At 48.7% G+C, this 113,153-nt stretch carries 117 protein-coding genes and 4 tRNA genes (2 of these 121 running past the window's edge); 58 read left to right on the forward strand and 63 right to left on the reverse strand.

Annotation, left to right across the window (positions count from 1 at the left end; genetic code table 11):
- The 13 genes from infB to HYX48_01215 all read left to right on the forward strand — a co-directional run.
- Window positions 1–27, forward strand: the final stretch of a protein-coding gene (gene infB, locus HYX48_01155; protein ID MBI2742508.1) for a translation initiation factor IF-2. 2,673 nt of this gene lie to the left of the window's left edge; 27 of the gene's 2,700 nt are visible here — the last part of the coding sequence; the start codon falls outside the window, past its left edge; it ends in the stop codon at window positions 25–27.
- Between the two features lie 8 nt (window positions 28–35).
- The gene (gene rbfA / locus HYX48_01160) at window positions 36–422 is read left to right on the forward strand and encodes a 30S ribosome-binding factor RbfA (protein ID MBI2742509.1); all 387 of its coding nucleotides are present in this window, start codon (window positions 36–38) and stop codon (window positions 420–422) included.
- Window positions 423–444: 22 nt separating this feature from the next.
- Window positions 445–1,122 carry a tRNA pseudouridine(55) synthase TruB gene (gene truB, locus HYX48_01165; GenBank protein ID MBI2742510.1) on the forward strand — a complete coding sequence of 226 codons (678 nt, stop codon included), beginning with the start codon at window positions 445–447 and terminating at the stop codon, window positions 1,120–1,122.
- 203 nt (window positions 1,123–1,325) lie between these two features.
- Window positions 1,326–2,099: an FAD synthetase family protein gene (locus HYX48_01170; protein ID MBI2742511.1), complete on the forward strand. Its 774-nt coding sequence runs from the start codon at window positions 1,326–1,328 to the stop codon at window positions 2,097–2,099.
- 2 nt (window positions 2,100–2,101) lie between these two features.
- Window positions 2,102–3,199 (forward strand): redox-regulated ATPase YchF, encoded by a 1,098-nt coding sequence (ychF, locus tag HYX48_01175; GenBank protein ID MBI2742512.1) that lies wholly within the window; start codon window positions 2,102–2,104, stop codon window positions 3,197–3,199.
- An 11-nt stretch (window positions 3,200–3,210) separates the two neighbouring features.
- Complete coding sequence (locus HYX48_01180; protein MBI2742513.1) at window positions 3,211–4,329, forward strand: N-6 DNA methylase; 1,119 nt, start codon at window positions 3,211–3,213, stop codon at window positions 4,327–4,329.
- A 205-nt stretch (window positions 4,330–4,534) separates the two neighbouring features.
- The gene (gene sctU / locus HYX48_01185; GenBank protein ID MBI2742514.1) at window positions 4,535–5,611 is read left to right on the forward strand and encodes a type III secretion system export apparatus subunit SctU; all 1,077 of its coding nucleotides are present in this window, start codon (window positions 4,535–4,537) and stop codon (window positions 5,609–5,611) included.
- Window positions 5,608–7,740: a type III secretion system export apparatus subunit SctV gene (gene sctV / locus HYX48_01190; GenBank protein MBI2742515.1), complete on the forward strand. Its 2,133-nt coding sequence runs from the start codon at window positions 5,608–5,610 to the stop codon at window positions 7,738–7,740. The genes sctU and sctV overlap by 4 nt, the downstream gene beginning before the upstream one ends.
- A gap of 609 nt (window positions 7,741–8,349) precedes the next feature.
- Window positions 8,350–9,546, forward strand: a complete 1,197-nt coding sequence (sctW, locus tag HYX48_01195) for a type III secretion system gatekeeper subunit SctW (protein MBI2742516.1) — start codon at window positions 8,350–8,352, stop codon at window positions 9,544–9,546.
- Between the two features lie 2 nt (window positions 9,547–9,548).
- The gene (locus tag HYX48_01200) at window positions 9,549–9,998 is read left to right on the forward strand and encodes a CesT family type III secretion system chaperone (protein MBI2742517.1); all 450 of its coding nucleotides are present in this window, start codon (window positions 9,549–9,551) and stop codon (window positions 9,996–9,998) included.
- The gene (locus tag HYX48_01205; protein ID MBI2742518.1) at window positions 9,995–11,617 is read left to right on the forward strand and encodes a 4-alpha-glucanotransferase; all 1,623 of its coding nucleotides are present in this window, start codon (window positions 9,995–9,997) and stop codon (window positions 11,615–11,617) included. The genes HYX48_01200 and HYX48_01205 overlap by 4 nt, the downstream gene beginning before the upstream one ends.
- A 57-nt stretch (window positions 11,618–11,674) precedes the next feature.
- The gene (locus HYX48_01210) at window positions 11,675–13,270 is read left to right on the forward strand and encodes a hypothetical protein (protein MBI2742519.1); all 1,596 of its coding nucleotides are present in this window, start codon (window positions 11,675–11,677) and stop codon (window positions 13,268–13,270) included.
- A gap of 36 nt (window positions 13,271–13,306) precedes the next feature.
- Window positions 13,307–13,756, forward strand: a complete 450-nt coding sequence (locus tag HYX48_01215) for a hypothetical protein (GenBank protein MBI2742520.1) — start codon at window positions 13,307–13,309, stop codon at window positions 13,754–13,756.
- Between the two features lie 3 nt (window positions 13,757–13,759).
- Here HYX48_01215 and HYX48_01220 read toward each other — a convergent pair whose 3' ends face one another.
- The 4 genes from HYX48_01220 to sthA all read right to left on the reverse strand — a co-directional run bounded on the left by HYX48_01220 (window position 13,760) and on the right by sthA (window position 20,266).
- On the reverse strand, window positions 13,760–16,447 hold the full coding sequence (locus HYX48_01220; GenBank protein MBI2742521.1) for a hypothetical protein: 2,688 nt from the start codon (window positions 16,445–16,447) through the stop codon (window positions 13,760–13,762).
- Window positions 16,448–16,470: 23 nt separating this feature from the next.
- Complete coding sequence (locus tag HYX48_01225) at window positions 16,471–17,577, reverse strand: F-box protein (protein MBI2742522.1); 1,107 nt, start codon at window positions 17,575–17,577, stop codon at window positions 16,471–16,473.
- A gap of 8 nt (window positions 17,578–17,585) precedes the next feature.
- Window positions 17,586–18,761 (reverse strand): F-box protein, encoded by a 1,176-nt coding sequence (locus HYX48_01230; GenBank protein ID MBI2742523.1) that lies wholly within the window; start codon window positions 18,759–18,761, stop codon window positions 17,586–17,588.
- 107 nt (window positions 18,762–18,868) lie between these two features.
- Window positions 18,869–20,266 (reverse strand): Si-specific NAD(P)(+) transhydrogenase, encoded by a 1,398-nt coding sequence (gene sthA, locus HYX48_01235; protein MBI2742524.1) that lies wholly within the window; start codon window positions 20,264–20,266, stop codon window positions 18,869–18,871.
- A gap of 109 nt (window positions 20,267–20,375) precedes the next feature.
- On the opposite strand from sthA, the gene HYX48_01240 reads away from it, so the two are divergent.
- The 4 genes from HYX48_01240 to truA (HYX48_01255) are packed head-to-tail and all read left to right on the forward strand — an operon-like array spanning window position 20,376 to window position 23,015.
- Complete coding sequence (locus HYX48_01240) at window positions 20,376–20,651, forward strand: 50S ribosomal protein L28 (GenBank protein ID MBI2742525.1); 276 nt, start codon at window positions 20,376–20,378, stop codon at window positions 20,649–20,651.
- Window positions 20,638–21,615 carry a hypothetical protein gene (locus HYX48_01245; GenBank protein ID MBI2742526.1) on the forward strand — a complete coding sequence of 326 codons (978 nt, stop codon included), beginning with the start codon at window positions 20,638–20,640 and terminating at the stop codon, window positions 21,613–21,615. The genes HYX48_01240 and HYX48_01245 overlap by 14 nt, the downstream gene beginning before the upstream one ends.
- A gap of 47 nt (window positions 21,616–21,662) precedes the next feature.
- Window positions 21,663–22,265, forward strand: coding sequence for an NAAT family transporter (locus HYX48_01250; protein MBI2742527.1), 603 nt, complete (start codon window positions 21,663–21,665; stop codon window positions 22,263–22,265).
- 6 nt (window positions 22,266–22,271) lie between these two features.
- Window positions 22,272–23,015: a tRNA pseudouridine(38-40) synthase TruA gene (truA, locus tag HYX48_01255; GenBank protein ID MBI2742528.1), complete on the forward strand. Its 744-nt coding sequence runs from the start codon at window positions 22,272–22,274 to the stop codon at window positions 23,013–23,015.
- Here truA (HYX48_01255) and HYX48_01260 read toward each other — a convergent pair.
- Both HYX48_01260 and HYX48_01265 read right to left on the reverse strand, forming a co-directional pair.
- Window positions 23,012–24,388, reverse strand: coding sequence for a dipeptidase (locus HYX48_01260; protein ID MBI2742529.1), 1,377 nt, complete (start codon window positions 24,386–24,388; stop codon window positions 23,012–23,014). The genes truA (HYX48_01255) and HYX48_01260 overlap by 4 nt on opposite strands.
- 11 nt (window positions 24,389–24,399) lie before the next feature.
- The gene (locus tag HYX48_01265) at window positions 24,400–24,558 is read right to left on the reverse strand and encodes a hypothetical protein (GenBank protein ID MBI2742530.1); all 159 of its coding nucleotides are present in this window, start codon (window positions 24,556–24,558) and stop codon (window positions 24,400–24,402) included.
- A 228-nt stretch (window positions 24,559–24,786) separates the two neighbouring features.
- Here HYX48_01265 and htpX point away from each other — a divergent pair, with 228 nt between their 5' ends.
- Complete coding sequence (gene htpX / locus HYX48_01270) at window positions 24,787–25,698, forward strand: protease HtpX (GenBank protein MBI2742531.1); 912 nt, start codon at window positions 24,787–24,789, stop codon at window positions 25,696–25,698.
- 243 nt (window positions 25,699–25,941) lie between these two features.
- Here the strand turns inward: htpX and rfaE1 are convergent, their stop codons facing one another.
- The 12 genes from rfaE1 to HYX48_01330 all read right to left on the reverse strand — a co-directional run bounded on the left by rfaE1 (window position 25,942) and on the right by HYX48_01330 (window position 33,747).
- A complete protein-coding gene (gene rfaE1, locus HYX48_01275) occupies window positions 25,942–27,267 on the reverse strand; it encodes a D-glycero-beta-D-manno-heptose-7-phosphate kinase (GenBank protein MBI2742532.1) in 1,326 nt (441 codons plus the stop codon).
- Window positions 27,261–28,253, reverse strand: coding sequence for an ADP-glyceromanno-heptose 6-epimerase (gene rfaD, locus HYX48_01280; protein MBI2742533.1), 993 nt, complete (start codon window positions 28,251–28,253; stop codon window positions 27,261–27,263). Before rfaD ends, rfaE1 begins: the two co-directional genes overlap by 7 nt.
- A gap of 9 nt (window positions 28,254–28,262) precedes the next feature.
- Window positions 28,263–29,114 carry a 4-(cytidine 5'-diphospho)-2-C-methyl-D-erythritol kinase gene (ispE, locus tag HYX48_01285; protein MBI2742534.1) on the reverse strand — a complete coding sequence of 284 codons (852 nt, stop codon included), beginning with the start codon at window positions 29,112–29,114 and terminating at the stop codon, window positions 28,263–28,265.
- A gap of 15 nt (window positions 29,115–29,129) precedes the next feature.
- A complete protein-coding gene (locus tag HYX48_01290) occupies window positions 29,130–29,609 on the reverse strand; it encodes a 50S ribosomal protein L9 (protein MBI2742535.1) in 480 nt (159 codons plus the stop codon).
- An 18-nt stretch (window positions 29,610–29,627) separates the two neighbouring features.
- Complete coding sequence (locus HYX48_01295) at window positions 29,628–29,903, reverse strand: 30S ribosomal protein S18 (GenBank protein ID MBI2742536.1); 276 nt, start codon at window positions 29,901–29,903, stop codon at window positions 29,628–29,630.
- Between the two features lie 11 nt (window positions 29,904–29,914).
- Window positions 29,915–30,256: a 30S ribosomal protein S6 gene (locus HYX48_01300; protein MBI2742537.1), complete on the reverse strand. Its 342-nt coding sequence runs from the start codon at window positions 30,254–30,256 to the stop codon at window positions 29,915–29,917.
- A gap of 5 nt (window positions 30,257–30,261) precedes the next feature.
- Window positions 30,262–30,855, reverse strand: a complete 594-nt coding sequence (locus HYX48_01305) for an aminoacyl-tRNA hydrolase (GenBank protein ID MBI2742538.1) — start codon at window positions 30,853–30,855, stop codon at window positions 30,262–30,264.
- A gap of 9 nt (window positions 30,856–30,864) precedes the next feature.
- Window positions 30,865–31,422 (reverse strand): 50S ribosomal protein L25/general stress protein Ctc, encoded by a 558-nt coding sequence (locus tag HYX48_01310; protein ID MBI2742539.1) that lies wholly within the window; start codon window positions 31,420–31,422, stop codon window positions 30,865–30,867.
- Window positions 31,423–31,511: 89 nt separating this feature from the next.
- Window positions 31,512–32,459 carry a ribose-phosphate pyrophosphokinase gene (locus HYX48_01315; protein MBI2742540.1) on the reverse strand — a complete coding sequence of 316 codons (948 nt, stop codon included), beginning with the start codon at window positions 32,457–32,459 and terminating at the stop codon, window positions 31,512–31,514.
- Between the two features lie 20 nt (window positions 32,460–32,479).
- A tRNA-Gln gene (locus HYX48_01320) sits at window positions 32,480–32,551 on the reverse strand.
- Window positions 32,552–32,791: 240 nt separating this feature from the next.
- Complete coding sequence (locus HYX48_01325) at window positions 32,792–33,076, reverse strand: hypothetical protein (GenBank protein MBI2742541.1); 285 nt, start codon at window positions 33,074–33,076, stop codon at window positions 32,792–32,794.
- A 50-nt stretch (window positions 33,077–33,126) separates the two neighbouring features.
- Window positions 33,127–33,747 carry a hypothetical protein gene (locus tag HYX48_01330; GenBank protein MBI2742542.1) on the reverse strand — a complete coding sequence of 207 codons (621 nt, stop codon included), beginning with the start codon at window positions 33,745–33,747 and terminating at the stop codon, window positions 33,127–33,129.
- Between the two features lie 49 nt (window positions 33,748–33,796).
- Here HYX48_01330 and HYX48_01335 point away from each other — a divergent pair, with 49 nt between their 5' ends.
- The gene (locus HYX48_01335) at window positions 33,797–35,305 is read left to right on the forward strand and encodes a glycogen synthase (protein MBI2742543.1); all 1,509 of its coding nucleotides are present in this window, start codon (window positions 33,797–33,799) and stop codon (window positions 35,303–35,305) included.
- A gap of 8 nt (window positions 35,306–35,313) precedes the next feature.
- Here HYX48_01335 and HYX48_01340 read toward each other — a convergent pair whose 3' ends face one another.
- The 4 genes from HYX48_01340 to HYX48_01355 form a co-directional block, all read right to left on the reverse strand.
- Entirely contained in the window at window positions 35,314–35,757 is a 444-nt protein-coding gene (locus HYX48_01340; GenBank protein ID MBI2742544.1) for a hypothetical protein, read from the reverse strand.
- Window positions 35,758–35,886: 129 nt separating this feature from the next.
- On the reverse strand, window positions 35,887–36,477 hold the full coding sequence (locus tag HYX48_01345) for a CDP-alcohol phosphatidyltransferase family protein (protein MBI2742545.1): 591 nt from the start codon (window positions 36,475–36,477) through the stop codon (window positions 35,887–35,889).
- Between the two features lie 67 nt (window positions 36,478–36,544).
- A complete protein-coding gene (rlmN, locus tag HYX48_01350) occupies window positions 36,545–37,576 on the reverse strand; it encodes a 23S rRNA (adenine(2503)-C(2))-methyltransferase RlmN (protein ID MBI2742546.1) in 1,032 nt (343 codons plus the stop codon).
- Complete coding sequence (locus HYX48_01355; GenBank protein ID MBI2742547.1) at window positions 37,573–37,821, reverse strand: hypothetical protein; 249 nt, start codon at window positions 37,819–37,821, stop codon at window positions 37,573–37,575. Before HYX48_01355 ends, rlmN begins: the two co-directional genes overlap by 4 nt.
- A gap of 371 nt (window positions 37,822–38,192) precedes the next feature.
- On the opposite strand from HYX48_01355, the gene HYX48_01360 reads away from it, so the two are divergent.
- Both HYX48_01360 and HYX48_01365 read left to right on the forward strand, forming a co-directional pair.
- Window positions 38,193–41,231 carry a glycine--tRNA ligase subunit beta gene (locus HYX48_01360; protein MBI2742548.1) on the forward strand — a complete coding sequence of 1,013 codons (3,039 nt, stop codon included), beginning with the start codon at window positions 38,193–38,195 and terminating at the stop codon, window positions 41,229–41,231.
- Window positions 41,231–42,220, forward strand: coding sequence for a membrane dipeptidase (locus HYX48_01365; GenBank protein MBI2742549.1), 990 nt, complete (start codon window positions 41,231–41,233; stop codon window positions 42,218–42,220). The genes HYX48_01360 and HYX48_01365 overlap by 1 nt, the downstream gene beginning before the upstream one ends.
- A gap of 18 nt (window positions 42,221–42,238) precedes the next feature.
- Here the strand turns inward: HYX48_01365 and dnaG are convergent, their stop codons facing one another.
- Window positions 42,239–44,032, reverse strand: a complete 1,794-nt coding sequence (dnaG, locus tag HYX48_01370) for a DNA primase (protein MBI2742550.1) — start codon at window positions 44,030–44,032, stop codon at window positions 42,239–42,241.
- 109 nt (window positions 44,033–44,141) lie between these two features.
- Here dnaG and HYX48_01375 point away from each other — a divergent pair, with 109 nt between their 5' ends.
- The 3 genes from HYX48_01375 to uvrC all read left to right on the forward strand — a co-directional run bounded on the left by HYX48_01375 (window position 44,142) and on the right by uvrC (window position 49,253).
- Window positions 44,142–44,549, forward strand: a complete 408-nt coding sequence (locus tag HYX48_01375) for a hypothetical protein (protein ID MBI2742551.1) — start codon at window positions 44,142–44,144, stop codon at window positions 44,547–44,549.
- The gene (gene mutS / locus HYX48_01380) at window positions 44,546–47,152 is read left to right on the forward strand and encodes a DNA mismatch repair protein MutS (GenBank protein ID MBI2742552.1); all 2,607 of its coding nucleotides are present in this window, start codon (window positions 44,546–44,548) and stop codon (window positions 47,150–47,152) included. Before HYX48_01375 ends, mutS begins: the two co-directional genes overlap by 4 nt.
- 280 nt (window positions 47,153–47,432) lie before the next feature.
- Complete coding sequence (gene uvrC / locus HYX48_01385; protein ID MBI2742553.1) at window positions 47,433–49,253, forward strand: excinuclease ABC subunit UvrC; 1,821 nt, start codon at window positions 47,433–47,435, stop codon at window positions 49,251–49,253.
- On the opposite strand, the gene HYX48_01390 is transcribed toward uvrC, so the two are convergent.
- The 4 genes from HYX48_01390 to HYX48_01405 form a co-directional block, all read right to left on the reverse strand.
- Window positions 49,250–50,407, reverse strand: coding sequence for a hypothetical protein (locus HYX48_01390; protein MBI2742554.1), 1,158 nt, complete (start codon window positions 50,405–50,407; stop codon window positions 49,250–49,252). The two genes, uvrC and HYX48_01390, sit on opposite strands and share 4 nt — an antisense overlap.
- A 24-nt stretch (window positions 50,408–50,431) precedes the next feature.
- Window positions 50,432–51,583 carry a hypothetical protein gene (locus HYX48_01395; protein MBI2742555.1) on the reverse strand — a complete coding sequence of 384 codons (1,152 nt, stop codon included), beginning with the start codon at window positions 51,581–51,583 and terminating at the stop codon, window positions 50,432–50,434.
- A gap of 68 nt (window positions 51,584–51,651) precedes the next feature.
- Window positions 51,652–52,914: an NCS2 family permease gene (locus HYX48_01400; GenBank protein ID MBI2742556.1), complete on the reverse strand. Its 1,263-nt coding sequence runs from the start codon at window positions 52,912–52,914 to the stop codon at window positions 51,652–51,654.
- Window positions 52,907–53,308 carry an Asp23/Gls24 family envelope stress response protein gene (locus HYX48_01405; protein MBI2742557.1) on the reverse strand — a complete coding sequence of 134 codons (402 nt, stop codon included), beginning with the start codon at window positions 53,306–53,308 and terminating at the stop codon, window positions 52,907–52,909. The genes HYX48_01400 and HYX48_01405 overlap by 8 nt, the downstream gene beginning before the upstream one ends.
- Before the next feature lie 232 nt (window positions 53,309–53,540).
- Here HYX48_01405 and HYX48_01410 point away from each other — a divergent pair, with 232 nt between their 5' ends.
- A complete protein-coding gene (locus HYX48_01410; GenBank protein ID MBI2742558.1) occupies window positions 53,541–53,954 on the forward strand; it encodes a DUF4339 domain-containing protein in 414 nt (137 codons plus the stop codon).
- A gap of 10 nt (window positions 53,955–53,964) precedes the next feature.
- Here HYX48_01410 and rpsN read toward each other — a convergent pair whose 3' ends face one another.
- Window positions 53,965–54,270, reverse strand: a complete 306-nt coding sequence (gene rpsN, locus HYX48_01415; GenBank protein MBI2742559.1) for a 30S ribosomal protein S14 — start codon at window positions 54,268–54,270, stop codon at window positions 53,965–53,967.
- Window positions 54,271–54,303: 33 nt separating this feature from the next.
- The gene (rpmJ, locus tag HYX48_01420) at window positions 54,304–54,441 is read right to left on the reverse strand and encodes a 50S ribosomal protein L36 (protein ID MBI2742560.1); all 138 of its coding nucleotides are present in this window, start codon (window positions 54,439–54,441) and stop codon (window positions 54,304–54,306) included.
- Window positions 54,442–54,585: 144 nt separating this feature from the next.
- Between rpmJ and rpmH the strand changes: the two genes are divergently transcribed.
- From rpmH to HYX48_01435, 3 genes are read left to right on the forward strand one after another with little or no spacing between them, the layout of a single operon-like run.
- A complete protein-coding gene (rpmH, locus tag HYX48_01425; protein ID MBI2742561.1) occupies window positions 54,586–54,720 on the forward strand; it encodes a 50S ribosomal protein L34 in 135 nt (44 codons plus the stop codon).
- Window positions 54,721–54,746: 26 nt separating this feature from the next.
- Complete coding sequence (gene rnpA / locus HYX48_01430) at window positions 54,747–55,058, forward strand: ribonuclease P protein component (protein ID MBI2742562.1); 312 nt, start codon at window positions 54,747–54,749, stop codon at window positions 55,056–55,058.
- Window positions 55,059–55,074: 16 nt separating this feature from the next.
- Window positions 55,075–57,078, forward strand: a complete 2,004-nt coding sequence (locus HYX48_01435) for a UvrD-helicase domain-containing protein (GenBank protein ID MBI2742563.1) — start codon at window positions 55,075–55,077, stop codon at window positions 57,076–57,078.
- 105 nt (window positions 57,079–57,183) lie between these two features.
- Here the strand turns inward: HYX48_01435 and HYX48_01440 are convergent, their stop codons facing one another.
- The gene (locus HYX48_01440) at window positions 57,184–57,927 is read right to left on the reverse strand and encodes a hypothetical protein (GenBank protein MBI2742564.1); all 744 of its coding nucleotides are present in this window, start codon (window positions 57,925–57,927) and stop codon (window positions 57,184–57,186) included.
- 2 nt (window positions 57,928–57,929) lie between these two features.
- On the reverse strand, window positions 57,930–58,991 hold the full coding sequence (locus tag HYX48_01445) for a thioredoxin family protein (GenBank protein MBI2742565.1): 1,062 nt from the start codon (window positions 58,989–58,991) through the stop codon (window positions 57,930–57,932).
- Window positions 58,992–59,043: 52 nt separating this feature from the next.
- Between HYX48_01445 and HYX48_01450 the strand changes: the two genes are divergently transcribed.
- From HYX48_01450 to HYX48_01495, 10 genes are all read left to right on the forward strand, one after another.
- A complete protein-coding gene (locus HYX48_01450; protein ID MBI2742566.1) occupies window positions 59,044–59,538 on the forward strand; it encodes a hypothetical protein in 495 nt (164 codons plus the stop codon).
- 41 nt (window positions 59,539–59,579) lie between these two features.
- Window positions 59,580–60,851: a polynucleotide adenylyltransferase PcnB gene (gene pcnB / locus HYX48_01455; protein ID MBI2742567.1), complete on the forward strand. Its 1,272-nt coding sequence runs from the start codon at window positions 59,580–59,582 to the stop codon at window positions 60,849–60,851.
- A complete protein-coding gene (locus HYX48_01460) occupies window positions 60,829–61,593 on the forward strand; it encodes a prolyl oligopeptidase family serine peptidase (GenBank protein MBI2742568.1) in 765 nt (254 codons plus the stop codon). Before pcnB ends, HYX48_01460 begins: the two co-directional genes overlap by 23 nt.
- Window positions 61,557–62,735, forward strand: coding sequence for a lipid-A-disaccharide synthase (lpxB, locus tag HYX48_01465; protein MBI2742569.1), 1,179 nt, complete (start codon window positions 61,557–61,559; stop codon window positions 62,733–62,735). Before HYX48_01460 ends, lpxB begins: the two co-directional genes overlap by 37 nt.
- On the forward strand, window positions 62,736–63,173 hold the full coding sequence (locus HYX48_01470) for a hypothetical protein (GenBank protein ID MBI2742570.1): 438 nt from the start codon (window positions 62,736–62,738) through the stop codon (window positions 63,171–63,173). It begins immediately after the preceding gene.
- A gap of 65 nt (window positions 63,174–63,238) precedes the next feature.
- Window positions 63,239–63,421 carry a 50S ribosomal protein L32 gene (gene rpmF / locus HYX48_01475; protein ID MBI2742571.1) on the forward strand — a complete coding sequence of 61 codons (183 nt, stop codon included), beginning with the start codon at window positions 63,239–63,241 and terminating at the stop codon, window positions 63,419–63,421.
- Window positions 63,405–64,367: a phosphate acyltransferase PlsX gene (gene plsX, locus HYX48_01480; protein ID MBI2742572.1), complete on the forward strand. Its 963-nt coding sequence runs from the start codon at window positions 63,405–63,407 to the stop codon at window positions 64,365–64,367. Before rpmF ends, plsX begins: the two co-directional genes overlap by 17 nt.
- A gap of 457 nt (window positions 64,368–64,824) precedes the next feature.
- Window positions 64,825–66,366, forward strand: coding sequence for a ribonuclease E/G (locus HYX48_01485; protein ID MBI2742573.1), 1,542 nt, complete (start codon window positions 64,825–64,827; stop codon window positions 66,364–66,366).
- The gene (locus tag HYX48_01490) at window positions 66,344–67,369 is read left to right on the forward strand and encodes a 1-acyl-sn-glycerol-3-phosphate acyltransferase (GenBank protein MBI2742574.1); all 1,026 of its coding nucleotides are present in this window, start codon (window positions 66,344–66,346) and stop codon (window positions 67,367–67,369) included. The genes HYX48_01485 and HYX48_01490 overlap by 23 nt, the downstream gene beginning before the upstream one ends.
- Entirely contained in the window at window positions 67,344–70,268 is a 2,925-nt protein-coding gene (locus HYX48_01495; protein ID MBI2742575.1) for an insulinase family protein, read from the forward strand. The genes HYX48_01490 and HYX48_01495 overlap by 26 nt, the downstream gene beginning before the upstream one ends.
- Before the next feature lie 168 nt (window positions 70,269–70,436).
- Here the strand turns inward: HYX48_01495 and HYX48_01500 are convergent, their stop codons facing one another.
- The 8 genes from HYX48_01500 to prfB all read right to left on the reverse strand — a co-directional run bounded on the left by HYX48_01500 (window position 70,437) and on the right by prfB (window position 80,577).
- Entirely contained in the window at window positions 70,437–71,705 is a 1,269-nt protein-coding gene (locus HYX48_01500; protein ID MBI2742576.1) for an MFS transporter, read from the reverse strand.
- Between the two features lies 1 nt (window position 71,706).
- Complete coding sequence (locus HYX48_01505) at window positions 71,707–73,011, reverse strand: hypothetical protein (GenBank protein ID MBI2742577.1); 1,305 nt, start codon at window positions 73,009–73,011, stop codon at window positions 71,707–71,709.
- On the reverse strand, window positions 73,002–75,662 hold the full coding sequence (locus HYX48_01510; protein ID MBI2742578.1) for a glucosidase: 2,661 nt from the start codon (window positions 75,660–75,662) through the stop codon (window positions 73,002–73,004). Before HYX48_01510 ends, HYX48_01505 begins: the two co-directional genes overlap by 10 nt.
- 411 nt (window positions 75,663–76,073) lie before the next feature.
- The gene (locus HYX48_01515; protein ID MBI2742579.1) at window positions 76,074–77,696 is read right to left on the reverse strand and encodes a hypothetical protein; all 1,623 of its coding nucleotides are present in this window, start codon (window positions 77,694–77,696) and stop codon (window positions 76,074–76,076) included.
- A 94-nt stretch (window positions 77,697–77,790) separates the two neighbouring features.
- Window positions 77,791–78,513, reverse strand: coding sequence for a YebC/PmpR family DNA-binding transcriptional regulator (locus HYX48_01520; protein MBI2742580.1), 723 nt, complete (start codon window positions 78,511–78,513; stop codon window positions 77,791–77,793).
- A 15-nt stretch (window positions 78,514–78,528) separates the two neighbouring features.
- Complete coding sequence (locus tag HYX48_01525; GenBank protein MBI2742581.1) at window positions 78,529–79,032, reverse strand: GNAT family N-acetyltransferase; 504 nt, start codon at window positions 79,030–79,032, stop codon at window positions 78,529–78,531.
- A 10-nt stretch (window positions 79,033–79,042) separates the two neighbouring features.
- Window positions 79,043–79,543: a GNAT family N-acetyltransferase gene (locus HYX48_01530; GenBank protein MBI2742582.1), complete on the reverse strand. Its 501-nt coding sequence runs from the start codon at window positions 79,541–79,543 to the stop codon at window positions 79,043–79,045.
- Between the two features lie 2 nt (window positions 79,544–79,545).
- The gene (gene prfB / locus HYX48_01535; GenBank protein ID MBI2742583.1) at window positions 79,546–80,577 is read right to left on the reverse strand and encodes a peptide chain release factor 2; all 1,032 of its coding nucleotides are present in this window, start codon (window positions 80,575–80,577) and stop codon (window positions 79,546–79,548) included.
- Window positions 80,578–80,769: 192 nt separating this feature from the next.
- Here prfB and HYX48_01540 point away from each other — a divergent pair, with 192 nt between their 5' ends.
- Complete coding sequence (locus tag HYX48_01540; protein MBI2742584.1) at window positions 80,770–82,251, forward strand: hypothetical protein; 1,482 nt, start codon at window positions 80,770–80,772, stop codon at window positions 82,249–82,251.
- Between the two features lie 199 nt (window positions 82,252–82,450).
- Here the strand turns inward: HYX48_01540 and HYX48_01545 are convergent, their stop codons facing one another.
- Window positions 82,451–84,622 (reverse strand): UTP--glucose-1-phosphate uridylyltransferase, encoded by a 2,172-nt coding sequence (locus tag HYX48_01545; protein MBI2742585.1) that lies wholly within the window; start codon window positions 84,620–84,622, stop codon window positions 82,451–82,453.
- Between the two features lie 248 nt (window positions 84,623–84,870).
- Between HYX48_01545 and HYX48_01550 the strand changes: the two genes are divergently transcribed.
- The 3 genes from HYX48_01550 (at window position 84,871) to truA (HYX48_01560) (ending at window position 86,602) form a co-directional block, all read left to right on the forward strand.
- On the forward strand, window positions 84,871–85,137 hold the full coding sequence (locus HYX48_01550; protein ID MBI2742586.1) for a hypothetical protein: 267 nt from the start codon (window positions 84,871–84,873) through the stop codon (window positions 85,135–85,137).
- Between the two features lie 65 nt (window positions 85,138–85,202).
- Window positions 85,203–85,883, forward strand: coding sequence for a 2-C-methyl-D-erythritol 4-phosphate cytidylyltransferase (gene ispD / locus HYX48_01555; protein ID MBI2742587.1), 681 nt, complete (start codon window positions 85,203–85,205; stop codon window positions 85,881–85,883).
- Window positions 85,859–86,602 (forward strand): tRNA pseudouridine(38-40) synthase TruA, encoded by a 744-nt coding sequence (truA, locus tag HYX48_01560; GenBank protein ID MBI2742588.1) that lies wholly within the window; start codon window positions 85,859–85,861, stop codon window positions 86,600–86,602. The genes ispD and truA (HYX48_01560) overlap by 25 nt, the downstream gene beginning before the upstream one ends.
- Here truA (HYX48_01560) and HYX48_01565 read toward each other — a convergent pair.
- Window positions 86,583–87,266: an HAD family phosphatase gene (locus HYX48_01565; GenBank protein ID MBI2742589.1), complete on the reverse strand. Its 684-nt coding sequence runs from the start codon at window positions 87,264–87,266 to the stop codon at window positions 86,583–86,585. The two genes, truA (HYX48_01560) and HYX48_01565, sit on opposite strands and share 20 nt — an antisense overlap.
- 119 nt (window positions 87,267–87,385) lie before the next feature.
- Here HYX48_01565 and HYX48_01570 point away from each other — a divergent pair, with 119 nt between their 5' ends.
- The 5 genes from HYX48_01570 (at window position 87,386) to HYX48_01590 (ending at window position 90,913) form a co-directional block, all read left to right on the forward strand.
- Window positions 87,386–88,258: a hypothetical protein gene (locus HYX48_01570; GenBank protein ID MBI2742590.1), complete on the forward strand. Its 873-nt coding sequence runs from the start codon at window positions 87,386–87,388 to the stop codon at window positions 88,256–88,258.
- 7 nt (window positions 88,259–88,265) lie between these two features.
- Window positions 88,266–89,138, forward strand: a complete 873-nt coding sequence (locus tag HYX48_01575) for a hypothetical protein (protein ID MBI2742591.1) — start codon at window positions 88,266–88,268, stop codon at window positions 89,136–89,138.
- Window positions 89,139–89,144: 6 nt separating this feature from the next.
- A complete protein-coding gene (locus HYX48_01580) occupies window positions 89,145–90,062 on the forward strand; it encodes a hypothetical protein (GenBank protein ID MBI2742592.1) in 918 nt (305 codons plus the stop codon).
- Window positions 90,063–90,159: 97 nt separating this feature from the next.
- Window positions 90,160–90,324 (forward strand): hypothetical protein, encoded by a 165-nt coding sequence (locus HYX48_01585; protein ID MBI2742593.1) that lies wholly within the window; start codon window positions 90,160–90,162, stop codon window positions 90,322–90,324.
- Between the two features lie 274 nt (window positions 90,325–90,598).
- The gene (locus tag HYX48_01590) at window positions 90,599–90,913 is read left to right on the forward strand and encodes a hypothetical protein (GenBank protein ID MBI2742594.1); all 315 of its coding nucleotides are present in this window, start codon (window positions 90,599–90,601) and stop codon (window positions 90,911–90,913) included.
- Between the two features lie 11 nt (window positions 90,914–90,924).
- On the opposite strand, the gene HYX48_01595 is transcribed toward HYX48_01590, so the two are convergent.
- Window positions 90,925–91,281 carry a hypothetical protein gene (locus tag HYX48_01595; GenBank protein ID MBI2742595.1) on the reverse strand — a complete coding sequence of 119 codons (357 nt, stop codon included), beginning with the start codon at window positions 91,279–91,281 and terminating at the stop codon, window positions 90,925–90,927.
- A 122-nt stretch (window positions 91,282–91,403) separates the two neighbouring features.
- Here HYX48_01595 and HYX48_01600 point away from each other — a divergent pair, with 122 nt between their 5' ends.
- From HYX48_01600 to HYX48_01620, 5 genes are all read left to right on the forward strand, one after another.
- Window positions 91,404–91,715, forward strand: a complete 312-nt coding sequence (locus HYX48_01600) for a hypothetical protein (GenBank protein ID MBI2742596.1) — start codon at window positions 91,404–91,406, stop codon at window positions 91,713–91,715.
- 24 nt (window positions 91,716–91,739) lie between these two features.
- Window positions 91,740–92,042 (forward strand): hypothetical protein, encoded by a 303-nt coding sequence (locus HYX48_01605; protein MBI2742597.1) that lies wholly within the window; start codon window positions 91,740–91,742, stop codon window positions 92,040–92,042.
- Between the two features lie 33 nt (window positions 92,043–92,075).
- Window positions 92,076–92,798, forward strand: coding sequence for an aspartate/glutamate racemase family protein (locus HYX48_01610; protein MBI2742598.1), 723 nt, complete (start codon window positions 92,076–92,078; stop codon window positions 92,796–92,798).
- A 117-nt stretch (window positions 92,799–92,915) separates the two neighbouring features.
- Complete coding sequence (locus HYX48_01615; protein ID MBI2742599.1) at window positions 92,916–93,299, forward strand: hypothetical protein; 384 nt, start codon at window positions 92,916–92,918, stop codon at window positions 93,297–93,299.
- Window positions 93,300–94,163: a DUF4065 domain-containing protein gene (locus tag HYX48_01620; GenBank protein ID MBI2742600.1), complete on the forward strand. Its 864-nt coding sequence runs from the start codon at window positions 93,300–93,302 to the stop codon at window positions 94,161–94,163.
- A 198-nt stretch (window positions 94,164–94,361) separates the two neighbouring features.
- Here the strand turns inward: HYX48_01620 and HYX48_01625 are convergent, their stop codons facing one another.
- Entirely contained in the window at window positions 94,362–95,147 is a 786-nt protein-coding gene (locus tag HYX48_01625) for an alpha/beta hydrolase (GenBank protein ID MBI2742601.1), read from the reverse strand.
- Window positions 95,148–95,304: 157 nt separating this feature from the next.
- Entirely contained in the window at window positions 95,305–95,700 is a 396-nt protein-coding gene (locus HYX48_01630; GenBank protein MBI2742602.1) for a PaaI family thioesterase, read from the reverse strand.
- A 139-nt stretch (window positions 95,701–95,839) separates the two neighbouring features.
- On the opposite strand from HYX48_01630, the gene HYX48_01635 reads away from it, so the two are divergent.
- Window positions 95,840–96,535 (forward strand): GNAT family N-acetyltransferase, encoded by a 696-nt coding sequence (locus HYX48_01635; GenBank protein ID MBI2742603.1) that lies wholly within the window; start codon window positions 95,840–95,842, stop codon window positions 96,533–96,535.
- 42 nt (window positions 96,536–96,577) lie between these two features.
- On the opposite strand, the gene HYX48_01640 is transcribed toward HYX48_01635, so the two are convergent.
- Both HYX48_01640 and HYX48_01645 read right to left on the reverse strand, forming a co-directional pair.
- Window positions 96,578–96,660, reverse strand: a tRNA-Leu gene (locus HYX48_01640).
- A gap of 50 nt (window positions 96,661–96,710) precedes the next feature.
- Window positions 96,711–96,923, reverse strand: coding sequence for a hypothetical protein (locus tag HYX48_01645; GenBank protein ID MBI2742604.1), 213 nt, complete (start codon window positions 96,921–96,923; stop codon window positions 96,711–96,713).
- Window positions 96,924–97,066: 143 nt separating this feature from the next.
- On the opposite strand from HYX48_01645, the gene HYX48_01650 reads away from it, so the two are divergent.
- On the forward strand, window positions 97,067–97,981 hold the full coding sequence (locus HYX48_01650; protein MBI2742605.1) for a sigma-54-dependent Fis family transcriptional regulator: 915 nt from the start codon (window positions 97,067–97,069) through the stop codon (window positions 97,979–97,981).
- Here HYX48_01650 and HYX48_01655 read toward each other — a convergent pair.
- From HYX48_01655 to HYX48_01685, 7 genes are all read right to left on the reverse strand, one after another.
- Window positions 97,932–99,728, reverse strand: coding sequence for a motility associated factor glycosyltransferase family protein (locus HYX48_01655; GenBank protein MBI2742606.1), 1,797 nt, complete (start codon window positions 99,726–99,728; stop codon window positions 97,932–97,934). The two genes, HYX48_01650 and HYX48_01655, sit on opposite strands and share 50 nt — an antisense overlap.
- The gene (locus tag HYX48_01660; protein ID MBI2742607.1) at window positions 99,722–100,237 is read right to left on the reverse strand and encodes a toxin-antitoxin system YwqK family antitoxin; all 516 of its coding nucleotides are present in this window, start codon (window positions 100,235–100,237) and stop codon (window positions 99,722–99,724) included. Before HYX48_01660 ends, HYX48_01655 begins: the two co-directional genes overlap by 7 nt.
- Window positions 100,218–101,681, reverse strand: a complete 1,464-nt coding sequence (locus HYX48_01665; protein ID MBI2742608.1) for a motility associated factor glycosyltransferase family protein — start codon at window positions 101,679–101,681, stop codon at window positions 100,218–100,220. The genes HYX48_01660 and HYX48_01665 overlap by 20 nt, the downstream gene beginning before the upstream one ends.
- Window positions 101,668–102,153, reverse strand: coding sequence for a type I restriction enzyme HsdR N-terminal domain-containing protein (locus tag HYX48_01670; protein ID MBI2742609.1), 486 nt, complete (start codon window positions 102,151–102,153; stop codon window positions 101,668–101,670). The genes HYX48_01665 and HYX48_01670 overlap by 14 nt, the downstream gene beginning before the upstream one ends.
- Window positions 102,131–102,757 carry a ribosome-associated translation inhibitor RaiA gene (raiA, locus tag HYX48_01675; protein MBI2742610.1) on the reverse strand — a complete coding sequence of 209 codons (627 nt, stop codon included), beginning with the start codon at window positions 102,755–102,757 and terminating at the stop codon, window positions 102,131–102,133. Before raiA ends, HYX48_01670 begins: the two co-directional genes overlap by 23 nt.
- A gap of 45 nt (window positions 102,758–102,802) precedes the next feature.
- Window positions 102,803–103,807, reverse strand: coding sequence for a 23S rRNA (adenine(2503)-C(2))-methyltransferase RlmN (locus tag HYX48_01680; protein ID MBI2742611.1), 1,005 nt, complete (start codon window positions 103,805–103,807; stop codon window positions 102,803–102,805).
- A 78-nt stretch (window positions 103,808–103,885) separates the two neighbouring features.
- Window positions 103,886–103,959: transfer RNA gene (locus HYX48_01685), tRNA-Arg, on the reverse strand.
- Between the two features lie 53 nt (window positions 103,960–104,012).
- Between HYX48_01685 and recO the strand changes: the two genes are divergently transcribed.
- Window positions 104,013–104,615, forward strand: a complete 603-nt coding sequence (recO, locus tag HYX48_01690; GenBank protein MBI2742612.1) for a DNA repair protein RecO — start codon at window positions 104,013–104,015, stop codon at window positions 104,613–104,615.
- 127 nt (window positions 104,616–104,742) lie between these two features.
- Here recO and HYX48_01695 read toward each other — a convergent pair.
- Window positions 104,743–104,826, reverse strand: a tRNA-Leu gene (locus HYX48_01695).
- 146 nt (window positions 104,827–104,972) lie between these two features.
- Here HYX48_01695 and HYX48_01700 point away from each other — a divergent pair.
- Both HYX48_01700 and HYX48_01705 read left to right on the forward strand, forming a co-directional pair.
- Window positions 104,973–105,767 carry an RMD1 family protein gene (locus HYX48_01700; GenBank protein ID MBI2742613.1) on the forward strand — a complete coding sequence of 265 codons (795 nt, stop codon included), beginning with the start codon at window positions 104,973–104,975 and terminating at the stop codon, window positions 105,765–105,767.
- A gap of 125 nt (window positions 105,768–105,892) precedes the next feature.
- The gene (locus HYX48_01705; protein MBI2742614.1) at window positions 105,893–106,204 is read left to right on the forward strand and encodes a hypothetical protein; all 312 of its coding nucleotides are present in this window, start codon (window positions 105,893–105,895) and stop codon (window positions 106,202–106,204) included.
- A 125-nt stretch (window positions 106,205–106,329) separates the two neighbouring features.
- On the opposite strand, the gene HYX48_01710 is transcribed toward HYX48_01705, so the two are convergent.
- The 9 genes from HYX48_01710 to HYX48_01750 form a co-directional block, all read right to left on the reverse strand.
- Window positions 106,330–106,635 (reverse strand): hypothetical protein, encoded by a 306-nt coding sequence (locus tag HYX48_01710; protein ID MBI2742615.1) that lies wholly within the window; start codon window positions 106,633–106,635, stop codon window positions 106,330–106,332.
- Between the two features lie 116 nt (window positions 106,636–106,751).
- Window positions 106,752–106,979, reverse strand: a complete 228-nt coding sequence (locus HYX48_01715; protein ID MBI2742616.1) for a hypothetical protein — start codon at window positions 106,977–106,979, stop codon at window positions 106,752–106,754.
- A gap of 83 nt (window positions 106,980–107,062) precedes the next feature.
- On the reverse strand, window positions 107,063–107,542 hold the full coding sequence (locus tag HYX48_01720; protein MBI2742617.1) for a hypothetical protein: 480 nt from the start codon (window positions 107,540–107,542) through the stop codon (window positions 107,063–107,065).
- Between the two features lie 13 nt (window positions 107,543–107,555).
- On the reverse strand, window positions 107,556–108,005 hold the full coding sequence (locus HYX48_01725) for a hypothetical protein (protein ID MBI2742618.1): 450 nt from the start codon (window positions 108,003–108,005) through the stop codon (window positions 107,556–107,558).
- Between the two features lie 10 nt (window positions 108,006–108,015).
- Complete coding sequence (locus HYX48_01730; GenBank protein MBI2742619.1) at window positions 108,016–108,498, reverse strand: hypothetical protein; 483 nt, start codon at window positions 108,496–108,498, stop codon at window positions 108,016–108,018.
- Complete coding sequence (locus HYX48_01735; GenBank protein MBI2742620.1) at window positions 108,495–108,896, reverse strand: hypothetical protein; 402 nt, start codon at window positions 108,894–108,896, stop codon at window positions 108,495–108,497. The genes HYX48_01730 and HYX48_01735 overlap by 4 nt, the downstream gene beginning before the upstream one ends.
- Window positions 108,897–108,926: 30 nt before the next feature.
- Complete coding sequence (locus HYX48_01740) at window positions 108,927–109,187, reverse strand: hypothetical protein (GenBank protein ID MBI2742621.1); 261 nt, start codon at window positions 109,185–109,187, stop codon at window positions 108,927–108,929.
- Between the two features lie 93 nt (window positions 109,188–109,280).
- Window positions 109,281–109,646, reverse strand: coding sequence for a hypothetical protein (locus tag HYX48_01745; GenBank protein ID MBI2742622.1), 366 nt, complete (start codon window positions 109,644–109,646; stop codon window positions 109,281–109,283).
- Window positions 109,643–111,781, reverse strand: coding sequence for a tetratricopeptide repeat protein (locus HYX48_01750; GenBank protein MBI2742623.1), 2,139 nt, complete (start codon window positions 111,779–111,781; stop codon window positions 109,643–109,645). Before HYX48_01750 ends, HYX48_01745 begins: the two co-directional genes overlap by 4 nt.
- 290 nt (window positions 111,782–112,071) lie before the next feature.
- Between HYX48_01750 and HYX48_01755 the strand changes: the two genes are divergently transcribed.
- On the forward strand, window positions 112,072–113,153 hold the start of the coding sequence (locus tag HYX48_01755; protein MBI2742624.1) for an SEL1-like repeat protein. 1,702 nt of this gene lie beyond the right edge of the window; 1,082 of the gene's 2,784 nt are visible here — the first part of the coding sequence; the start codon lies at window positions 112,072–112,074; the stop codon falls past the right edge of the window.

Below are 113,153 nucleotides of genomic sequence, written 5' to 3' on the forward strand. Positions count from 1 at the left end.
ATCACCTACCTGCAGCAGGAGCTCTAGACCATTCGATGGCAAAAAAACGTATTGAACGTCTTAACTCGCTTTTGAAAGAGGTCCTCTCCGAAGTGATCCGCGAAGATGTGAGAGACCCTAGGCTCTCCCCTCTTGTTAGCGTCACGCGCGTTGATATTACGAATGATCTTCAGCATGCAAAGGTCTACATCAGCGTCATCGGCACGAAGCTTCAAAAAGAGTCGACGATTCAAGCGCTTCAATCGGCAGCGGGCTTTGTCGCGCTCACAGCATCGAAAAAAGTTGTGATGCGCTACTTTCCTGCACTAAACTTCAAGCTAGATCAGGCTCTGGAAGAGCAGCTTAGAATTGAAGAGGTTCTAGGAGAGATCCACAAAGAGCAGAAGTCAAGAAAAGAGCCTCCCGCTGAACAAGAGCCTTAATTCAGAGAGGGTCTTTTAAACGATGCACGATCTATCCGGCATTCTGCTGATCGACAAACCCGCAGGCAGAAGCTCCTTTAGCCTTATTCCCGTATTAAGAAGACTCACAGGGGTCCAGACGATCGGCCACGCAGGCACACTCGACCCTTTTGCAACCGGCGTCTTGGTCATGCTGGTCGGAAGATCCTTCACAAAGCAGTCGGATCAGTTTCTTGCTTCTGAAAAAGAGTATCGTGCACAGGTAAAGCTCGGCATCGCAACAGACACCTTCGACTGCGATGGAAAGCCGATCGCGACCTCAGAAAAAGTTCCCTCTCTTCAAGAGATCGAAGAGTGCCTGAAAAAATTCCAAGGAAAGATCCTCCAAACGCCTCCAATGTTCTCTGCCAAGAAAGTGAAGGGAAAAAAGCTCTATGAGCTGGCAAGAAAAGGGATTGAGATCGAAAGAGCTCCCGTTGAGATTACCCTCTCTACAACGCTGATTAGCTATGCGTATCCATTTTTAGATCTTACCGTTGCCTGCTCAAAAGGCACCTACATCCGTTCGATTGCCGATGAGCTAGGAAGAGAGCTCGGCTGCTTCGGCCACCTCTCCTCCCTCGTGCGCACCCGCAGCGGCTCATTCAACTTAAGCGAGTGCCACTCCTGGGAGCAGATCTCATCCCCCTCTTTCGACTTCAAAGCCTCCCTAAAAAAATAGAAGACGCCCGCCCTAAGAAAACGGACAAAAAACGGACTAGAATGGACAGGAAATGGACGAAAACGGACAGGCGGGCAAGAAAAAAAGAATTCATATCTCTTTCTTTTGGCGCGTGTCCGTTCTCGTCCGTTTCCTGTCCATGTTCGTCCTTTTTTGTCCATTTCTTCCTCCGAGCGCCTCTTCCTCTTTAAAGGAGTAATATCATGCTAATCATCGATGATCTGAGCGAGATTCCAGCGCTGCCGGGGCCGATTAGCCTCTCGATTGGAAATTTTGATGGTGTGCATCTGGGCCATAAGAGCTTACTCTCGCGTTTAAGAGAGCGGGCTGGACCAAATGGAACATCTGCGATACTCAGCTTTATCAATCATCCCGCCACTGTGCTCGCTGGCAAACCCGCTGCACCTGCGATTTGCACGCTGGAACATAAGATCGAGCTTTTAAAAAGAGCGGGCGTGGATCTTGCGATCTTCCTCACATTTTCCAAAGAGCTAGCGAAGGAGCCTTTTGACCTCTTCCTTAAGCAGATTAAAAAGAAACTTCCTTTTTCATTTCTCATCTTGGGAAAAGGCGCCGCCTTTGGCCATGCAAGACAGGGAGATGAGACGCGCGTAAAAGCAGTGGAAAAGGAGCTGGACTTTCAAGCGGAGTATCTCTCAAAAGAGGAGCTCAATGGGGAAGTGGTCTCTTCTGGCAGGATCCGCAAAGAGATAGAAAAAGGAGATTTAGCACTGCTTGAAAAGCTCCTAAACCGCCCCTATTCGATCTACGCACGGGTAGGGGAAAACGGAGCTGTCCATTGCAAGGATCTCGCTCTCTTGCCCAGCGGCAGTTATGAGGTGTGCTGCAAGAGCGATCAAAAAAAAATCTTTACTACAGCAAAAATCGATCGTGAGCACTCCGCAATTGCTATAGATCTCTCTTCAGCTTATCATCTCTCTTCTTCAGACCCAGTGGAAATAATTTTTAAGGTGTAACGATGGCAGAACTCTCGTGTGGAATTGTAGGCCTTCCCAACGTAGGCAAATCGACCCTCTTCAATGCGATTACAAGAACGGCTGCTGCAGCTGCGGCTAACTACCCTTTTTGTACAATCGATCCAAATGTGGGCATCGTTGAAGTGCCAGATCCGCGTCTTGCAGTCTTGTCCTCAATCTCTGGGAGTAAAAAGCTCATTCCTGCTGCTGTGACGTTTGTCGATATCGCAGGTCTTGTTGCGGGCGCCTCTCAAGGTGAGGGCCTCGGAAACCAGTTCCTCGCCAACATCCGCGAAACACAGGCGATACTGCACGTTGTTCGCTGCTTCGAAAATGATGATGTCATCCACGTAGCAGGGCGCGTCGATCCAATTGCCGATATCGAAGTGATCAACTTGGAGCTCATCCTCTCCGATATGCAGATGGTTGAGAACGCTCTTCAGAAGCTGGAGAAGCAGTTAAAATCCAAAAAAGAGTTGCAACCTCTTCACGATGCATTGAAAAAGGCTCAAGCTCACCTCAATGCGAGCAAGCCAGTGAGAAGTCTCTCGCTAACGCCAGAAGAGAAGCAGCTCCTATCCACATATCCTTTTCTTACGAATAAAAAGATCGTTTACGCTGCGAACGTCGCAGAGGACTCTCTTCCTTCAATGGAGAACGAGCATGTGCAAAAAGTGCGCGCCTACGCGGAAAAAGAGGGAAGCATGGTGATTCCCATCTGCGCTCGCCTTGAAGAAGAGGTCTCTCAGCTTTCTGAAGCGGACGCTGCAGAATTTCTACAGTCGCTCGGTCTAAAAGAGACTGGGCTCAATCGCCTTGTCAAAGCGGCGTTTGAAACGCTTGATCTAATCACCTTTCTAACGACTGGAGAGATGGAGACGCGCGCTTGGACGATTGAGAAAGGGATGACGGCTCAAGAGTCTGCCGGCAAGATCCACACCGACATTCAGAAAGGCTTCATCCGCGCTGAAGTTATCTCCTATCAGGACTTTGTGCACTACAAAGGAAGGGTGGGAGCTCGCGAAGCGGGAAAGGCCCGCTCCGAAGGGAAAGAGTATATCGTTAAGGATGGGGACGTGATCCTCTTCTTCCATAACTAAGGGATAGGTTCATGCAAGATCTCTTCATCACGACAACCCCCTTTTTGCAACCTCTTCTCTTGAAAGAGTTACAAGAGATGGGAGTCCCCAGCATTCGTCAAGGTTTGGCTGGCCTTTTTATCCCAAGAGAGATGGAGTGGGTCTATAAGATCAACTACTGCTCGCGCTTTGCAACGCGTGTGCTCTGGCCCTTTCTGCAGTTCCGCTGCGAAGATCGTGAGGATCTCTATCGGGGGGCGTATGATATCGACTGGCCAGGAATTTTCTCCGCCGACCAGACATTTGCCATCGATGCAAATGTCACCAGCCCAACTATCCGCCACAGCCTTTTTGCAGCTCAAGTGGTTAAAGATGCGATCTGCGACCGCTTCCGCAAGGCGCGCCTCGATCGCCCCTCTGTTAAGACCGATGACCCCGACGTGCAGTTCAACCTCTTCATCTACAATGGAATCGCCACCCTCAGCCTCGACACCTCTGGCGCTCCCCTGTTTAAACGAGGATGGCGGACGCAAACGGGCGATGCGCCTCTTCCAGAGTCGGTCGCTGCTGCAGTACTCAGCTTATCGAACTTCTCCTCAGATGAGATCCTCTGCGATCCTTTCTGCGGAAGCGGCACCATCCTCATCGAAGCGGCGTTTCACTTAACGCAAACTCCTTCGGGATTTTTCCGTAAGTCGTGGGGGTTTTTCAACCATCCCAACTTCTCAGAGAGCGAGTGGCAGAAGGTAAAAGCCGAAGCGGATCATCACAGAACGCCCCTCCCCTCTGGCAAGCTCTTTGGAGCAGATAAAGATCCGATGGCGATCAATATGTGCGCACACAATTTAAAGAACGCGAATTTTGAGTATGAGATCGAGGTGACCCCAAAAGATATTCGCTCCTACTTCCCAGAGACGCCTCCAACACTTATTCTCTCAAACCCTCCTTACGGGAAGCGCCTGCAGACTTCGATGGAGCTCTATCAAGCCCTTGGCCACTTCATGAAAACGCGCTGCGCAAAGGGATGCAGAGCGAGCATCCTCTGTCCCGATGAGAACCTGATGAAAAACTCCGGTCTTACAATCGTTCGAAAGCAGCCCGTCTCCTACGGCGGCATAAGCCTTTTCCTATTTCATCTCACCGCAGAGTGAGCACAGGAAGAGCGCTCGGAAAAGAGAAAAAATTCTTTCCCTCTCTCTTGCCCGCCTGTCCATTTCCTGTCCATTTTCGTCCGTTTCCTGTCCATGAACGTCCGTGCTCCCGGGCGGGCTTTCTTCTGCAGGCCTTTTTCCCATGATTGACAAGCCACCTTCTGCTCTATAATATCCACACCTGGTGCAAATGGTATAAGGTGAAATGGCTGAAAAAACCGAAAAGGCGACCCCAAAGAAGCTGCGCGATGCGCGGAAGAAGGGGCAAGTCGCCAAAGCTCAAGATTTTCCCTCCGCTCTCACCTTTATCGTCTCTATCGCAGCTACGATTGTTTCCGGGGGCTACCTTTATGAGGAGCTCTCATCCTACTTCATCACTACTTTCAAGCGCTCAGCTACAGATATCGACCTCGCCAACCGCGCGGGAGGATATTTAGAGGAGGCGATCACCGTCATCATGAACTGCACTTGGCCTGTGCTGGTGATCACGGTCTGCGTCGGGGTAATGACCAACTTCCTTCTCGTGGGGCCAATGTTTTCGGCTGAAGCGTTAAAGCCCGACCTCCAGAGATTGAATCCGGTTACGAACATCAAAAACCTCTTCAAATTTAAAACCCTCTTCGAGCTTATAAAGTCGATCCTAAAAATTGCTGGCGCTGTGATCCTCATCTACTCGGTCGTCTGGGATAGTTTGGGAGATATCATCTCCACAGCGGGGATGCCCATCTCTGGAATCTTGGCTCTCTTTAACTCCTTCCTCTTTAAAGTGATTCTCCGCGTCGGAATCTTCTTCATCGCGATCGCAGTTGCCGATCTCGTCTATCAGAGACGAAACTTTGCCAAAGAGATGAAGATGGAAAAATTCGAGGTGAAGCAGGAGTATAAAGACACTGAGGGAGATCCTCACATTAAAAGCAAACGTCGTCAGCAAGCTCAAGAGATTGCCTATCAAGAAGGCCCAAGCGCTGCACGCAGAGCGCGGGCGATTGTCACGAATCCGATTCACATCGCTGTTGCAATCGAGTATGATGAGGAGAAGGAGCCGGCCCCAAAAATTGTTACGATGGGTCAGGGTCCGATAGCGGACCGGATTATTCAGATCGCTGTTCAGCACAATATTCCCGTGATGCGCAACGTTCCGCTTGCACATACCCTTTTCGAAAAAGGCAAGATCGGCGAGTATGTACCTGAGGAGACCTATCAGGCAATTGCGGAAATCCTGAGATGGCTGAAAGGGATCGAGGGCCCAGAGGCAATACACGAAGAACTATTTAAAAAATGAAAGACTTCATAACCAAACTCTCTAAAGCCCTAAGCGGAAGCAAGATCCTCGAGACCCTCGCGCGATCGAGCGACGTCATTTTAGCCTTCTTCATCATCATCATTATCATGGTGATTATCATCCCGATCTCCCCCGGGATCCTGGATAGTCTAATCGCCCTTAACATGACCATCTCCGTTGCCCTTCTGATGGTTGCCCTCTATATTCCGAAGGCAGTTCAGCTCTCGATGTTCCCCTCTCTACTTCTGATCACAACGCTCTTCCGATTGGGAATCGAGATCGCAGCTACAAAACTGATCCTCCTCCACGCAGATGCGGGACATATCATTCTTGCATTCGGTAACTTCGTCGTTGGCGGTAGCTTCATTGTCGGCGGTATCGTCTTCTTAATCATCACGATCGTCCAGTTTATCGTTGTGACAAAGGGTGCCGAGCGCGTAGCCGAAGTTGCTGCCCGCTTTACCCTCGATGCGATGCCCGGAAAGCAGATGAGTATCGACGCCGATATGCGCAGTGGTGTTATCGACGCTAACCAAGCCCGAGAGCTTCGCCTGGCTTTAGCAAAAGAGAGCCAACTCTACGGAGCTATGGACGGCGCGATGAAGTTCGTTAAAGGGGACGTCATCGCGGGTATCGTGATTGCGCTCATTAACATCGTCGGCGGTCTGATTATCGGGGTTGCGATGCACGGCATGACCGCGATGAGAGCGGCACAGATCTACACCCTGCTCTCCATCGGTGGTGGCCTCGTTACACAGATCCCTTCACTACTCATCTCCCTCACTGCTGGTATTGTCACCACACGCGTCTCTTCAGATAAAAAAGATACCAACTTAGGAAGAGAGATCTCCACTCAGCTACTTGGACAACCGAAAGCGATCATGATCGCCTCGGGTGTCCTTTTCGCAATGGGATGGATTAAAGGCTTTCCTACCATCGTTTTTACAGTTCTTTCACTCGGGCTTGGAACTGCAGGCTTTGTCACCTGGTATAAAGCTAAGAAGCGTGTTGCGAAAGCTGCAGCTGGAATCTCTGGCGCGCGCGTTGAAACCGACGTTGAGGGCCACGCCGTTGTTAGAGGCCCTGCAGATGAGTATGCGCTCACCCTACCTGTCATTTTGGAGGTGGGAAAAAACCTCTCTGCCATCATTAAAAAAGAGCGTCAGGGACTTACATTTATCGAGGATATGATCCCCAAGATGCGCCTTGCGCTCTACCAGGATCTCGGCGTGCGTTTTCCCGGCGTGCACGTACGCACCGACTCTCCCACTCTCGAAGCCGACGAGTATTCTATTTTCCTCAATGAGGTGCCAATCGTCCGCGGAAAGATCTTGGAGGGATACCTCTTAACGAATGAGTCGCCTGACAACCTGCGAAGATACAACCTCCCCTTTACGACAACAAAGAGCAGTGCTGGACAGCCCTCTCTTTGGGTCGACAGTAAATATCAGGAGATCCTTCAGAAAGCGGGCATTAAATTCTGGAAAGCTCTCGATGTAATGATCCTTCACCTCTCCTTCTTTTACAGACAGTACGCCGCTGAATTTATCGGCATTCAAGAGGTGCGCGGCATCTTAGAGTTCGTCGAGAAGTCCTATCCAGACCTCGTTAAAGAGGTCACACGTCTTGTTCCTCTCCAGAAGCTCACCGAGATCTATAAACGTCTTGTGCAGGAGCAGGTCTCCATTAAAGATCTAAGAACCATTATGGAAGCCCTCAGCGAGTGGGCGCAGACAGAAAAAGACACTGTACTCCTTACAGAGTATGTGCGCTCTTCACTGAAACGCTACATCAGCTACAAGTATTCACAAGGGCAGTCCATCCTCTCTGTCTATCTTCTCGATCCGGAGATTGAGGATATGGTCCGCGGAGCTATTAAACAGACCTCGGCCGGCTCCTACCTCGCTCTCGATCCCGACTCGGTGCAGCTTATCCTTCAGAGCATGCGCAATACAATTGTGCCGACTCCCTCAGGAGGCCAGCCTCCCGTTCTTCTCACAGCGATCGACGTTAGACGCTTCGTGCGTAAACTCATCGAAGGCGAATATCCAGAACTCGCCGTCGTCTCCTACCAGGAAGTCGTCCCCGAGATCCGCATCCAACCCCTCGGCCGCATCCAACTCTCCTAAATTTAAAATTTCTCTCTGATCTTTTTCTAGAGTCCCCAATAGACATGTCGGATGGTGCGCGCTCTGCCGCACCTCCCGCGACCACCTTGCGCTGCATAGGGAAAAACGGGATCGGGCACCGGCACGGGCACGCACACGTTCACGAAAGAAAGACGGGAGAGGAGAATCGGGCATGCTCTTCTCTTTCCCCTCTTCCGTGTCCCGTCTCTTTCTCTTTTTCGTAAACGTGCCCGTGTGCGTGCCCGCGCCCGATCTTCTCTTCCCTCTCTTTATCTACAACTGCGACTGGACGCGAAAGGGACCCACGACGGAGGAAGTGGGATGAGCGCCTCGAGCAGCCCTTCGATTCAGATCGCACAGCAAAACCGTAGCACAGAAAAGCCGGCCAGGCGTACAGGGTAGGGCAGTGGCCCACTCTGTTTTCGAGCACACGGTTTGGCAAAGCGAGGTGAAGCGCAAGAGGGTCGCAGGGAGGCCCCGAGCGAAAGCGAAGCTTTCTCCTGGCCTACCCGACATGTCTATTCTGTCTTGACAAAACCCACCAGAACTTCTAATCCTTTTTCTTTACTATTTAATGGCTTGGGGGATAAACCAAGGGTATGAGAACTTGTGGATGCTATGCAAGATGACCATATCAGCACTTCGCGCGTTGTTCCTCTGCGTTCGGATCGAAGCCAGAAGGCGACCACCGGCACAGAAAAGAGCGGCCTCTACGCGATTCAAGCAGAGAGCGTAGAGACTCAGTTCACCCAGTGGACAGAGCTTTCCGCCTTCAACCCCCTTGCCATGGCCAGGCGCTTCGAAACCCTTGAAACTCGCACAAAGAGAAAAGGCAAAGAAGAAGAGCCGGATAAAGCAGAAAAAAAAGAGCAGGTTCAAGAGGTTCAGCGCCTCGAAGAAGTAGCCGACCAGTTTGAGCAGAAAAATCCTGAACTCGCTGCACGGACACTCCTTCTTTTGCGCGCGCGCGCATCTGGAAAAGAGACTAAAGAGAGCCTCCTCCAAAAAGTTTTAGACATCTACCCCGACCATGCACTCGCAGATGAAGCCCTCGACTTTCTAATCCAGTCTGGCGATGCGGAGCTGATTAAAACAGCAAGAGAAGTAAAAGCTGAGATCAATACGATCTATGCGAGAGAGATAAAAGCTGGAAGAAACATCGCCCTTCAAGCGCGAGAGTTCTCGGCTCAGGGACTCGGCAGCCCCACAGCCCTCCGCGACATCTACCGCGATATCACTGGAAATCCGCGCGACGCACTTACCCTTTTTGATCAGCTCTCCACTACCTTCTCTTACGATAAGATGAAGACTGTAATCGATTTCGTCCTCCACTCTCTAGGAGCCGATTTAAAATCTAAGGGACCGTCGATCTCTCCGGGAGAGCTCCACCGCTTATTTTCCGAAACGCGCGACATGCAGGCGATCTTAGGAGTCTTTCGTTTTTTTAAAAGTCGCATGAATCTAATCCTCTCCGCCTTTCAGAGAGGCAGCCTACCATTCCCTAACCGCGTGAATTTTGAGAGCCTCGCACGCCTCTTTATGAAATATCTACAAGAGCGCTACCCTTCAACGGATAAAGCGTTGCAGATGGCAATACAGCTCGGTCTTTCAGATGAGGATGAGGGTCCGGTCATCGTTCTCACTCAGATGAGAGATGCTGTAAGGCAGGTCGCCCCAAAACTCTACAGATCTCCTCAGCATAGGCAAGATGTGCTCATGTCTCTAATTGAAGCTCTAGAGGATCTTGAAGAGGAAGATGAGAAAGAAGAGGATAAGGATGAGAAAAAACGGAAGGGCCAAGGATAAGTATGGATCGCTTTCAAGCTCTTCTTAATCAGATTAGTCCGCTCATCGATGAGCCACTCTATGCCGATCGCAAGCGCGCGGTGCGTATTACCATTAATGAGACGCTGCACGTTCACCTTGAAGATGACGAGCCAAAAGACCGCATTCTAATCGCCACTTTTATCAGCGAAATCCCCCCGGGTAGATACCGCGAAAATCTACTCAAAGAGGGATTAAAATCTAATGCTCAATTTCCAAGAGTGGGGACCTTCGCCTATTCAGAACGCAACAACCAGCTCTGCCTATTTGAATACCACTCCTATGTCAACCTCACTGGGGAAAAGGTCGCCGATAGGCTAGCCGTTTTCATAGAGAAGGCCCTACTCTGGAGACAGGCGATCGAAGGGGGAACACTGCCCGCAGGCAAAGAGGTAGAGTCGAAAGCTAACCGTTCAGTATTTGGACCACAATGAACGGAAAACTTGAAAAGACACTTCACAACTCCGCAGCACACAAGCATTGGGAGAAGATAGGCATCTTCCCGCACCATGGCTTCGATATTCCCCTCTCTGCAATCCACAGCAAAAACAGCTGCGGTATTGGAGAGTTTCTCGATCTCATTCCGCTGATCGACTGGTGCCACGAGATCAAGATGGATGTAATTCAGCTTCTGCCTCTCAACGACTCTGGAAACGATCCCAGCCCCTACAATGCACTCTCCTCCTGCGCGCTCAATCCCATCTACCTTTCGCTTCACGCGCTGCCCTTTATAGACGAGCTCCCAGAGCTACACAAATCATTCACCCAGATGCGTGCGCTCACACAATCACCAAAAGTTCATTACCATGAGGTGAAGGTACAGAAGCTCTACTGGCTTAGGCTCTACTTCGCAAAAGCTGGAAAAAAGCTGATCAAAAAACCCGAATTCGAGCAGTTCATCGCAGAGAATGGCTGGACGATCTCCTATGGCCTATTTAAAACTCTTAAAGACATTTTAGAGCAGAGCCTCTGGCAGTACTGGCCCGACGAGCTCAAACACCCGACAAAAAAGCAGTATGATGATCTTGTTGAGTGCTACTGGGACGAGATCTGCTTCCACATCTGTTTACAATACCTCGCATTTGACCAGTTTAAAGCAGTAAAAAAATATGCTGAGAACGCCCGCGTTCTTCTGAAAGGAGATGTGCCCATCTTGATCAGCCGCGATAGCGCAGATGTCTGGTACCATCCAAATTTTTTCAACCTAGACTACTCTGCAGGCGCACCGCCTGATCCCTATTCCGAAGAGCAGCAGTACTGGGGCTTCCCGCTATACCGCTGGGAAGAGAAAAAAAAGACTCAATATAGCTGGTGGAAGCAGCGCCTAAAAGTTGCGAGCAACTTCTTCGATCTCTATCGAGTCGACCATGTCATCGGCCTCTTCCGCATCTGGGCGATTCCAGTCGGACACCCCATTACACAGGGACACTACATTCCAACCGATGAGTCGCTCTGGCTGCCCCAAGGCAGAGAGCTCCTTACAATGATGCTCTCCTCTTTCGAAATGCTCCCCATCGCCGAAGATCTCGGCAATGTCTCTCCAGATATCCGCCTCTGTCTTAAAGAGCTTGGGATTCCCGGCACAAAAGTGATCCGCTGGGAGCGCCGATGGGAGACAGATAAGAGCTTCATTCCACTGGATGAGTACACGCCCATCAGCATGACAACACTCTCCACTCACGACTCTGAAACGCTCGCTCTCTGGTGGAGAGATATTCCACTGGAGTCAAAAGCATTTGCAAAATTTAAGGGATGGACATACGCGCCCGAGCTTACGCGAGCCCAGCGCAAAGAGATTCTCTGGGAGAGCCATCACACTGCCAGCCTCTTTCATATCAATCTGCTCCAAGAGTATCTCGCCCTCTATCCAGAGCTCGTCTGGCCAGATCCTCAGGATGAGAGGATCAACATCCCAGGAAAAATTCTCCCCAGCAACTGGACCTACCGCTTCCGCCCAAGCGTCGAAGATCTACTCGCTCATGAAAATCTCCAGCGCGAAATCCAAGAGATCGTCATGAGTCCTGCAACTCCAGCCATTCGACTACTTGCATAAATCGCCCCTTGAGCAAAAGCTCTGATTTATATAAGTTCATTAAAAAATGAGAGATCGATGGGTATATGGCTTAGTTTAGCTTTCTTGCTCCTCTTTGCACCTTGCCTACAAGCTAAGGAGCGCAGAGAAACAGGCTCAGAAAAAAAGAAGGCCGCCCCTCTCTCCTTTGAAGATACCAAGTTGCGCTCGCTCTACAGCAGCTTAGACCCGCTCTCGATCACTCAACACCTCGCCTTCTACGAACTCTATCCCAACACCAGCTATGGCCATGAAGCTCTTGCGAAAGCTTGGCAACTTCTAAGCGGAAAAAAAGAGTACACCTCGCTTGAAAACCTCCCCTTTCCCAAGCTGGATATTCAAGCGATCATCTCGCTTGTCACGAGACAATCTTTCGATCCTCCCGCTGAACTCACACCGGATCAGCTCTCTGTCATTGAAAAAATTAGCGAGCAGCTCGCCAACCGAAAACTCAAAGGGTACACCGTCTGGACCGAAGAAGAGGTCATAAAACTCTCGCCCGATGAGATCGACCTTGGAAGAGCGCTTCTCATCAGCCAGTTTGGCGATGGAAGCGGCTCCCATTTTTCGATCAGACAGTATGAGGCTAGTCTCGACCTGATGGCTCTTCAGATACGTGCGCGCCTCTCTCCAGACGCCTCGCACGAGGATAAGATCCGCGAGATCAACCGCTTCATCTTCCAAGAGATGCTCTTCCGCTTCCCACCACACTCCCTCCATGCAAAGGATATCGACCTCTACACCTTCCTCCCCTCCGTCATCGACAGCAGACAGGGCGTCTGCCTCGGAGTTTCGATCCTCTACCTCTCTCTAGCCCAGCGCCTCGAACTTCCCCTTGAGATCATCACACCTCCTGGGCACATCTTCCTCCGCTACGAGAGCAGAGATCGAGTCATCAACATCGAGACCACCGCGCGCGGCATCCACATGCCCGATGAGGTCTACCTGGGGATCAACACACGCAAGTTGGAAAGACGGAACATCAAGGAAGTAGCCGGCCTCGCCTTCATGAACCAAGCTGCCGTCTTCTGGGGAAAAGAGCAGTATGAGACCGCTGTGCACCTCTATGAAAAAGCGCAAAAGTTTCTGGAGGGCGACAAGCTCCTAAAGATGTTCCTCGGGATGAACTATCTCTTCGTTGGAAAAAAGAAGGAGGGAAGAAAACTTTTAGAAGAGCTGCAAGGACTCACCTTCGACTCTGCCGTCTCCGCTGAGACCATTCCAGACGACTACCTCAAAGGAAGAGTGGATACTGAAGGGCTCAAGATCATCTTCTTACCCGTCGATGAGACGCGCGCCTCCGTTGTGAAAAAACAGGCAGAGATAAAAGCCATTCTTAAACGCTACCCCCTCTTCCGCGCCGGCATCTTCCAGCTCGCAACGACCTGGCTCCAGCTGGGAAGAGGCAGCGAAGCCCTCGAAGTTCTAAAACGTTACCACGAGGTCGACCCCACCTCTTCAACCGTCGAGTACTACCTCTCTATCGTCTCGCTGCAGCGCATGGACTACCTGCGCGCCTGGGAGTTCTTAAAGCAGACAGAGAATCTAACCCACATGCGCGATCACAACCCCAAATCGCTAAAAGCTCTCCGTAGCCAGCTCAGACACCAGTGTCCCGAGCCCAGAAGTATTTAATTGCTAGATTTATTTGAATTTCGATAAAAGGAGGCTATGAACAAGATCCTCTTCTGCCTGCTCCTTCTATCTTCTCCACTTCTTGCGGATGTTAGCTTATCGGAGCTCATGTCTCCTCAAGATATGAAGCAGACCGGAGTTGCAAAGCTGACTCCTCAAGAGAGAGGGGCGCTAGAGAGATGGATCGATCAGCGCTTTGAGATAAAAACCACTGCAGTTCCCAAGCCAAGCACCGAGGCCTACCAGAGGCTCTCTCTATCTCTTAATGTAAATGGTGGAAGAAAGCTCCTGCTAAGCGACCAGTCTCTCTGGGAGGTCTCTCCTGATGATGTCGACACCGCCTCTGCATGGCTGTCGCCTGTTACAATTGAGATCAGACCAAGCGACAACCCGATCTACACCTCAAGACTCGTGAATATGGACGCCGAGCAGACCGTCAAGGCCCGACGCGTCAACCCAGTCCCCACCCAAGAATCCCACCAGTAGCAACTACTGAGATCTCTTCTCGTCGCCTTTGTCGTACTGCCTAATAGGCGCTGGGGCGTATTCAAACTCAAATCTATCTGTATGTGTTTTCGAAAAAACAACGCGAGATGGCATCCGATCGAAGTTGATTTCGCGTGAGATGCGGGCAAGAAGAGCAAAGGCCCTTGGCTTAACTTTTGTAACCGCATGCTGGAGAGTCCCATGAGTTGGCACAGCACCGAGTTCGACGAAAGTACGGATCTCTGATTCGATGACATTTTTAGGAAAAGCGCTGGCATATATTTCTATTGTACGAGCACTAGGCCGAGCTCCTGCTCTATAAAGCCTTGGAATCAGGTCGCTTTCGAGAGTGTAGTTCGGCTCTTTTAAAATGATCACACCAGCATCGTCCATGAGCGTTGGAGTAAAGAGGGCATCAAAGGTCTCTGGATGAGCAGTAGCTCCATACTCTAACAAGAGTTCAATCACCTCTTTTGAGGCCTTTTCTCGAATAGCCTGAATCAGTAGGTCGTCTGGTAATTTTCTATGGAGTTGCATGTAGCGGCCAAAATACATGCGCACGGCTTCTATTGGAACATTCTTAGATCTAACAGCCCTATAAAGAACAGTAGCATCTTGAGGAGGTTCGATCTGGAACTCATTGAAAAGTGTCTCGAGTAGTCTTACAGACTGAGCTCCTGGAGTAAAAGCTGCGTAAAAACAGACTGGTGGAAAGGCGTCGCATTTTAATTTGCGAAGCAGGTCGAAGACTCCTTGAGGTGCAGATTTAACCACAGCATACGGGATACTATCTTTGTCTGGCTCTCCCCCTAAACTCACCACCCACTTAAGCCTTTCAACGAGCGCCTCGTCTTCAAGATCTGATCTCCGTTTTAAAACATCATTAAAGCTGCTTTTGGGCACCTGGAGCTTTAGCTGAGCAATTGCCTTTTCAATAAAGCTGAGAGGTAGAGCGGAGACAAGAAGATCAGTAAGCGCGACCTCGAGTCTTTCGGCGTCTTTTAGGAGAGGCAGAAGTATTTCAAAATTTTCAAGAGCCACCTTTTGATGGGCTGCAGAAAGTGCCTTAGGTTTGTAGTGATCTGCTGCTGCTCTAAGATCATACCGGTCGATCTTAACAACTGGCTTTCCAGCTGCATCGCGTGCAAGAAGAATTTTCTGGGTGACAACGGGAGAAAGTCTTTTATAAACTTGAAACAAGTCCATTGCAAGCCTACCTCTTGCTTTGAGAAGGAATTCGATTAAAGCAGTCGCCTCTTCATCATCGAGCCCTTCAGGTAGTTGATTTTCATACTGAAGAAGGTCGATATCTCGCCTCAATCTTTCGATGATTTCTGGAGAATATCCATTGTTTTTTGCGCATTGAACATGATAAAGATCTGGACGCGCACCCTTTGCTAATAAAGCCACAACGTATGAAGGTTCAGCTCTAACATTTAATACAGTTGTTAGCAGGCCTGTTATACTGTACTCGGTATCCTTCATCATTGCTACAAGGCGCTCTATGAGAGACAGTGGGGCGCCAAAATGAATCGCATCACGTATATCTTGCACTTCCGTATGCGGCAGCTGCTTGAGACAGTAGTCGATCAGCTCGTCGATCTTCTCTACAGAAGGCTCCTTTATCGAGCCTTCCAGAGCACGTCTGCGGAAATCAAAACAGTGCCTCAACGTCGAATGAACTCGGTATGTACATGGCTCAGCACGCATCTTACAAAGCTCTGAGATAAGACCTGGGGCGTGCTTGAGTGCAGTTGCAAGACAAGTAGTAGAGGGCCGAGCACCTAACTCATAAGCCCTTCTTAAGAGCTCAGGTGAATTTTTCTCAACGCCACACTCTATTGTGCGTTCTGATGGCCTTGCACCTCTCTCCATGAGTTCGAGCATTAAAGGGATGTCACCATCCACTCCCAACAAAATAGCGGTAAGAATTTCAATCTCGGCTTCTGTGGGATTGTCAGACCTCTGCGGCAAGAAATAGAGCGTTACTTCTCGTGGTAGATTTCTCAATTGAGAGGGGAGGTTTTCCATTGCGATTCGACTTGCTCTGATGAGCGGTAAAACAGCCTCAAACTGCTTAAATGGATCCCTAATTCTGGCAATCTTATCTACTTCGGCTCTATCTGGCAGAAGCGAGATTTTTGGAGCCACTACTCTTCCATAACGCCGCACTAACTCCGCCATTTGCTGCTCGTTCTCTCTACCTAAGCACTTTGCGTAGAGGTAATTTAAAGCATAACTTGCAATATGTGTAACGAGCTCCCGCACTCTAGTTCCATACGGCGTTACCTCATCAGTGGATAGCGCGCGCGCCACATCGTAGCCTTGGGCGTAGATACCCCAGAGCAGATCCGATCCTGCAGCCTCTGCAAATGCACGGCAGGTGCGTATAATCCCTACGGCTTCCGATGGTTTCAAAAACTTAAAGCAGGTGTGAAGAAGCACTCTATATGCACAAAGGTCTCCGATCGATCCTCTTCTCTCCCATCCCGCAAAAGTTGTCCGCGGTTTTGACACCGCAACAACGCCCGTTTCCGGCTGGTACCAGGAGGCGTGCACAGAACTGCTTTGTAGAGTCCTCTTCTTGGCTCTTTTAGGAGTTGCTGCGCCTTCACCTTCCTCCCTCTGAAACCACGCATCGTGGACAGAGAAGGAGGCTTGTAGAGATAAAGAAGAGGTTGGTTTAGACATAAACTTCCTATTTTTTTATTAAATTAACGCTTGCTCTCTTCACGGGTTGAGGGAGAGCTCTTGCGGAGCGCTGCGATGCTTCCATCGCCCATCTCCTCAGTTAATTTTCCATGCATGGGGATGACCGATGTCATCGACAGAAGGGCGGGCATCTTGCCAATGAACCAGTGAACGGCTTCGAGATCCACATGCCCCTCAAATCGCAGGGTGGTTAGCTTTTCATGGGGCTTGATCGAACGGACGTAGCGCAAGCTTAAATCGCGATACTCTTGTTCATTAGAACAGTCGCTGCTTCTCCATGGAAAAGAGAGGTTTGTAATCCTGAAACTAACACTCCCAGGAGCTGAATATTCTGGAAGTAGAAATCTAATCTGAACTCCAAACCTAAGAAATCTCAACTGTGGAAGAGACTCAAGTAGAGCCTTCATGTCGATACTATTTGAAAAGTGCCCTTCGATAGTCAATCCCGTCAGTGAGGGGAAATTACGTCCAAGCTCGTGAAACTGCCTTCTTCCCAGTGCGTATGTGTTCCTTCCACCGCTCAATAACTTAAACATTAAATCGGTAACACTCTCTGAAGCAAAAGTGACCTCGGGAGAGAATTGATCTCTTGTCCAGCTGCGAATCGGAGGCCAATCAAATACCATACTAGTAGGCTGAAGTCCTTTTCTAGAAAGTCCGATCTTCAACAGATGCCTTGCCTGCTGTATCTGTGGAGCTAAAAACACACACAACTGCTTTGCATTTAATTGAGGTAGAGAGAGGACGATATTCGAGAGAATTCGATCTGTGAGTTTAGGACTAGGCGTCCATATGAGCATAAACACTTTGAGATTTGCATATTTTACTTTGAGCTGTCGTACGCGCTCTTTTGTGAACTCAAAAGAGTTAAACGCCTCATATCCAGATTGGGCAAAAAGCTCTCTTGTCGTCATGGAATATCTGTTTCTAGCCCACTCTGTACACACTTGAGAAGCCACGCAGGACTCCCTCTCTGGATGTAGGTAGGAGAAGATCAGCTGCGCAAGAACCTTAGGCAGGTCTACCCATTTTGCTCTTGGAGCCGGTGGCTCCAGGCTGAAAGTGGCCCCGGCGCCCGCTCTCTGAACTGTTAATTGCGTACTTGTCATAATGGCGGTTAGCGCTTGCCCTCTTCACGGGTTGAAGGAGAGCTCTTGCGCAGCGCTGCGATGCTCCCGTCGCCCATCTCTTCCGTCAGCGTGCCCTTGAGTGCGCCTTTTGCACAGTGAAGGACTCGAAGGGCGGGCAGCTTTCCTGCAAACCAGTGAAGAGCTTCGCAATCCACAGACCCGTCAAACTGGAGACAGGTTAGCTTTTCATGAGGTTTGATCGAGCGGACGTGGCGCAAGCTTAAATCGCGATGCTCCTGCTCATCAGCACAATCGTCACTACTCCACGGAAAAAACAGGTCTGGTCGAGGAAATACAAAATCATAAGTTCCAGGGGGCTGATATCTCGGTAAGGAGAAGTTAAATTTTCTTATAAATCTTAAAGTTCTCAGCTCAGGGAGGCATTCTAGAAGAGCTTTCATGTCAATCAGCTCACTCACATTCCCAAACATGTTTTCGATGGAGAGCGCTGTCATGGAAGGAAAGTTGCATGCGAGCTCCTTAAATTGCTCTCTTCCCATCCCAGGGGCTCTTACAGCTCCTGCTACTGGAATAAAATAAGGTCGTCTAATGGTGATATCTGTCACGCTTCTTGAAGTCAGGGCAAGAGTAGAGAAGTCGGGCGTGGGCCGTCGATTTCCACCCCAACTGCGAAGCGGCGGACAAAAGAATGAGACGCGTACGGGTCTTAGCCTATCTGTTTTAAGAGCGACCTTTAAATGGTATATCGTCTGCCTTTCATCATTAGTAAGTTGAACGGTTAGCTCTTGCGGATTCAATTGAGGTAGAGATAAGACGATATTCGTCAACATCCGATCTGTAGTATCAAGCTCAGAAACTGGATAGAGATAAAATGCCTTAAGATTATTAAACCTATCTCTAAGCCTCCCCATGCGCTGCATAGCAAAAGCAGTCGAGTTGAACGCTTCGCATCCAGACTGAAAAAAAAGCTCATGACAGGTTATGTTATATCTTTTGTTACTCCACTCTTTACAAACTCTGGAAGCATTGCAAGTCTCTTCTTTTGGCCATAAATACGAGAAAAAGAGATATGTTACATCGGGGGGCAGATCCACCCATTTCACTTTTGGCTTAGCAGCTGATGCACTCGCCTCTAAACCTAATGAGTGCGCTACCCCCGCTCCCGCTCCGCCCCCCGAAACTGTTAATTGCGTGCTTGTCATAACAAAACCCCGTTTTTAGTAATTAATTTAAAAAAGTTGCAATTATTCTACATTAAGACAAGCTATTTTGTCAAGGAGCTTTTTAGACGCAAGATGTTTATTTTAAACTACTTGCGATGTTTAAGCTTATTGAGGCCGTTGAGGGCGGCGATACGGTAACCCTCGGCATAGGTAGGGTAGTTGAAGACCTGGTCGATGAAGTAGTCGACACGCGCATTGAAGCTCATCGCCACCTGACCGATGTGGATGACCTCTGTGGCTGCGCGCCCGATGATATGGATGCCGAGGATTTCAAGAGTCTCGGCATGGAAGAGGATCTTAAATAGTCCGGGATCGTTGCCCGAGATCTGGTTGCGGGCGATCTCATAGTAGTAGGCTCTTCCCACCTCGTAGCGGTAGCCGAGCTCTTTAAGCTGATTCTCCGTGTAGCCGCAGGAGGAGATCTCGGGAATAGTGTAGATCCCAATGGGGTAGAAGGTGGGGAAGTGGTGAGTCGAAGCGCCGAAGGCGTGGCGGCAAGCGAGCCTCCCCTGCTCCATGCTCGTAGAAGCAAGAGCGGGCGCGCCGATCACATCGCCAGCTGCATAGATGTGTGAGGCTGCCGTCTGAAAGAGGGCGTTCACGGGGATATAGCCCCGCTTATCCACGGTGATCCCCGTCTTCTCAATCTGCATCTGCTCGACATTTGCCTCTCTGCCGAGGGCGTAGAGGAGCATCTCTGCATGCAGAGTCGTGCCATCATTGAAGAGAGCTTCAACATGGTCATCTTTGCGCTCCACCTTTTCGAGCTCCACATTTCCGATCATTTTGAGGCCAAGCCCGCCGAGCGCCTTCTGCAAATGGGTGCCGATCTCCTGATCGAGAAGCGGAAGCAGATGCTCTCGCTTATCCGCAACGGTAACCTCTGTTCCTAGCGCTGCAAAAAAGCTGGCATACTCTGAACCGACGATGCCCCCGCCTAACACAAGCAGCGTTTTGGGCACATGGTCGATACTCAGAAGCCGCGTAGAGTCTAAGATCTTCTCATTGTCAAAAGGGATGTTCATGGGATTGCGCGGCTGCGAGCCGCTAGAGATGAGAAAGTACTCTCCTTTGATGCGCTGCACCACCTTTCCATCTACATCTTCCACGAGGAGCTCGTGAGGCCCTTCGAAGCGCGCCACTCCAAATAGCAGGCGGATCTTATTCTTCTCAAACTGGCGAAGAAGGATCTTGCGCTGCTCCTCTAGAATGCGATGGAGTCGGTAGTTCAAATCATTAATTGACACCCCTCTCGCACAGCTCTCCTGCCCGTAAAAACTTCTTTTATAGAAGTCGGTAAGGTCGAGGATCGCCTCTCTTAACGATTTAGAAGGGATCGTGCCCGAATTGAGAGAGGATCCCCCGATCTTGTCCTTCTCTATGACAATGACCGATTTTCCCAGCTTTGCAGCTTGGATAGCCCCTTTCTGCCCTGCGGGACCGGAGCCGATCACGACAAAATCTGCATACAGCTCTTCGACCACGTGTGAGAACCTCTTATTTAAAATAATCTTTACCAGCCCAAAAATTCTTGTTCAATAACAAACGAGGATGCTATTATCTGCGCTTTTAACATCGGTTCAGAGAACGAACATGCCAAGAACGTGCCAAGTTACAGGAAAAACTCCTGCTAAAGGAAACAGCTACTCGATCCGCGGGATCGCGAAAAAGAAGAAAGGGATCGGCCTTAAAGTTACAGGTGTAACGAAGCGCCGCTTTCTTCCCAACATGATTAAAAAGCGCTTCTGGTTTAGCGATGAGAACCGCTTCATCACATTGAAGCTCTCCGCTCACGGAATGCGCGTGATCGACAAGCGCGGTTTAAGCGCTGTCGTCCGCGATATGCGCGCTGCTGGTGAAAAGATTTAAGTTTTTTGCCACTGCAGGTAGTGCCGCTTTAATTCTTTTTGGATTTGTGTGGGTTGCGCTTCTCTCCAGAAGCCAACCCCTTCCTACAGCTGAAACTCCCCTTCTCCTCTATTCAAATCAATCTCGAGACAACCTCCACGCCCTCTTTGCGCAGGCAATTAGAGAAGCTAAGAGCTCTCTCCACATCTCGATGTACGCACTCACCGACCCCGAACTCTTAGCTCTTCTTAGACAGCAGGCAAAAAAAGGAGTCTCCACCACCCTCTTCTACGACCCCTCTGCCACCAGCAAGCCTCCAGATTCTGAAAACTTCTACGCCTTCCCGATCAAACTTCCTGGCGCCCTCATGCACCGAAAAATCCTCATCGTCGATGAGGAGCGCGTCTTTATCGGCTCGGCCAACTTTACAACCACATCTCTCAAGATTCACGATAACCTAGTTGCGGGAATTTTAAACCCGCAGCTCGCCCACTTTCTAACTCGGTGCGACAGAGAGATATTTCCATTCTTTACAGGCGAGGCGGCAGGAGAGCTCTGGCTTCTCCCCTCGCAAGAGGCGCTTGAGCGCACTTTAGAGCTCTTGAACCAGGCCAAGAAGAGCATCTATGTTGCGATGTTCACCTTGACCCATCCAGAGCTAACTCGAGCCCTCATCGAGGCTCATGCGCGCGGCGTCGACGTCCGCGTCGCAGTCGACCACTATACCGCTGAAGGGGCGAGCCTACCGATGCTAAAAGCGCTACAGAACGCGGGAGTCCCGCTCTACCTCTCAGCCGGGCAGCAGCTCTTCCATCACAAGTGGGCCCTCATCGACAGCTCCACACTTCTGCTCGGCTCAGCCAACTGGACCCAGGCTGCCTTCGCTCGCAACCAGGACTGCTTCCTCGTCCTGCCCGCCCTCTCTCAGAAGCAGCTCTCCCAAATCCAGAAGATCTGGAAGATCATCGAGCTAGAAAGCCAGTAATTATGTTAAGATTGCTAAAGAAACCTAATTTTATTATGTAAGTACTTATGGAAACATTGTGGACAATTTTAGCGATTAGCTTCGCCCTCTTTCTGCTGCTAGACCCCATTGGCAACGTCCCTCTCTTTCTCACAATCCTCAAGGATTTTTCCGCTGCAAGACGCAGGGCTATTATCATTCGGGAGATGTGCATCGCTCTCGTTGTGATCATCGCCTTTAATTTTGTCGGCGATGGAATCCTCACTCTACTCAGCGTTAAAGAGTACACGACCATGATGGCAGGAGGCATTATCCTCTTCTTGATCTCACTGAAGATGATCTTCCCAGAAAAGACCTCTGAAGCAGACCTCATGCCGAGAAAGGAGCCCTATATCGTACCGCTAGCTATTCCTCTTGTTGCAGGTCCGGCGGTCCTGGCCGCAGTGATGATCTTCTCAAAAAACCACTCCTACGCGATTACCATCCCCGCAATCTTCATCGCTTGGGCCGTCTCCGCTCTGATTCTACTCGCCAGCACGCACCTCAAAAAATTCATGGGCGACCGAGGCATCATCGCCTTAGAAAGACTCATGGGTCTTATTCTAACCCTGATTGCCGTCCAGATGTTCTTAGGCGGCGTAAGCCTCTACGTCGATACGCACGCTCATTAATTAACTATGAAGAACATAAAAATAGTCGTCGCCTACGACGGCACCCGCTATTTTGGCTGGCAGAAGACAAAAACCGGCAGAAGCATTGAAGAAGAGCTTGAGAGAGCTCTAACTCAGATCTTGCAAGAAGAGGTCTCTCTTCAAGCAGCGAGCCGCACAGATAGAGGCGTTCACGCAGAGGGACAAGTCGTTAACTTTCAAACTCACAAGAGCGATCTCGACCTCAATCTCCTGCGCAAAGGATTAAATGGCATTCTGTTGAAGGACATCGCAGTCAAGACAGTAGAGGTCGAAGAGAGCTCCTTCCATCCCACACTCGATGCAAAAGGCAAGGAGTACCACTATTCGATCTGCAACACACCCGTGCAACTCCCCTTCTTTCGCGCAACCTCTTGGCATGTGAAACCCGAGCTCTCGCTCGATCTCATGAAGAAAGCCGCAGAGTCGCTTATCGGCTCGCACGACTTCTCCGCCTTCTGCAATGAGCGCTCCCTCTGGACGAGAAGCGGCGTCTGCCAGCTCTCAGAGATCGCCTTCATCCCGCAAGAGCACGGCCGTTTGAAAATCTCGCTCACAGGCGACCACTTCCTCTACAAGATGGTACGCAACCTCGTCGGAACTCTCGTCTACGTGGGAGTTGGTAAACTCACCTGGCAAGAGATCAGTGAGATCCTCGCAAAACGCGAGCGCACCTCCGCCGGCATGACCGCCCCCGCGCACGGCCTCTCCCTCCACAAAGTCTTCTACTAGCTATTTGAGAAGAGGGAGAGGATGCGGGAGACGGTGAGGAAGCCCTGCTCGAAGCGGTCTAGGCCGAAGTGTTCGTTGGGGGCGTGGATGTTGTCGTCGGCAAGGCCCATGCCGAAGAGCGCCGCATCGGCAGATGAGGCTGCAACGAGCGCTGGAACGATGGGAACTGAAGCTCCGCAGAATTGAAACTTGCAGGATTCGGAAAAGACCTCTCCAAGCGCCTGTGAGACCACTTTAATCACGGGGGCGTTAAGAGAGGCTTGAAACGCTCTTGCTCCATCATAGATCTCCGCATGCACCTGCATCCCTTTTGGAGCGTGCAGCTTTAAGAACTCCACAACGCTCTTTGTGATCTTCTCTGGATCCTGCTCTCCCACGAGCCTGCAAGAGATCTTAACCTCTGCTTTTGCAGGAATCACTGTCTTGACACCAGCACCCGCATATCCGCCTGAAAGGCCATTGATCTCAAGAACTGGACGCAGCCAGTTGCTCTCAACTGGTGAATAGCCATCTTCCGCTCCAAAAGCCCTTACTCCAAACTTGTGTGTATACTCATCGGCGTTAAAGCTCATATCGAGTTTTGCGAGATCGGCCTTTGAAAAGGGCTTTACGCCATCGTAGAAACCGGGCACTTGCACTCTCCCCTTCTCATCCCAGAGGCGCGCAAGCGCGCATACGAGCGCTCGATTGGGATTTAGTGCTATTCCGCCGTGGATTCCCGAATGGAGATCTGTTACAGCGTTCGAGAATATAACAGAGCAGCTAGCGAGACCGCGCATGCCGAGTGTGATGCCGGGAACGCCAGCTCTTGCCATGTCGAAGTCGATGACGAGTAGGTGATCGGCTTTTAAGTCGATCTTCTTCTCTGCCAGAAAAGCTGTAGTGCCTTTACTTCCGCACTCCTCTTCTCCTTCGATAAAGAGTTTAAGATTGATATTAGCCTGCTTGGCGAGCTCAAGAAACGCTCTGACTGCAGAAATGGAGTAGAAGCACTGCCCCTTGTTATCAACAGCTCCACGCGCGTAAACAGTGTTATTCTTGACGATCGGTTTGAAAGGATCGTTATGCCAGAGGTTGAGAGGATCGACCGGCTGCACATCGTAGTGCTGATAGATCAGAATTGTTGGACGGCTTGGGCCGGCATTTAAGTGTGTTGCAAACACAACGGGCTTTCCGCTCGTCTCATGAAGAGAGCTCTTCATCCCGATGTGTGTGAGATAATCCGAGACCCAGACAGCAGTCTCATGCGTCTCTTTGGAAAATTGTGGATCGGTGCTGATGCTGCGAAAGGAGAGAAATTTAAAGAAGTCGCGAAGAACTTCTTCGCGGTGAGAGTCGAACCAGCTTTTAAAATCCGAGAGTTGTAGGGGCACTATTACTCCGCTTAAATACGGATATCGTCATCCAGCGCGCCTTGCGCTGTTTCAATCAGATAAGCTGCGAGGCACGCATCTCCTTCGTAGCTCATCTCCACTTGCATATTGCCATCGGCTGATGGCTTTCCGCATGTGATTAGGATGTAACACTCGTGATTTTTTGCCAAAACTTTCTTCAGATCATTTGGGACTTTCCCCTTCGAAAGCGGAGATCTTCGCAGGATATTATTTATTATTTTGCGCATGAATCTAATCCCAGTAGTGGAAAATTGCTGATCTAATTTACGTAGGCATCTGATCGCATAAAGAAGAATTTATCCGCAAACAAAAACAATTTTTGCAGAGATTTGAAATCGGATTTCGGCGATAATCCACCTTTTTACGAGGAGGCAAAAATGTCTGTTGTAAAACGCATATTTCTATTCTTTGTGATCAACGCACTTGTCGTTATCACACTCTCACTAGTTTTGAACATCTTAAATGTGCGTCCCTATCTCACGCAGCATGGAATCGATTATCGAGCTCTGATGATCTTCTGTCTAATCTGGGGCATGGGTGGTGCACTTATCTCTCTTGCGATGTCGCGCATCATGGCAAAGTGGCTCATGGGTGTGAAGATCATCGATGAGAATACAAACGATCCACAGCTTAAGTCTCTTGTTGCTCTTGTGCATCGCCTTGCACGTCAAGCAAACCTTCCTGCGATGCCGCAAGTAGGCATCTATGAAGCAAGAGAGGTGAATGCATTTGCAACAGGCCCCACACAGCGCAGATCGCTCGTTGCGGTTTCACGCGGTCTTCTCGACAAGATGTCGATCGATGAAGTCGAAGGGGTCTTAGCGCATGAGATTAGCCACGTCGCAAATGGCGACATGGTGACGATGACACTGCTACAGGGAATTGTGAACGCATTTGTCATGTTCCTAGCGCGCGTGCTCGCTGCGATCTTCTCTGGAATGGGAAGGAATAAAGAGGATTCAAGAGGAGGCTCTTTCGGCTCCTACATGCTGATGGTCTTTCTCTTTGAGGTAGTCTTCATGGTACTGGGATCGATGGTGATTGCTGCCTACTCGCGCTTTCGCGAGTTTAGAGCAGATGCCGGAGGCGCAGGCCTTGCGGGCAAGCAGAAGATGATCGCGGCTTTAGAATCCCTGCAAAACACGCAGAAGCTACTGCCTGATGCCGCTTCAGAGAAGGCTGCATTCCAAGCCTTCAAGATCTCGACCCGTGGCAAGACAGGCTTCCTAGCGCTCTTTGCAACCCACCCACCACTCGAGCAGCGCATCGAACGCCTCCACAAGCTCTAAGAAAGCAAGGGCGCTCGGGAAAGGCCCGCCTAGGAAAATGGACGTTAACGGACATTAATGGACGAGGAACGGACAGGAAATGGACAGGCGGGCAAGAGAAAGGGAAAGAATTTCTTTCTTTGGCGCGTGTCCGTTTTCGTCCATTTCCCGTCCGTTTTCTGTCCGTTTAAGTCCATTCCTTCTCCGAGCGCCCCCCGCCGGGCGGGCCTTGTCCGAGCCCCCGGGCGGGCCTTCTTTATGGGCTTAGGAGAGGAGGGCGACGTGGTGGTCGAGGGTGAGGAGCTTCTCTTTCTCGATGCTAAAGACCGAGTCGGGCTGGATGATCTCGCAGAGGTTGCGCAGGCTTTCGCACTTGAGGACGATGAAATCGACCTCGGCGAGGGAGGAGAGCATGGAAACAAACTCCTCATCTGGGGAGCTATCTCGCACGTAGACGATGAGACGCTTCTCTTCGCCCTTTTCGGAGAGCTTGCGAATGGCTCTAAAAACAAGGGTTGACATGCCGCAGCTGCTTTCAAGGCCGAGAACTGTGAAGCGCTTGCCTTTTAGCGCTTGCTGAAGCGCAAACAGGTGCTCTTCGTCGAAGATCTTATTCTCGACGTCATACTCTAAAAGGCGCTTTGCCAGATCTGGCAGATGGATGCGCACGCAGCCGATTCTCTCAATCGCCATTCCCGCTGCGATGTTAGAGAGCTGAGCTGCTAGCTTAATATCTAAACCGTTTGCAAGGGCGATGCTAATCATAGCGAGCACGGTGTCGCCCGCTCCGGTCACATCTTTCACCTCTTTAGAGCGCACGGGAAAGTCGTACCGCTCTCCGGTCTGATCGAAGAGCGCCATCCCCTGCTCAGAGCGGGTGATGAGAAGCATATCGACTTGGCAGGAGTGGAGAATCTTTGCGGCGACCTGATCGAGCGGAGCTTCGCTTGGCATCTTCGCTGCTGCGTAGGCCTCTGAGAGGTTGGGCTTAAGGACTGTAGCTCCCTGATACTTCGAGAAGTCCTCTCCTTTAGGATCGACGATCACGGGGATGTTCCGCGCGCGGGCCATCTCAAAAAGAGTCATGAGGAGTGAGCGTGAGAGAAAGCCCTTTCCGTAATCGGAAACGGAGATAATCTGCGTCTGTTCGAGAAGAGCGGGAAGCCTGTCGACGATCGTCTGTTCGAGCTCTTCTGCGATCGTGCTGTAGGATTCAAAGTCGACGCGCAGCACCTGTTGAGAGTCGGCAATCAGTCGATTTTTAACCGGAGTTTTAAATCCAACCTCTTTGAATAGTCCGCAAACATCTACCCCCTCTTTCTCTAGCTCGGAACGGATCTTCTCACCAGCCTCATCGTGTCCGATGCGGCCAACAGCAGTGACCTTTGCGCCAAGTGAGATTAAATTGAGAACGACGTTTCCAGCACCGCCTGGTCGGCTCTCCTCTTTTTGGACGTGAAGAACTGAAACAGGAGCCTCTGGAGAGATTCTTTTAACCTTGCCCGTGGTGTAGGTGTCCAACATAAAATCCCCAATGACGAGGACGTTGACAGGACAGAACTGGCTGAGCATTCCAATGAGTTTTACCATCTTCTATCCGCAAGCAGGTGATTCTTTACATAGTCAGTGACCGCCTCTTTAATAGAAAATGCAGTCGGTTTTTTAGGAGCAGAGTGGCCGTGCTTGACGAGGTATTTCTCCATGTCTGCACAGGTGTAGTTCTGATACTGTTTTACGAGGTCGGCAGGCATCTGAACATACTCGATCACTGGCGCTTTGCCAGCTGCATGAAAGAGCGCGTGGGAGAGCTCATTCCAGCTTGTGGTCTCGCCCATGCCCACATTAAAAATGCCACCTACAGAGTTATCGAGAAAGTCGCAGGTGATTCTCACAGCATCTTTCACATAGATGAAGTCGCGCAGCTGTCCACCATCGATAAACTTCTCAGGCTCTGAGGATTTAAAGAGGCGTATCTTCCCCTCTTGAAGCACATTTGGGAGCATCTTGTAAACCATCGAGGCCATGCGGCCTTTGTGGTTCTCGTTGGGGCCGAAAACGTTGAAGTATTTAAGACCGACGATGCGGTCTAAGACGCCCTGTCTCTTTGCCCACAGGTCAAAGAGATGCTTGGAGAAGCCGTATAAGTTTAAAGGCTTGAGATCGTCTAGCAGGTCGTGATCGTCTGAAAAGCCGAGCGCGCCATCGCCGTAGGTGGCAGCAGAAGAGGCGTAGATGAACCTCTTTCCATGTTTGAGGGCGTACTCTGCAAGTCTGACCGTGTAGCGGTAGTTATTCTCCATCAGATAGTCGCCATTCATCTCGAGTGTGTCCGAGCAGGCTCCGAGGTGGATGATCGCGCTGATCTCGCTCTCTCTCCCTTTCAGCCACTCAAAGAGAGCGTGCTTTGAGATAAAGTCTGTGAATTTTTTCCCGAGAAGATTCTTCCACTTCTCGGTCTGTTCGATATCGTCAACGAGCAGGAGGTTGGTATGGCCGCGGTCATTGAGATGTTTGACGAGGCAAGAGCCGATAAAACCGGCGGCTCCCGTTACGACGATCAGGTTTTCTTTTTTCATGTCGCTACTCTAGCAAAAACTGGGAAATTCATACCACTCTTCCTCTCTTTTCTGCAAAAAGTGGGCTGAAAAAAAACGCACTCCCTCCATTTCTGGCGGCGCCCTCCCCTCTCCAAAGCATATAAAAGCGGTTCCACTTCCAGTCATCACGACCTGATCAAACCCCGCTTTATAAAGCTGATTTTTAAAGGAGGAGAGGGGTGAGGCGAGCCTAAAGGCCGCTGGTTCAAGATCGTTAAAATAGAGTGGCGAGCCCTCCGTAAACGAGCGGAGTGCAGTTTTTGGATCGCGCTCCTCAAGCAGCTCTGGCTTCGTCTCTTGATAGACGAGCGGCGTGCTCAAGCCTCCCTGTGGCTTTGCTATCCAGAACTTCTGGCGTTTAGGAAGAGGAGGCAGTGGAAGGATTTTTTCTCCTCTTCCCTCGCAGTAAGCGGTTCCTGTCGAGAAGAAGAAGGGCACGTCGCTTCCAAGCTCTGCAGACCAGAGCATGAGCTCCTCATTTGAAACAGCTTTTCCAGATAACTGATTTAACCCCCAGAGCGCAGTGGCAGCGTTGCTGCTTCCCCCACCGAGTCCCGCTTGAATGGGTGTGCGTTTTAAAAGGTGGAAATGCGCATAGACCTTCTTTCCCGTTTTTCGGCGAAAGAGGTCTGCTGCACGTAGAATTAAATTGGTGGAATCACAGGGAAGGGTCTCGTCGTCGCATTCGAGGCGATCCTCATGTGCGAGCTCAATCTCTAGTCGATCTCCAAGGCTGATGCTCTGATAGAGGGAGGCTATCTCGTGATAGCCATCCGGTCGTTTTTTGAGCACGCGAAAAAACAGGTTGATCTTCGCTGGAGAGAAAAGAGCGAGCTTCATCCTTAAAGCTTAGGCCTACGCCTGTCTCTGTGGAAGTGGAGTTTCACTTTCAACTTTAAGTATGAACGCCGCGCTAACACCCTCTTTCAAACGAAGAGTCAAATTGTGCACTCCAAGCTCTTTAATTGGCTGGAGGAGCACGATGTTGCGCTTCTCAAGGGTAATACCCTCTTTTGCAAAAAGCTCAATGATATCAAACGCTGAAACTGAGCCGTACATGTGACCTTCTGGATCGATCTTCACCAGAATTGTCAGCTCCATTCCGTTCAAGCGTGTAGAGAGATCTTCTGCTTCTTTCTTGTCCACGATTGCACGCTGAGCGCGCTCTTCTTTCAGACGAGCCTGCATGCGCAGAGTATTTTTATCGGCGATCACTCCTCTCTTCTTAGGAAGAAGGAAATTGCGCGCGTAGCCAGGTCTTACTTTTACAACCTCGCCACTGCGTCCAAGATCATCCACGTCATCGATAAGTAGTAACTGGTACTGTCTTGCCATTGTTTCTCTTTCTCCTAATTAATCATTGCCGACAAAAGGCAGCAGGGCCATGTGCCTTGCTCTTTTAATCGCTTGCGCAAGTTGTCTCTGGTGGTAAGAAGAGACCCCTGTAATACGACGAGGGATGATCTTTCCTCTTTCAGTGACAAACTGTATGAGTGTGTCGATGTCTTTGTAGTCGATATGCTTAATACCTGCAGCAGTAAAAGGGCACTGTTTGCGCCTTCTTACGAAAGGACCTTCAGGAACCGCTTTTTTCTGGAAGGCAGGCTTTTTATTAAATGTTGAACTCATTTACCAGCTCCTCACTCTTGAACTATTTGTTTAAATTCGAGCGTTTCCATCACCTTCTCAGCTCTGAGTGTGAGGAATCGGATTAGATCCTCGTTAAGGTGATACTCTCTCCACATCTCTTTAATCGAAGGAGTTGCTACAGAAAAATAGATGAGGTAGTAGTAGCCTTCACGACGATTATTGATCTCGTAAGCCAGTCTGTGTCTTCCCTGGTCGTGGATCTTGTGAATCTCTCCCTTTCTCTCTAAAATCGAGGAGGTGATCTTATCGAGAGCTTTCTGGCGCGCTTCTTCGCTCAGAGTGGCGCTCAAGATATACATGCCCTCGTAAAGTTGCTTTTTTTGTTTTGTCATATTTCTCATTCTCCAATTTCTTCTATCTTATCCTTGTTGAAAACCCGCATTGAGCTCTCAATTCCCGAAGAGAGCCACATGTCTACTGCATCCGCTGCTCTCTCCACAATCTGTGGTAGATCTCTTCTCTCTTCGGGAGTAAACCTTCCGAGAACATGCTCGCTAAGAGTTCCTCCTCCCTTCTCCCCGATTCCCACTCTAAGACGTGGAAACTCTTGGGTACTTAGATGCTGCTCGATACTCTTAAGGCCGTTATGGCCTCCGCTGCTTCCCTTCGGTTTCAGGCGCAGAGCGCCAAATGGGAGAGCGATATCATCACAGACAACAAGCACATTCTCTTTTGCTACCTCGAAGTAGTGGCAGCAGATGCTGACCGCCTCTCCGCTACTATTCATGTAGGTCAGAGGAAGCAGAAGCACCGTCTTCTTATCGTAAAGGCGGCCTTGGGCTAGCTCTCCGATAAAACCGGTCGTAGAGCGAAAAACAAGACCCTTCTTTTCAGCGTAGGCTCTCAGAACCTGAAAACCTACGTTATGTCGCGTCTCCTCGTAAGCCTTGCCCGGGTTCCCTAACCCGACGATCAAACACTTCGGAGCCATAATTTAACTTTAACGCTTCGCAATTACAGCAAGCACCTCATCCATCTTCGCAAGCGGGCGTACATGCTTAGGAAGATTGATGTCTGAGAGGCGTTTGCTCTGTGCGATGCCCAAATCTTTTACATCCACGACGAACTCTGTAGGGATATGCTTCGGAAGGCATTCGACTTGAACAGTGCGAATCACCTGTCTTAAAAATCCACCGAGTTTAACGCCTGGGCAGTCAGCAGCGCCAGTAATCGAAATAGGCACTTTTACTTGGACGAGAACGTCTTCGTGGAGCTCTTGGAAGTCGAGGTGAGAGACCTGGTAGTTTGTGATCTCGTATTGAACTTCTTTCAGAATCGCGCGGCGCTCTTTCTTTCCGAAAACTAGAGTAAAAATAGTTGTTGGAAGGCGTCCAGACTCTACGCTTCTCATCAAGGTAGCGTACTCGATTCCATTGATGACGATCAGCTCAGGCTCTTTTCCTGGGGAATAGATAATTCCTGGAATGTTGCCTTCCCGTCTTACCTGTTTCGTATCGCTCTTCTTCTTCTGAGCACGGGCTGTGACTGTAAGTTTCATGGTCTTCTCCATATTCTCATTAAATCAAAAAAATTTAGGGTAGCCTCTTAGAGACTGTCTTCAAACCGCTCCGGTTTAAAAGCAACCTCTTAGGACGAAGATCTACTGAACAGGGAGGAGATGGACTTTGCACCGACGATGGAATCTATCGCCTTAGCAAAAAGAGGGGCAATTGACACAACCTCAATCCTCTCTCGAGGAATACCAGGAGGTAGTGTCACGGTATTGCTAACCAGCATCTTTTCAATCGCACTTTCCTCAAACGACTCACCGACAAAGAGGCCGTGGGTAACTACTGCATAGATGCGCTTTGCACCCGCATTCTTACACACCACTGCCGCCGTCTTGAGCGTGCTTCCTGTCGAGCAGATGTCATCGACGATCAGGACATCGCAGTCCTTCACGTCCCCAATAAGGGCATCCATCTCTACTCGCTTTGCACTTATTCGACGCTTGTCGACAATCGCATAGTCGCACTTAAGCTCCTCTGCGAACGACCGGGCGAGTTTTATGCTCCCTACGTCCGGGGTTACCACCACACACTTGTCCATCTTTAAACGCTTCACCGCTTCTACAAGAGCCGGTCTTGCGTAAAGATTGTCCACAGGGATGTTAAAAAACCCCTGAATCTGCTCCGTATGCAGATCCATAGAGAGCACCCTCGTAACACCCGCTTTTTCAAGCAGGTCAGCAACAAGTTTAGCCGTAATCGGCTCTCGTGCTGTTCCCTTTCGATCCTGACGCGCATACCCAAAATAGGGAATCATCGCGATGATCGAACGGGCCGAGGCGCGCTTCATAGCGTCGACCAATATGAGAAGTTCCATGAGATAGAGATTGGGATGTCGTGCGACGGATTGCAAAAGGAAAACATCCCTACCACGGACGTTGTCTAAAACATGAACGCCTATCTCGCCATCTGGAAACGTCTCAATTGTCACTTTTCCAAGCTTCACACCGACGGAGTCTGCAATTTGACGTGCAAGCTCCGGATGGGAGGTGCCCGCAAATAACATGTATCCGTTTTCATTGTGCATCTTGTTACTTCAACTAAAACTTGGGGCGGAAGGATTCGAACCTCCGAATGGCGGTACCAAAAACCGCTGCCTTACCACTTGGCGACGCCCCAGTTAAAAAGCCATTTAAAAAAATTCAACAGGGACCATGCTACTGCCCCCAAGATTTTAAATCAAACCCAGATCGCTAAAAAAAACCTTTACCCGTAGATATTCTATATTTTTCGCAGAATAGACATGTCGGGTAGGCCAGGAGATAGGCCTTTGGCCTTCTCTCGGGGCCTCCCTGCGACCCTCTTGCGCTGCATCTCGCTTTGCCAAATCGCGTCCTCGGAGAAGGGGTGTACAGAGTACTACCCCGTTGACGCGCTCGCCGCGCTCTCCTGCGGGTGCAATTTTGCTGTGCGATATGCATTGCGACTGGACGCGAAAGGGACCCTTTGGCGGAGGAAGTGGGATGAGCGCCTTGAGCAGCCGATCGATTCAGATCGCACAGCAAAACCGTAGCGCAGAAAAGCCGGGCAGGCGTACAGGGTAGGGCAGTGGCCCACTCTGTTTTCGAGCACACGGTTTGGCAAAGCGAGGTGAAGCGCAAGGTGGTCGCGGGAGGTGTGGCGCCAGCGCACACCATCCGACATGTCTATTTTGGCCCTCTTTAAATTTCCGCCATCAACTACATCAATAAAGTTTATTTGTTGTTGCCGTTGATGGAGGACTTGAAGCGACGGGAGGCTTGGTGGTGCTCGATGATGGGGTCGAGGATTCGCTTTTCATCGCTAGGGTGGCCAGCAACCTTGACGTATTCAAGAGGGAGATTGCGCACGTCAGCGTCAAAATTTTTTGAGATAAGGATATCTCTTAATGCGGTCTGCTCCCAGAACTCCTCGGTGCGCCCCTCGCGCATCATCTCTTTTACGCATGCCTGGGCCCACCTGCGCAGAAGCTCTTGAGACTTGTCTGTGTAGTTTGCAAAAATTGTGCCCGACATGACTTTTGAGGGGTGCTGGTCGGGAAGCTCCGGATTGATTCTCACAGAGAGATCGGCTGAGAAGATATCGAGAGGAGTCGGCTTCCTGACAAATACCGCGTCTGCATCGACCCATAGAACCTTTTTTTTAAGCTCTTGGAGCTTCTGATAGAGGAAGAAGGGCTTAAAGGAGCAGTTCAGCTCCCAGCTCCCGAAGGAGTCGACGCCGTCAATAGAGGTTTCGAGGCCAAACTTCTCGCATGAAGCGATTAAATTCTTCACCTCGTCTTGATAGGGAGTGTTCTTTGTAAAAAAGGAGACGATTACAGGAAAATTTTGCATATAACTCCTCTGTAGATTAAAAGAAAAATTAATAACCCAAAACTTATCTATGCATATCGTCCATATTGCTTCAGAACTCGCCCCCGTTGCTAAAGTTGGCGGACTAGGAGACGTTCTCTATGGGCTCTCGAAGGAGCTCGTCAGTAAAAAGCAGAAGGTCGAAATCATTATTCCAAAGTACGACTGTATCGATTATAAGCAATTAAAACATCTTAAAGTTGATCTCCAAGAGATGCTCTGCACGGAGGGATCTGAACAGATACGCAACACTATCTGGTCGTGCGAACTTGAAAACTTGCGGGTGCTTCTTATTGAATCACACGACCCGACTCACTACTTCGGACGCGAAAAGATCTATGGCTGTGACGATGATGTGGAGAGGTTTACCTACTTCTGCAGAGCTGCGCTCGAGTACCTCTTTCAAACTAAGCGCACACCCGATCTAATTCATCTACACGACTGGCCAACAGCTCTTATTGCGCCTCTCTACAAAGAAGTCTACAAACCCCTCGGCTTAAAAGCGCAAGGGATTGTGCTTACGATTCACAACCTAGACTACCAAGGGAAGTGTCTTCCAAAGCAGATCTCGCGCGTGGGATTGCGCGGAGAAAATCCCCTCATTCGCGAAAAGATGCAGGACCCCTCTATCTTCGGTACTATCAACCTTCTGAAGGGAGGGATCGAGTATGCAGACCAGGTGACAACTGTCTCTCCCACCTACATGCGAGAGATCATGACGCCTCTTGCAGGAGCAGGCCTACAAGAAGTGGTTGTTGCAAATCGCAACAAGATGCGCGGCATCCTCAACGGCATCGATGAGAACTACTGGAACCCTGAAAAAGATCCCTTCTTGATTAAACGCTACAACACCTTTAACGTGGGTGAACAGGACAAGTTACAAAAGGTCTTGGAGGCAAAAAAAGAGAACCGCCGGCAGCTTCGTATACACTTTGGGTTGCGCGAGGGAGACTATCCTATCGTCGGCTCGGTGACACGCCTGGTTACACAGAAGGGTCCAGAGCTCATCTTGCATGCGATGACTAGAACTTTGAAGCGTGGGGGGCAGTTTACTCTTCTAGGTTCCGATCACGGCTCTAAGATCGAAAAGGAGTTTCTTCCCTGGAACGGAAGAGAAAAAAGCATCGGCATTAGCATCGATAAAAACGAGGCTCTCTGCCATCTCATTTTTGCGGGATCGGATCTACTCATTGTTCCTTCGCTTTTTGAGCCATGCGGCCTCACGCAGATGATCGCATTGCGTTACGGAACGGTTCCTGTTGTGAGACGCACAGGAGGCCTCGCTGATACGGTGTTTGATATTGATACTTCTGATCGCCCAGAAAGTGAACGAAACGGCTACACCTTCGACCACTTCGATGCGGCCGGCATGAACTGGGCGCTCGATCGAGCGCTCGACTGTTGGGAAAATGATCGTGCGAAGTGGAATCGAATCATCATGAATGGAATGAGATACAACTTTAGCTGGGAAAAATCAGCGAGAGCCTATCTCGATCTCTACACTGCGCTGATCTCCAGGGATAAGAAAAGAGCCGCCTAAAAATAGTTTTAGTCGTCTACTTCTTCGATGATAGGCCCAGTTCGTTTGCCTACTCTGACTTGAGGCATATCAAATTTAAACTCAGGCATCTGAACTTTGACTTGCGGCATCTCCAGATTGACTTGGGGCATCTCAAAAGTGAATTCGTGTTGAGACATTAGCTGTTGGAGAGAGCCTAACGTTTCAGCGATTGTGACAAAAATTCCACTTACAATAGCTTCAACGGTTAATACAAGAGCAAGAGTTAAGAAAAAGAGCTCCCCAACAACCTTTCGGGTAATGAGTTCTCCTTGGCTAATAGCAACTCCTTCAGGACCTCTTTGAAAAGCGCGAATGGTTGGCATTAGCTGCAGAGATCTGTGCATACTCCGGCTGTTTGTTGCTGGCTGAACCGCAACCTCTCTTCCATTCTCTCCACCATCAGTAATTTGTCTCGCGCTAATAGCAGTCATCTTTAACCTCACATTACCTTTAATTAATTTCATATAATTATAGCAAATAATAAAACAACAATCAAATACACTTATTATTATAAGTAAATAATAAACATTTTCTTATTACAGATTAAAGATAAAAAGATTCTACTTTCGATTGAGAGCTTTTTGAATGTAGCTGCGATTGGCATAGATGTACTCAATGCCAGAAGAGATCGTGTAGAGGCAGACGATCAGCACGCTGATCATACTAATTTTTTGGAAGAGGTGGAGATCTATGTGGCCAAGGGAGTAGAAGATCATTAAAATTAAAATTAAAAGTGTTACAGACGCCTGAAGGACCGCCTTAATTTTCCCACTTAAGCGAGCTCCAAGGGCTACGCCTCTTAAAGCGCAGAGCGTGCGAAGGGTGCTAATAATCGAATCTCGATAGAAGAAGAAGAGAACTAGAATCAGCGGGAGCTGGACGATGCCTTGAGTGAATGTCAAGAAGACAGAGAGGCGAAAGATGCTGTCGGCCATGGGGTCGAGCAGCTTGCCAAGCTCTGTTACCTCGTTCTTTCTGCGGGCAAAAAAGCCGTCAAAAAGGTCGGATAGCTCCGAAATACCCTGTATCAAGATGAGGATATAGGGAAGAAGAATGAGACTAATTCCTAGATCCTGATGATAGAGATAAATAATGAGAAAAAGAGGGCTTAGAAGGATACGCACAAGCGTGAAACAGAGCGCAATTACCACACCAACCTCTCTTTTCAGACGAGATTAGCGGTTGGTAAAAATTGTTGCACTACTTTTTTAGAAGAGCTTAGTTGCGCATGGCGAGCTGGCCGCAGGCGGCGGCGATGTCCTTGCCTTTGGTGTAGCGCCAGGTGACATTGAGTCCGCTCTCAGTAAGAGCCTCTCTAAAGCCCTCAATCGTCTCTTTGGATGGGCGATTAAGGTGGAGCCCCTCTACTGGGTTATAGGGGATGAGGTTAATAGTGCACTGCTGCCCGCCCAAGAGGCTTGCGAGCTCGTGCGCGCAGTCGAGACTGTCGTTGATCCCTGCCATCATCGTATACTCGTAGGTGATGTCTCTTCTCGTCTTGTGAGCAAAGAAGCGCATTGCGGTAAGTATCTCATCGAGCGGGTACTTGCGTGCGTAGGGGATGATCTTCTGGCGGATTCTCTGATTCGGAGCGTGCAGAGAGAGAACGAGGTTCACTTTTAAATCTTCCTCAGCAAAACGGACAATTCCCTCAATCACGCCGACAGTAGAAACGGTGATTCTTCTTTGAGAGAGGCCCAGTCGTGTGGGATCGCAGAGGAAGCCGATCGACTTTACAACCTCTTCATAGTTTTCAAAGGGCTCACCCATCCCCATATAAACCACGTGAGAGACCCTCTCCTCTTTTGCCTTGAGGTAGCGGTCGATCTCATAGACCTGCTCATAGATCTCAGCTGCAGTTAAATTTCGCATGAGTCCCTGCTTACCAGAAGCGCAAAATGCGCATCGGGCCGGACAGCCGACTTGCGAGGAGACGCAAACGGTGCGTCGCTCAAAAGAGCGGATAAGAACAGATTCAACAAGCTTGCCGTCGGATAGCTCCCAGAGGAACTTGGTCGTCTCATTGTCTATGGAGTCTTGAGTCTCGCGCAGCTTGATCGATTTGAGATGAAAATGAGAGGAGAGCTTCTCTCGAATGGAAGCGCTCAGATTGGTCATCTGAGACCACTCTGTTACGCCTTTTTTATAAAGCCAATCCAAAATCTGCGACGCGCGGAAGGGCTTCTCATCTTGGGCGATAAGCCACTCTTTGAGTTCACTTTCGGTGATGTTATGAAGAGATCGTGTCATGTGTTGTGAACCTTATGATGCCTGAGATGAAGCACCTCGTATGTATGTGTGCGGCGCTCTCTTTGAGCTAGGAGGCGGTGGGCTTCTCTCGCCTCTTCCAGCAGCCTCTGCATGTTTTTAATCGTCGTGCCAATCACCTGCGAAGCTGAGCGCATGATGAGATGTTCAAAATCGCTTCTTACTAAATTAAAAGGAGGAAAGAAGATTTTTGAACGATTAATAGAAGCAGATCTTAATGCAAACATGTTTCACCCGTATTGTGGTAAAAATTCTACCTCAGCTGGGCAATAACATCAATCTAATCGCTCTGAATCAAAAAATTTAATATCACATTAGCAGCTTTCAAGCTCTCTTTTTTGGAGTGCGGCGACCTGGCGCCGCTTTTCTTAAAATCGACTTGTCGATTTTCTTTGATTATTAGAGATGCCATCATTCTGCTTATTTGAAATTTAAGAGAGATCGCCAGGTCGATCTCAAGAAAAGCGGCGCCAGGTCGCCGCACTCCAAAAAAAAAGAAAAAACTAGGAAAAACTTATAAAAACAAATGAGAGAGGAGGAGATTGAGGAAAAAGAAATTTCAAATTACACTCTCTCCTTTTGATCATCAGGTAAATTCATGCTCACATTTCAACAGCTAATCGCGCGTTTAAACGAGTTCTGGGAGAAGAAGGGGTGCATCGTCCACCAGGGGCACGACTTAGAGGTGGGAGCCGGCACCTTCAATCCCGTGACCTTTTTGCGCTGTCTGGGACCTGAGCCCTACAATGCTGCCTACGTAGAGCCCTCTCGCCGTCCTCAAGATGGCCGTTATGGAGAGAACCCGAATCGCGTTCAGCTCTTTCACCAGTACCAGGTTGTGTTAAAGCCCTCGCCAAAAGATGTTCAGCGCTGGTATTTGGAATCTCTAGAAGCGATCGGCCTCAGCTTAAAGAAACATGACATCCGTTTTGTGCACAGCGACTGGGAGTCTCCGAGCTTGGGAGCGTGGGGGCTCGGTTGGGAGGTCTGGTGCGATGGCATGGAGGTCTCGCAGTTCACCTACTTTCAGGCGATCGCTAGCATTCCGACTCATCCAGTGACCGCTGAGATCACCTACGGTCTGGAGAGGCTCGCGATGTATGTGCAAAACGTCGACAACCTCTTCGATGTGAAGTGGAATGATACGCTCACCTTCAGAGACATCTCTCAACATAGCGAGGTCGAATGGAGCAGCTACAACTTCACTGAAGCGAACACGAAGATGTGGCACACCCACTTCAACGACTACGAAAAAGAGGCGAGCGATCTGGTTGCACGCAACCTGCCAATTCCGGCCTACGACTTTGTGATCAAGGCGTCGCACGCGTTTAACATTCTAGATGCAAGAGGCGTAATCTCCGCATCGGAACGCACAGGGTACATCGCGCGCATCCGAGATCTCGCTCGTCTTGTAGGACTGGAGTATATCGCCTCTCGCGAAAAGCTCGGATTCCCCCTAATCAAAAAGGAGAAGGCTTCTAAGCTAAAAGCCGCAGCTCTTCCTAAAATTCCAAAGTCTTTTAACCCCAAGAAAAAGCAGGATTTCCTTCTCGAGATCGGCTCGGAAGAGCTCCCAGAGAGCTTTGTTCCCGTTGGCTGCAGAAATCTGGAGAGAGCGATCCAGAAACTTCTTACAGAGAGCGGCGTCTCTTTCGACAAGCTTAAAGTTTTTGGTGCGCCGCGAAGGCTCGCTATTCTCGTGAGCGGTCTTGCAGAAGGAACAGAGAGCAAGAAGATCGAAAAGAGGGGGCCGCCGGTCTCCACCGCATTCGATCCGAAAGGAGAGCTCACACCGCAAGGAGCAGGATTCTTTAAGTCGCTGAATCTGCCTACCGCTTCTCTATCTGAGATCAGAAAGGGAAAGGTAAAAAATCTCGAGATCCGCACCATCAAAGAGAGCGACTATCTCTTCGCCTTTTTAACGGAAGAGGGAAGATCGACGATGCTCCTTCTCGCAGATGAGCTTCCAAAGCTCATCTCCGCGCTTGAGTTTCCAAAAAAGATGCGCTGGGCAGGTCTAGATATCACCTACGCAAGGCCACTCCACTGGATCGTTGCACTCTTCGGCCCACATGTGATCCCTTTCCAGCTGGGAGAGATCTCCTCTAACCGCTTCACCTTCGGCCATGCGCAACTCAAACCCGGAAAGATCGTGCTGAAAGAGCCTAAAGCCTACCTCTCTTCACTCAAGAAAGGGTGCGTACTTGCAGATATCGAAGAGCGTAAAGAATCCATTCTTAAACAGCTGACAGCAATAGAGAAGAAGACGAAGAGCCAAGCTCTGATGAAAGAGAGAGTTCTTTCAGAAGTTCTTCACCTCACCGAGTGGCCCTGCCTGATCTCTGCCTCTTTTGCTACCGCATTCTTGCGCGCCCCTCAAGAGGTGCTGATCTCAGAGATGGTCGAGCACCAGAAGTACTTCCCCTTGGCAGACAGTAAAGGCAAGCTAAAAAACCAGTTCGTCATCACAGCCGACAGAGTCCCCACAGACCTGATCTGCAAGGGCAACCAGAAGGTGCTATCGGCGCGTCTATCCGACGGCGTCTTCCTCTATGAGCAGGATCTAAACACTCCCCTCGTGAAGTTCAACGATAAGCTGAAAGAGATGACCTTTCAGAAAGAGCTAGGTTCAATGCTGGATAAGGTGATGCGCATCTACCACCATGTGCGCACATTAAACCGCGCTCTTTCGATTGCAGACGAGAAGAAACTTCTCCGCTCGGCTCTCTTATCAAAAGCAGATCTCACCTCAGCACTCGTAGGCGAGTTCCCCGACCTACAAGGAACAGCAGGGCGCTACTACGCCTTGGCGCAAAAAGAGGCGCCAGAGGTTGCGGAGGCGATTGCAGAGCAGTGGATGCCGCGCGCAGAAGAGGCCCCCCTTCCTAAAACTCCTTGCGGGATCATCTTAAGCTTGTCGGACAAGTTCGATAACCTGCTCGGCTACTTTAGCATCGGCCTCAAGCCCACCTCATCCAGCGATCCCTACGCTCTTAGAAGACAGACATTCGGAATGATCAAGATCCTCATCGAGGGCTCCCACTCTGTCAACTTGAAGACGCTCCTCGATGAGTGCGCAGAGCAGTTTACTTCGCTTCAGAAAGATCTGAAGGCGCGAGAGAAGGTCGTTGAAGAGATCCTCCAGTTTGTCACCTCAAGAGCCAAAACGGTCTTTGAAGCCTACGGCTTTAAAAAAGATGAGATCGAAGCCGCTCTGAGAGGCATCTGCTACGATCCCTTCGACCAGTTCCGCAAAGTGCAGGCGCTGCACGCCTTCCGCAAGAGAGCTGAATTTCCAAAGTTTCTTGAGGTCTACAAGCGCGCCAAGGGGCAGCTTGAAAAGCCAGCAAAGAGCCCTTTCAACCCTGCTCTTCTCAAAGAGCCGGCTGAAAAAGAGCTCTGGAAACATGTGGAGAAGATCCAGACTCAACTGAAAAACGCGATCGACGATAGAGACTATGCGCGCGCTTTTGCGCACATGGCCACCTTCCAGCCCTTCATCGTGCGCCTCTTCGACACCGTGAAGATCCTCGTCGACGACCTCGACCTGCAGAACAACCGCATCGCACTTCTACACAAGGTCTTTGCCTACTTCGACTCTCTTCTCGACTTCAGCAAGATCCAGGAGATGAAATAATGGTTCCAATTCCCGTGATCGATCTGCACTGCGACCTCCTCAGCTACCTGCAGGTAAGCAAGGAGAGGACGCCGTTTGATGCGATCTCGCGCAGCTCCTATGGGCAGATGAGGGAAGGGGGCGTTCGTTTGCAGGTGCTTGCTATTTTTACGACTACCGAGCCCGGCTCTACGCGGGTTGCGCGCGAGCAGATCGAGCTCTATCTGCAGCTGCTAAGCAAGTACAAGAGCGAGTATGCTTTTTTCACAGGTCCGGAGTGCTTTGAGAAGCCCTCTGAGAAGATCTTTATCATCCCCGCCTTTGAGAACGCTTCGGGATTTTGCGAAGAGGATGAGCCTCTTGAAAGGGCTCTTTCGCGGCTCAACCATCTCTATGAGACAATGGGTCGCATTCTCTACATCAGCCTAACGTGGAATGATGAGAATCGCTTTGGCGGAGGAAACAGCACAACGGTTGGGCTAAAAGAGGATGGCAAGCAGCTGCTGCGCTGGATGGATCAGAAGAAGATCGCAGTCGACCTAAGCCACACCTCCGATGCTCTTGCCCACGACATTCTAAATTTCATCGATCAGAACAAGTTGAAAGTTCCCGTGCTTGCGAGCCACTCCAACTTTCGCTCAATTACAAATGTGGCGCGCAACCTTCCCGACGAGCTCGCGCGTGAGATTATCCGCCGCAGAGGCGTAATCGGCTTCAACCTCTTTAGACCTTTTGTAGGAGCACACGACCAGAGAGATATTCTCAAGCACGCAGAACATGGGCTTGGTCTTCAGGGTGAAAAGGCTCTCTGCTTCGGAGCCGACTTCTTCTGCGATACCGACTTTCCCGGCATCCAGATCAAGTATAACGCCGACAAGATGTACTTCGATGAGTATGGAAACTCCTCAGGCTATCCCCACATCCTCAAGATGTTTGAAGAGCACCTAAGCCTCCCGCGCCCTCTCCTCCATAACCTAGCCTCCGGCAACATCCTCTCCTTCATGCAATAAGAGCGAGTCTTTCAGCTTTTAGATAATGATCTGGGGAGGGTGTTTTTTGATCTCGTCGAACTGCTTGGCGAGTTCGAGGACCTCTGTTTCGCTGCACTTGCCGCTGTGAATCTTGATGCGGATGTCTTCGCGCTTCTGAAGCCAGGAGCGGTTGAGGATCTTCTGGATGGTTTCAATCACACCCTCTTTGGCGCGCTGGAGGTTGATCTTCTTCTGCATGATCTCGGAGAGGAAGAGCTGATCTTTTCCCTCTTGCAGGCTTGTTCCTAGCGCCAAGAGGTCGCGCGGCTTCTTCTCAGCATAGGCCTGCATGTAGAGGGCATAGAGCTCTTTGCAAACGGGCACGCGCAGCTGCTGCTCATCCATATTTGCGCGGATGAGCTCGACGATATTGGGCTCGCTCTCGCCCACAAAAAAGAGCCAGCGAAGAAGATCGGTTTCTAGGATGCGATCGGGATCTACTTTCTCAACAGCGGAGGCCATGCGGCTTAGCTCTACTCTTGCAGGTGGAGCGTTGGGAACGAGGTCTCTCTCTTTGCTGAGCATCTCGAGAGGCACGCGCGCAATCTCAGCAAGGCGTCTAAGGCTCTCGTGCACCATGATCGGATGCTCCCAGAGGCGCACCTGCGTTGCAATCGTGCGCACAATCTCATTCTTCTGCGCTGGAGAGTCGAGATTTAACCCTCTTCCCAAGTGGTTGAAGAGGAAGGGCAGGTAGGGAACGCTCTCTTGCAGGAGTTTGGCAAATGAGAGCTCTCCTCGTTCACGTAAAAAGGCGTCGGGATCGGAGCCTGCGGGCATCGGGACGATCGAGACCTCAACTCCCTTCTTCTGGAAGAGATTGCCGATCTTTACAGCAGCTTTCTGTCCCGCCTCATCGCCATCCATCGCGAGAAGCGCATGGCTTAAACCGAGATGCATGAGCTCTCTGACATGATCCTCTCCGAAGGCGGTACCCTGTCCTGCGACGGTGTAGTCGAATCCCGCGTAGATGAGCCTTAACGCATCGATCTGTCCTTCTACAATCAGCGCGCGTCTCTCTTTTGCGATCCTCTGCCGGCTGTAGCTAAGACCAAAGAGCACGGAGGATTTTTTAAAGAGAGGGGTTTCGGGAGTGTTGATATACTTACCACCAAAGGTCTCCTCTTTGAACTTACGGGCTGAAAAGCCGATGACCATGCCGCTCGCATCGGAGATGGGAAAGGTGATTCTGTCGCCAAAAAAATCGCGTCTTCTGCCCGACTCGGAGAGGTGCAGCAGCCCTGCCTGTGCCATGAGCTCTAGATCTCCATGATCTGAGGGGAGGATCTTCTGTAGATAGTCGGAAATTGCTGGGGCGTAGCCCACGCGGAATCTCTGGATAAAATCGAGGTCGATGCCTCTCTCGTAGAGATAGCGAAGTGCCTGGTGCCCTACTGGAGTGTAGAGAAGCGTAAAGTGGTAGAGTTGGCACGCCTTCTCAAGGAGATTTTTGAGCGCTGGTTTATTGGGGCCTCTCCCCTCCTGGGCCTCATCGCTCTTTTCTAAAACAACTTGAAAGCGTTCTGCGAGATGTTCTATCGCTTCGACAAATCCCATCTTAAGGTAGCCCATGAGGAAGGCGATCGCATCTCCATGCGCGCCGCATCCAAAGCAGTGGTAGTGGGTGTCGCCGCGCTGAATCGTAAATGAGGGGGTCTTCTCATCGTGGAACGGGCAGCAGGCTTTGTGGGAAGATCCGCTGCGCTGCAAGCGAATATGCGACGAGACGACCTCTACGAGGTCGATCTTGCTGCGCAGATCATCCAAACTCTCTTTCTTGTACATCGACATACTACAGCTCATCTTAGAGGGTGGATGAAAACTTGAAAAGGACGCTTTTTGATCGGATTGGATCAAAAATTGGCTTTCAGATACTCTGGAAATCAAAACCGAAATATTTATGCATAGCAACGTAGACCCAACTGCGCCCTTCACTGCAAGACCAGTGGCTAATCCCTACTGCGAGCCTGTGGATCTTGCGCCCCCACTTGCCCCTAGCTTCTCTCCATTTAGCTCCTCTGTAGAAAAGAGCCAGCTCACTCAAGAGGAGGCTCCATCTACCAGCTTGCAAGAGCAGCTGAATCTGCAGATGGTCCCGCGCCTAATTAAAATTTTTAAATTGAAAGAGGCGCTGCAGGAAGCGAGAAACCCGCCAAACCGCTTGCAGAACGAGTCTGGAATTTCGATCCAGGCTGTAAAAGATGAGCTTCTTGAAATAGAAAAAGATTTTCAAGTAGCAAAAGGCTGGATCGACACCTGTCTCGCCCAAGCGCGAAGAGCGCTTGAAGAGGCTAGAAAGAGCGAATGAGCACGATTTCAGAAACAGCTACTGCACCCACAAAGACATCCCCGATGATGCTTCAATGGGAGGAGCTAAAAAGTAGCGCAGGTCAAGCAATTCTTTTTTTCCGTCTGGGGGACTTCTATGAAGCCTTCTACGACGATGCTATTCTCATTGCAAAAGAGCTAGATATCACCCTCACCAAACGGCAGGAAGTGCCGATGGCCGGCGTCCCCTTTCACAGCAGCGAAGGGTATATCGAACGCCTAGTCTCCAGCGGATTTCACGTTGCAGTTGCAGAACAGGTGGAAGACCCTCGCATGACGAAGGGGCTTGTTAAGCGCAAGATCATGCGGATTGTCACACCCGGCACGCTGATCAACTCCGCGCTGATTCCAGAAAAAGCAAATAATTTCTTAGTCTGCCTTACACAGACAAACCGCCTCTTTGCCCTCGCAGCACTCGACCTTACGACCTCAGAATTTAAAGTCTTTGAAACAGAAGATAGAAAGCTCCTTCAAGATGAGCTCCTCTGCATGCGCCCTGCAGAACTGCTCGTCTCAGAAAAATTTTTCAAAGAGCATGAGACTCTCTTATCACAGTTAAAAACAGAAGCTGGCTCTGCGATCACAAAAAAAGAGGAGTGGCACTTCGATCACCAGTACGCCCTCGATCTTCTCCTCAGACATTTTAAGGTGCACTCGCTCGATGGCTTCGGTTTAAAGGGAATGATCCCCTCCATCAATGCGGCTGGCACCCTTTTACGCTATGTGCAGGAGGAGCTCACGCTTGCAGTCTCTCACATCCAGCAGATTCATGTGCAGCCCTCGGCATCCTACATGGCTCTCGATCACGCAACTGTGAGACACCTGGAATTAATCGACACTCTTTCTCTGGGAAAGAAGGGCTACTCGCTCCTCTCTCTTCTCGATGAGACGGCTACACCGATGGGAGGACGCCTGCTGCGACAGTGGCTCACCCATCCCCTCCTATCCGTAAACGAGATCTCCGAGCGCCAGAAGGCTGTGGCTGCATTTTTGCAGGATCCTGCAAATGCGCGTCTGCTTAAAAAAGAGCTGAGCCAAGTGCGCGATCTCGAGAGGCTCATCATGCGCATCGAAACGGGATATGCATCCGCACGAGATCTCCACGCTCTGCGCCTCTCATTGGAGCCCACTCTTACAATCACCTCGCTCTTGAAGGGCTTTAATGCGCAGCTGATCTCGACTAACCTCCAGCGCATCTCCGATCCCACCCCCCTCTGTAAAATGATCGAAAATGCGCTTGTTGAAGAGCCGCCACTACGTCTTACCGACGGTGGAATTTTCAAAGCGGGCTACCATCCTGAACTCGACGCTCTGCGCGCCTTAAAAGGCGATAGCCACGCCTGGCTCGCTAAGTTCCAGATGGAGCTGCGCGAGAAATCTGGCATTAAGACGTTAAAGGTCGCCTACAACCGCGCTGTCGGCTACTTCATCGAAGTCAGCAGAGGTCAGGCCGATAAACTGGTGCCGTTTGCAGAGAGAAAACAGACGCTTGTGAACACGGAGCGCTTCACAACAGCGGAGCTAAGAACCTACGAACAGCGCATGCTCACATCGGAAGAGAAGATGTCGGTTTTAGAGACCGAACTCTTCCACGCTCTCAGACTGGCCATTGCACAAGAGGCCCAGAGCATACGCGAAATTGCACGGGCACTTGCACAGATCGACTGCCTCCTCTCTCTTGCCCAAGTCGCAAGAGAGCAGAGCTACGTCTGTCCGCTCGTCGATGAGAGCGACCAGCTGAATATCGAAGAGGGGCGCCATCCAGTTCTAGAAAAAGCGCTCATCGGAGAGAGGTTCATCCCCAACGATGTTCTTCTCAATTCAAAAGAGAGAAGACTCCTGCTTATCACCGGTCCGAATATGGCTGGTAAATCGACCTACCTGCGCCAGATCGCACTCATCGCCATCATGGCACAGATCGGCTCGTTTGTACCTGTGAAGCGCGCGCATATCGGCATCATCGACAAGGTCTTTAGCCGCATCGGCGCAAGCGACGACCTCTCGAGAGGACAGTCGACTTTCATGGTGGAGATGACCGAGACCGCCAACATCCTTCATAACGCCACTCCCCGCTCGCTCGTCCTCCTCGATGAGATTGGACGCGGCACTAGCACCTACGACGGGATATCGATTGCGTGGGCAGTCGCAGAGCACCTGCTCAGCCGCGGCCCAAAAACCCTCTTTGCCACCCACTACTGGGAGCTGACCAAGCTCGAAGAGGAGAAGACAGGCGCTGTCAACGTTCACGTCGCTGTCCACGAGAGCAGAGATGAGATCGTCTTCTTGAGAAAGATCGTAAAGGGAAGCACCGACAAGAGCTACGGCATTCACGTCGCTCGCCTTGCAGGCCTACCCGCTACAACTCTGCGCAGAGCCCAAGAGCTCCTCGCCTCTCTTGAAAAAGAGGCCTATCAGAAAAGATCTCATGACACGAAGCAGCTCAACCTCTTCGACGCTGCCCCTGCGCAAAAACCCGACCCCTCCTTCGTCAAAGAGCTCCGAGATCTCGACCCCAACACTCTCTCCCCCCTCGACGCCCTCCTTAAAATCACCCGCTGGAAAACAGAAGTAGATAATTTATAGGACTCCTATTGAGATCTTTCGATAACCAGAATAGAGTGGCTATAGTCTTTAGAGATTCTTTTTTGGAGTGCGGCGACTCGGCGCCGCTTTTTTCGATATCGACCTGTCGATATCTCCTTAAAAAACATCGCCGAGTCGATGTTGAGAAAAGCGGCGCCGAGTCGCCGCACTCCAAAAAAAAACCAGTTACGTCGCAGGGAGGCCCCGAGAGAAAGCGTAGCTTTCCCCTGGCCTACCCGACATGTCTATTCAGTTTAATAAATAAAAAAACGAATTTTAGATGCGCTTTGATGTGACACAACTTGAGCAGTTTCCGAAGGAGACGGGCGTCTATCTGATGAAGGATGCTTCGGGAAAGGTGATCTATGTGGGAAAAGCTAAACAGCTGCGCGTTCGCCTGAAGCAGTACTTTGCAAAGGGGCGTGATGAGCGGGCGATGATTCCGCATCTTGTTGCACAGATCGCTCACATCGACACTCTTCTCGTGCCGACTGAGAAAGAGGCTCTGATGCTGGAGAACACCCTCATCAAAAAGCATCAGCCCAAGTTTAATGCGGTGCTTAAGGATGATAAGACCTTCATCAGTCTCATGATCAATCATGATCATAAGTGGCCGATGGTGCGCCTGATCCGCTACAAAGGAAGACCGAAAGAGAAGGCTCTCTACTTCGGTCCTTACACGAGCGCGCACGCAGCCAGGCAGACCTTTGAGCTAATCACGCGTCTATTTCCGCTGCGTCAATGCTCAGATGAGGAGCTAAAGCGAAGAACGCGCCCCTGCCTGCTCTACTCGATTAAACGCTGCATTGCCCCCTGTGTGGGGCTCTGCACAAAACCCGAATATGATGAGTTTGTCGATGGCGCCATCAAATTCTTAAAAGGTCAGGACAAAGAGGTTTTAAAAGAGCTCTACAGAGAGATGGAGAGAGCCTCTGAAAATCTCGAGTTTGAGAAGGCAGCAGCACTTCTTCAAACGATCCGCCAGATTGAACACGTCACCGAACATGAGGGGCTCGTTTCAAAAGCCTCCAGACGCGACTGCGATGCGATCGGCCTCTTCTGCCACGGCGACGAGAGCATTCTGATGCAGCTCTTCTTCCGAGAGGGAAAACTGATCGGATCGGAGCACTACAGCTTCTTCCGCGTCGCGCAGAAAGAGAGCGAGATCCTCGAGACCTTCATCATGCAGCACTACAGACAGAGTAGCGCGCCTCCTCCTGAACTTCTTCTTCCTATCGAGCTACCTGAAGCTGCACTTCTTGAAGAGATTCTATTTGAAGCGCACCAGAAGAAAATTGAGCTCGTCGTTCCCAAGAAGGGAGACAAGAGAGAGCTCGTCCACCTTGCAGAAAAGAATGCGAAGGCGACCTTTGAACAGGAGAAGAATCAGCAGGAGCTCCAAGAAAAATTACTGCTCGATCTGCAAGAGAGTTGCAAACTCAACCGCTATCCCAAGCGGATCGACTGCTTCGACACCTCAAACATCGCAGGCTCCGATCTGGTCGCAGCTGTCATCTCTTTTTCAGAGGGAAAGCGCGACCGCGCCAAGACGCGCCTCTACCGCATCCGCGGCATCGAGAAGAGCGACGATTATGGAGCTCTGCATCAGGCACTCTCTAGACATTTGCAGAAGGCAAAAGATGCAGATGATCTTCCCGACCTCGTGCTTATCGATGGTGGCAAGGGGCAGCTCAACGTCGCACTCGACGTCTTCAAAGAGCTCGATATCGCCTCTGTAGATGTGATCTCAATTGCAAAAGAGGCGGGCCGCCACGACCAGGGGTTAAGCCAAGAGCGCCTCTTCATCCCCAATCAGAAAGAGCCCGTTCAACTTAGCATCCGCTCTCCCCTCCTCTTCCTTCTTCAGAAGATCCGCGATGAGACCCACGAGAAAGCGATCGGCTACCATCGCAAGCGCAGACAGAAGCGCACCCTTTCGAGCAGCCTTGAAGAGATTCCGGGAATTGGCAAGGTGAAAAAGACGCGCCTTCTGCGCCACTTCGGCAGCTTGAAGCGCATCCTCGAAGCCTCCGAAGAGGAGCTCAAAGAGGTCAAAGGCATCAACCGCCGCGACATCGAACGACTAAAGAGCAGTCATTAAGAGAGAGGGGTGAAGCGCTCGAAGAGGCTCTCTGTTTCGGAAAGGATCGGTTCTTGAGCAAACATCTCTCCCCAAGTTTTGGGAGTTCCCTCTCCAAAAAAAATAGGCTGCTGATCAATTCGAATAGGGAGGTTATATAAATAATGGCGAGATTGTCTTCCTAAATCGTAATAACCAGGAAAGCGCTGTCCATTTTGTCGAGCTAGGCGAACCTCCTCTATTAATCTCTCGCAATCTAAGAGGCTAGGTTGTACACGCACAGCCTCAGCTTGCTGTGCTGCTCTTTTCTCTTGTTGTGGCACCGAAGGGTCTGCAGAGTATATCAGTCGCTCATCCTGCGGCGGACCAAATCCTCCAGTAAGAAGAACAGGGAGCTGATCATAAATACTCGAGCATCTCACATACTCCTTCTTCTCAATTTTGAGCACCTCTGCAATAAGCTGCGTTAGCTTTCTCATTACGGGCCTCTCTCTCTTCTCATCATCTTCAAATATGCAAAATAAATCACTTATAAATAGCCCGTCATTTCTCTCCTTTTCCATCTTTATCATGCCCAGACATCCTCCTGCTTGATTTCTAACCTCAAGCGAAATCCCCTCAAGGCTACAGCGTCCATTCAGTGATTTGTAGGATGGAGAGAGATAAACGCTGGCCGCTGCTCCTTCAAGTTGAAAGCCACCAACCTTTATCTCTGGTGTCTGCGTCACATCAAATCTGATCTTTCGAAGGTGAGAAGTAGAAGAGCTTGGATCAACCCTCTGAGAACGGGCTATAGTGGCCTCCTCATATCCATAAAAAAGAGAGAAGAACAGTCCTACGGCCAGCTGCGCAATCTTGCACACTCCCCACAAAAACCAGTTGAGCTCATCCGTTTCTGCCGTGAGAGTTGCCTTATTCGTTTCAAGTCGCGCTTTCAGCCCTTGAATATCTTTTACGAGCGTCTCGCCTAGCCTCCTTCGATTGGAGTACTCACGTGCATTGCCAGTAGCAGGATAATTAGCTAGCTCTTGAAGAGCGCTCTCTATTGCTCTGCCCTGAAATTCTATCTCTTTTGCCAGCTCCTGATGCTCCACCCCCGAGTAGTAGGCGACGGTAGAAAGAAAGCTCTCATCTCTTGCTCCGCGAGCTGGTGCTGCTGATCCTGACCCTGTCATTTGACTCCTAAAAAAATTGCTAGTTTAAGTTAATTTTGAAAATTTTTGCAGGAGAGAGTCACTTCCTTCCAGGATCCTCTCTTTTTTAAAGATCTCAGGCCAAGTTGTTGAAGAGCCATCTGTTTCAAAATAAACCCGTGCATTCCCAACTGGGCCTAAATACAGCTCATCAAAGCTGTAGTAGTCACCTGAAGATTCAGGAAACCTGTGCCCTTGCTGTCTAGCCTTGAGAACTTGGGACAATAAGGTCTCACATATTACAGCATTTGGATCTCTACTTGAGAGGTGTGTTTTTTTATCCAGGTAAGGGACGTTTGGATCGGGATTATACTGAAATCGATTTACTGGTCCGAAGCCGCCAGCGACTAAAACAACTGCAGTTGCAGATGGAACATAGCGATACCGCGCACCACGAGCACCCTCTCTACTGACCATCTCTGCAATAAGCTGCACCATCTTTCTATTGACTGGCTTCTCGTATCCATTGTTTTCATGGCAAACCAGCTCTTTTACCACTAGGTGATCCGCATTTTTTAAAATTTCTACTCTACTAACAGATTCACCATTGCGAAGAGAGAGAGTAATTCCAGAAAAGATCAACTCATTACCCTCGAATTCGTAAATGGGAGAAGCGAAAACATTAACAGTTGCTCCTTCGATGGAGGTTTGACCCACGCGAACCTCACTGCGAGAAGCTTCCCTCATCTCAAAACTCTGAGGAAGGCACTTTACAGTCTCTTCAGCAGTTGCAAGACGTTGTAAGATAGCTCCTGAGCTTACACTGAAGAGCCAGTAGAAGAGCTCTACAACCAGCTGCGCAACTTTACACACGCCAGAAAGAAACCAGTTGAGCTCGCCCGTTGCGTGATCTAGACTTAGGCCGTCTTCTTCAAGCTGGCTCTTCAACTGTTTCAAATTTCCGATTATTTCTGCGCAGTTGCGTCTTCTCGCATTGTACTCCGCTGGGTCGCTAGTGATTGGAAGATTGAGAAGAAGGCGCAATCCAGCCTCGTTTACTTGCCCCTGCGTGTCCAAAGCTACCGCTAGCTCCTGATACGTGACCCCTGAATAGTAGGCGACGGTAGAGAGAAAGCTCTCCTCCCTCGCTGGAACCTCTCCGAGCGGACGCGGAATCGGACCTACAGCTGACTTGGATTCTACAGATGGTGCTGCCATTTGATACCTCAAAAAAAGTTTATAATATTTTAACACAATTGAGCGTTAAAAAATACACATTCATTTTTTTAATAGATGGCAAATTTGAGGAGGAAGAGGAAGCCCAGGACCCAGCCGAGCCAATGGACGTCGCTCCACTTGCCCGCAAGAAGCTTGCAGAGCGGATAGAGGGCGATACCAAGGCCGATGCCGGTGCCGATGCTGTAGGTTAAGGGGATGCCTACAATCGTCATGAAGGCGGGGATGAACTCTGAGGGGTCCTTCCAGTCGAGGTCGACCGCGGATTGCAGCATGAGAGCGCCGATGATGATGAGCACAGGGGTCACTGCAAAGATGGGAATGGAGGAGGCGAGCGGTTCAAAAAAGATGGTGAAGAGGAAGAGAAAGCCGACGGTGATTGCCGTAAGACCTGTTCTTCCGCCTGCGGAGACTCCTGAGGCGGATTCGACGTAAACGGCGCAAGCAGAGGTTCCTAAAAGCCCTCCGCAGACGGTTGCAACGGCATCGGGAAAGAGTGCTCTGCGGAGCCGCGGAAGATTTCCCTTTGAATCCAGGAACTTCCCTTGATGGGCAAGCCCCATGATAGAGCCAGATACATCGAAGAGGCAGATGAAGAGGAAAGAGAAGAGGATCATCCAGTTCTTGGGCTCAACTGCTCCCATGATGTCGAGCTTCATGAATGTATCGGAGGTAAACTGGGGGAGTGCAAAAAGCCCCTTCCACTGCACTACTCCGAGAAGAAGGCCTCCGACCCAAGCGAAGATAATGCCATAGAGAAGGGCCCCGGAGACGCGTCTAGCCAGAAGGCCGGTGACGAGAACAAGAGCAAGAGCAGTTAGAAGGACTTCTGGTGTCTTTAAGTTTCCCAGCGTGAGCAGAGTCTGAGGATGGGAGATGATGATTTTAGCATTCTTAAGACCCACGATGACCAGAAAGAGACCGATACCCGCAGTTGTCGCGACCTTAAGTGCTTGCGGAATCCCGCGAATGAGAAGCTCGCGCAGCCCCGTAATCCAGAGCAGAAGAAGCAGAATACCAGTTACAAATACGATCCCGAGCGCTGTCTGCCAGGAGACTCCTCCTCCAATGACGACCGAGTAGGTGAAGTAGGCTGCCATCCCCACGCCCGGTGCAAGACCAAACGGGTAGTTCGCAAGGCCTCCCATCAGAAATGAGCCGATAACTGCAATGGCAATCGTCGCGAGCATGGCCGATGCGAAGCTGATCCCTGCATCTGCAAGAATCAGCGGATTGACAATCAGAATGTAGGCCATCGTCGAGAAGGTCGTAAGGCCTGCTAGCAGCTCTCTCTTCACCAGAACTTTATTCACCTTTTTCTCCAGCTGAAAAGATCAGATTTTTAAAGACTACGTGTACGGAGCTAACATGTACACCAGTGAGCTCGCTGATCTTCCGAGAGACAACAGTCTGAATCTCTTCTGCCTTTTCAGGAAGAGAGACACCGTAGGCAACATTAACTTCGACTTTGATACGTACAGAGGGAGACTTCTCCTGCTGCTCGACGTAGATTCCCTTTAAGTGGTCGGTGATCTCTCGTCCCAGGAGTGCGTCGATGATATTCCCCTCGACGCAAGCGACCCCTTCAATCCTCGAGACCGTCTCCAGAACAATCGATTGAAACACGCGATTTTCGATGTCGCGCACAAACACCGTCTCTGGCAGTTCAAACTCTTTCGCGTCGATTTTTTTCAATAGATTCTGCATATGATCCTCCACTTAACAGCTCTCCACTTTTTCGCACCTAAACTTTTATTGCAAGCAATTCCATGAAGAGAAAGCGCGGGCCCCATCTCCCCCCTCTTTTCTTGTTCCGCCTCCCTCTTTCGTGAACGTGCCCATGTGCGTGCCCGCGCCCGATCCTCCTCCTCCTCTCTTCCCGATTCTTCTCCCATTTTTCCTTCCTGTCTCTTATACTTGGGTAAATTTTGGGGTAAATATGCAGCTTTTTATTACGGTTGTTTTGTGGGTTGTTTTGGGTTCGATCACTGCGCACTACGCCAAGGAGCGCGGAAGGGATCCCAGAAGCTGGTTTTTCATCGGGCTGCTTCTAGGAGTGCTAGGACTGATCGCCCTATTTGTCATGCCAAGGTTGAAACCAAAGGCGGGTTCTCCGCCGCAACCAGTGCAGCCAGTAGCTGTGCTCCCCATTCCAGAACCGGTCTCCCATAAGTTCTGGTACTATCTAGATCCGGACAATATCCAACTTGGACCCATGAGTTTTCAGGGTCTTGAGTCTGCATGGAGAGAGGGAAAGGTCTCTCTGGAAACGTATGTGTGGAATGAAGATCTTGTAGAGTGGAAAAAATTCAGGGAGTTCGCAACAGCGACCTCCCCTACAAAAGAAGAGTAGATCTAAAGGTCTACCAGCTTGACTTAGTCACGCCGGGAATCATACCCATTCTAGCCATCTCGCGGAAGCAGAGGCGAGAGAGTTTGAACTTTCTGAGAACTCCGCGCGCTCTTCCAGTGAGCTGGCAGCGATTGCGCAGACGTACTGGAGATGAGTTACGAGGCATCTTGTTCAGGGCGTTCTGAGCATCCATCTTCTCTTCCTGAGTCTTATTCAGATCCAGAACGACTTTTTTCAGCTCGTCTCTTTTTTTCCACTTGAGTTCTACGAGGCGCTCTCGTCTTTTTTGTTTAGCAATCGCAGATTTTGTTGCCATAATGCTCTGTGTTCTTTGTCTTCTGTTAAATCGTTATTTTTTACGCGCTGGTCCCTTCTGCCGCTGCTTGCGGTTAGGGTCAGTCTTATTGATCACATAGATACGTCCACGGCGGCGCACGATCTTATCTCCTTTAGAGGGATCGGCCTTAATAGAGGCTCTAACTTTCATGATACTAATCCTCAGATGAGTTTGTAAGGCATATTTATAGATCTCCCCTAGGATTTTCTTCAACTAGATAAAAATCGAACTTGCGCTTTTTTGTGATTTTTAAGATAGTCTACTCCATATTTTTGCATCATTTAGGAATGAACGATGAAGCGCACCTATCAACCAACTAAACTTAAGCGCCAGAGAACATGCGGATTTCGCAAAAGAATGGCAACTGCGAGCGGTCGAAAGATCGTCAACAGACGCCGTCGCCAAGGACGCAAAAGCCTTACTTACTAGGGCTTAAGTTTCCAAAACAAGCCAGGATCCGCACTAGGCGCCACTATCAGAGAGTCTTCCAAGAGGGAAAAAAACTCGTGGGAGACGCTGTTGGTATAGATCTTCGCCTGGGCCAAACTCTCCGTCCACGTCTGGGTATTACTGTCTCCAAACGCCATGGGAAGGCGCACGACCGCAACTATTTTAAGCGGATTGTGCGTGAAGCTTTTCGCCACTCCTATGCAATTCTACCCGCTAATTTAGAGATCAACGTCTTTCCACGCCTGCCTCTAGAAAAAATTACTATGTCTGGCGTACAAGCGGATCTAGCGCGCTTCGCTGAAAAAGTAAAAAAATAATAGATCCCCACCCCTTATGAGTGAATCTCTGATCGAAAAGGGTCTTGCAAAGCTCAACCCTGAGCAGCAGAAGGCCGTCTACACCACAGAAGGAAGAGTTCTGATTCTGGCTGGTGCCGGGAGCGGAAAGACGAGCGTGCTCGCCTGGCGTATCGCCTATCTAATTCTCTCAAGACATGTCAGCCCAAAAAATATCTTAGGTCTTACTTTCACCAACAAAGCGGCCCAGGAGATGCGGGAGCGCGTGGGCGGGATCATCGGCAAGCAGGCGGCCAAAGAGGTCACCCTCAGCACATTCCACAGCTTCTGCGCTCAAGTGCTGCGCCAAGAGATCCACCACCTCGGATATACAAAAGAGTTCAGCCTCTATGATGAGCAGGACGTGCGACGCCTGCTGAGGCAGCTAGTCCGGGTTGAGCTGGATCACGAAGGAGAACTTCCAGGTCTTGATGGAACAATCGATAAGATCAGCTGGGCAAAGAGCCGCTCATTCACCTCAGAGGAGCTCTCGGACCCCCTGACTAAAAAATTATTCGAAAGGCTCCAAGTCTGCATGCGCGCCTACAATGCAGTGGATTTTGACAGTCTCCTATCTCTTACCGTACAACTATTTGAGGAGTTCCCCGCTGTTTTAAAACGTTATCAAGAGCGCTTTCTCTACATTCTTATCGACGAGTATCAGGACACCAATCCGATTCAGTACCGCTTGGCAGAGCTGCTTGCGCGGGGGCACGATAATCTATGCGTAGTGGGAGATGACGATCAATCTATCTACGGATGGCGAGGAGCTGAATTAAAAAACATTCTTGAATTTACTCCAAAAACGACGATCAAACTAGAGCAGAACTACCGTTCAACACCTACAATTTTAAAAGCGGCGCATGCGCTCATCGCCCACAACTCTCAAAGACTTGGCAAAGAGCTCTGGAGCACAAAAGAGGTTGGAGATCCCATCGCCCTCTTTCATGCCCCGACTGAGATAGAAGAATCACAGGCTGTTGTAGAAAGGCTAATCTGGTTTAACAGGCACAAGGGAGTCGCTTGGAAAGATATGGCGATTCTCTACCGCTCTAATACTCAGGTGCGTCCTCTAGAAGCTGCTCTCATGCAAGGAGCTTGGCAGAGAGAGGGGCAGTGGGTGCGCGGGGTTCCCTACCATGTGTTCGGAGGAACGGAGTTTTATGAGAGAAGCGAAATTAAAGATCTGCTCGCCTATCTGCGCGTGATCCACAATCCTCACGATCAAGAGGCGCTACTTCGAATCATCAACGTTCCAAGGCGAGGAGTCTCGGATCAGGCGCTAGATCTTCTCACCCAGAACAATCGCAAGGCGAATATTCCTCTCTGGCAGCTCTTGACAGAGCTAGACCGTTCCCTGGATCTTCAGGAGCAGCTCTCCGACCGCGCCAAAAAAGGGATCGCCTCTTTTCTGGGAATCATCAAGAAAGCACAGACAAATTTTGCGACACAACCTCTCTCCTCAGCTCTCGAAGCTCTAATCGAAGAGATCGATTACAAAAAAGCGATCTCCGAAGAGGTTAAGAGCGAAAAGATGCGCGAATTCAAGTGGGAGAACGTCACCTACTGCGTTGAGGAGATGAAAAACTATGAAGAGGAGATGACTCACCAGAATTTAGACAGTGAGATCTCTCTTCACAACTTTTTGACAACAACCCTCCTCAACGGAGAAAAGTCGGAGAGACGGGAGAAGGAGTTCAAAGAGAACCGAGTCAATCTGATGACCTTCCATGGAGCCAAGGGGCTCGAGTTTGAAGTCTGCTTTCTTGTCGGATTGGAAGACCATCTTATTCCTCACGAAAAGAGCATCGGCACCCGCGGCATCGAGGAGGAGAGAAGACTTCTCTACGTGGCAATGACACGCGCAAAAAAACACCTCACACTTACAATGGCAAGAAGCCGCAAGCGCATGGGCAAAGAGAGCAATAGCACTCCCTCCCGCTTTTTAAACGAGATTCCCAAAGATCTTCTCAAAATCTCCTCCTGGAAAAAACCCGACTAGCCTCATATAAGAGTTTTTCTTTCGGAAAAACCCTCTGTTTATTTTGTTGGAATTTTTTACAGCCAAAATAGACATGTCTCTTCTGCTAATCCACAATTAAAAAAACTAGAGGGTGTTCAGGATGCGGGTGAGGCCGCCGTGCTTGCGGATGAACTCTTTGCCCCAAGCGCCAACCCAGTGGACGATGAGCGCGCCGTGAATAACGCCCGATGAGGGCTGCACGTTGCAGATCTCGGGCAGCTCGAAGATGGGAATCTTCTCAGAAAAGATGATGCGAGATAAAACGCACTGATCTCCCATGAAGCGCTCGCTATTTTTAGAAGACTCCTCTGCCCATCTTTTCAAAATGGGTGCGTCTTTTTTATAGAGAATAACTCCAGAATTATAGACCACCTCACCGATAAGAAGTGTGGGGTCGCCTTGTTTGACGAGTGGTTCTCGAACAATTCCAAAATCTGCACCATCTGGAAGAGTTGAAAAAATGGGATCAAGTGGGCCTAAAACCTCACAATCGAGATCGAGCCAGAGGGTTGTTTGAAAGGGGGTCTCAAGCATTGAGGAGGGCTTCCTAAACCAGGCTTGCCTCGCCTTCCAAACAGAGGAGCCGTAACTCTGCTCCCATCTGCTTGCAACATCTTGCAGGCACTCCGCTCTGTCTTTGATCTTTCCAGCATCCAGCGTAGCAGTAATGACCTTCAGGCGGCTATGACACCAGGCGCGCGCCTGGTCCGACATGCCGAGGTCGATAATGGCAACAGGGAGTGTATTAGTCCGTCTATAGCTCTCCCACCACCAAGAAAGCAGCCACTCCTGCTCCTTATCTACAGCTAGAAGGACCCCTCTCTGCATACTTATCTTTTATAGGTTTCGAGGTAGCTTATAGTTTCCGCGATCTCTGGTTTCTGCGTCTCTGGAGCCGAACTATACGAGGCGTTGGCATGTGTAAGAGCTTCTGAAATCTCATTTTTTGTGAAGAGATACTGGGCGATCATCATCTCCACCTTCCATGTATTTTCTTTATCTTTCTCTCCAAACTTTTTCAGGTATTGGACGAGTGGCTTCACTGCAGACTTCGTCTGGTTCTTCTTTTTGAAGTTATGTGATTTGACTTGGAAATCCAGGATCGCGAGTCGAAGTTGCGAACCGCTTAAGTTCTTTGGATCTCTCTCTGTGATTTTTTCTCTTATCGACTCTCTCTCTTCTCTATCTCCGCTCTCTTGAAGCTCGGCATATCGCTCTAAAAGAAAGAAGGTTCCCTGATCCTTTTTTAATCCCATCGCCATCAAGCTATCTGTATAACGATTGCAGTTTAGTTCACGCGCTTTCAGATAAAGAGGCTGAAGCTCTTCTGCGCCTAAAAGAGAGAGCTCTTGTCCATCGACCTTTCCACTTAGCTCTTCATAATCAGCGATCATCTTTTCAATGCGGGCTGCAAATTCAGCAGGAGTGAGCGGCAGATAACCGATTCTGAACATCTCCTCTTGATTTGGAGTGATGACAATAAGCGTAGGAAGCTCTTTAACTCCGTAGATCGACTTTAACTCTTGAACCTGAACTGCTGTTGCGTTCTTATTAAATGGAATGTTCAACCAGACAAAGTTGAGCTGATCTTTCAGTGGGTTAATAAAATCTGGGTCGCTTAATATCTCTTTGTCGATCTTATCAGTCCACGGACACCAGCCACTGCCCATAAACGCGAGGAGCAGGGGTTTCCCATTCTCTTGCGCTTTAGTTAAAGACGCAGAATAGTCTTCGCTCCAGATGCTGGACTTTTTCTGCTGAAGAAGGACCTGTTCTATCTGCTCTCGAGGAGTTACAGGCAGAAGAAGCGTCTTTCCCTCACTTCCCATTTGAGAAGAGATCTGAGCCGAAGTGAGCAGCAGCAGAGAGGAGAGAAGAAAAATACGGTGCATTTTGTTGTAACCTTGGTAAAATCGTAACCAGCCCCAACCTGTCTATAAGAAAATGTTTACTTTTCCACCAACGATTATTTTAAGACACAGACGAGAGAATCTAAGAAAGTGCAGCCTTCGCGGATTAGAATCGCGAGAGGATCTCTCTTTCTTTACCTACCCGAAAGATTCTCTCCCCATCGTTGAAAATTATCTTTTACTCTCGATGGATGGAGAGGCCCTCTCAGAAAGAGACCGGGATCTGGGGCTCCTGCTTCTGGATGGGACCTGGCGCTACGCTGAAAAAATGAAAAAGAGCCTCTCCTTTCCTCTGATTGAACGCAGCATCCCCCCTGGATTTCAGACCGCCTATCCGAGGAGTCAGGAGGATTGCAAAGACCCTACAAAGGGGCTGGCGTCGGTTGAAGCTCTCTATATCGCCTACGTGCTGATGGGTAGAGATCCCAAGGGTCTGCTCGATCACTACTACTGGCGTGAAAAATTTTTAGAATTAAATCGAAAACACTTAGAAAGAGCTCTCTCTCCAACCTTGACTTTTTCCTCTTAATTGCTTAGTTTTTAGCCTTTTCAAACGCTCTGGCGCACTTAGTGAAACAAAAAATTTATCCAATCGAAGAACACGGTCTTCCTATCGACCAGATCGACCGCGACGCTCTCTACGTTATGGAGAAGCTCCAGTCGGCTGGCTACATAGCCTACCTAGTCGGCGGAAGCGTGCGAGACCTGCTCTTGCGCAAGACGCCAAAAGATTTCGATATCTCCACCTCTGCAGAACCCGAAGAGATCAAAAAGCTGTTTAGAAACTGCATTCTCATCGGCAGGCGCTTTCGCCTTGCCCACGTTCGTTTTGGAAAAAAAGTGGTCGAAGTGGCGACCTTCCGCTCCGGCGACTTGGAGAGTACCGATCTGGTTATCCGCGATAACAAGTGGGGAAGCGAGGAAGAAGATGTCATGCGGCGCGACTTTACCATCAATGGCCTCTTTTACGACCCCTCTACACAAACGATCATCGACTATGTCGGTGGCTATCCTGATGCGCTACGCAAATATTTAAGGACGATCGGCCAGCCTTTCGTCCGTTTTAAGCAGGATCCAGTGCGCATGATCCGCCTTCTGAAATTTCAGGCGCGCTTTGGTCTTGAGATCGATCCAGATGCGAGAATCGCTCTTCTCGAATGCCGTCACGAGATCTTGAAGAGCTCTTCCGCACGCGTCCTTGAGGAGCTACTTCGCATGCTAGAGCTCGGCTCCGCTTGCTCCTTTTTCCGTCTGATGACAGAGCATGGTCTCCTGCAGCTCATGATGCCTGCTCTCGCTGAATTTTTAGAGAAGGATGAAGGAGAAGAGATCTACGACTTCCTTCAAGAGGTCGACAGCACATTCCATGAGCCTCCTCTACCGATCTTGGAAAGGCCTGTGCTGGTGAGCTGCCTGCTATTCCCCATCTTTCAAAGAAGGCTCCTCACTCGCTATGAAGACCGCGGCCGTCATCCCCATCTAGGTGAAATTCTCTTTGAAGCCAACGATCTAATCGATGAGGTCTTCTCGACATTCTTCCACATTTCAAGGCGTCTTAAAGTTGGAATTTCGTCGGTATTAACCGCTCAGTTCCGGCTGACTCCGTTCGAGAAGAAGCGCGGCAAGCACCTCCGGGTACCAAACGACCCCGACTTCCCTCTCGCATTGAAATTCTTAGAAGTGCGCGCAGCTCTAGAGCCCGGCCTGCAAAAGGTGGTAGAGGATTGGAATCTAGCACTTACTTCACCGCAACTTCCTCCGAAAAAGCGACGAAGAAGAAAGAAGAGCAAATCTGGAACTCCAGAGGGAAAGGGTCATAGTGGTTCAGAGCCTAACGCTTGAGAACGGACTCTCCCTATCCTATCTTGGAAAAGACCTCGGCGAGGGGCCTCTTCCCGCTCTCTTCTACTTCGCTCTCTCCGGCGAAGAGAGCTTGATGCTCGATCCTTACAATCAGCCAGCTGCCTTTCTCGCGAACTACCCCATGAGACTTTTTTCAATGTCTCTCCCGTTCCACGGACCGGGATTCTCTCCCGTCGAGGCTCTTACCTTCTGGGCAAAGCGTCTTGCCGAGGGCCACAACTTAATAGAAGAGTTTGTAGATCAAGTGAAAGCTGCGTTTGAACATCTCGTTAATCGAGGCGCCATCCTACACGACCATGTGGGTGTAGCTGGCCTTTCAAGAGGAGCATTTATCGCATGCCACGTGGCTGCAAAAATTCCGCAGATCGACACGATTCTCGGTTTCGCCCCTCTTGTAGATCTCTCCTCCACAAAAGAGTTTGAAGAGATTGCAGAACTCCCTCTGATAAAGAGCCTGCGACTCGAATCACAAGTAGATGCTCTTATCGGTCGCTCTTTACGCTTTTACATCGGCAATCTAGATACTCGCGTGGGCACCTCCCGCTGCTTTCAATTCATTGAAATGCTCTCCAAAAAATCTCAAGAGAGAGGAGTGCGCTCACCTAGAGTTGAGCTGAGGATCAATCCATCCATCGGCCATCAAGGCCATGGAACATCTAAAGAGATCTTCGAACATGGAGCCGCATGGATGGCCCGCAAGCTTGGAGCATCTCTACAATGAGCTGTGATCTCTTTATTTTTGCAGGCGAAGCTAGCGCAGATCTTTTGGGAGCAGAGCTGCTAAAAGCACTCAAAGAGCAAGGCGCTGACCTAAAAATGATCGGTGTGGGCGGACCCAAAATGCGCGCTGAGGGCTTCAGCTGCATCGCTCAGATGGAAGAGTTCAGAGTCATGGGATTTGTGGATGTCTTCTTGGCTCTGCCAAAACTGATTAGGCAGTTCTTTTCTATCCGAAAAGCGATCTTGAAGATCAACCCCAAAATGGTCCTCTTCATCGATTATCCCGGATTTAATTTGCGCATGTCACGCGCTCTACGCAAGAAGGGGTTTACCGGAAAACTCTGCCACTTCGTCTGCCCTTCAGTTTGGGCGTGGGGAAAAGGGCGGATTAAAACCATGGAGAAGACTTTAGATCTTCTGCTTACAATCCTACCATTTGAAGCTCGTTATTTTTCAAACACTTCCCTACAGGTAAAGTATGTAGGACATCCTCTTGTACAGAGGATAAGAGAGCATCTTTCGAGCAAGGCTCTCTCTTTTCCTTCAAGGCGCCTCATCTCCATCTTTCCGGGCAGCAGGAAGAAAGAGATTCTTCGGAACTTCCCCCTCTACCTTCGCGTAGCAAAAAGACTCCTTTCCGACTCTCCCGAATTAATTTTCGGCATCTCCCTATCCCACCCCTCCTTCGCTCCCCTTTTAAAAGAGTTAACGGAAAAAGAAGGGCTGACTTGGGAAAAAGAGATCGTTCTCATCCCGCCGCAAGAGACCTACGCGCTGATGCGTGGATCAGAAGTTGCAATTGCCAAATCTGGAACTGTGACCCTTGAACTCGCTCTTCACGGCATCCCAACAGTTGTGACCTATGCGATCTCACCTCTCGACATTCTGATCGTAAAGTGGATCCTGCGTATTCGCCTCCCCTTCTGGTGTCTTCCAAATATCATCCAAGAGCAGGAGGTCTTCCCAGAACTGATCGGCCCCATTTTTACTGAAGAGAACCTCTATAAACATGTCAATCAGCTGCTTAACGATCCTAAAGCTCGAGAGAGCTGCAGAGAAAAGTGCCTAGCAGTTGCGACTTCTCTCGGAGAAAAAGAGTCCTTAAAAGAAGCTACAAAATTAGTAAAAGAGTTTGTTACATAGATGAAAATTCATATCGATCGATTACGCGATGGGCGCGTGGAAAAAATTGAGGAGACTCTCTCTCCTGAATTTCTAGAAGTCTCCGAAGAGGAGCTCGCCTTTAAAGAAACAATTACCGTTAAGGGAGAGGCTTACCTCGCGGAGGATCACCTCTTCATCACGTTAAATGGCGAGACGACCCTTCAGATGCCGTGTCAGATTTGCAACCGCACAACTAAGCTCCCTCTAATTATAGAAAAATTTACTCATGCTGAGGAGCTTACAGACATTAAAAGCGCTATTTATGATGCAGCACCACTACTCAGAGAGGCGATTCTCCTGCAGATCCCCCCATTTGCCGAGTGCGCGGGAAATAGCTGTCCGGAGAGGGGGTCTTTAAATAAATATTTAAAAGACAGAGAAAATCCCATCCACTTCCCATTTGCGGGATTGGAATAAAGTCTCTTTAAAAAAAAGTCGCGCAGCGTCTAATATAGACGCCTTAGAAGAATGGAGACCTTATTATGGCAGTACCACGTAACCGCACTTCGAATGCGCGAAAAAATTCTAGACGCTCTCACCATGCAAAAAAGCCGCTGAACGTATCTGCGTGCTCTAACTGCAAAAATCCTACTCTGTCCCATAAGATCTGCCCAAGCTGCGGATTCTATGATGGACGCGCTGTGATCCATGAGAGGACAAAGTAACTCCCCGGTGCGCGTCGCAGTCGATCTTCAAGGCAGCGACACGACTCCGGACCTGCTTCTCCCTTCTCTTCTAGCTCTTCATGAGGAGCTAAAAGATTCCGTTTCGTTTACCTTTTTTGTCCCCCAAGAACTCGCTCCCAAGATTCCTAAAACGATCTCTGCGGTAGTATGCCAAGAGGTCATTGTCATGGAAGATGACCCTCTTTCCGCTATTAGGAAAAAGAAGAACTCCTCTCTTGTGCAAGGCGTTACACGCATGCAGAAGGGAGAGATCGATGCTTTCATCTCTGCAGGGAATACAGGTGCGCTTCTCGGAGCGAGTCATATGCTTCTCCCTCTACTTCCTGGAATCGACCGCGCTGGTCTTTTAACTCTTCTACCTACGCGTCAGAAAGAGATCGCTATCATCGATGTTGGTGCAAATGTCGCCTGCAAACCGGAGCATCTCTTCCAGTTTGCCCTCATGGGAGTTGCCTATCTGAAGAGCTGCGGCATAGAAAGCCCTACAATTGGCCTGCTAAACATCGGAAGCGAACCGATCAAAGGGACGGCTGAGCTCCGTGAAACCTACCAGAGGCTTCAAGAGTTTTGCAAAAAAGAGAGCTCTGTCCATTTTGCTGGCAATATTGAAGCTAGAGACGTCTTTAAAGGGGAGATCGACCTCCTGGTTACGGATGGATTTTCTGGGAATATCTTTTTAAAAACAGCTGAAGGGTTAGCAGCCTTTATTCTAGAGCTTCTAGAAGAGACTTCAGCCTATGCCGGCTTGAGACATCGTTTGAATTACGCCGAGTATCCCGGTGCAATTTTGTGCGGAGTTGAAGGGGTGATCGTTAAGTGCCACGGCACAGCCTCCCCGCAATCCTTCATCCGCAGCATCAGAGGCGCTGTCCGCCTCGTCCAACACTCCTTCCTCGACAAGATCCGCGCCGAGCTCACCCTCTAACCCAACCACTTCTCCTTCGCCTTTTTAGGCGAAGGCCAAACAATTTATTAATTTTTTAGAGCCAAAATAGACATGTCGGACGGTGTGCGCTTCGCCACACCTCCCTTGGGCCACCTTGCGCTGCATGCGAAAGAAGGGGATCGGGCACCGGCACGGGCACGCACACGTTCACGAAAGAAAGACGGGAGAGAAGAATCGGGCACTCTTTTCTCTTTCTCCCTCTTCCGTGTCCCCTCTCTTTCTCTCTTTCGTGAACGTGTGCGTGCCCGTGCCCGATCTTCTCTCTTTCTTTAACTACAACTGCAATTTGTTATGAAGATTCTCCGAGCTAAAGCAGAAGACTTCCCCAAAGAGCAGTTTTTCAGAGAAATTTTCTGGGAGAATTAAACTCAAAACTCAGGTTAATATTGGGGGTAACCAACCTACCTGAGTTAAAATTTTACTTAACGGATTACCAATGGAAGAGATTCTTTTAAACATCGAATCAAAAGAGAGACGCTACGCCCACCTTAGAAACGGCGCGCTCTACGATCTGATTCTAGAACGAAAAAAAACAAGACAGCTCGCGGGCAATATCTATCGCGGCAGAGTGACAAACATCCTGCATAACATCCAATCAGCCTTCATCGATATCAACGAGGGGGAAAATGGATTTATCCACATCTCCGATATCATTGAAAACTCTCAAAAGCTCCAAGAGATGTTCGAAATGGATTTCGACTGGGAGTATGAGGAGAAAGAGGGATCAAAAGCGCAAAAAGATGCCGACATCACAAAACTACTAAAAAATGATCAGCCAGTTCTTGTACAGGTTGTAAAAGAGCCGATAGGAACCAAAGGAGCGAGGCTGACTTCGAACATCTCCATTCCTGGCCGCTACCTGGTGATGCTTCCAAATACCTCTCACCGAGGCGTCTCCAGAAAAATTGAGGATCCAGCAGCTCGCGAACGCCTAAAAAAACTCATTCAAGCGTTTGAGATGCCGAAAGATATGGGGCTCATCTGCCGTACTGCAAGTATGAACGCCACTCAAGAGATGCTCATTGACGAAGCTAATGATCTTCTAAAAACCTGGCAGACAATTGTAGAGAACTTTAATAACGCAAGCAGACCCACCTGTCTGTATGAAGAATCGGATCTCATCAAGCGTGCAGTGATTACCGCCGTAGATAAGAAGTTCGATCGCATACTCGTCGACGACTATGCAACTCACCAGACGTGCAAACGAATCTATGCCAAATATAGCACCGAACACGATCTAAAAATCGAACTCTATCGCGATAAGACGCCGATGTTCGAACGGTTCAACGTAGAAAGAGAGATCGATAAGGCTCTACGCAGAAAGATCTGGCTATCAAGCGGAGGCTACCTCTTCTTCGATCGCACAGAAGCGATGTTCACAATTGATGTGAACTCTGGAAGAAGCACAAAATCCTCATCATCTGGCGACGTTGAAGAGACGCTGGTACGTATCAACATGGAAGCGGCAGACGAAATTGCAAGGCAGCTTAGACTGCGCAATATCGGCGGTCTCATTATCTGCGACTTTATCGATATGCGCTCGCGAAAGAACCAGCGACGCGTTCTCGACCGATTGAAGGAAGCAATGAAAGACGACTCTGCAAAGTGCACGATCCTGGGCATGAGCGAGTTTGGCCTGGTTGAAATGACAAGACAGAGAAGCCGTGAGTCGTTAATGCAGACTCTCTTTACCGACTGCCCTTACTGCGGTGGCAATGGAATGATTAGATCATACGAGACCACTTCTATCGAGATTGAAAGAGCATTGAAAAAGCTGATTTCAGCGGAAGAGCAGTTTGCACTGGAACTCGTCTCTCACCCCGACGTAGATCGCTATCTATGCCACGGTGATAAAGACTACTTCCGTAAGCTCGCTGAAAGATCGAATGCGCACCTTGAATTTAAAACTAATGACAATCTTCACTTAAACGACTTTAAATTCTTTTCGACTATCAATGGAAAACAGATCGAAACCTGAAAAAACATTCTCTGCCCAGCTAGCAGAGTATGAGAAAAAAGGAGAGCTAACCCCCAAGCTTAAACAGATCTTGGAGAGCTTCTATCTCTGCTATAAAGAGGCGGTCAAGAAGGGGGTAAGTGGCACTTTCGATCAAGAGGAGCTCTTTCTGGTCTTTTTAGATCTGGTCAGAGCTCAGATCGCCTCTCCTTTTACATTTGCTCCCTACCATGAGCATATCCGTAAGCCTTTTGATTACTATAAATTCGGAAATGAGTTTGCACGTCCTCTCATAGACTTTCCCCACTCCTCAGTCCACGGCCTTGCTCACGCAGATGAAGCGGTCCGTCTCTTGAAAAATAATGAGAATGTGATTTTTCTCGCTAACCACCAGACGGAAGCCGATCCCCAGGCTATCAGCCTGCTGCTCGAGAAGAGCCACCCTCTTCTCGCAGAAGAGATGATCTTTGTCGCAGGTGAGCGCGTTGTCACCGACCCTCTAGCCATCCCCTTCAGCATGGGACGCAACCTCCTCTGCATCTACTCAAAAAGGTACATTGACCATCCCCCAGAAGATAAAGCTCTGAAACAGCAGCACAACAAACGCACCATGCAGCTCATGAGCGAGCTTCTAAGCCAAGGAGGCAGGAGCATCTACGTTGCTCCAAGCGGCGGTAGAGATCGCAAAAACGCTGCAGGCGTTGTCGAAGTGGCTGCATTCGACCCTCAGAGCATTGAGATGTTCTATCTCATGGCTCAAAGAGCAGGCAGACCCACCCACTTCTATCCATTGACACTAGCAACCTATGATCTTCTCCCTCCCCCTGCCGATATCCAGATTGAACTCGGAGAGGTCCGAGTGACACAACTCGCTGACATCCACCTCTCTTTTGGCGCGAAGATCGATATGGACCATTTTCCTGGTTCCGACATGAGCGACAAGCATGAGCGAAGAAAAATGCGAGCCAATTATATTTGGAATCTAGTAAAAGAAGATTATGAAAAAATTACTCGCACTCGTTAGCTCTTTTGAAATCCTGGTTTCTCCTCTAGTTTTTGCGGACTCAACCGCACAAAAAACACTTCAGGGTCTAGATTACCAGACAGTCCAAAACCAGATCTCCTACCCGATCTTAAACCCCTCCCTGCGCGGTAGGGCTGTTGAAAAGATTCAACTTAAGAATGGTTTACAGGTCTACCTTATCTCCGATCCGGACGCTAAGCAGTCTGCTGCTGGTCTCTGTGTCGAAGCTGGCTCTTGGAACGACCCGAAGGAGTTTGCCGGCATGGCTCACTTCTGCGAGCATATGCTCTTTATGGGAAATAAGGCCTATCCCAGTGAGTTCGAGTACATGCAGTATATTGCAGACCATGGAGGCAAGGTCAATGCTTCCACATGGCCCGACCGCACGATCTACATGTTCTCTGTCAATAATGATTCTTTCGAAGGCGCTTTAGACCGCTTCTCCCACTTCTTCATCGACCCTCTCTTTCTCACCTCCTGCATTCAGCGCGAGCTCCATGCAGTCGATCAAGAACACGCCAAGAATATCGAGCACGATGGCTGGCGCCAGTATATGGTCTTCAAAGAGACGGGAAATCCCCTTCATCCAAACGCCTCCTTCTCGACAGGAAATGCGAAAACTCTGGGACATATCCCTCAAGAAGCTTTAAAGAAGTGGTACGACACTCACTATAGCTCAGATAAGATGCATCTTGTCGTCCTCTCTCCCCTTTCTATTCAAGAGCTCACTCCACTTGTTGCCTCTACATTTTCTCAGGTGCCTGTGCGTGAGAACCTCGACAGGCCGCTTCCTGAACAGGTGACCTCTCCTCAGCAGCGCGGCCACATGATCTACCTCAAGCCCGTGAAGGATCTCAAAGCCCTCTCTATGATGTGGGAGATCCCCTCGGTGCTTTCAGACATAGAACAGCGTTCGATGGTCTCTCTCGTGAGCTATGTGCTTGGTAATGAGACAAAAAACAGCCTACTCGAGCAGTTAAAGCGCGAAAAATTGGCCGACTCGATAAGAGCAGGCACGGATCTACAGACAAGAGGAAAAATTCTCTTCACAATAGATATTGATCTGACCGCTCAAGGCGTCGCCCAGGCCGACATCGTGATTGCTCGCGTATTTCAAACGCTGAGCCGGTTAAAAGAGCAGGGCATCCCTTCTCAACTCTTTGAAGAGATGAAGAAAATGGCTGTGCTCTCTTATCAGTACCAGTCGCGTGAAGATGCATTTCAATTCATCTCTAAGCAGGCTCATGACATTCTCGATGAGGATCTCACAACCTACCCTGAAAAGACTCTTATTCCAACTCAGTACGATTCGAGCTATCTCTCCCAATTTCTAAGAACGCTCACCCCTGAAAGCTGCATCTACTTCCTTCAGGCAGACCCTGAGAAAACAGGTGTGCAGCCCGATAGAAGAGAGAAGTGGATGAACGCGGAATATGCGATTAGAGAGGTCCCTCAAAACAAGTTAACTGCGTGGAGCAAGATCTCACCTCATCCGCAGATCGGTTTGCCTAGACAGAATCCCTTTCTCCCCGATTTCTCTAACTTTGCGATAGGCCAAGAGGTCGATGAGTCGACCGTAATCCCAACGCTTCTTGCTGATGATAGAGCCGGAAAGCTCTACCATGCCACTGACAGACGCTACCTCGTTCCTGAGATGTTCGCCTCATTCGCTCTTAAAACCTCTCAGATCGATGGAAGCGCCAAGGCAGCAGCTCTGTCTGACCTCTATATTCGAGCACTCACAGAGAAGCTCTCATCGACGATCTGGTATGCGCAAACAGCAGGCATGGAGCCGCAATTTGGAATTCAGGACCTTAAATTTGTCGTCCACCTATCCGGCTACCATTTTAAAGCGCCTCTACTGTTAAAAGAGATCTTCCGTAGTCTCAAAGAGGTCCATCCAACTAAAGAGGAGTTCGAACTCTATAGGCAGACCCTCTTAAGCAACTATGAGAATGGAACGAAAGAGCTTCCTCTTCTGCAAGCCCGCGAGCTCCTGGATAGCATCCTCTACAACGATGCTGCAACTTCAAGTGAAAAACTCCAGGCACTTAAAACGCTTTCATACGACGAGTTTATCTCATTTTCTAAGACCCTCTTTAAGAGCACCTATATCGAAGGTCTCGTCTATGGAAATTTAGAAAATCATCAGGTTAAAAGCCTCTGGGAAGAGCTCAAAGGAGGCCTCGGATCTACCCCTCTTGCTGCCTCTATGCAGCAGAAGAAGCAGCTTCTTCTCCTCCCTGAAAAACGCGGACCCTATCTCGTCTCCCAAACGACCCCTCGCCAAGGAAATGGCGTTATTCTTGTGTTAGAGGAAGGACCTTTCAGTTTTGAAAAAAGAGCGGCCCAAGAGATCCTTGGCATCACGCTTCATGAAGCCTTCTTCGACACCCTTCGAACCAAACAGCAGACAGCCTACATCGCAAAAGCTTGGCCAGTTGAAAAAGAGAAGCAGCTGATGCAGTTCTTTGCTGTTCAGTCGAGCACACACCACCCAAGCGATCTGATTGCTCGCTTTGAACTCTTTTTGGAAAATTTCGTAAAAATGTTTCCAGAGAACATCTCTCCTGAACGCTTTGAAGAGCTCAAGCAGATGCTCACAACAACTCTTCAAATGCCTCCCGAAAACCTCTACATGATGGGCCAGAGGCTGAACAAGTTTGCCTTCGAATATGATGGCGACTTCTCATGGATCGATAAGAGGATCGGTGCCGTATCTACCTTGACGTACGAAAAGCTGAACTTCTTCGCAAAAGAGTTCCTTTCAAGAAACAACTTAAGACGTCTCGCAGTGCTTATGGAAGGCGTCCTAAACCGAGAGAACGACTTCCACTATGAGCAGATCTCTAAAGAGGATATCTGCGACCTTGGCGTCTACATCTCCTCCGCTCAATAAAAGAAGAGCGCTCGGAGGAGAAATGGACAAAAGTGGACGAGGTGGACACGCGCTGAAAAAAGAAAGAGACTCTCTTTTCCCTCTTTCTTGCCCGCCTGTCCACTTCGTCCACTTCCTGTCCACTTAGTCCATTTTCTTAGAGCGGGTCTTCTTCCGCTTGTCGAAAAATTAAATGGGGGTGCTGTCCTTCTTTCTTCCCAGAGTAATGTAGTATTGAGAGATAAGCCCGATAAGAGCTACCCCCATGAGCACAAATGCAGGAGCAATTAGCGCCTGAGTCTTTTGGATTAAAGAGAACGCAAGTAGAGGCGTCACACCGCCAAAAAGAGCGTTGCACATGTTATAGCTCATCGCTACGCAGGTGAAGCGAACTGAGGTCGGAAAGAGAGTGCAGATGATGGCTGGCAAGAGAGCAAACTGCGCCGAGATAAAGAGAATAAGTAGAATATGAAAGAAGAGCGCTAGGACAAGCGAGTACTGGATTGCAAAAGTATAAAAGGGAAAGGCGAGTATAAGTGTCCCGAGAGCGCTAATAAGAAGCAGCTTCCGCATGTCGTAGCGATCCCCTAATCTCCCTACAATTGGCATCAATATGTTAGAAAAGATGAGAAATCCCACATTGGTGAGCATTGCAGAGTGAAAGCTCATCTCTAAGATCTGAGAGAAGTAGAGAGGGGTGAAAACAAAAATCAGATACCAGCCAGAGAGAGGGAGGATAGACAGGAGAAAAGCCTTTAATAGCGCCTTCCTATGTGTGTGCAGCGACTCAAAAAGAGGTTTTCCTACAAGATGATGCTTCTCTTTGATCTCTTCAAATGCTGGAGTCTCTGCCAGTCGCTTACGCAAGTACCAGCCGCTAAGACCCAATAGCCCCCCAACGAGAAAGGAGAGCCGCCAGCCCCAAGAGGCGAAACTCTCTGGAGACATAAAGAGCTTAATCACCAGAAACTCCAGTGAGCTCAAAATGGAGCCTACTTGTGAACCAAAAAAGCTAAAACTACCATAGAAGCCGCGCTGGTTAGGCGGGGCCATCTCTATGAGATAGCAGATCGCGCCCGGAAACTCTCCACCAGTAGGAAATCCCTGCAAAAAGCGCATGAGCAGAAGAAGAAGCGGGGCGGCCACACCAATCACAGCGTATGTAGGAAGAAGGCCAATCATGAAGGTGGGAATTGCCATTAATGTGAGCGACATCAGAAGAGCCACTCTTCGTCCCAATCTATCGCCAATATGACCAAAGAAGATCCCCCCAAGCGGCCTAGATAAGAAGCCGACGGCGAAGATCATAAAAGTCTGTGTGAGGGAATCGATGAAATCGAGCTCAGGAAAAAAGAGCATCGCAAAAAGAGGAGTGAAATGCACGTAGAGTGAAAATTCATACCACTCTAGAGCATTTAAGATGATACTCGCCCCAATTTTTCTAGAGTGTGCTCTCATCCTATATCATCGATTTTACAAGATCCAAAACATTCTGTTTAAACGAAGGAAGCCGGAAATCTCCTCTTGCAGAGGGAGACTGGGTCGTCTGGTTAAGCAGCGAGACCGCCTTTGTGCTGAGTTCAGAGAGATCGCAGAAGGCGTCTCCCAAATTATGCTTCTTCACAAATGCGACGTTAAAGCTCTCCCACCAGATGTGTCTCGCCGAAGAGTTTTCAGTATTGTCGAGCAGAAGTCTCTTTCCAAGATAGATCGCTTCATTCACAGAGCAGGAGCCGGTCTTTGTAATGATCAGGTCCGAGCAGGCCATGATCTCGACAACCTCTTTAGTAAATGTGCGGAGGTGAATATAGACCTTATCGCGGGTGAGCATCGTAGTATACGCATCGCACTGGTAGGCCACTTCTCCCCCATTTTGCAAAATCCACTCTTTAATCTTATTTGCGATATTGCGGTTTCTTCCCACGCATACGTTAAGCTGGTAGCTCTGTCCCGTTGAAGTGGTAAGTGGAAGGTTCGAGAGCTGTTGGGCGTAGTGGAGAATCGTGTCTCCTCCTTCCGCGCCCATGATGATGGTTAAAGTTGGCATCCCCTCTTTCAGACCATGTTTTATCCTCAAAGCAGAGAGCTCCTCTTCTGTGTACTTCTTCTGGCACGCCGGACGCACAGGGAAGCCAGTTACATGCAGGTGTTTAGTCTTGAGACGCCCCTCTCTTACAGCTTTAAGCTGCAGATCTGGATCGTCATAGGGAAGAGCCACCGCGAGTTTTGCGTTCTCTTTTACCTCTACATCGTCCATCCCCAGCAGAAAAGTTTCGCAATCTAGATCTGTGGGCAGAATGACAAAGGGCACGCCTGCGTTTTGCGCAGATTCAAAAAGGGGGGCATTGACCATTGGGAAAGTAGAGATAATAAGCGACGGTCTATCGCTTCCACACCTCACGAGATACTTATCGAAGAGCTTTCTTACACGTTTCATCTTCGAACGCATGTAGTAGGTGCCGACATGACAGAAGAGAACTTTTATAAAGCAGTGGTGGCCCTTTCTTAACATGAAGTTATAGAGATCTTCTCCAGTAAATCGGCCAAAAGTGAGAACGCTTAGTCCATCAATTGGACGAAGCATGTCAACCAGTGGATTTACAACTTCTACATCGTAGATGCCGCCTAAAATCTCTTTTAAGGACTCTCCTGCTGCTTTGTGACCGCCTCCACCATAGCTAATAAGAACGAGGATTTTCTTCTTTTTTACAGACTCTGTTTTCAGAGTCGATTCAGTCGCATACGTCATATTTTCTACTGCCATGTGGTTGACATCCCTTGGTAGTGTCCAAGTTGCTGAATAAGCTTGGCGACAAGACCCGTCCATCCCGTCTGATGACTAGCACCAATTCCGCTGCCATTGTCGCCATGAAAGTATTCGTTGAAAAGCAGGTGATCCTTCCAATAAGGATCATCCTGAAAGGTGGTATTTCCACCGTAGATAGGTCTGTGTCCGTTAGAGTCCATTAAAAACATGCGGACCAAGCGATTTGCGATTTCACTAGCGACCTCCCAAAGGGTCATCATTTTTCCAGAACCGGTGGGACACTCTACCTTATACTCATCGCCCAGATAGTAATGAAACTTCTGAAGTGATTCAATGATTAACATATTAAGAGGAAACCAGATCGGCCCGCGCCAGTTGGAATTCCCCCCGAATAATCGGCTTGTCGATTCGGCTGGCTCGTAGGCCACGGTGTACTCGTGGGAGTTGAGCTTCAAAACATATGGGTGTTTTTCATGGTATTTAGATAGTGAGCGAATGCCGTAAGGGCTTAAAAACTCACTCTCATCCAGCATCTTCTCAAGCACCCGTTTTAGTCTCTCGCGGTTCATAATGGAGAAGAGCCTGCGCTCCTCGACACCAGTCGTGCGCATGCAGGCCACCTTGTCACAGAGGTCTAGACGGTTATCTAGAAACCATTCAAGTCGTTTGTTAAAACCCTTGAACTTTTCGAAAATCTCTTTTGGCACAGCAGCTACAGCGAAAAGAGGAACGATGCTTACCATCGAACGAACTTTGAGATGGTGGTGCGTTCCATCGGGAAGCATCAGCAGATCGTAGTAGAAACCATCCTCTTCATCCCAAAGAGGAAGCCTGTCGCTGCTTTTGTGATTGATCGCATTTGAAATATAGAGAAAGTGCTCAAGAAACTTGCTGGCCATATCCTCATAGCTGGGATTTTCATGAGCGAGCTCCAGAGAAATTGTAAGCATATTCAGACAGTACATCCCCATCCAGCTCGTCGCATCTGATTGATAGAGAGTCCCTCCATTTGGAAGATGCTCACTTCGGTTGAATACGCTGATATTATCCATTCCCAAAAAGCCGCCCTGAAAAATATTTCTCCCTTCGGCGTCTTTCCGGTTCACCCACCAGGTGAAATTCATCAGCAATTTCTGAAAGACTCTCTCGAGAAAAAATCTATCCTGATTGCCATGCAGCTTCTCTCCTATCTTATAAACTCGCCAGGTTGCCCATGCGTGTACTGGGGGGTTTACGTCTCCAAAAGACCACTCGTAAGCTGGCAGCTGACCATTCGGATGCATATACCATTCGCGCGTAAGCAGGAGGAGCTGCTTCTTCGCATATTCGGGATCGATCATCGCAAGCGGCAGCGTATGAAAGGCGGTATCCCAAGAAAAAAAGCCCGGATACTCCCACTTATCGGGCGTAGAATGGACATCGTCATTGTAGATGTGCACCCAGTCGGCGTTTCTCCCGATCTTTCTCTTTGGCCTCTCTCCCAGTGCAAGAGGATCCCGACTTAACCAATCTTCCACTGCATAGTGGTAGAACTGCTTATTCCAGAGCATTCCCGCTAGCGCCTGCCTCTGAATTTGACGTAGCTCCTGCGTGAGATGAGGATCTGCAAGCTCCAGATAAAATGCGTCCGCCTCCTCCTTCCTCTTCTTCATCCACTCTTCAAACTTCTCAAAAGGACGTTTCACTCCCTTCTCGCTGGTAAGCCGCAGCTTAACTTCAATGGAAGCTCCGGGTGCAACCTCTCGTACGAAATGCAGCGCGCTCTTGGTGCCGCTGTGAGAGGGATTTATTGCCGTGGAATTTTTATGGATTAGATACTCGTGAAAGGCGTCTTTAACGTAGGGCGAGCTATTCGGTTTTCCGAAGAGCCGTTTAGCGTTTGTCTCATTCTCAGTAAATAGCGTTTGAGCGCCATCTTCAAAATAGAGAAAACGTCTTCCTAAATCTGGATGGATCGCCTCTAAACAGCCCCCTCCAGCCTTTATCAACGGTTTGTTGACCGGCTTTTCTGTCCAGGACCAGGTGTTACGGAACCAGAGAGTGGGAAGCAGATGGATCGTTTTTGCTACGTCGCCTCGATTCGCAATCGTAATACGGATAAGCAGGTTCTCAGGAGACTCCTTGGCATATTCGATATCGATATCGAAATAGCGGCTCTTCTCGAAGATTCCCGTATCCAGAAGCTCATATTCGCGCTCGCTCTGCGTCCGCTTCTTATTCTCTTCAACGAGCTTCGCATAGGGAAAAGCAGCTTGAGGATACTTGTAGAGATAACGCATATAACTATGCGTTGGGGTGTTGTCGAGATAGAAGTAGTACTCCTTCACATCCTCGCCATGATTCCCCTCTTTTCCCGTTAGGCCAAAGAGACGCTCTTTGAGAATCGGATCCTCTCCATTCCAGAATGCGAGAGCAAAGCAGAGGCGCTGATGGTTATCGGAAATACCCGCAATTCCATCCTCTCCCCAGCGGTATGCACGCGAGCGCGCCTGGTCGTGCGTAAAGTAGCTCCACGCATCGCCATCTTCGCTATAATCCTCGCGCACAGTTGCCCACTGCCTTTCGCTGAGGTAGGGACCCCACCTGCGCCAGTGCTTCTCTAGCTTAGAGTCTTCCTCTAAACGTCTCTTCTCTTCCGACATATCCATCCGTGTAGAAATAGACCTCTTTCGAAATTTACTTTGTTCGGAAAAATTGAGGATTTTTGTGCAGATTTGCCGCAAAATTTTGACAGCATGTGTAAACACATGGTCGAAAAATTTTGTGGCAAAGATGCCAAAAAGACCAATTTTAACGAGCGAATGAAGTTTCGAAAGAGGTCTAAAGCCTGATATAGAGGATTAAAAAATTTTAATGATAGATCTTTTTAGATTAGAGGATGTCTACAAAGTCAGAAACTTTGATTTTTTAAGGTTTTTTGGCAGAATTTAAATTGTTTTTCGGAGGACATACTTGAGAAAGCAGACCAAGAAAGACAATTTATAGTCTGCCGAAAAGACTAAAAAAGCATGTTGCTGCCTTTGTAGACATCCTCTTAGACCTCTTTCGAAAGAGGTCTATTAGATCGAGTCTTCAGTCTCAAGACGCGTGAGATCTTCATGGCTATTTGTGCGGAAAAATTCCACCCCGAAACATTCGAAGATACCCCTAAAACAAGCATAGAGACCAACGATGATCTGGTGGAAAAGACGCGTGATGCAGGAGAGGCGAAGCTCCTCCCACCATAAGATATCTGCGCCGCGATTTTTTGTGATGAGCTCGCGACTCAGTGCTTCGGGATCGCTCTCAGAAGTTCTTTGCAGAGTTCCACTCTCAGTATAACGATGGGTAATCTTCTCTCCATCGTGATAAACCACCATGCTAGCCTGATTTTCTATAATCTTGCTCTTGTTGTAGAGCTCACCCACTCTAGTTGCATGGGTTCCAAAGTGGGGACCTCCTGGAGGTAGCTTCTGGAATACAGTTAACTTAACACGGACTCCTGCCAAACCGGCGCCAAGATGCTCTGTGCCAACGTGGTCAGCCTTATCGTTCTCATTTCTGAAGATGTGGATCTCTGGCTTATGATCGGAACCTGCGGCGCTAATCTCTTTTCTAAAACGCTCTGCCGTAGCTTCATCGACGCCTGGATCATTGAAAAAGAAGACTCTTGCTATGCGCTTCCAAAACTCTACTAGGAGCCGCTGCGCATGCGTCCCTCCAAGGCTATAGCCAACGAGATCGATCGGGCCATTAAAGAAGTTTGTGTCATTAAAAAGCTGCTCAAAAAGTTTCTTCGCGGCTCCAGCACCACTCTCTCCAATATTATACTCCAGATCGTTGATCCAACTCGGCACAGCATTCTCCATAGTAGGAGCCACCTGAGTCGGACGAATGAAAATCGCGTGCCGCATCTGCGAATCTACAGCAATCGGAACTAGCGCGTAGGCGACAAGACCGGCCACATTAATTTTCGAATACACTGAATAGTAGTCGAGCTCTCCACCCTCATCTAAAGTAGTGATAATCTCTCCCTTTTCAAACTCTTTGCTGACGAGGACTTTTGCAAGTCCTTCAAACGCAGGAAAGCCGGCAAATGGAAAAGGAAAGACCTGATCTTCTGTTAGCGCGTCTCTATTTTTTGACAGATGCTCATAATAAGAGAGCTTCTCTCTATCGAGCTTTAGAGGATTGTACTGAAGCATATCACCTACAGACTCGGCACCACCCCTAATCCGTTCAACAGGGATCTCTTGGCCTAAATGCGCGCGCGTTCTAGCCGAGCTGAGATACTGAGCAACCTCTTCTTTCGTTATCGATCCGCGGTCAGCGAGATCGCTTTTAAATACTTTTGCTGCCCCAACGCCAATAGATTGAATATGGCGTGCTTTCAGGGGAGATCCCTTGTCAATTGCCTCTTGAAAATTTAATTTATATCGACTGCAAAATCTGCTCACCTCTTTTTCGAGAAAGGTAGCTCTTACAATCCGTTCAAAGATCTGCCAGCTTCTCTTATTACGAGCTTTTTCAGTGTCGGAAAGTTCAGCTGAGTAGGTGTAGCAGCAGTAGGAAATAGCCTCGGGAGCGTCCACACTCTCAAGCTCCTCCTCCTCATTAAAAGAGAGAAACTGATCTTCTGGAAGAGCAGCTACTTTTGAATAGCAGGATTGAAGCTGAAATAGAGAGGCATTCAGTGAGCTCATTTTTCCCTTAAACCTTAGTATGATGAGGTACTATTTTAGCTGACGAATGACTTTTCTTATATGAAATTAATCAAATGAAATAATTAAAATTTAACTATTCAGGGAGTTTCATATTATGATAGACAGCGTCGACGTCGTCTAGATTCTCAAGCCACTCAATTAGAGCAAGATTATCCTTCGCCTTCTCAGAATCGCACTCGATCCAGACCTTGGGAATCATCTCTAAACTTGTTTCTTGACAGGTGTAGCCCATCTGCTCAATTTTTTCTTTGACCTGGTAGAGCAGATCCGGAGGAGTTGTGATAAGAAAGAGCTCCTCATTCGACTCGAAATCCTCCGCTCCAGCTTCTGAAACAGCTAAAAAGAGGGCGTCTTCGTCAACTCCTTTTTTGAGAACCTGGATGAAGCCCTTTCTATCAAAATTAAACATGACAGCCCCAGGATTCGCGACCGTGCCACCGCGCTTATTCGTGGCTATCCGCATGTCTGATGAGGTGCGATTCTTATTGTCCGTCATGATCTCTACAATGATTCCCACTCCGCCATGCCCATAGAGCTCATAGGTCAACTCTTCAAAGTCCGCCTGATCGGTGCTAGAGGCCTTCTTGATGTTGCGCTCGATATTGTCGGCAGGGAGGTTATTCTCGCGCGCCTTCTGAATCACAAGCCGCAGCTTGGAGTTGGATTTGGGATCGGGACCTCCCTGCTTTACCGCAGAGATGATCTCCTTGGTAAGACGAGAAAAGAGCTTCCCCTTGATCGCATCGGAGCGCCCTTTGCGGTGTTTGATGTTTGCCCACTTACTATGACCTGCCATATTCCCACTCGATTTCTATAATATTTTTTGCATCATGATCTTGGAGATATACTCCCCGCTGTCTCGAATGAAGTGAGTCTCCACCCCATACTGGACAAAGCCCATTCTTCGATAGAGATGAATCGCTGGATTTCCCTCGTATACTTCCAGGTGCAAGATCTCTAAATTGAACTTCTCTTTTGCCACTTTAATTAGATAGGTAAGAAGAGTTGTCCCGATCCCCTTATTCCGGAATTTTTCGGAGACGATAATAGCAAAAAGAGACTGGTGTGCCAACTTTTTATAGGGCTGAAGGTAGAGATTTGCGACTCCGCATGGAACCCCGTCGCACTCAATTGTAAAACACGCCTCATGTTTTGCATAGCTAACCCAGATTCTCACGGCATCCTCTACTTCGCGCTCATCAAACATGGGGAACCAGCGGAGTACGCCAGGCTCAAAGAGCCAGCTCTTGAGATGCTCCGAGTCCTCTGGTTCTGTAATGCGGATGTGTAGCTTAGGAGCGGTCTGTTGATTCATTTCGTTTGTCTCACAAGAAGCATTCGAATAGTAGGCGCGCTAGGTAGGTCTCTCCCTCTTTCACAAAGCGCTCCTGTTTGGCAAATTGACGAAACCCCTCTTTCTGCAAAAGTTTTACAAGAGGATTACCCTCGTAAACCTCTACGTGTAGGATCTGCAGGCGGAAGTAGCTTTTAGCAAGATGTTTAAGATTTTTTATCAGCTCCGTCCCGACGCCTCTTCTCTGAAATTTCGGGTCGACAATAACTTTAATTAAGCAGTGGTGGGCCACTTTGCGATAGGGCATCAGAAATAGAGTTCCGATTGCGCAGGGCACCCCATCGATTGTACAAGTCAAACTGCAGCTCCAGCGTGAGAAGCTCGCCCACGCCTGCGCTGCATCTTCAATCTCTTTCTCCTCCTGCATGGGAAACCAGTGCAGCATACCAGGAGCATTCAGCCACTCCTTTAGATTAGAAGCGTCGGTTAGCTGCGTGTAGCGAATCTCAAATCCAGGAATCTTCTCACTCATATCTATCCAAACTCTTTGAGATAAGCGTTGATAAAATCATCGATCTCCCCATCCATTACAGCGTGTACATTTCCCACTTCGTACTTGGTTCTTGCATCTTTGACAAGTGTATAAGGTTGGAAGACGTAACTGCGGATCTGACTGCCCCAGCCAATCTCCTTCTTCTCTCCACCCATCTCCTTAAGCTTCTCCTGCCTCTCGTTGTACTCCTTCTCGTACAGCTTAGCGCGGAGCATCTTCATGCAGGTCTCTTTATTATTCACCTGACTTCTCTCGCTCTGGCAGGAGACGACCATCCCCGAGGGAGCGTGGGTAATGCGCACAGCCGAGTCTGTCTTATTGACGTGCTGGCCGCCCGCACCCGAAGCGCGGTAGGTGTCGACGCGAATATCCTCAGGCCTGATCTCAATCTTGATCTCATCGCCAATTTCGGGCGTTACATCAACAGAGGCGAAGCTCGTATGGCGTCTGGCATTACTATCAAAAGGAGAGATCCGAACAAGTCTATGAACTCCCTTCTCCGCTTTTGCATACCCGTAGGCAAAAGCCCCTGTGATTTTGAAGGTGATGCTCTTTATCCCTGCCACCTCTCCCTCGGTCGCTTCCAAAGCCTCAACCCCCCATCCCCTCTTTGTCGCCCACCTCTCATACATCCGAGAGAGCATGAGCGCCCAGTCGCACGCCTCCGTGCCACCCGCTCCAGAATTAATGCTTAAGTAGCAATTTTTTGAGTCGAGCTCGCCCGAGAGCATCTTGCGCACCTCGAGCTCTTCAAGAATTTTCTCAACAGCATCGAGCTCGCCAAGAAGTTCTTGAACTAGCTCACTCTCTCCACACTCTTCAGCTTCGGGGAGCAGGCTTGCGGTATTTTCAAATCTCTGTTTGATCTCTTTATAAGGTATCGTCCATGCTTTCAGGTCGTTACACTCTGAAATCACACCTTGAGCGAGCGCAGCATCCTCCCAAAAAGCTGGCGAGGCCATCTGCTGTTCAAATTCTTCTACCCTCTTTTCTTTTGTAGCCAGGTCAAAGATACCTCCACATGTGGAGGAGTCGGCTTTCGATACTCTTCAGACGATCTTGTGTCTGTTCGTTCATAAATCTCCCATTGTTATACCTACAATAAATTCCTTTGGAGCGTGAGATCAACAAGAAAATGTCTACTTTACAACAATCTCACCCCCACTGATAATATTCTGGAAATTTAATCTCTTGGAGGAGAAAACATGGCAACCGCTACTACACCACAAGCAACACAAGCTTTAATAGCTAAAACAGACTTCGCTGCTGAAGCAGCTAACTGCTGGCAGCACACAACTGAGATCGGCGCTCAAGTTGGAACATGGGCCCTTGACGGCGTATCCTACTCAGCTGTCTGGATCCAAGATACTGCTATCTGGTTAAAAGATGGCGCGCTCGTCTTTTTCGACTTCATGTACGACATGGCAGTAAAAATTTACGTCGCTCTTGCTCCTCACTTTGCCGCTTTTGGTAGAGCAGTTGCAGAAGCCGCAACAGCTGCTTACGTCTTCACAGCAGACTTTGTAAGAGCTCATCCTGAAGAGACACTCATCGGCTTAGCTGTCCTTACAGCTGCAGCTCTCCTCGCTGTCGTCATCACAGTTCTCTGCGACTGCTGCGCAGGCGCTGCACTCCCTCCTCCTCCTCCAACCCCACGTGAAGCAGCGATCGCAGCCGGAAGAGCAACTGCCGCAGAACCTGCCGCATCACTCACTCAACGCACAGTTGATGCGATCATTGCAACACTGCCAGTACTGGCTGATGCAGCTGCAGCTCAAGCGCGCATTTTAAGAGCTCTTCATGCAGGGCAGACTGAAGCCGCCAAAGTTGGAGCAACTCGCGATGCTGTAATCACAGCAATCGTAGACGCAGCTCTAACTGTTCCAGCTCCCGCTCCTACTCCACGTGAAGCCGCAATTGCAGCCGGAAGAGCAGCAGCAGGTGCTGCCGATGCAGGACAGGTTCAGCGCATTGCTGATGCAATGGTTGCAACCCTACCAGCAGCTGCTGCCCATGACACAGCTGAGGCACGCGCTGGAAGAGTTCTTGCTGCCGGACAAACTGAAACTGCAAGACAAGGATCGTCTCTCGATTCAATTCTTGGTGTAATGGCAACTGTAGCCTTTACAGCACTACCACTTCCACCACCACCTCCTCCTGCTAGAAGCCAAGCTAGAATCCACCTGGATGCAGTTATTGCCGCAGGAAACGTTGCAGCAGGAGCTGGCCAGACTCTTGCGCAGCACGGAGAAGCTATTGCTGATGCGATGGTTGCATCGCTTCCAGCAACAGTTGACGCAGGTGCGGCTCAAGCACGCGCTCAAGCAGCTCGCCAAGCAGCAGCTACGGCAGCAGCAGTACAAAACGCAACTGCTAACGATATCATCATTGCAGTTGCAGCAGCTGTTGCACCTGCATCACCAGCTCAGATAGAGTTCGCACAAAAGCTAGCAGCTGGAAGAGCTGTTGTTGCACTTGACACTGTTGCACTAGCTGACTTCGCTAACCTCGCTGTTGATGCGATGGTTGGACCTGCACCAGTAGGACAGGCCGAAGCAGCAGCCCATGGTGGACGTGCTATGGCAGCTCGTGCTGTAGCGGCCACAGCAGTAGCAGTACAGAACGCAACTCGCGAAACTGTGATCCAAGCGATAGCAGGTCATCTCGTTCCTAACCACAACGCTTAATCCAAGTAAGCTAAGAACGTAGAAAAAGGCTCGGGGCTAAAACCCCGAGCCTTTTTTTTATCCCCTCTTTTTTGGAGTGCGGCGACCCGGCGCCGCTTTTCTTGAGATCGACTCGGCGATCTCTCCTCAAAGAAACATCGCCAGGGCGATGTTGAGAAAAGCGGCGCCAGGTCGCCGCACTCCAAAAAAAGAGAATCTGTTATTTGGAGAGGCTTAGACGGAAATCCTCTGTGATCTGATAGCGCCACGACCAGCTGGGCTGTGAGATACGCTCTCTGATAAAACGAACCCTACCTTCTACACTCATCGCTGTGACGCGCACTCCATCCTCTACAACGATTGAAAGAGGGCCTTTCAATGTGACATTTTCGGCATAGAACTCTCCACTTCCGTGGATGAGAATGCGGCACTCCTCTTTGCGCGCAACCTCCTGCTTCCAGAAGGTGTTTCTGGCTTGCCAGTCGATTCCCTGATTATGGATGTGCACATTTTTAAGCGTGCACTTGCCCGCCTTTTCTGAATAGATAAGCGCTCCTGTGGAATCCGGCTCTCCCATCGGCTCTCTAGCCTCGATGGTCAAGCTTCCATCCAGATCGATGTTCAAAATTTCAACCTCAGCAATCTCTAGCTTAAGTTCGCTTCCAGAGGTGATCTTTCCTCTGCGGAGCTTCTGCGCAATGATCGTGTAAAGCGGGCCTAGAGCTGGGTGGTAGGAGAAGAGGAAGGGAAAGGGGAGCCCTCTCTTAATTTCAATCAGCTCCAATTTGCAAAAGTCGAGTAGTAGTTCCCGTGCATTCTCCTGGAGATCGATAAAGCAGCCCTCTGGCGTCTCACCGAGCTGGCCGCCAAGCACATACTCGCGCTTAACTGTAGAGATCGTCTTCCTTCTATCATTTAGGGTGAGAAAGGTCCGCATCTCCTCTCTTCTCTTTCCTTTGGGAAGTGGCTCAGGAAAGGACTGCACAAAGCAGTCGGCAATATTCTGCATCGTCGACTCGAGGCGAGCGACCTCCTCTTCAATGATTTGATTATCCCGCTTGTAGCTCATCTTCTTTGGATTGATCACTACGCCGGGAAACGGACAGTCGATAACCGCCTGATTCACCGCTTCCAGATCTATAAAAAGAATGTTCGTATTAGATGAGAATTTGGAGTGTTCGGGATCTCTCTTCTCCGTCTGGTCTACAACTTGGCACTTTTGCAGGTCGCAATACTCGATGTTGGTGAGAACATACTCCATCCCCTCATCTTTCTTTCGTTCAAGAAGGACGTTCGTTCCTTCCATCGCTCCAGCCTTTCGCGGGCAGGAGGCGAAGCCAAAAATTTTATTCTCTTTAAAGCCCACTCCCGTGAAAACCAGCAGACCGTAGTCGATTCCAGCAATCGGATTATTGATCTGCCTCACAAGTGCTTTTCTCTTTCCTAAGCTCGCCAGCCACTCGAATGCTCTGCTATCTCGAGCTAGTTTCCAAATAACACCATGTCCACCCGGCTTAAGAAGAAGTTGAAGAGGGCCTTGCATGCACCACTCTCCTTTCGTATTCATCGAAGGAACAGAGGGCTGCGAGAAGAAGTGAAAGGAGCTCTTCGGTCTTCCAAACCAGCCGTTTGATTCGCAGATCGAGAGGATCTGCGCCTCATTGTCCTTCTCTTGCGATGTCATCATCACAATTGGTGTCTGCACCTGCTGGCCAAAGAGCTTGTAGTGCAGATACTCGCGCGCTTGAAGATCTCGGATCATTCCTTCTAGAAGAGTCTTTCCACCAAAGGGAAGCTTAGCAGCAGGAAGAGGAGTTCCGCTCTTGGGGTCTTTAAAATTTAATCGATCGGCTGCGCCGCCTACAGGGTAGATCTCCGCCATTTCCGATATCTTCTCAATCCCTGCAATGAGCGCTTCGCGCACCTCTCTCGTCTCTACGTAGATATCTACTCCTTCAGGAGGATGGTAGCTCACTTCGCTGGTTTCAGCGGGCGTCTCTCCCGCGAGCAGGCAGCGCTGCATAAGAAGGTGGTAACCGACAATTCCGCCGATCTCTTTGTAGAAACGCTCTACAGCAATCAGTTCTGTGACTAGCTGCTGAAGTTTCTGGAGTGCATCTGGATCTCGAGAAGGGAAAGAGAGGACGCGCGGGCCTTGACCTGTCGCTGCGACAGCTTTGATAACGAGCTGACTCTCTTTCGGAAGATCGCTTAGCAGACTACGTAGAATGCTAGGCAGCCTAAAGAACTCTTCCACTCTTGGGAATGCGTCTAGTAGGCTGATTTTCTCTTCAAGAGAAGCGGCTCTTTTTAGCCCCTCTACAAGAGGCGAAATCTGCGCACACTCGCTCTCCAAACTGGTAGTTTCTCTTTCAATACTCGTGGTAGGCATAGAAAACACCTTGCCACTCCGCACCGCTAAAAGGCAAGTATTTCCTTTGATAAAAATCGTCTATGAACTGTTAAAATTTTTCCTTTTTCTGCTTCTTCTTTCGATTTTTTTTGACTATAATGCCTCGAGAAAGCTACAACAGTCTTTCGAGGAATGAACTAAACCACCCTCGAGAATCTATCCAGAAAAGTTCTTTTTACTTTATAGGATAGTCCCTAAGAAGGTGTTCACAATAAGGAGAACGTACAATGGCAAAAGAAACAAAAGAAAAGAAATCAAAGTTCATGCAACCGATGAAAGTTAGCGAAGAGCTCGCAGCTGTTGTCGGAAGAGGCCCAATGCCTCGCACAGAAGTTACAAAAAAACTCTGGGCCTACATCAAAACAAACAAGAGACAAGACCCAGCTAACAAGCGCAACATTCTCCCAGATGAGAAGCTCGCGAAAGTTCTGGGTAACAAGAAAGCAGTTAACATGTTTGAAATGACAAAACTGGTCAGCAAACACCTCTCTTAATTCGCTTCTAGTTTATCTCAAAGCAGAACGCGGCTTAAACAGCCGCGTTTTGCATTTATAGAAATATGTCTCAATCAATCTCTCTTATTCTTCTCGCTGGTGGCATTGGATCCCGCATGGGAGCCGCTACTCCAAAACAGTTTCTCTTACTTAAGGGAAAACCTGTTGCTCTGCACTCGCTTGAACTCTTCGCCTCCTTCGATGAAATCGCAGAGATCATTGTCGTTTGTGCTCCAGAACATCAGCCGTTTTTTTCTGGAATAAGACCACTCTCATTTGCTCTTCCAGGAGAGAGAAGACAGGACTCTCTCTGGAACGGCCTGCAAAAGATCTCAACGACTTGCGACCTGGTCTGCGTCCACGATGCTGCGCGGCCATGTCTTCAGCGCAGTGATTTTGAAAAACTTCTGGACGAAGCGCGCGAGCACCCGGCAGTCGCCCTCGCAACACCCGTTAAATACACGATCAAACAGACTGGCGAAAATGGCTTTGTTACAACCACTTTAGATCGCGCAAACCTCTGGGAGATACAGACACCGCAGATCGCCCCCCTTTCGCTGCTTAAACAGGGCTTTAAAATCGCGCAGGAGCGAAACCTAACAGTCTCTGACGACCTCTCCCTCGTTGAACTCACAGGCTATCCCGTTAAACTCGTCACTGGCTCCTCTTCCAACATCAAGCTCACCACTCCCGAAGACTGGGCTGCAGTAAATTCATTAGCATGTACAGATACAAGCTCGTCTTAGCCTACGATGGAACAAACTATAGCGGCTGGCAGGTGCAGCCGAACGCCACCTCCATTCAATTTCTGGTTCAGGAAGCACTATCGACCGCCTTGCGCACTCCTACTCATGCGACAGGATCGGGAAGAACAGACGCAGGCGTCCATGCACTCGGACAGACCGCCCACTTCACAACACAAGAGCCCCAAGACACCCACAAGCTTCTCGCCTCGTTAAACGGTCTGCTCTCAGACGAGATCCGCATCCTATCCATTGAAGAGGTAGCACGCGATTTTCACGCCCGTTTTGATGCGAGCGGCAAGATCTACCACTACCGCCTGCATTTAGATCGCGTACCCGACCCCTTCAAGCGCCTCTACTCCACGCACATTCACACGCCGCTTGATCTCAATCTCGTTAAAGCCGGATGCGCACTCTTTGTCGGCACGCACGACTTCACCTCGTTTGCAAATGAGGCCCACCGCGGCTCGGCTGCAAAAGATGCAGTGAGGACGATCAAACGGCTCGATCTGGTTGAGGAACCAGGTGGAGTAAGGCTCGAATTTGAAGCTGACGGCTTTCTTTACAAGATGGTGCGCAACATCACGGGCACGCTCATAGAAGTGGGACGCGGAAGGCTCACTCTCGAAGAGGTCGAGAGAATCATGCGAGCAAAAGACCGAAAAGAAGCAGCCTCATCAGCTCCTCCTCAAGGTCTCTTTCTCATTCAAGTACACTACTAGAAATTTCGCTAAAAGATTCGAAGTGGAGAATCCCTTGCGGCAGCGAGGGTGTTTGAGGGTGGCTGCGAGGTGCGATTAACACTCCCTTCACGCCAGCGCCTGTAAGGGCTTGAAATCCGCGGAACGAGTCCTCAAAGCCTATTACCCTATCTCCAGGCCTTCCAAGCTTTTCTACAGCCTTCTGGTAGCATTCTGGATGCGGCTTTGGATGAGCGTAAGACTCGCGCGTGATCCACTCGGGGATCGACTTGAGCTCTGGAAGAAGGTCGCGGATGCACTCCGTCTGTTCAGCAGTAGAATTGGTCACCACACAGCGCTTAATGCCCGCCGTCTCGAGCTCTTTCAGAAGAGGAGCTACACCTGGCATCAGAGAGAGCTTACCCGACATCAGAAGACGCATGTAGGCCCGCTTCTTCTCCTCGTAGAGAACCTCCCAGCGCGGCTCTTGAGCAAATAGAGCTGGAAACTTCGCATAGATCCCCTCGCGCAGGCCCGTCGCATTAAAGTGCGCCGCTTCGAAAAAGCGCTCCATCGACCAGTCCAGATCGAACCCGCGCTCCTTGCACATCTCTACATATGCAGCGTAGTGAAGGTCTTCCGTGTTAACGAGAAGCCCGTCAAAATCAAAGAGAAAGAGCTGATATCTATGAATCCAAGTTGACATGGTTAACATGCTACCTTTTAGAGTGGGTTTTTGCGATATAAAATATTTTTTATACAACTAAAACAAGAAAAATTTTTATAATTTGTAATTCATATTAAAACCATAGTATAATATTTTGCATGGCAACAATATCTGATCTAAAAAATATCGATCTTCATACTCAACCGACAAGAGAGGCTCCAACCGAAAAGGAGCCCGACTGCCATGAGACGATTACGAACCTCTTCTGGCTCGCGATAAGCACCTTCACCGCCCTCTCGCAGATGGCCACCCTTCCCCTCTACTCCCTCTTCGATGATGGCCTGGGCAACCTCCTCGGCCTAGAAGTCCTGCGCCACGGCACCTGCTTCTCCAACTACGTGAGCATATTAACTCATGGCGCCGACCCCTCCTTTGGTGGAAAAGAGAATGGCTCGACGATCCTAGTTGGGACTGCTAGGGAACTCGCAGCTACAAAAAACCGTTTTTATGCATTCAAAGATTCAAGAGCAGGTGGACCTTTCAACAAATTTATAGCTATATGGGGTGGACCCACTATTCATGCCACCCTATCTGGATACAACCATGCTGCAGATCTCAAAGAAGGGGGCTGCGTTGTCACCATCTACCGCGTAGCAAATGCGATCTTTAATGGTCTGTTTACTCCGACTTTACGCGTCAAATTTACACTCGAAGAAGTTGAACGAATTTTTGAAGATGACCCTGACTACCAAATTACCCCAATTTCCGCTGCTTATCGAACAGAACAAAAGGTCAGCACGGAGCACTTCGGAATTATGGGTTCGTTGAGACAAGGATTAAATAGCGATCTCTTAAACCGAATCTCTCAAAACCCCGCTAAATGCCTAATCGGCCTCATCGAAGTGGTAGCAGCTGTCGCGTTTTCGACTCTCCTGCTTGAAGGCCTTCTACTCGCCGCTATGTATGAAGCCGCTCTGATGCCCATAGGATACGTCTCCGCAATCTTATTATCATGCTGCGGCAACGCATAACTAAACGATGGCAGCACTCTCCAGAGTCTCTGAAGCAAGCTCTCGATCTCTAGATAACACTCCTCAAGAACAGCTCTTCTGCTCCGATGAGACGATCACCAACCTCTTCTGGACAACGATAAGCACTCTTACTGCTCTCTTGCAGATGGCCACTCTCCCCCTCTACTCCCTCTTCGACGATGGCCTGGGCAACCTCCTTGGCCTAGAAGTCCTGCGCCACGGCACCTGCTTCTCCAACTACGTAGGCATCCTAACTCATGGCGCCGACCCCTCCTTCGGCGGAAAAGAGAATGGCTCAACAAATATAGCGTGGGATCTTGGAAAAAAGATGGAGGAGAGCGATGATCTTGCGCGCACAAAAAACCACTTCTACGCTTTTAAAGACTCCGAAACAAAAGAGTCCCAAGTTTTTTGGTATGCGCATATGCACGCTGCGCTCTCCGGTTTTAACTGCGTAGCTCCTAAAAATAGTGAAGAGCATCCGCTTTTTACAGCCTACCGCATTGCAAATGCAGTTTTTAACGCCCTATTCACCCCCACCCTACGCTTAAAATTCACTCTCGAAGAAGCAAGAGAAGTTTTTCATAACGATCCCGACTACGGTGGCCTAGCTTATCGCACAAGAAAGAAGATCGGCACCGAGCACTTTGGAATCACAGGCTCGTTAAGACAGGGATTAAATGCAGATCTCATCGATAGGATCTCTAAAAATCCTATTAAGTGCCTAGCTGGCCTCTGCGAAGTCATCACAGCTGTCGCCCTCTCGACTTTCATGCTTCAAGGCCTTCTCATCGCTGCAGCACTGGAAGCCACCCTAACTATCACTTGTATAACCGCAGAGTTTATTTACCCCTGTCTAGTCGATAACTGTTGCGGGTGATAAACGATGTCAGCACTCTCCAAAGTCTCTGAAGCAAGCGCACAATCTCTAGATAATACTTCTCAAGAACAGCCCTCCTGCTGCGATGAGACGATCACCAACCTCTTCTGGACAACGATAAGCACCCTGACCGCTCTGCTCCAGATGGCCACCCTTCCTCTCTACTCTCTCTTCGATGATGGCCTGGGCAACCTCCTTGGCCTCGAGGTCCTGCGCCACGGCACCTGCTTCTCCAACTACGTAGGCATCCTAACTCATGGTGGGGATCCTTCGAAGGGAGGAAACCCCTCTGGCGCTACTGTGATTACGCAGAAGCTGATGCCCGACAATGAAAAAGCAAAGCAGTCTCAAAAGGAGATTTTAGAAAAAACAAAAAAATATTTTTTCGTCAGCCCAGATTCAGAGATAAAGTACTTCCGAGGATATTTTGCTGTCTTATGGATTCAGCCTGCATACTTTGCTGGCTTTTCTGGATATGCCAGTGCTGCGGGAGAGAGCGACAGTTGCCTAGTAAAGATCTATGGTTTTGCAAACGCCTTCTTTAACGGACTATTTACACCCACTCTACGCTTTAAATTCTCACTCGAAGAGACCCAAAAGCTATTTGTGCCAGACAAAGACCTGGGCGAAACAGGTTGCAAAACAGCTGAGAACATACCCCCAGAGCGCCTTGGAATTACAGGCTCACTACAAGAAGGTCTAAATTCCGATCTCTTTAACCGAATCGCTCGCAACCCAGCTAAGTTTCTATTCGGGCTCTGCGAAGTCGTCATAGCCATCGCCCTCTCTACCCTCCAGCTTCAAGGCCTTCTCATCGCAGCACTTGGGCAGATGGCTTTCTTCTTCACCGGCGTAGTAATTACCGTGCTCGTCGGGCTCATCCCCTCAGGCCGTCCCGACTGGTCAGAAACCCCCTTCGCATAACAGCTAGATAAGGGTGTCAGTTATCTCGTCTCGTAAATTTCTTTTGCTCAAGAGAAAATCCTATGTCATAATCTACCATTTAAATTTGGGTGGTTTCATGAATAGAAGAGTTGCTGCCATAATTACCGCCATCACTGGAGACCGAATCATTGTCGGGGCAGACGAGTTAAAGCACGCAATGGATGAACATTTTTCAATGCTCCCAACTGACATTCTTTTAGAGCTTATTGAACGGCCCCACGCCGCAATCCCGGCTCTTTAGGGCCGGATCTAGGCGGGATTCATATTCTCTTTTATCCTTAGCCGAAGAGAATCTCCTTTCTTTAGGAAGGAGTTCTTTAAAGAATATTGAAGGATCCTACGAAGATCTTCGAACAAAAGAAATTAAATCAGTACCATCTATTTTATCGACTTGACAATCGAAGATATTTAGTTGTAATTATAAAGAAAACTTCAGCGGGAAATTATTTCTCGTCCATGTATAGTACGGGAAGTTCTATTCGAAACAGTCACAAAGACTTAAAAGAAGTTAAGCCATGAAAAAAGGAAAGGTTTTTTTTCATCCGATTGAAGGCTCAGCATCTTTGACAATCTCTTGGAGTTCTGGTCCAAAAGGTGATGCTGTAGAAGCCAAAAAAGGATCAGGCGTCGGCTTTTTTTCCGATAAGGGAGATCTGCTTTGCGTTATTTTTGACGAAGTTCAATCTGCAGATGATCAACAAACGCTTCAGTTCACTCGTGATTGTGTTGAAATTACTGTAAAAAATGGCCGAGTCAAATATGTCTTATCCCAGACGAAGCCACGATCAATAAAGCCAAAAAAACGTGTTAAAATAAAACAACCCGTTTGATTGAATTTTAGTTATCTCGCCTCGTAGACTCTTCCACCCGTTACGTTCTTGAACTGCTCGCACATCGCTTCATACAAGATCACGCCGGCACTAATTGCTAAATCTGCGTGACTCTTTTCAAAGAGCGTCTCGTTCTTTGCGCTCTTAACACAGCAGTAGACAAATGTCCGTACAGTCTTTGTTCCTAAACAGAGCCCACCATGGAAAAACAGCTCGGTTAAGGCCACCGACTGAACAGCCTGCAACCTGCATCCCACCCATGCCCGATGGCTAAACTCTTGCCAGCGCGTATCAAAATCTTGATTGGCCATGCGACCAGTCGACTCAGCGATCTTAAAAGAATATAAACCATGAAATGACATGCCCATGAATATATCGACTAAAAGGCTTTTTCGAAAAAGTTTTTCACACTCACTAGTCAAACCTTCTATGAAAAAAAAGAGCGACTAAATATACACCGAGTACGAGGGTGTCTACAAAGGAGCGTGTCATGAATCGTTTTTTAAGAATGGGAGCGGTCGTTATCTGCCTACTGAGCTCTAGCTCATCTCTTTTTGCTGTAAGCTCGCAAAAGAGCCAGGACGTAGAGGACCAGATGTATGAGACCAACACTATCTGGATCGGACCGGGATGGTATGGAGGCTACTGGTTTGGCAACGAGGCCGAATTCAACCAGTGGCACGGAAACTATAACCGCCATGGCTATCGAGGAGATGGCAGAGGGGATCATCGAGGAAATGTCAACCGAGGACATCGCAGTGGCGGCCATGGCGGTGGTCACGGTGGTGGTGGCAGACGTTAAAATACTCACTTTAAGGAGAATCTTATGAATCGTTATCTAGAAGCAGTCGTTGCTCTTTGTCTGGTGGGTTTTAATTCATCGCTTTCTGCCGTAAGCGCTCAGAAGAGCGCTCAAGTGGAAGAGCAGGTTAAAGGAAACAGCTCTATTTGGCTTGGATCTGGTTGGTATGGAGCTAACTGGTTTAGCAGCGAAGACGATTATGATAGATGGAATAAGGAGAACGACCGCAAGAACAACCATCGAGACAATGATGACAAACATCGAAAAGATGATAAGCATCAAAAGAATGAGAAGAAGGGAGACAAGAACCACAAAAGCAAGTACTAGACTGTGAAGCCTATTAACAGGGGCGGTAAAAAGGTGACAAGCGATGCTAGTGAGGCAAAGCCAGATCAAAGCGCTAGCGGTCCGAATAAAGCAATCGGAATCATCGGAGGCGCTGGACCTATGGCTAGCGCCTTTCTCTACACATCGATCTTGGAAGTCTGTCAAAAAGAGTATAACGCCAGCGACTACAACGAATTTCCCGAGATCATCCTTGTCTCTTATCCTTTTACACGAGGAGATAAAGAGAAGATCCAAAAAGAGATCGCTCTCTGCCTAGAGAAACTTAAAGCAGCCGGCGCTTCTCTTTTCTGCATCGCCTCAAATTCATTTCACGGATTTCTGCCGGAATTACCAAAAGAGGGATTCGTGAATCTGGTGGAGCAAGGATTAAAAGAAGCCACACGTCAACACATTTCAAAAGCATTGATCTTAGCCGCCGAACCCACAATCAACTTAAAGCTTTACGAACAGTCCGATATCCAATGCCTCTACCCTTCTCCAAAAGAACAACAGCAGGTGAATCAATTGATTCGAGAAGTTGCCGGAGGCAAAGTAGAAGAGAGACAGGCTCAAGAACTAAAAAAGATAATCTCTCGAATCCAGAAAGAGCACTCTATTAACGGAATCATCATCGCTTGCACGGAGCTCCCTCTCATTCACCAGAAGATGTCCCTCTCGGACACCCTCGCTGTCGTCAATACCGTCGAAGTCCTAGCCAAACAGCTAGTCACCCTCTCTCGCTTCCAATTTTCATAAGTCGTTAATTTTAAGTAACAAAAGCTCGATTCAGCCAAAAATATTATATGTATTTTTGACTTTTTTATTGTATAATGGTATCATTTGATGCCACTATAACATATGAAGAGATGTGCAATGCAAGGCGGGCGCCCTTCAGATCGAGAGCTAATTAAACGACTAAATGAAGCAAAAGAATATCTAAAAAACCGATCTGGGTTGTTTGCTAACCAGTCGAAAGCTGTCGGCGAGTTAAACGATCTGGATATCGGAGATGCGAATGATGTTTGGCAACTGATTAGGGGGCTGCTTGAGGAGATTTCGCCAAAGGATTACAGGGGGTCAAGACCTCCGCAAAAGTCCTATGAGAAGACGGTAGCTGGGCTTGAATTACTGGCTTTTAGCTGGTGGAGTCCCAAATGTGCAAAGCAGATGTATATCAAATTTGTTTTGAAGAACGAGCGATATTATTACGTCTCTCTACATCAAAGCCGTTCAACACAACAAAAAGGAGAAAATTAAATGAAATGCCTAAATTGTGATTGTGAAAAATTTGAGTCAAAAAACATCCGCTTTAATCCTGAGATAAAAGGAGAGGAAGTTGAGGTGGTCGTGCCTTCATTTGTTTGCACCAAATGTCAGACGCCTTTAATGGACGGCGAGCAGATGAATGTGCTTCGAAGAAGCGCTGCGGATAAATATCGTAAGCAGCACCATCTTTTAACATCTGAAGAAATTATCAAATTTCGGGCTCTGCTTGGGATGTCTCAAGCTGCTTTTGCAAGCTATTTAAAAGTTGGAGAAGCGAGCATCAAACGTTGGGAAACCTATTATGTCCAAGATGTCGTGCAAGATGACCATATACGTTTGAAGTGCGATGAAGCATACGCAGAACTGAACGCTCTTGAAGTCCATTGGAAAAGCCAATCATCGGACATCTACAGTGGTAATAGACCATTTTGTTTAGAGCTCTTTAAACAGGCCGTGCGCTACCTAATCGGCTTTACGAAAAGCCCTTTATTTTTGAACAAAGCCATGTTTTATGCTGATTTTAAACACCACCAGCAACACGGAACGAGCATAACCGGCGCCAGATATGTCCATTTAGAATATGGTCCATGCCCAGATCAGTTCCAGAACATCTATCAGTTATTTCTCTCTAAAGGCGTCTTGATTTCTGGTGGTCACCATATTTTAAAAAGCATCGAGAAACCCGATCTGAGTGTTTTTTCAGATTCTGAAAAAGAGGTTTTAGAATTTGTTGCACAAATTGCCAAAGATGGCGGAAAGAAGCTTTTAAAGATTTCTCACGACGAAAAAGCCTTTAAAAAAACCGAACCCCTGCAGCTCATCAGCTACGAGTTTTCAAAAGAATTAATGATTTAAATAATAAAAAACGCTTCCCTCTAGAAAAGCGTCATGATAGCGATCGGTCGGTTATACACAAACAACCTGAAGAATCGGTTTTTGACCGCGTCGGCTGTGCCTCAGATTTTTCGTTCTCACTCGCGCCTTGCCTCTCGGCAATGGTCACTCGCTCCGAACAAAAAATCTGAGGCGCCTCCTTGTCAAACTCCCGATTTTTCAGGTTGTTTGTGTATACATGGAGTGGATTTTTAGAAAACGGGTGATCATAGCGTTTACTTGTTCGGGAACTTCAAGAGTAGCCCAACATTTCGATCCCACGACTTTTCCGATTTCAAATTGAGGCGCTTCTCGATGCATCTTTTCATAAGAGCAGTGATGTTCATCAGTTAAAATGCACAGTGTTGGGCAGGCAATCTTTTTTAAGATCCCCGCTGATGTAGCATCCCATTCAAGGAGCCCTCTAAAAATTCCGGACAGAGATTTTTTATTTACGCCATTAAACGCACTCGCAGCGATTTCCTTGTTGCTAGAATCCGTATTGAGAAATAGCGCATCAACAAACGCTGCCACGAACTGATGATTGAACTCCGCTTTTTCTAAACTCTCAATATAAGAATCGATTTCGCTAACGAAGGACTTGTTCATAAAAATTGGAGGATCAATCAAAACAAGTCTCTCGATTGCCAAAGAGTGATTCAGCACCATATCAATCGCGATATTAGCGCCGTTATTGAGTCCTATCAGGCAGATATTTTCGAGAGATAATTTTTCACAAACCCTGGCAATAATGGAGGACAAATCTCTCATTGTATAGCTGGATATTGGTTGACTCTTGCCAGAACCAGGCAAATCCAACTGAATGACATCGCCAAACTTTCTCAATGTTTCAAGCTGATGGGTAAAAAAGCGATGATCTGAGCCCGCATTGTGAATCAGAACAAAATTCAAACTCCCTGTGCCTGGAAGTTTTTCTACAAAAATTTCAGTCCCACTGATGTTCATCGAGTTCTGCCTTGAAAAGCACGAGCATTCTCGTGTTATTGGTTTACATCAACATAATACAGATATTTGCAGGGGAAACAACGGCTTCTTTTTTAAGGCAATTGCCAGGGCTCAAAAGATGTCGAAAAATTCGCAATTTTGGCCCGGCGCAGAATAATTAGATTCTTACTGCTTTGCCCGTAGAGTGCGCGATTAACGCTCCTGAAGAGTGGATAGAGGCTCTCATCTCTATGATCCTGCGCTTTTCACAGATAATCTCCCCTCGGATTGTCAGCAGCTCTCCAATGCGAGCAGGCGCCACGAAACGCACGGTCATTTCTGCTGTTAGTGCTCCTCCGCAAACTTCGCAAGCAAGCCTTGTCATCGCCTCATCTAAAAGCGTGGCGATGATTCCTCCATGTAAAATCCCTTGCCATCCCTGATATTTCCGATCCGGAGTGAATTCAGCCACTGTAGTGGCACCTTCAATTTTCCATTGTATGCGCAATCCATGCGGATTCTCCATACCACAAGCGAAACAGTAGTGATCATCAACAAGCAGCAGTTTATCCATAGCCCTAATCTATAGTCGGAATAGTTATTAGATCAAAAAATCGAAATCCTCTCTAGTAATTCCAGAGTTTAATCACGCTTGCGCGTTAAGCAGCCTCCGATCTACTCTCTCCGCGCAGTTTTTACCGGAGGAGGTACTTATGACTTTTGCATTAAAAAATATGGTTAGTTTGCACTATCGCGACCATTGCGAGGTGCGCTTTTATAAAGATGATCGCGGACAGCTCTCTGCGACGATCGATACCGACAGATTGCATATCGAATCCCTCGGCCCACAAAACGATAATCCAAGATCCACGGAAGAGACTCACGCCTTATACGCCTCTCTGTATGGAAATACAGAAGTAATGGAAAAATTTGCGGGAGGAAAAACAAAGTCTCCTGAAGATACAGCAAAGCTTGTCAATAACTGGATAAAGCGTTGGCAGAGCGGAGATCCCTTTGGAGGAATGGCCATCTACTTAAAAGAGACCGGGGAATTTGTGGGTCACATCGTGTTGGGCCATGGAGACAATCCCGGAGAATCCTCGCTAGCAGGTCTTGGAAACGCTCGCTTTTGGAACTCAGGTTATGGAACAGAGGCAGCAGTAGCACTAGTCGAAGACTTTGCGCCGTTAACAGTTCAAGAAGATTATAGATTTCTGATCACTGATAAAGATGGACAAGTATCCAAACCCCTTCTTAACAAAATTGCAGCCACTGCAAAGACGGACAATGGCGCTTCCGTAGCAATACTTTCAAAAAAACTAAAGATGAAAGATGCCGGAATATGGGAAGAGCATGGGGCGCCGCGCCACCACTTCTTCAAAGAGATCTCAGACCAAAAATCCAGCTAATCTCTTCTCAAGAAAAAGGCTCCCGGTTAGGGAGCCTTTTATTGCCGATGACTGGACTCGAACCAGCACCTGATTGCTCAGAGCAGATTTTGAATCTACCGCGTCTGCCATTTCGCCACATCGGCATGCAGAGAAGGCATCACAGCTTATATTAAGCTAAAGAAATAGGGCAAGATCACTTTTGGGAGCTCTTTTGAGGCTCTTCCCAGGGGTACTTCTCTCGCTCGCGCATCTTGGGGCTTTCGACCTTAAACTGGTACTCGCTCTCATGGCGCTGGATGTACTCTCCCTTGGCGTTCTGCTTGCGCATCTTCTCATCTTCAGACTGCTCGAGGTTGGAGCAGCCGGCTGCAAGTAGGGGCAGAAGTAGTGCGGCTAGTCTTTTCATTAAAATATATTTTATATAATTAAAGCCAAAATCGGTTATTAAGAGAATATACACAAAAATGGAGCGCCGTGTCTTTAGATAAAATTGAAATACCCGCCTCGGGTCTCTCGAAAAAGAACCAGATCATCGCAGAGAGCATCGTAATGAAGAAGATCCTGAGCGATGTGGTTAAAATCGCACAGAGCTCCGCAAGCGTCTTCATCAGTGGAGAGTCGGGCACGGGCAAAGAGGTGATCGCAGAGGCGATCCACCTGATGTCTCCGAGGGCTTCTGCAGCTTTTATCAAAGTCAACTGCGCGGCAGTTCCGGAAACACTGATCGAATCTGAGTTTTTTGGTCATGAGAAGGGCTCGTTCACTGGAGCAGTAAATCGGCGCATCGGCAGGTTCGAGCAAGCGGATAAAGGAACCCTGCTTCTGGATGAGATCTCAGAGGTTCCCCTCACGGTGCAAACGAAGCTTCTGCGGGCAGTGCAGGAGCAGGTGTTTGAGCGCGTGGGAGGCCCAAACCCGATACAGGTGGACGTCCGCTTAATCTCGACCTCGAATCGGAATATGAAAGAAGCTGTCGAGCAGAAGATCTTTCGAGAGGATCTCTACTACCGGCTCAATGTGGTGCCAATTCATCTTGCGCCTCTCAGAGAGCGAAAAGAGGATATCCTGCCTCTTGCGGAGCACTTTCTCGAGAGATTATGCGCTGAGAACCAGAAGCCTAGAAAGAGCTTAAGTCTGGCTGCAAAAAACAGGATGCTCAACTACCCGTGGCCTGGCAACATCCGCGAACTTGCCAACATCATCGAAAGGCTGGTGGTCATGCACAGCACGGTAGAAATTTCCCCAAGCGATCTCTGCTTGGAAGAGCCGGGCCTCTGCTCGATCGGGCCGAGCTTGTATGCGGGCCCCCTCACTCTGGAAGAGCTAGAAAAACGCCACATTCTAGAAACGCTGGCTCTGCAAAATTATAATCGGACGCAGACGGCAAAGCTCCTGGGAATCAGCGTGAGAACGCTTAGGAACAAGCTCCATCACTATCAAGTGTCTGAAGTTGGCTCTCAATGATCTCTTTGACGCGGTGCCACTTAATTCTCTGCTGATCGACCTTATCTTTTTCCGACCGCCCCATGTAGCGCAGCAGGAGATGGTCGAGCGCAGGAACGGCAACTGCCATCAGCGCCTCATACGCACTTTCACTCTGTAGGTCGTGCTCGAGCAGTGCCATCTTGGTGGTAGGAAGAGGGGTCTGGGCCGACTTAATCTCATACAGGATCTCTTCACAGAGTTCGAGGCATCTGCGCAAACTCAATCTGAGCTGCTCGTAGAGGGCAAAAATGCGTGGAGTTGAGATCTGCGTCATCTTCAAGTTCTGGATATCAGAGTGAATCCTACCTCGAAGATCATGCGTCTGTTTCATCTTCTGCTCTGCGATCTCTTCAAGAGGAGTGTATTCAATGCCGGGAAAGCCGATGCCTCCTTCGGTTGCACTCAAAAACTCTCTCTCTGGATGAGCTTTAGCATAGGCGCCAATGCACTCCGACTCCATGACCCACTTCACCATGGTATCTACAGGATTGCCGAGGCGGTCCTTGCGATGGAGCAGCCTATCTGTCGAGCGCTTATCTTTTTTCAGCTGGCCTTTATCGATTGCATTCTGTGCGACTACGCCATCGGCATAGCGCTGCTTGCCAGTATAGGCGAGGTCGACGCCAGCGAGGATGATCGGAGTGCAGCCAAGGGTATAGGCGTATGCAATTGCAAGTGTTGTCACTGAAAAGGCCTCTCTTCCAAGATCGGGTCCGATCGCTTCTCCATCTATCGAAAGGCGCTCTTCGATCCAGCTTTCAAAGAGGCCGCCAGTATCAGATTTGAGGTAGCCAATGGGGCCGTTGCATGTAGAGAAAACATCTGGCTGCAATCTACTGCCAAAAAGGAGTGGAACTTCAAAAGCGGCGCTAGCTTTCAACCTTTCATACTCTTCGGGATTCGGATCTAAAGCCATGGCAAGATGCGGCACAACTCCTTGATTACTCAGCGCTGCAATGGCAGATCCACCTGCGATGATAAGCGCCCGGTTTTCAAGTGTTTTAAGTGTTCCGATCACAGATTTCAAAGAGGGGCCTGCACCGCAGATGATCGCAGGCACGCCCTGGTAGCGACCTTCCAGTTCATTTGCATAGAAAGCGGAAGGCAGACGCTTCAAGTTGGGAGCTAGATTCTGCAAGAGCTTATGCGAAAAGAGGGCCTCTGAGAAGAGCGCGTGGAATGAGGAGCTGCTGCGGAGGAGCTGAAGACGGATGCGCGAGATCTTCGCTCTGCTCTTTTTTGCGTAGGCAGGAAGCGCAGTTACTGCAACGTGCGCGCAAGGAAAGGTCTGTGCTAGATTGTCGAGATCTGCCTTCCAGCTGCGCACGAAGCGCAAAACTACCTGCGGATCTTCTGTGATCTCAGCGGCTGCTTCTGCCTGAAAGAAGGCAGCAATCGCACCGAGGTCATCTTCTAAAAAAACAACTCTCCGCTGAGGCAGCTTGTGCAGCCAGTTTTTTATTTCCGCATAGCAGTAGCCTAAGCCCACGCCATAAACATAGAGGATCTCAATGTCATCTAGATCAAGTGATGCAGCCCAGAGCTTCACCTCTTCATCGATGTCAGAAATAGAGTGCAGAAACTCCTCTGTCTTTCCTTTTTTCCGCACGGCGTTCACTTTGCCATCTGCACTACTTGTCATCTCATAGGCGGAGTAGTCGGTGTAAGAGAGAAAAAAATAGATGTCGGGATATTTTTCTAGTAGGGCTTCTCGCTCTTTTAGCACAGCGCGCCCTCCTGAATTAAGACTCCCTTCGGATTCCAGATGCGGTCTGTTCCCTCTCTTTTGCCATGCGCATAGTAGGTGTGGCGTTTGAGCTTTCCGTCGGGGTAATAGAGCAGAAGCTCTCCATGAAGATGGCCGCTGTCGTAGAAGATCAGACTCTTGATCTTTCCATCTTCGTAGTAGTACTCCTGTTTGCCAGTGAGGAGCCCATCTTTATAACGCTGCACCGAGCTTAAACTTCCAGAGGTGTAGTACTGCCACATCTTCCCCTGACGCACCCCCTTGATATACCAGCTGCGCGAAAGAACCACTCCTGTTTTGCTGTAGAAGATAGATGGACCATGCAAGAGCTCTCCATCGTAGTAGCAGCAGCTTTCGATCTTCTTGTCGGGATAGTGGGTGTAGCGCGCACCCTTCTCAGAATCAAAGGCGCACTCTAGATGAAGGCCAAGCTCTTCATCGATTAGAGTGAGGCGCCCATTTTCAGTCTCATATCTCTCTTTGTGCATTGCAGGTTCTCTTAATAAATATTAGTTTATGCAAGTAGGGGGAGGCGTCTGCATCGCGAGTAAAAAGAGGCTGCCAGATCCGCCAGAGAGGCTCAAAAAACATCTGGTATGCAACCTCCTCTTCTAGCTCAACCTCTAGCAGAGCTCCCTCTCCTCTTTCGCTGGGAAGATTAGGATAGATCTTTTCGCATAAGGTGAGCAAGTCATCTACAATTTTTTCACACTTTAAAAAACTCTCTTTCACTGCCAGGCTCACCGCCTGAGGATCTCTTTCGCACGCAGGCGGCAGCTGCGCAACCTTCGCATGCACAAGAGCTTCTACATCGACCATCTTCTGGCCATGCGTTTTAAGTAGCTCCTCAAGCGAGCTTCTCTCAACTCCTTTCAGCTCAAGCCCGCCTCTCGTTGCATTCACAATCCGCAGATCTTTGTGCGCCTCTGCAAACTGCTGAATCCAGCTCGCTGCCATCTGCCAGTCGCGCTTTGTATACACCCTTCTGCCATCTACATCTTCAGCTTCGATGAACTGGCTGCCCACTTTCTCATCGACTCCTGCCCCGTAGACCCTCTCAGAATCTGTCGAGAGCTCAACTCCCACAAGAATAATCGGGCTGCAGCCAAGAGCTCGTGCAAGAGCAAGGGAGAAGGTCGATACATTCCACCCTCCATCGAAGGGGGGCTCATCTATCTCCACCTGCGCATTCATCCAGGATTCGATCGGGTAGTTTCCGCTGTCTGGCATCCAGAGGCGGGGCCCATGCGCCTGCGCAAGAAGCTCTTGAGACACCCTGTTCTGGTAGAAAAGGGGAGCTTCGATCGCATGCTGCTGCAAGAAGCGCTCCAGCGGTGGATCTGGATCGATACAAGCAGTGAGGTCTGGAAGCAGGTTAAACGAGGAGAGAACGTTGAGCGAGGAGCCGCCGGCGAAGATCACCCCGCGCCCCTTCCACTTGCGCAGCTGCTCTATCTCTCTTCCCAGCGAGGGGCCCGCACCGCAGATGATCGCAGGCACTCCCTTAAACTCCCCAAACAGGCCGCTTGCGCGCTTTGCCTTTCCAAGCTCAGAAAAGTTCTCGAGATAGTTGGAGAGGACCCTCTTTCCCATGTCCTTAAAATCTGAAGCGATGAGGTTGACCTCTTCCCTGCATCTCTCAATCCGCGCAAAAGCCTCTTTCGCCTCATCCCTTTCAGCTTCATGATAGGAGAAGCGCAAGAAGAGAAACTCCTGGAGCTGCTGTTTTAAAAGCTCCTCGTCTGCATCGAGAGAGAGAAAGCGAACTTTAGGATGGCTGGCTGCAAGAAATTGAGAGAGAAGATCTCCCCGATTTAGAAAAAGAAGATACCTCTCCTCTTTCTCTTCCAACCACGAAGAGAAGAGCTGCACGCACGGGTGCATCTCTGCATCAAAAAAGCAGAGGACGTCTGTCTCTTTATACTCTTCCATTCTTTATCGCGTTTATAAGTTCTTGATAGGGAGGAAGTGAGGATGCAAAAGCATAAGTTCCGCTCTTCCGATCTGGATAGCCAAATAGGAGCTCATCTTTTGCTGCCATGGAGATGAAGTAGGCTCCCACATAGCTATTGTATCCGAGAAGCTGCTCTTTTGCATCGAAGCCAAGCCCCTCTTTTTTACACTCGATGAGAAGCAGGGGATATAAGGCGTGGTCGGGGTGGATTCCTCTACCGAAACAGAGAATATCAACCCTGCGATCTGGAACTTTTACACCCTGTAGATGAGGAAGTAGACCGATCTCTCTTTCGATTGCAAGAAGCTCTTTTGGATAACCTAGAAGGCCGACCATTTGATGCAGCAGAGTCTGACGGACGATCTCCTCTTCCGTTGCAGCAACCCAAATTCCACGAAGCTCGTCGAAGATCTTCTGCTTTGGTTTTCTACTCTGGCTGGATAACGCCATAGTTGCCATCACTGCGGCGATACATCACTTTGAGTTTCTGATCTTCCTCTCCGCGGAAGACGAGGAAGTGGTCTCCAGAGAGATCCATCTTCATCACAGCCTCTTCCATATTGAGAGTCTTTAGACGCAGCTTCTCGGTGCCGATCACACTTGGAAGCTTATACTGCTCATTTTTTTTGTTTTCGAACTCGATTTCAGAGTTGATCTCTTCAATCAGGTCGTAGGGACGATTTAGCACGTTGACAAGAACATCTGTCGCAGTGAGCTTCTTCGCATTGTGATCTTGAATGCGCCCCTTCCATCTGCGGATCTTATGCTGCAAACGGCGGACTGCAGTGTCGATAGAAGCATAGATGTCGGTACTATCGGCAGAGACTTTAATTTTAAAATGCTCGAACTTAGCGACGATAGTCACCACGTGTTCAAGGCGCTGGATCTCCATGTAGACGTGGATATCCATGATGTGCGTGTGGAGCTTATCGATCTTCTTCAGCTTATCGCTCAGGTAGTTCTTCATGGCCTCGGTAACATGAATGCCCTTGCCATAGACATTGAGCTTATATCCCGCAGCATCTTCTTCTTTGAACTTGTTCTTGTCGACCATGACTAACCTATCCCGATTTTAATTCTATATTTTCGAAGATATCCATTAGCTCGAAGTTTTGCAAAGGATTTTCTGCCTTTTACCAAGTTGCCCGCAGGCAGCCATGATCCCCCGCCCTTTTGGATGGCGCACCAGAGTCTGATAACCCATCTCCCTTATTTTCGCAGCAAAGGCGTCCATCTCCGCCTCGTCCGGCGGCGCAAAAACGCCCCTGCTCTGCGCATTGTAGGCGATGAGATTCACCCGTACCCGCAGCCCCTCCAAATAGCGCCCCAGCTCCTCTGCCGCTGCAACCGAATCGTTGATCCCCTTGATCAGCACATACTCAGCAAAGATCTGCCGCCTCGGATTCTCGCAGTAGCGCATCAGCACCTCTTTCAGAGCCGCCATATCCCAGCGCTTATTCACCGGCATCAGCCTCGAGCGCACACTATCGTTCGGCGCATTCACCGACACCGCAAGATTAACCGCAGGATCGATCTCATTTGTGAAACGCACGAGTCCATCCAGCACCCCGCTCGTCGAGACCGTGATCCTCGATGGCCCAAAGCCCATCCCACAGGGATCTGTCAGCACCGCAATCGCCTGCTTGACGCAGTCGAAGTTGTCCAGAGGCTCACCCATTCCCATGAAGACGATGTTGCGCACCGGACGCTTAAACACCCGCATTGCAATAAAAACTTGAGAGACGATCTCCTCCACAGAAAGCGAGCGAAGAAGACCCATCTTTCCCGTTTCGCAGAAGGCGCACCCCATCTTGCACCCCACCTGAGAAGAGATGCAGAGCGTGATTCCCGACTGCATCGGAATGAGCACCGACTCGCTCTCCCTTCCATCTCCATAACGCAGAAGATACTTTACCGTGTCCCCCTCTTCGCGCAGAAGAGAGACCTCCGGCAGAGAGAAGTCGGTAAAAGAGATCATCTCGCGCACCAGCCCCCTCGCCTGCGACTCTATCCAGGGAGCCTCGTCAGAGACCTCCCCTTTAGTAAACCAGTCGCGGTAGAGCCCGCACGCGTGGTGCTCTCCTTTTCCCAGCAGCGCTAGCACAGCCGCGGAAAAACTTCTTTGAGTGTGGCAAAAAATCGGAAGTTTAGAAACCATGAGGCAGATAGATTGAAAAAAGAATGCACCGAACAGGACTTGAACCTGTAACCACCCGGTTCGAAGCCGGGTACTCTATCCGATTGAGCTATCGGTGCTTTTAAAGAGCTAGAGTTTTAACATCTTCCCACTTTTTAAGGAACAAGTACGAATGGAAGAGACCGAAGGCATCGTTTTAAAATGCCTGGAATATAAGGACCGCGAGCGCATCATCACCGTCTTCACAAAGGAGAACGGCCTCGTCAGCCTCATCGTTAAAGGCGTCTGGGCAGGCAGCCACGATAAGCTCTCCGCCACAACCCCCTTCTGCCAAGCCCAATACATCTTCAAACGCGGCAGATCCGACCTCCTCCGCTACCATGAGAGCAGCATCCTCTACGAGCACCTAGAGCTCCGCAGCCACTACTCACACCTCGAAGCCGCAGGCCTCATGGCAAAAACCCTCCTAGACTCTCAACTCCCCGGCAGACCCTCGCACGCCCTCTATGCCCTCTTCGAGCGCTGCCTTAAACAGATCCCCCACTTCTCCCATCCACAAACCCTCACCTCCAGCTTCCTCCTCAAGATGCTCCTCCTCGAAGGCCTCATTAGCCACGAAGAGAGCGACATCCCCCACCTCACCCCCGCCGAACACGAACTCTTCCGCGAGCTCACCTTCGGCCGCAGCTTCCAGAAGCTCGCCCAGCTCCAGGTCCCCCCCGAACTCGCACAAAAAGTGCAAGCACACTTCTCCTCCCGCATCCACCAAAATTAAATAGCAGTTTTGAAGTTCTCTTTTTTGGAGTGCGTGCGACCTGGCGCCGCTTTTCTCGATATCGACCTGTCGATATCTCTTAAAACTAATTGTTTGGAAGGGAAGATAGAGAAGAGATTAAGGGATATGCGAAAGGGGGGACTCGAACCCCCAGGAGGTTACCCTCACTACCACCTCAAGGTAGCGCGTCTGCCAATTCCGCCACTCTCGCAAAGAAATGAGGCCCGATTCTACGAATTTTCCGGATATCTGTTCAAGAAATTTCGAGAAAGAACCCCCACCCGCCACTTTTCCAAGATTGGGTTTTAATTCTGGATAAGGTATAAGAAGCCTATATTAGCCTTTTTGGATAGACCCATGCGCTGTACCGGGTACTGCACCGCCGCTTCCTACGACATGCCCCGCCTCCAACAAGAATTGCAGAAGCGCGTCCCCTCGCAGCTCAATCGCGACGTCATTCACTCACAGGTCCGCGAAGATAAACGCGTAAAAGGCGACGCCTTCTACTTCGCTTATGGAGTCGTCATCCTCTGGGGCTTCACCGCCGACGAGGAGCAGGAGCTCCTCCGCTTCTTAAAAGATTTTGAAAAAGAGCCCCATCCAAGACCCGAGATCGATGAGTTCACCTTCGTCTACGGCGAAGCCATGAAGATCGAAGAGGATGAGATCATTTTGCAGAACAAGAGCCCTCAGACAAAACTCGCCATCTCCTACGGCATCGCCCAGTCCGTCAAGCTCACCATCTTCGAGGAGATGATCCAGAAGACCATCGACCACACCAAACACCTCCCCTCCTCACTCGCAAAACACGGAAAGATCGCCCTCACCAGAAAAGAGATCTCCCAGAAAATGGGCGAGATCTTCATCGAGCGCAACTTCATCAACCTCCACTCCGAAATCCTCGATACCCCCGAATTCTTCTGGAACCACCCCGAGCTAGAACCCTTCTACCGCCGCACCGCCCACTACCTAGACGTCACCAAACGCGTCGAACTCCTCAACAAACGCCTCAATGTCGTCCACGAACTCTTCGAAGTCCTCACCAGCGAACTCAACCACCAGCACTCCTCCCGCCTCGAGTGGGCCATCATCGGCCTCATCATCGTCGAAGTAATCCTCACCATCCTCAAGGACATCTTCCACTTCATCTAATCATTAAAGTTTTTAAACCAAACAAATCAAAAACTTTAATGAATATTACAAATTAATTTCATCTTCCTATTAATTTCCGCCGTTTTTACTATCCCGGCTTTCAGAGTCAAACCCTGGAGACAAAAATGGTCACGAAATCCTCCCCAAGCCCTCTAGAAAAATCCAGCACCACCCAGAGCGTCCCCACCCTCATCCGCAAAGCACTCCTACGCGCCGGCCTCTCCGAAAACGACATCCCCCACTTCCTCACCTGGGCCTTCAACGGCCCCATCCCCGACACCTTCTGGCAGCTCTGCATCACCTGGAACCAGAAGTTCGGCCACAAGTTCTGGCTCAATCTCACACAAGCCAACTCCGCCTCCGAACTCTCCAACCTCTTCTTCCAGATGGGCCAGCTCTACACCTCCCTCCATCCCGCCACCACTCCAAGAAATTAGGGTTGACCCTGTAATAAATTAACTAGATAACAAACACTTTTTTGATACCGATTTCTTGAACTGTTGCTTTTATTATATTAATTTGCTTTTAATAAGCCTATTGAGGTTGTAGATTGAGTTATTAATTAACGTTCTCCTTTTTCATTCTGAATTTCTGGAACCTGCTCTCCTGTTTCCTTAATAATTTCTAGCGCATTTGTTGTTTCTAGAGTTGTAATTTCTTTTAGGAATTTCTCTTCCCAATCATTACTAACTGTTTCGAGAGCATTTAGCAGGAATTCTAAACTACCAACCAAAGAACTTAGATTAATTTGTTTGTTTTCAAAATAACTCAGATGTTCAAGCATCAACATTAACTGACGTTCATCATATTCGCTTATATCTTTCATGTGACTATCCTCTTCCAGGAATGATAGTGATAACTTGTCCATTTTCTCCTATGATTGCCCCAATTTTATTAACAGAATCATAATATTCTAAACCTCCCTCCATCCCGCCGCCACTCTGCCGAAGTAGCGCTTCTCATTTCTAGAAACAGTTGTGGTTTTTATTTTTTATATTGTTCCAGATAAAGCTCTGCGATTTGGATGTCGCTTCCATCCTGAAACTCAACTGTGTAGATCCAATCTCCGATATTGCATTGAAATTCTTCACCGTCTTCTTGAGACGAAATTTGATAAAAACCACACACAGATGCAAATTCTCCACAGTGGGTGCGATCAGGCGCATTGTTAGTAATAACTATCGGATCTCCCCAAGTGAATTTGTTTGCCATATTTCTCTCCTGGTTCTTAGCTGGAAACTTTCATCAGCACGTGTGAACAAGAATCCGATTCTTTTTGGCCTCAGAAGAATACATCATGACTTACAATTTTCAATCGCTACGTCATATGTATTCGCTATTCTTTCAATTAACACCAAGTCTTCTGCGTATATCGCGAAATAAGATGTGTCGAATGCTCTGATCTCTAACAGGACTCCATCACAATCTATAGGACGAAATGACGCATCTTCAGTTTCTAGTTCAACACCTTGAATGTTTCGAGATGAAAAGCTGCTATCGACACACAAAAACACTCCCCACATGAATTGTTGAATTTCGGCACAGTATTCAACAAATTGCGAGTCCGCCCCGATTGGATTTAATTGGCTGTCGTTAAGGTTATATTTCTTTGCGCCTTTCCCAACAGCGTCAACATCCGCCCCATACCATGTGTGTTGCGGCAAAAAACCCTTAAGAGAATTAATTATCAAAACCAACTGAGTTCCTAAACAAACAACTTTGTCCCCTAAAAAACACTTGCTCGTAAGTAAAACTCTGTACTTTGGGGTAAACATTAACAATTCCAATTTAGCTCGTATCCTTCTCCAGAAGTTTTTCGGGGATAAGCAAAGAACTGCCATCGATAAGTTCCACTGTGTACAACCATCTACTTCCTACGCAATCATAGACAGCGGCCACTTCCTCCGAATCTATGTCTATCATTCCGCAAATAAATCCAAGCTCTCCAGGATGATATTTTTCCAAGGCATCTTTTGAAATTCTTACAGACTCTCCGTAATGAAACCCATTTGCACCTTCGTATTTCTCTAAATGACATTCGCGAATTTGAGCATCATCGCCTCCTGTATATTCAATGGTATATACCCATTCGCCCAGGTTAGCTTTATACACATCTGCAAGCACCTTAGAGTCGACCTTTGTCATGCCGCAAATTGATACAATTTCTCCTGGGCGAAAACTTGTAGGCACCGTATTTTTTACTCTCACTGATTCAGCCCAGTCGAATTTGTTTTCCATATTTCTTTCCTTAGTCAATCTGACAAAGCGAGTTCCTATAATCGGCAACTGAGGCATTCTGAATTACGATCTCGACATCACAAAACTGAATATCGATATCTTTCTTCGTAGAGAAAAACATGCGGTGAGAAAAAAGATTGCCCTCTAAAACTTCGATTTCGCTGCTTAGAACTTCCACTTCTTGTTTTTCGAAGATCAAAAACAGCAAACCCGGATCTAGATTTGTTACGCCTAAATATTTGATTTCCAAAAAGAAATACCCGACTTCCAAATCACCAAAAATGCCTTTCAAAATCAATTTTCTTTCATTTTGAATAACGGTTATTTTTTCCAGTCTTCCATCATGAAAATTAACATTTCTAGCTAGAATCTTAAGAGCGAAAGGCAGACTTTCATACACAGAATCAATGTACTGTTCGTAGGATTTCAATCTCTCTTCGATTTTGTAATCTTCCACCTCGCTTAAGCACCAATCTTTGGTAAAATACTTCATATGGAACCCTCTAAATCGGGAATATTCTCCCACCAGATCTTCTCAGCCTCAATCTTAATAACTGAAAATACGTTTTCTTCTGGTTTAGGAGGAAAATTCACCCATTCTACAGATAATTCAACGGTGCTTTTTGTAACTTCGAAATCAAAAATTCTTCCGTTATCGTACGCTTTTTTCACTGTGCCCTTAAACGGCTTGTCCCCTATTGCTACGCTTATGATTCCTTCCAAGCATAGCTTACCTTGAATGCTCTCATCTCTTGAAAGAGCAATATCATCTTCTAAATCTTCCTCAGCCATTTCTGCGCTAGCCATGAAAAACTCAATTTTGTCTCCTTGATGTTGAACATCCATAATCGAACCATCATGGAAAAAGGCCGCGTATTTAGAAATGTCCATAAAAACCAAACTCCAACAAAAATTTCTGCCCTACCCAACAAAAAACTTATCCACCAAGGATTCAAGGATTTTACCATCCGGTGTTAACTCATACTTTTCATCAAATCCAACAATCTGTAACTGCTCCTGGCAAAGGTTCCGAATTTCATCTGCCTGATCCTCAGAAATTTCCAATGAATATTTTTTATCTTGTTTCGTACCAGAAAAAAGCAGTTTTCTGTATTTATCTTCCAGAAAAGACGCCTTGCAAAGATATTTATATTCACCGCTACTCAGCTCTATCTTTGACACGGCAAAAGCTCGCTGTTCAATTTTTCGAATTTCTTGGTAAAACTGGATTTACAACAGCAACATATTCATAGAATGTTCTACTGATTTGCTAGGTTAGCTGTGAATCTTTCGGTAATTGAATGCTATCAACACATCTCTGGCCAAACCTTTTATTTTATTCCACTCTTGCGTGCTTAAGAAATTCTCAGGCATGTCGTGTGTCTCAGAAAACTTCCGAAATTCATCATGCAGTTTTAGTAACAATGCATGCTGCATTTCTGTGATCCCGAAATTTTTGTAGTCTTCTAAAATAGGTTCTCCGATATCGAAGAAATCACAAACAGCATCATCAAAGGCCTGACATTCTGGACCTTCTCTTAAAATCCATACCCTTTTTTGATAATCGCCATCGAGAAAGTGGGATATATGCCTAAGGTATTCATCTAATATGTATTTCTTTTCGTCATTGCTTAAGTTCAATCAGCACCTCTGAATATAAATTCGCTGATAGGTATATGTGCCTCAGGAGAATCGTTTAAAACCACATTGCCATGTTTATCCAACGATTTCCCATTTACTCTTTGATTCACGTAAGGATTTTGCTGATATGGAAACGGGCTATGAGGTTTTCCTGGCATCACTCTCACATATGTATGTGCATTTTTGGGATGTACATATTTCATGCCTGCACCTTTATTAGATACAGTTGCTACATAATTTTCAGGAATTCCTACTGGCTTTGGAAACGTCGATATACCGGTTTTATGTATCAGTGCTCTAATTTCGTTTTCTGATGTAAATTTTCTTCCATTTGACTCTAAAAAAAGCTCGGCATCTTTAAATCTCTTGGCCGATTCGCGTGCAGCTGGGTTCTTGGAGATATTAGTAAATGTATCAGCAACAGTTTCTTCCAACCTACCCGCTTGTTTCAAGCCAGCAACTTCATGAGGAGCAAATCCTAATTCCTCTGCAAGTGAGATCGTCTTTTGACTCGCTTGGAGCGCTTCTCCAACCTTTGCACCACTCCCTAATTCAGAAACCGATTCAAGGACAAGAGTCTGCTCAGCAGTTCGAAGGCCCTTGTAGACTGCGTTTAACTCTTGAGCCCCCTTCACTCCTTTGGCGACAGCCTTTGCCACGGCTCCAGGGATAACGATATCCGCGCCATGTTTGCCAAAAGCATAACCAGCAAGTTCTCCTCGCTCATCTGAAGGGATCGTATCCCAATCTTTTATAAGCTGATGAACTTCAGGAGCTAAAGCTTCACTCAAAACACTCCACTGTTCAGTACGTGCAAGGTCACTGAGAACAGTAAGTGCCTCCCACATCTGGCTTCCTGTTTGAATGGGATGTTTAACCATGTCGGATATAAACAAGAGCAAGTTTTCTCCAGACTCATAAACTCCCTTTGGTAATCCTTTTGCAAAACCTAGACTAAATTCAGAAACTGACAGAGGGATGTTTTTTTGAGCTTGAGCGGTGTACTCATGATAGTCCTGAAGCGAATTGTCATATTGCCCCAATCTGAAATGCGCAACTCCCCTTTCTAGATATGGAAGAGGATTTGATGGATCGAGCTCAATTGCCTTACCGAAATCGAAAACGGCCTGATTCAAATGTCCAGACGCGAGGGCCCTTTCTCCTCGAAGTTGATACGAGAGAGTATTGAAATCATGTTCTCTATGAGGATCTGAATACAGAGAGGCATAGTCTGTTGAGAACTTTCGATCGATTTCTAAGTGTCCGAGCCCTCCTTCAAATTGGGGATGGTTGATAGGCTGCTTTGAGAGGTTTTTAAAACTCTCATGTGCAAAGAGAGAACCCAACACCCTTCCACTTTCTCCTAACGAGGACTCTGTGCTTTGAGACGACTCAAGAAACTGTTCTTTGGCAATTCCCTCTTTGAAAGACGAGATCTGCTCCCCTACAGCCGTTGGAAGATCAGATGAAAGATTGGCAGAAGATATTGACGCTCCCTCGTTCCCCTCTTTGGATTTATCTTTTTTCTGCCCGTCAGATGCAGCGCTTCCCGCAGCTGCTGCCCCAGCTGCCGAAGCTGCAGCAACAGCACCCACAACTACTGCCGCAGCAACGACAACTGCAGCTCCAATGATCAGAGCTTTTTTATGCTTTTTGGCAAACTTCTTGATCTGTTTCCATTTTTTGTGGGCCCAGCTCCTGCATAGAACAACTTCCCCCGGACCATAATAGATGGCAGGCATGGAGATAAAATCACTCCCTTCATCCAGTAAAAAAAGCGAGTATTCATAAGAGTTATCATTGCCATACAAGAGCTCTTGAATATCTATGTCTAGAGCAATCTTTTCTGCTGTTTCATTCGGCAAGATCCCTTGTCTTGCTAAGTTAGCTAAAAAATTGGCAATGCGTTCTAACTCTCTCTCATTGTATCTTTTTTCCAGCTCTCCACTCTCCAAATCCTCAAATAGCTTCAGAATTCCGTCATACGTCGGTGAAGATCCTCTCTGCAGAGACTCTTGATCTTGAGATGCGCACGTCTGAACATTTGCAACCGAACCGCTAGGTCCTGAATACAAAGCAATAGAGGGTATTGTTAAGAGAAAAGCGGAGTTTACGAGAAGTCTGGAATAACGCATTGATGATTTCTCCACTAAAACATTCCGATCTGTCCTTTTTCCCTCTTCATCTGAAAAGAGACCTCCTCTTAAAAACCATGCCAGCCTTTTTTGCAATCGCTTTTTTACCTGCTCCCGCAGCAGTAGTACAAAAAACAGCTCTGCCCCGCAAAATAAAAACTCCTAAATCTATCCTCATCCACTCTTGTAAGCTCAAGAAAGTTGAACTCAAGAAAAGCATAAAAAGATGAGAACGGGTACTCTGTTGCTTCGATTTTCACCGTTCACTTTAGAAGGTAATTTTTATGACAATGCGGTCAGCAACCCACGGCCCAGTAAAAACGTCCGGCGACCAACACTTTTTTGTCTTACCAAGAAAAGAACCACCTCGCGAAGAGTGCAAAGAGACACAAGTTTTCAAAGCAAAAGTCCCAGCATCCGCTGCACCCAAAACAGAAAAGCCTGCAAAAACCGAGGATGTTGCTGCTGTACAGCAGCTAGCCGAAGCGCATTTCAAACTAGGAGAGATGTACTATAAGGGTGAGGGTGTCGAACGCGATTTTAAATTGGCTCACGATTTCTTTTTTAAATCCGCTTTAGCAGGAAATACGTCAGCAATATTTAGATTTGGGATGATGCTCCACTATGGAGTCGGCGGGATAACGCCCAATATCACCGAAGGATTAGAGTGGATTACAAGAGCAGCTGAACAGAACCATCCCGGAGCACAGTATATTATTGGCTGTGAGTTCTTAAACGGAGAGTATAGAAAAAAGGATTATCCAACCGCCCGCATTTGGCTAACAAAAGCAGCTACCCAAGGCCATTCCTTGGCCATGCATGCACTCGGGAAACTTTTCAGAAGTGGCGGAATTGGAGTTGATCGCGACTATAAAGCTTCTAAACGCTGGTACGAGATGGCGGCAGAGCAAGGAAATGCCGGAGGAGAGCTAGGCCTTTGGATAATTCATTCTCAAGGACTAGGTGTGGAAAAAAATTCAGTTCTCGCACGCCAATGGCTCGATCGAGCTGCTTCTCACGACACCAATGCAAAAATCACCTTAGCCCTAGTTCACATAGACTGCGGTCAATATTCTGACGCATATAAAATCTTTATGACGTTAGGAGCTCTGGGCAATATACGTGCATTAAAAGAAACACAACGGATGCATCTCGCACAGCAAGGTGTGACATACAACGAGGAAGTGATCAAAAAACTGCAGAAAAAAATTGATGATGCGAAAGCAGCAGAAGCAGAGAGGATTCGTGGAGATCGTTTCAGATATAATGGGGAACATCGCAAAGCTCTACAATGTTACTTTAATGCAGCTTCTATGGGAGATGCAGATGCCCACTACTCTTTTGGTATGATGCATGAACAGGGCTTAGGTGT

Source organism: Chlamydiales bacterium, from assembly GCA_016185065.1.
GTDB lineage: Bacteria > Chlamydiota > Chlamydiia > Chlamydiales > Rhabdochlamydiaceae.

Excerpts from the sequence above, each read along its gene's own strand:
- rbfA (MBI2742509.1), top strand. The coding sequence starts at position 36 with ATGGCAAAAAAACGTATTGAACGTCTTAACTCGCTTTTGAAAGAGGTC.
- truB (MBI2742510.1), top strand. The coding sequence starts at position 445 with ATGCACGATCTATCCGGCATTCTGCTGATCGACAAACCCGCAGGCAGA.
- HYX48_01170 (MBI2742511.1), top strand. The coding sequence starts at position 1,326 with ATGCTAATCATCGATGATCTGAGCGAGATTCCAGCGCTGCCGGGGCCG.
- ychF (MBI2742512.1), top strand. The coding sequence starts at position 2,102 with ATGGCAGAACTCTCGTGTGGAATTGTAGGCCTTCCCAACGTAGGCAAA.
- HYX48_01180 (MBI2742513.1), top strand. The coding sequence starts at position 3,211 with ATGCAAGATCTCTTCATCACGACAACCCCCTTTTTGCAACCTCTTCTC.
- sctU (MBI2742514.1), top strand. The coding sequence starts at position 4,535 with ATGGCTGAAAAAACCGAAAAGGCGACCCCAAAGAAGCTGCGCGATGCG.
- sctV (MBI2742515.1), top strand. The coding sequence starts at position 5,608 with ATGAAAGACTTCATAACCAAACTCTCTAAAGCCCTAAGCGGAAGCAAG.
- HYX48_01200 (MBI2742517.1), top strand. The coding sequence starts at position 9,549 with ATGGATCGCTTTCAAGCTCTTCTTAATCAGATTAGTCCGCTCATCGAT.
- HYX48_01205 (MBI2742518.1), top strand. The coding sequence starts at position 9,995 with ATGAACGGAAAACTTGAAAAGACACTTCACAACTCCGCAGCACACAAG.
- HYX48_01210 (MBI2742519.1), top strand. The coding sequence starts at position 11,675 with ATGGGTATATGGCTTAGTTTAGCTTTCTTGCTCCTCTTTGCACCTTGC.
- HYX48_01215 (MBI2742520.1), top strand. The coding sequence starts at position 13,307 with ATGAACAAGATCCTCTTCTGCCTGCTCCTTCTATCTTCTCCACTTCTT.
- HYX48_01220 (MBI2742521.1), bottom strand. The coding sequence starts at position 16,447 with ATGTCTAAACCAACCTCTTCTTTATCTCTACAAGCCTCCTTCTCTGTC.
- HYX48_01225 (MBI2742522.1), bottom strand. The coding sequence starts at position 17,577 with ATGACAAGTACGCAATTAACAGTTCAGAGAGCGGGCGCCGGGGCCACT.
- HYX48_01230 (MBI2742523.1), bottom strand. The coding sequence starts at position 18,761 with ATGACAAGCACGCAATTAACAGTTTCGGGGGGCGGAGCGGGAGCGGGG.
- HYX48_01240 (MBI2742525.1), top strand. The coding sequence starts at position 20,376 with ATGCCAAGAACGTGCCAAGTTACAGGAAAAACTCCTGCTAAAGGAAAC.
- HYX48_01250 (MBI2742527.1), top strand. The coding sequence starts at position 21,663 with ATGGAAACATTGTGGACAATTTTAGCGATTAGCTTCGCCCTCTTTCTG.
- truA (MBI2742528.1), top strand. The coding sequence starts at position 22,272 with ATGAAGAACATAAAAATAGTCGTCGCCTACGACGGCACCCGCTATTTT.
- htpX (MBI2742531.1), top strand. The coding sequence starts at position 24,787 with ATGTCTGTTGTAAAACGCATATTTCTATTCTTTGTGATCAACGCACTT.
- rfaE1 (MBI2742532.1), bottom strand. The coding sequence starts at position 27,267 with ATGGTAAAACTCATTGGAATGCTCAGCCAGTTCTGTCCTGTCAACGTC.
- rfaD (MBI2742533.1), bottom strand. The coding sequence starts at position 28,253 with ATGAAAAAAGAAAACCTGATCGTCGTAACGGGAGCCGCCGGTTTTATC.
- ispE (MBI2742534.1), bottom strand. The coding sequence starts at position 29,114 with ATGAAGCTCGCTCTTTTCTCTCCAGCGAAGATCAACCTGTTTTTTCGC.
- HYX48_01290 (MBI2742535.1), bottom strand. The coding sequence starts at position 29,609 with ATGGCAAGACAGTACCAGTTACTACTTATCGATGACGTGGATGATCTT.
- HYX48_01295 (MBI2742536.1), bottom strand. The coding sequence starts at position 29,903 with ATGAGTTCAACATTTAATAAAAAGCCTGCCTTCCAGAAAAAAGCGGTT.
- HYX48_01300 (MBI2742537.1), bottom strand. The coding sequence starts at position 30,256 with ATGACAAAACAAAAAAAGCAACTTTACGAGGGCATGTATATCTTGAGC.
- HYX48_01305 (MBI2742538.1), bottom strand. The coding sequence starts at position 30,855 with ATGGCTCCGAAGTGTTTGATCGTCGGGTTAGGGAACCCGGGCAAGGCT.
- HYX48_01310 (MBI2742539.1), bottom strand. The coding sequence starts at position 31,422 with ATGAAACTTACAGTCACAGCCCGTGCTCAGAAGAAGAAGAGCGATACG.
- HYX48_01315 (MBI2742540.1), bottom strand. The coding sequence starts at position 32,459 with ATGCACAATGAAAACGGATACATGTTATTTGCGGGCACCTCCCATCCG.
- HYX48_01325 (MBI2742541.1), bottom strand. The coding sequence starts at position 33,076 with ATGTCGGATGGTGTGCGCTGGCGCCACACCTCCCGCGACCACCTTGCG.
- HYX48_01330 (MBI2742542.1), bottom strand. The coding sequence starts at position 33,747 with ATGCAAAATTTTCCTGTAATCGTCTCCTTTTTTACAAAGAACACTCCC.
- HYX48_01335 (MBI2742543.1), top strand. The coding sequence starts at position 33,797 with ATGCATATCGTCCATATTGCTTCAGAACTCGCCCCCGTTGCTAAAGTT.
- HYX48_01340 (MBI2742544.1), bottom strand. The coding sequence starts at position 35,757 with ATGACTGCTATTAGCGCGAGACAAATTACTGATGGTGGAGAGAATGGA.
- rlmN (MBI2742546.1), bottom strand. The coding sequence starts at position 37,576 with ATGACACGATCTCTTCATAACATCACCGAAAGTGAACTCAAAGAGTGG.
- HYX48_01355 (MBI2742547.1), bottom strand. The coding sequence starts at position 37,821 with ATGTTTGCATTAAGATCTGCTTCTATTAATCGTTCAAAAATCTTCTTT.
- HYX48_01360 (MBI2742548.1), top strand. The coding sequence starts at position 38,193 with ATGCTCACATTTCAACAGCTAATCGCGCGTTTAAACGAGTTCTGGGAG.
- HYX48_01365 (MBI2742549.1), top strand. The coding sequence starts at position 41,231 with ATGGTTCCAATTCCCGTGATCGATCTGCACTGCGACCTCCTCAGCTAC.
- dnaG (MBI2742550.1), bottom strand. The coding sequence starts at position 44,032 with ATGTCGATGTACAAGAAAGAGAGTTTGGATGATCTGCGCAGCAAGATC.
- HYX48_01375 (MBI2742551.1), top strand. The coding sequence starts at position 44,142 with ATGCATAGCAACGTAGACCCAACTGCGCCCTTCACTGCAAGACCAGTG.
- mutS (MBI2742552.1), top strand. The coding sequence starts at position 44,546 with ATGAGCACGATTTCAGAAACAGCTACTGCACCCACAAAGACATCCCCG.
- uvrC (MBI2742553.1), top strand. The coding sequence starts at position 47,433 with ATGCGCTTTGATGTGACACAACTTGAGCAGTTTCCGAAGGAGACGGGC.
- HYX48_01390 (MBI2742554.1), bottom strand. The coding sequence starts at position 50,407 with ATGACAGGGTCAGGATCAGCAGCACCAGCTCGCGGAGCAAGAGATGAG.
- HYX48_01395 (MBI2742555.1), bottom strand. The coding sequence starts at position 51,583 with ATGGCAGCACCATCTGTAGAATCCAAGTCAGCTGTAGGTCCGATTCCG.
- HYX48_01405 (MBI2742557.1), bottom strand. The coding sequence starts at position 53,308 with ATGCAGAATCTATTGAAAAAAATCGACGCGAAAGAGTTTGAACTGCCA.
- HYX48_01410 (MBI2742558.1), top strand. The coding sequence starts at position 53,541 with ATGCAGCTTTTTATTACGGTTGTTTTGTGGGTTGTTTTGGGTTCGATC.
- rpsN (MBI2742559.1), bottom strand. The coding sequence starts at position 54,270 with ATGGCAACAAAATCTGCGATTGCTAAACAAAAAAGACGAGAGCGCCTC.
- rpmJ (MBI2742560.1), bottom strand. The coding sequence starts at position 54,441 with ATGAAAGTTAGAGCCTCTATTAAGGCCGATCCCTCTAAAGGAGATAAG.
- rpmH (MBI2742561.1), top strand. The coding sequence starts at position 54,586 with ATGAAGCGCACCTATCAACCAACTAAACTTAAGCGCCAGAGAACATGC.
- HYX48_01435 (MBI2742563.1), top strand. The coding sequence starts at position 55,075 with ATGAGTGAATCTCTGATCGAAAAGGGTCTTGCAAAGCTCAACCCTGAG.
- HYX48_01440 (MBI2742564.1), bottom strand. The coding sequence starts at position 57,927 with ATGCAGAGAGGGGTCCTTCTAGCTGTAGATAAGGAGCAGGAGTGGCTG.
- HYX48_01445 (MBI2742565.1), bottom strand. The coding sequence starts at position 58,991 with ATGCACCGTATTTTTCTTCTCTCCTCTCTGCTGCTGCTCACTTCGGCT.
- HYX48_01450 (MBI2742566.1), top strand. The coding sequence starts at position 59,044 with ATGTTTACTTTTCCACCAACGATTATTTTAAGACACAGACGAGAGAAT.
- lpxB (MBI2742569.1), top strand. The coding sequence starts at position 61,557 with ATGGATGGCCCGCAAGCTTGGAGCATCTCTACAATGAGCTGTGATCTC.
- HYX48_01470 (MBI2742570.1), top strand. The coding sequence starts at position 62,736 with ATGAAAATTCATATCGATCGATTACGCGATGGGCGCGTGGAAAAAATT.
- rpmF (MBI2742571.1), top strand. The coding sequence starts at position 63,239 with ATGGCAGTACCACGTAACCGCACTTCGAATGCGCGAAAAAATTCTAGA.
- plsX (MBI2742572.1), top strand. The coding sequence starts at position 63,405 with ATGAGAGGACAAAGTAACTCCCCGGTGCGCGTCGCAGTCGATCTTCAA.
- HYX48_01485 (MBI2742573.1), top strand. The coding sequence starts at position 64,825 with ATGGAAGAGATTCTTTTAAACATCGAATCAAAAGAGAGACGCTACGCC.
- HYX48_01490 (MBI2742574.1), top strand. The coding sequence starts at position 66,344 with ATGGAAAACAGATCGAAACCTGAAAAAACATTCTCTGCCCAGCTAGCA.
- HYX48_01495 (MBI2742575.1), top strand. The coding sequence starts at position 67,344 with ATGAAAAAATTACTCGCACTCGTTAGCTCTTTTGAAATCCTGGTTTCT.
- HYX48_01500 (MBI2742576.1), bottom strand. The coding sequence starts at position 71,705 with ATGAGAGCACACTCTAGAAAAATTGGGGCGAGTATCATCTTAAATGCT.
- HYX48_01505 (MBI2742577.1), bottom strand. The coding sequence starts at position 73,011 with ATGGCAGTAGAAAATATGACGTATGCGACTGAATCGACTCTGAAAACA.
- HYX48_01510 (MBI2742578.1), bottom strand. The coding sequence starts at position 75,662 with ATGGATATGTCGGAAGAGAAGAGACGTTTAGAGGAAGACTCTAAGCTA.
- HYX48_01515 (MBI2742579.1), bottom strand. The coding sequence starts at position 77,696 with ATGAGCTCACTGAATGCCTCTCTATTTCAGCTTCAATCCTGCTATTCA.
- HYX48_01520 (MBI2742580.1), bottom strand. The coding sequence starts at position 78,513 with ATGGCAGGTCATAGTAAGTGGGCAAACATCAAACACCGCAAAGGGCGC.
- HYX48_01525 (MBI2742581.1), bottom strand. The coding sequence starts at position 79,032 with ATGAATCAACAGACCGCTCCTAAGCTACACATCCGCATTACAGAACCA.
- HYX48_01530 (MBI2742582.1), bottom strand. The coding sequence starts at position 79,543 with ATGAGTGAGAAGATTCCTGGATTTGAGATTCGCTACACGCAGCTAACC.
- HYX48_01540 (MBI2742584.1), top strand. The coding sequence starts at position 80,770 with ATGGCAACCGCTACTACACCACAAGCAACACAAGCTTTAATAGCTAAA.
- HYX48_01545 (MBI2742585.1), bottom strand. The coding sequence starts at position 84,622 with ATGCCTACCACGAGTATTGAAAGAGAAACTACCAGTTTGGAGAGCGAG.
- HYX48_01550 (MBI2742586.1), top strand. The coding sequence starts at position 84,871 with ATGGCAAAAGAAACAAAAGAAAAGAAATCAAAGTTCATGCAACCGATG.
- ispD (MBI2742587.1), top strand. The coding sequence starts at position 85,203 with ATGTCTCAATCAATCTCTCTTATTCTTCTCGCTGGTGGCATTGGATCC.
- truA (MBI2742588.1), top strand. The coding sequence starts at position 85,859 with ATGTACAGATACAAGCTCGTCTTAGCCTACGATGGAACAAACTATAGC.
- HYX48_01565 (MBI2742589.1), bottom strand. The coding sequence starts at position 87,266 with ATGTCAACTTGGATTCATAGATATCAGCTCTTTCTCTTTGATTTTGAC.
- HYX48_01570 (MBI2742590.1), top strand. The coding sequence starts at position 87,386 with ATGGCAACAATATCTGATCTAAAAAATATCGATCTTCATACTCAACCG.
- HYX48_01575 (MBI2742591.1), top strand. The coding sequence starts at position 88,266 with ATGGCAGCACTCTCCAGAGTCTCTGAAGCAAGCTCTCGATCTCTAGAT.
- HYX48_01580 (MBI2742592.1), top strand. The coding sequence starts at position 89,145 with ATGTCAGCACTCTCCAAAGTCTCTGAAGCAAGCGCACAATCTCTAGAT.
- HYX48_01585 (MBI2742593.1), top strand. The coding sequence starts at position 90,160 with ATGAATAGAAGAGTTGCTGCCATAATTACCGCCATCACTGGAGACCGA.
- HYX48_01590 (MBI2742594.1), top strand. The coding sequence starts at position 90,599 with ATGAAAAAAGGAAAGGTTTTTTTTCATCCGATTGAAGGCTCAGCATCT.
- HYX48_01595 (MBI2742595.1), bottom strand. The coding sequence starts at position 91,281 with ATGGGCATGTCATTTCATGGTTTATATTCTTTTAAGATCGCTGAGTCG.
- HYX48_01600 (MBI2742596.1), top strand. The coding sequence starts at position 91,404 with ATGAATCGTTTTTTAAGAATGGGAGCGGTCGTTATCTGCCTACTGAGC.
- HYX48_01605 (MBI2742597.1), top strand. The coding sequence starts at position 91,740 with ATGAATCGTTATCTAGAAGCAGTCGTTGCTCTTTGTCTGGTGGGTTTT.
- HYX48_01615 (MBI2742599.1), top strand. The coding sequence starts at position 92,916 with ATGCAAGGCGGGCGCCCTTCAGATCGAGAGCTAATTAAACGACTAAAT.
- HYX48_01620 (MBI2742600.1), top strand. The coding sequence starts at position 93,300 with ATGAAATGCCTAAATTGTGATTGTGAAAAATTTGAGTCAAAAAACATC.
- HYX48_01625 (MBI2742601.1), bottom strand. The coding sequence starts at position 95,147 with ATGAACATCAGTGGGACTGAAATTTTTGTAGAAAAACTTCCAGGCACA.
- HYX48_01630 (MBI2742602.1), bottom strand. The coding sequence starts at position 95,700 with ATGGATAAACTGCTGCTTGTTGATGATCACTACTGTTTCGCTTGTGGT.
- HYX48_01635 (MBI2742603.1), top strand. The coding sequence starts at position 95,840 with ATGACTTTTGCATTAAAAAATATGGTTAGTTTGCACTATCGCGACCAT.
- HYX48_01645 (MBI2742604.1), bottom strand. The coding sequence starts at position 96,923 with ATGAAAAGACTAGCCGCACTACTTCTGCCCCTACTTGCAGCCGGCTGC.
- HYX48_01650 (MBI2742605.1), top strand. The coding sequence starts at position 97,067 with ATGAAGAAGATCCTGAGCGATGTGGTTAAAATCGCACAGAGCTCCGCA.
- HYX48_01660 (MBI2742607.1), bottom strand. The coding sequence starts at position 100,237 with ATGCACAAAGAGAGATATGAGACTGAAAATGGGCGCCTCACTCTAATC.
- HYX48_01665 (MBI2742608.1), bottom strand. The coding sequence starts at position 101,681 with ATGGAAGAGTATAAAGAGACAGACGTCCTCTGCTTTTTTGATGCAGAG.
- HYX48_01670 (MBI2742609.1), bottom strand. The coding sequence starts at position 102,153 with ATGGCGTTATCCAGCCAGAGTAGAAAACCAAAGCAGAAGATCTTCGAC.
- raiA (MBI2742610.1), bottom strand. The coding sequence starts at position 102,757 with ATGGTCGACAAGAACAAGTTCAAAGAAGAAGATGCTGCGGGATATAAG.
- recO (MBI2742612.1), top strand. The coding sequence starts at position 104,013 with ATGGAAGAGACCGAAGGCATCGTTTTAAAATGCCTGGAATATAAGGAC.
- HYX48_01700 (MBI2742613.1), top strand. The coding sequence starts at position 104,973 with ATGCGCTGTACCGGGTACTGCACCGCCGCTTCCTACGACATGCCCCGC.
- HYX48_01705 (MBI2742614.1), top strand. The coding sequence starts at position 105,893 with ATGGTCACGAAATCCTCCCCAAGCCCTCTAGAAAAATCCAGCACCACC.
- HYX48_01710 (MBI2742615.1), bottom strand. The coding sequence starts at position 106,635 with ATGGACAAGTTATCACTATCATTCCTGGAAGAGGATAGTCACATGAAA.
- HYX48_01715 (MBI2742616.1), bottom strand. The coding sequence starts at position 106,979 with ATGGCAAACAAATTCACTTGGGGAGATCCGATAGTTATTACTAACAAT.
- HYX48_01720 (MBI2742617.1), bottom strand. The coding sequence starts at position 107,542 with ATGTTTACCCCAAAGTACAGAGTTTTACTTACGAGCAAGTGTTTTTTA.
- HYX48_01725 (MBI2742618.1), bottom strand. The coding sequence starts at position 108,005 with ATGGAAAACAAATTCGACTGGGCTGAATCAGTGAGAGTAAAAAATACG.
- HYX48_01730 (MBI2742619.1), bottom strand. The coding sequence starts at position 108,498 with ATGAAGTATTTTACCAAAGATTGGTGCTTAAGCGAGGTGGAAGATTAC.
- HYX48_01735 (MBI2742620.1), bottom strand. The coding sequence starts at position 108,896 with ATGGACATTTCTAAATACGCGGCCTTTTTCCATGATGGTTCGATTATG.
- HYX48_01750 (MBI2742623.1), bottom strand. The coding sequence starts at position 111,781 with ATGCGTTATTCCAGACTTCTCGTAAACTCCGCTTTTCTCTTAACAATA.